This window comes from Streptomyces kaniharaensis (assembly GCF_009569385.1).
Lineage (GTDB): Bacteria > Actinomycetota > Actinomycetes > Streptomycetales > Streptomycetaceae > Kitasatospora > Kitasatospora kaniharaensis.
The window spans coordinates 1-111675 of record NZ_WBOF01000003.1 but is presented as its reverse complement, the minus strand read 5'-3'; the positions used below and the strand labels follow the sequence as shown (position 1 = coordinate 111675).

The 111675-nt window shown below is 71.3% G+C and carries 111 protein-coding genes, 1 tRNA gene and 4 pseudogenes (1 of these 116 only partly in view); 58 read left to right on the top strand and 58 right to left on the bottom strand.

What is annotated here, in order from left to right:
* A protein-coding gene (locus tag F7Q99_RS42830) for a DUF4232 domain-containing protein (RefSeq protein WP_326847477.1) crosses the window boundary here: on the bottom strand, nucleotides 1-346 show its 5' portion. The gene continues 263 nt to the left of window position 1, outside the view; the window shows 346 of its 609 coding nt (coding positions 1-346); the start codon lies at nucleotides 344-346; its stop codon lies off the left edge, out of view.
* On the opposite strand from F7Q99_RS42830, the gene F7Q99_RS43425 reads away from it, so the two are divergent.
* Complete coding sequence (locus tag F7Q99_RS43425) at nucleotides 228-533, top strand: hypothetical protein (RefSeq protein WP_153467937.1); 306 nt, start codon at nucleotides 228-230, stop codon at nucleotides 531-533. The two genes, F7Q99_RS42830 and F7Q99_RS43425, sit on opposite strands and share 119 nt — an antisense overlap.
* A 357-nt stretch (nucleotides 534-890) precedes the next feature.
* On the opposite strand, the gene F7Q99_RS31675 is transcribed toward F7Q99_RS43425, so the two are convergent.
* A complete protein-coding gene (locus tag F7Q99_RS31675; RefSeq protein ID WP_326847384.1) occupies nucleotides 891-1397 on the bottom strand; it encodes an ArsR/SmtB family transcription factor in 507 nt (168 codons plus the stop codon).
* Nucleotides 1398-1454: 57 nt separating this feature from the next.
* Between F7Q99_RS31675 and F7Q99_RS31670 the strand changes: the two genes are divergently transcribed.
* Nucleotides 1455-2366, top strand: coding sequence for a S41 family peptidase (locus F7Q99_RS31670; protein WP_153467934.1), 912 nt, complete (start codon nucleotides 1455-1457; stop codon nucleotides 2364-2366).
* 149 nt (nucleotides 2367-2515) lie between these two features.
* On the opposite strand, the gene F7Q99_RS31665 is transcribed toward F7Q99_RS31670, so the two are convergent.
* The 3 genes from F7Q99_RS31665 to F7Q99_RS31655 all read right to left on the bottom strand — a co-directional run bounded on the left by F7Q99_RS31665 (nucleotide 2516) and on the right by F7Q99_RS31655 (nucleotide 7817).
* Nucleotides 2516-2980, bottom strand: coding sequence for a hypothetical protein (locus F7Q99_RS31665; RefSeq protein WP_153467931.1), 465 nt, complete (start codon nucleotides 2978-2980; stop codon nucleotides 2516-2518).
* 153 nt (nucleotides 2981-3133) lie between these two features.
* On the bottom strand, nucleotides 3134-4621 hold the full coding sequence (locus F7Q99_RS31660; protein WP_153467929.1) for a carboxylesterase/lipase family protein: 1488 nt from the start codon (nucleotides 4619-4621) through the stop codon (nucleotides 3134-3136).
* 61 nt (nucleotides 4622-4682) lie between these two features.
* On the bottom strand, nucleotides 4683-7817 hold the full coding sequence (locus F7Q99_RS31655; RefSeq protein WP_153467926.1) for a non-ribosomal peptide synthetase: 3135 nt from the start codon (nucleotides 7815-7817) through the stop codon (nucleotides 4683-4685).
* A 1666-nt stretch (nucleotides 7818-9483) separates the two neighbouring features.
* Here F7Q99_RS31655 and hppD point away from each other — a divergent pair.
* The 5 genes from hppD to F7Q99_RS31630 all read left to right on the top strand — a co-directional run bounded on the left by hppD (nucleotide 9484) and on the right by F7Q99_RS31630 (nucleotide 15181).
* A complete protein-coding gene (gene hppD, locus F7Q99_RS31650) occupies nucleotides 9484-10620 on the top strand; it encodes a 4-hydroxyphenylpyruvate dioxygenase (protein ID WP_153467923.1) in 1137 nt (378 codons plus the stop codon).
* Entirely contained in the window at nucleotides 10617-11792 is a 1176-nt protein-coding gene (locus F7Q99_RS31645; protein WP_153467921.1) for an alpha-hydroxy acid oxidase, read from the top strand. The genes hppD and F7Q99_RS31645 overlap by 4 nt, the downstream gene beginning before the upstream one ends.
* A gap of 11 nt (nucleotides 11793-11803) precedes the next feature.
* Complete coding sequence (locus tag F7Q99_RS31640; RefSeq protein WP_153467918.1) at nucleotides 11804-13108, top strand: aminotransferase-like domain-containing protein; 1305 nt, start codon at nucleotides 11804-11806, stop codon at nucleotides 13106-13108.
* 337 nt (nucleotides 13109-13445) lie between these two features.
* The gene (locus F7Q99_RS31635) at nucleotides 13446-13625 is read left to right on the top strand and encodes a hypothetical protein (RefSeq protein ID WP_153467916.1); all 180 of its coding nucleotides are present in this window, start codon (nucleotides 13446-13448) and stop codon (nucleotides 13623-13625) included.
* A 419-nt stretch (nucleotides 13626-14044) separates the two neighbouring features.
* Nucleotides 14045-15181 carry an FAD-dependent oxidoreductase gene (locus tag F7Q99_RS31630; RefSeq protein WP_326847383.1) on the top strand — a complete coding sequence of 379 codons (1137 nt, stop codon included), beginning with the start codon at nucleotides 14045-14047 and terminating at the stop codon, nucleotides 15179-15181.
* Between the two features lie 71 nt (nucleotides 15182-15252).
* On the opposite strand, the gene F7Q99_RS31625 is transcribed toward F7Q99_RS31630, so the two are convergent.
* Nucleotides 15253-15624, bottom strand: a complete 372-nt coding sequence (locus F7Q99_RS31625) for a MerR family transcriptional regulator (protein ID WP_153467910.1) — start codon at nucleotides 15622-15624, stop codon at nucleotides 15253-15255.
* A gap of 127 nt (nucleotides 15625-15751) precedes the next feature.
* Between F7Q99_RS31625 and F7Q99_RS31620 the strand changes: the two genes are divergently transcribed.
* Together F7Q99_RS31620 and F7Q99_RS31615 are read left to right on the top strand one after the other, a co-directional pair.
* Nucleotides 15752-16417 carry a class II aldolase/adducin family protein gene (locus tag F7Q99_RS31620; RefSeq protein WP_153467907.1) on the top strand — a complete coding sequence of 222 codons (666 nt, stop codon included), beginning with the start codon at nucleotides 15752-15754 and terminating at the stop codon, nucleotides 16415-16417.
* On the top strand, nucleotides 16414-16836 hold the full coding sequence (locus F7Q99_RS31615; RefSeq protein ID WP_153467904.1) for a carboxymuconolactone decarboxylase family protein: 423 nt from the start codon (nucleotides 16414-16416) through the stop codon (nucleotides 16834-16836). Before F7Q99_RS31620 ends, F7Q99_RS31615 begins: the two co-directional genes overlap by 4 nt.
* An 870-nt stretch (nucleotides 16837-17706) precedes the next feature.
* Here the strand turns inward: F7Q99_RS31615 and F7Q99_RS31610 are convergent.
* Both F7Q99_RS31610 and F7Q99_RS31605 read right to left on the bottom strand, forming a co-directional pair.
* Nucleotides 17707-18549 (bottom strand): alpha/beta fold hydrolase, encoded by an 843-nt coding sequence (locus F7Q99_RS31610; protein ID WP_153467901.1) that lies wholly within the window; start codon nucleotides 18547-18549, stop codon nucleotides 17707-17709.
* A 4-nt stretch (nucleotides 18550-18553) separates the two neighbouring features.
* Nucleotides 18554-19195 carry a dihydrofolate reductase family protein gene (locus F7Q99_RS31605; RefSeq protein ID WP_153467898.1) on the bottom strand — a complete coding sequence of 214 codons (642 nt, stop codon included), beginning with the start codon at nucleotides 19193-19195 and terminating at the stop codon, nucleotides 18554-18556.
* A gap of 390 nt (nucleotides 19196-19585) precedes the next feature.
* Between F7Q99_RS31605 and F7Q99_RS31600 the strand changes: the two genes are divergently transcribed.
* The 4 genes from F7Q99_RS31600 (at nucleotide 19586) to F7Q99_RS31585 (ending at nucleotide 22871) form a co-directional block, all read left to right on the top strand.
* Nucleotides 19586-20218, top strand: a complete 633-nt coding sequence (locus F7Q99_RS31600) for an RNA polymerase sigma factor (RefSeq protein WP_153467894.1) — start codon at nucleotides 19586-19588, stop codon at nucleotides 20216-20218.
* Nucleotides 20215-21030 (top strand): hypothetical protein, encoded by an 816-nt coding sequence (locus F7Q99_RS31595; protein ID WP_153467891.1) that lies wholly within the window; start codon nucleotides 20215-20217, stop codon nucleotides 21028-21030. Before F7Q99_RS31600 ends, F7Q99_RS31595 begins: the two co-directional genes overlap by 4 nt.
* A 334-nt stretch (nucleotides 21031-21364) precedes the next feature.
* Complete coding sequence (locus F7Q99_RS31590) at nucleotides 21365-22540, top strand: alpha/beta hydrolase (protein ID WP_153467888.1); 1176 nt, start codon at nucleotides 21365-21367, stop codon at nucleotides 22538-22540.
* A 79-nt stretch (nucleotides 22541-22619) separates the two neighbouring features.
* Nucleotides 22620-22871: a hypothetical protein gene (locus F7Q99_RS31585; RefSeq protein WP_195911336.1), complete on the top strand. Its 252-nt coding sequence runs from the start codon at nucleotides 22620-22622 to the stop codon at nucleotides 22869-22871.
* A gap of 90 nt (nucleotides 22872-22961) precedes the next feature.
* Here the strand turns inward: F7Q99_RS31585 and F7Q99_RS31580 are convergent, their stop codons facing one another.
* Nucleotides 22962-23423: a hypothetical protein gene (locus tag F7Q99_RS31580; RefSeq protein ID WP_153467882.1), complete on the bottom strand. Its 462-nt coding sequence runs from the start codon at nucleotides 23421-23423 to the stop codon at nucleotides 22962-22964.
* A 206-nt stretch (nucleotides 23424-23629) separates the two neighbouring features.
* Here F7Q99_RS31580 and F7Q99_RS31575 point away from each other — a divergent pair, with 206 nt between their 5' ends.
* The 5 genes from F7Q99_RS31575 to F7Q99_RS31555 all read left to right on the top strand — a co-directional run bounded on the left by F7Q99_RS31575 (nucleotide 23630) and on the right by F7Q99_RS31555 (nucleotide 28737).
* Complete coding sequence (locus F7Q99_RS31575) at nucleotides 23630-23944, top strand: hypothetical protein (RefSeq protein WP_153467879.1); 315 nt, start codon at nucleotides 23630-23632, stop codon at nucleotides 23942-23944.
* Between the two features lie 294 nt (nucleotides 23945-24238).
* The gene (locus F7Q99_RS31570) at nucleotides 24239-24985 is read left to right on the top strand and encodes a hypothetical protein (RefSeq protein WP_153467876.1); all 747 of its coding nucleotides are present in this window, start codon (nucleotides 24239-24241) and stop codon (nucleotides 24983-24985) included.
* 394 nt (nucleotides 24986-25379) lie between these two features.
* On the top strand, nucleotides 25380-26354 hold the full coding sequence (locus F7Q99_RS31565) for a GlxA family transcriptional regulator (protein ID WP_153467873.1): 975 nt from the start codon (nucleotides 25380-25382) through the stop codon (nucleotides 26352-26354).
* 109 nt (nucleotides 26355-26463) lie between these two features.
* Nucleotides 26464-27210: an MBL fold metallo-hydrolase gene (locus F7Q99_RS31560; RefSeq protein ID WP_153467870.1), complete on the top strand. Its 747-nt coding sequence runs from the start codon at nucleotides 26464-26466 to the stop codon at nucleotides 27208-27210.
* 393 nt (nucleotides 27211-27603) lie between these two features.
* Nucleotides 27604-28737, top strand: coding sequence for an IS630 family transposase (locus tag F7Q99_RS31555; protein WP_326846957.1), 1134 nt, complete (start codon nucleotides 27604-27606; stop codon nucleotides 28735-28737).
* Between the two features lie 24 nt (nucleotides 28738-28761).
* Here F7Q99_RS31555 and F7Q99_RS31550 read toward each other — a convergent pair whose 3' ends face one another.
* Nucleotides 28762-29058 (bottom strand): hypothetical protein, encoded by a 297-nt coding sequence (locus F7Q99_RS31550; RefSeq protein ID WP_153463825.1) that lies wholly within the window; start codon nucleotides 29056-29058, stop codon nucleotides 28762-28764.
* Nucleotides 29059-29189: 131 nt separating this feature from the next.
* Here F7Q99_RS31550 and F7Q99_RS31545 point away from each other — a divergent pair, with 131 nt between their 5' ends.
* Both F7Q99_RS31545 and F7Q99_RS42825 read left to right on the top strand, forming a co-directional pair.
* On the top strand, nucleotides 29190-29810 hold the full coding sequence (locus F7Q99_RS31545; protein WP_153467867.1) for a hypothetical protein: 621 nt from the start codon (nucleotides 29190-29192) through the stop codon (nucleotides 29808-29810).
* A gap of 63 nt (nucleotides 29811-29873) precedes the next feature.
* Nucleotides 29874-30002: a hypothetical protein gene (locus tag F7Q99_RS42825; RefSeq protein ID WP_268267687.1), complete on the top strand. Its 129-nt coding sequence runs from the start codon at nucleotides 29874-29876 to the stop codon at nucleotides 30000-30002.
* Between the two features lie 201 nt (nucleotides 30003-30203).
* Here the strand turns inward: F7Q99_RS42825 and F7Q99_RS41910 are convergent, their stop codons facing one another.
* A complete protein-coding gene (locus F7Q99_RS41910; RefSeq protein ID WP_230211105.1) occupies nucleotides 30204-30947 on the bottom strand; it encodes an SMI1/KNR4 family protein in 744 nt (247 codons plus the stop codon).
* Between the two features lie 204 nt (nucleotides 30948-31151).
* A complete protein-coding gene (locus F7Q99_RS31530) occupies nucleotides 31152-31550 on the bottom strand; it encodes a VOC family protein (protein WP_153467864.1) in 399 nt (132 codons plus the stop codon).
* A gap of 94 nt (nucleotides 31551-31644) precedes the next feature.
* Here F7Q99_RS31530 and F7Q99_RS31525 point away from each other — a divergent pair, with 94 nt between their 5' ends.
* Complete coding sequence (locus tag F7Q99_RS31525) at nucleotides 31645-32634, top strand: helix-turn-helix transcriptional regulator (RefSeq protein ID WP_153467861.1); 990 nt, start codon at nucleotides 31645-31647, stop codon at nucleotides 32632-32634.
* A 443-nt stretch (nucleotides 32635-33077) separates the two neighbouring features.
* Nucleotides 33078-34100, top strand: a complete 1023-nt coding sequence (locus tag F7Q99_RS31520; RefSeq protein WP_153467858.1) for a hypothetical protein — start codon at nucleotides 33078-33080, stop codon at nucleotides 34098-34100.
* A gap of 292 nt (nucleotides 34101-34392) precedes the next feature.
* On the opposite strand, the gene F7Q99_RS31515 is transcribed toward F7Q99_RS31520, so the two are convergent.
* From F7Q99_RS31515 to F7Q99_RS31495, 5 genes are all read right to left on the bottom strand, one after another.
* The gene (locus F7Q99_RS31515) at nucleotides 34393-35043 is read right to left on the bottom strand and encodes a hypothetical protein (protein WP_153467855.1); all 651 of its coding nucleotides are present in this window, start codon (nucleotides 35041-35043) and stop codon (nucleotides 34393-34395) included.
* 201 nt (nucleotides 35044-35244) lie between these two features.
* The gene (locus F7Q99_RS31510; protein WP_326847382.1) at nucleotides 35245-36078 is read right to left on the bottom strand and encodes an anti-sigma factor family protein; all 834 of its coding nucleotides are present in this window, start codon (nucleotides 36076-36078) and stop codon (nucleotides 35245-35247) included.
* Nucleotides 36075-36635, bottom strand: a complete 561-nt coding sequence (locus F7Q99_RS31505; RefSeq protein WP_153467851.1) for a sigma-70 family RNA polymerase sigma factor — start codon at nucleotides 36633-36635, stop codon at nucleotides 36075-36077. Before F7Q99_RS31505 ends, F7Q99_RS31510 begins: the two co-directional genes overlap by 4 nt.
* A 57-nt stretch (nucleotides 36636-36692) precedes the next feature.
* Nucleotides 36693-37703, bottom strand: coding sequence for a DUF1996 domain-containing protein (locus tag F7Q99_RS31500; protein ID WP_326847381.1), 1011 nt, complete (start codon nucleotides 37701-37703; stop codon nucleotides 36693-36695).
* Between the two features lie 72 nt (nucleotides 37704-37775).
* Nucleotides 37776-38393 carry a hypothetical protein gene (locus F7Q99_RS31495; RefSeq protein ID WP_153467848.1) on the bottom strand — a complete coding sequence of 206 codons (618 nt, stop codon included), beginning with the start codon at nucleotides 38391-38393 and terminating at the stop codon, nucleotides 37776-37778.
* Nucleotides 38394-39747: 1354 nt separating this feature from the next.
* On the opposite strand from F7Q99_RS31495, the gene F7Q99_RS31490 reads away from it, so the two are divergent.
* A complete protein-coding gene (locus F7Q99_RS31490; RefSeq protein WP_153467845.1) occupies nucleotides 39748-40047 on the top strand; it encodes a DUF4193 domain-containing protein in 300 nt (99 codons plus the stop codon).
* A gap of 260 nt (nucleotides 40048-40307) precedes the next feature.
* Nucleotides 40308-41069 (top strand): pirin family protein, encoded by a 762-nt coding sequence (locus F7Q99_RS31485; protein WP_153467842.1) that lies wholly within the window; start codon nucleotides 40308-40310, stop codon nucleotides 41067-41069.
* 442 nt (nucleotides 41070-41511) lie between these two features.
* On the opposite strand, the gene F7Q99_RS31480 is transcribed toward F7Q99_RS31485, so the two are convergent.
* On the bottom strand, nucleotides 41512-42420 hold the full coding sequence (locus tag F7Q99_RS31480; protein ID WP_153467839.1) for an ABC transporter substrate-binding protein: 909 nt from the start codon (nucleotides 42418-42420) through the stop codon (nucleotides 41512-41514).
* 447 nt (nucleotides 42421-42867) lie between these two features.
* Nucleotides 42868-43341, bottom strand: a complete 474-nt coding sequence (locus tag F7Q99_RS31475; protein ID WP_153467835.1) for an SgcJ/EcaC family oxidoreductase — start codon at nucleotides 43339-43341, stop codon at nucleotides 42868-42870.
* Between the two features lie 91 nt (nucleotides 43342-43432).
* Between F7Q99_RS31475 and F7Q99_RS31470 the strand changes: the two genes are divergently transcribed.
* Nucleotides 43433-43882: a MarR family winged helix-turn-helix transcriptional regulator gene (locus F7Q99_RS31470; protein WP_326847380.1), complete on the top strand. Its 450-nt coding sequence runs from the start codon at nucleotides 43433-43435 to the stop codon at nucleotides 43880-43882.
* A gap of 293 nt (nucleotides 43883-44175) precedes the next feature.
* On the opposite strand, the gene F7Q99_RS31465 is transcribed toward F7Q99_RS31470, so the two are convergent.
* From F7Q99_RS31465 to F7Q99_RS31435, 7 genes are all read right to left on the bottom strand, one after another.
* Nucleotides 44176-44373 carry a hypothetical protein gene (locus tag F7Q99_RS31465; protein ID WP_153467832.1) on the bottom strand — a complete coding sequence of 66 codons (198 nt, stop codon included), beginning with the start codon at nucleotides 44371-44373 and terminating at the stop codon, nucleotides 44176-44178.
* A complete protein-coding gene (locus tag F7Q99_RS31460; protein ID WP_153467829.1) occupies nucleotides 44370-44741 on the bottom strand; it encodes a hypothetical protein in 372 nt (123 codons plus the stop codon). Before F7Q99_RS31460 ends, F7Q99_RS31465 begins: the two co-directional genes overlap by 4 nt.
* A 259-nt stretch (nucleotides 44742-45000) precedes the next feature.
* Nucleotides 45001-45339 (bottom strand): hypothetical protein, encoded by a 339-nt coding sequence (locus F7Q99_RS31455; RefSeq protein WP_153467826.1) that lies wholly within the window; start codon nucleotides 45337-45339, stop codon nucleotides 45001-45003.
* A gap of 356 nt (nucleotides 45340-45695) precedes the next feature.
* Nucleotides 45696-46295, bottom strand: a complete 600-nt coding sequence (locus tag F7Q99_RS31450; RefSeq protein WP_153467823.1) for a DUF4190 domain-containing protein — start codon at nucleotides 46293-46295, stop codon at nucleotides 45696-45698.
* Nucleotides 46296-46789: 494 nt separating this feature from the next.
* Nucleotides 46790-48070: a PQQ-binding-like beta-propeller repeat protein gene (locus F7Q99_RS31445; protein ID WP_153467820.1), complete on the bottom strand. Its 1281-nt coding sequence runs from the start codon at nucleotides 48068-48070 to the stop codon at nucleotides 46790-46792.
* A 241-nt stretch (nucleotides 48071-48311) separates the two neighbouring features.
* Nucleotides 48312-49373 (bottom strand): DUF4034 domain-containing protein, encoded by a 1062-nt coding sequence (locus tag F7Q99_RS31440; RefSeq protein WP_153467817.1) that lies wholly within the window; start codon nucleotides 49371-49373, stop codon nucleotides 48312-48314.
* 475 nt (nucleotides 49374-49848) lie between these two features.
* On the bottom strand, nucleotides 49849-50430 hold the full coding sequence (locus F7Q99_RS31435) for a TetR/AcrR family transcriptional regulator (protein WP_326847379.1): 582 nt from the start codon (nucleotides 50428-50430) through the stop codon (nucleotides 49849-49851).
* 115 nt (nucleotides 50431-50545) lie between these two features.
* Between F7Q99_RS31435 and F7Q99_RS31430 the strand changes: the two genes are divergently transcribed.
* Complete coding sequence (locus tag F7Q99_RS31430) at nucleotides 50546-50926, top strand: nuclear transport factor 2 family protein (protein WP_153467811.1); 381 nt, start codon at nucleotides 50546-50548, stop codon at nucleotides 50924-50926.
* Here F7Q99_RS31430 and F7Q99_RS31425 read toward each other — a convergent pair.
* The 6 genes from F7Q99_RS31425 to F7Q99_RS31400 all read right to left on the bottom strand — a co-directional run bounded on the left by F7Q99_RS31425 (nucleotide 50884) and on the right by F7Q99_RS31400 (nucleotide 54949).
* Entirely contained in the window at nucleotides 50884-51555 is a 672-nt protein-coding gene (locus F7Q99_RS31425; protein WP_153467808.1) for a hypothetical protein, read from the bottom strand. The genes F7Q99_RS31430 and F7Q99_RS31425 overlap by 43 nt on opposite strands.
* 112 nt (nucleotides 51556-51667) lie before the next feature.
* Nucleotides 51668-51741 (bottom strand) — tRNA-Gln (locus tag F7Q99_RS31420).
* A gap of 72 nt (nucleotides 51742-51813) precedes the next feature.
* Nucleotides 51814-53187, bottom strand: coding sequence for a hypothetical protein (locus F7Q99_RS31415; RefSeq protein ID WP_153467805.1), 1374 nt, complete (start codon nucleotides 53185-53187; stop codon nucleotides 51814-51816).
* Between the two features lie 201 nt (nucleotides 53188-53388).
* Nucleotides 53389-53955, bottom strand: coding sequence for a dihydrofolate reductase family protein (locus tag F7Q99_RS31410; RefSeq protein WP_153467802.1), 567 nt, complete (start codon nucleotides 53953-53955; stop codon nucleotides 53389-53391).
* A 377-nt stretch (nucleotides 53956-54332) separates the two neighbouring features.
* Nucleotides 54333-54674, bottom strand: coding sequence for a hypothetical protein (locus F7Q99_RS31405; protein WP_153467799.1), 342 nt, complete (start codon nucleotides 54672-54674; stop codon nucleotides 54333-54335).
* 68 nt (nucleotides 54675-54742) lie between these two features.
* Nucleotides 54743-54949 (bottom strand): hypothetical protein, encoded by a 207-nt coding sequence (locus F7Q99_RS31400; protein ID WP_153467796.1) that lies wholly within the window; start codon nucleotides 54947-54949, stop codon nucleotides 54743-54745.
* A 781-nt stretch (nucleotides 54950-55730) separates the two neighbouring features.
* Here F7Q99_RS31400 and F7Q99_RS31395 point away from each other — a divergent pair.
* Together F7Q99_RS31395 and F7Q99_RS31390 are read left to right on the top strand one after the other, a co-directional pair.
* Nucleotides 55731-56564: a hypothetical protein gene (locus tag F7Q99_RS31395; RefSeq protein ID WP_153467793.1), complete on the top strand. Its 834-nt coding sequence runs from the start codon at nucleotides 55731-55733 to the stop codon at nucleotides 56562-56564.
* A 7-nt stretch (nucleotides 56565-56571) separates the two neighbouring features.
* Nucleotides 56572-57033, top strand: a complete 462-nt coding sequence (locus F7Q99_RS31390; RefSeq protein WP_153467790.1) for a hypothetical protein — start codon at nucleotides 56572-56574, stop codon at nucleotides 57031-57033.
* A 222-nt stretch (nucleotides 57034-57255) separates the two neighbouring features.
* Here F7Q99_RS31390 and F7Q99_RS31385 read toward each other — a convergent pair whose 3' ends face one another.
* Nucleotides 57256-57429, bottom strand: a complete 174-nt coding sequence (locus tag F7Q99_RS31385; protein WP_230211104.1) for a helicase associated domain-containing protein — start codon at nucleotides 57427-57429, stop codon at nucleotides 57256-57258.
* A gap of 245 nt (nucleotides 57430-57674) precedes the next feature.
* On the opposite strand from F7Q99_RS31385, the gene F7Q99_RS31380 reads away from it, so the two are divergent.
* The 4 genes from F7Q99_RS31380 (at nucleotide 57675) to F7Q99_RS31365 (ending at nucleotide 61508) form a co-directional block, all read left to right on the top strand.
* A complete protein-coding gene (locus F7Q99_RS31380; protein WP_153467787.1) occupies nucleotides 57675-58505 on the top strand; it encodes an SDR family NAD(P)-dependent oxidoreductase in 831 nt (276 codons plus the stop codon).
* Nucleotides 58506-58725: 220 nt separating this feature from the next.
* Nucleotides 58726-59916, top strand: a complete 1191-nt coding sequence (locus F7Q99_RS31375) for an NAD(P)/FAD-dependent oxidoreductase (RefSeq protein ID WP_153467784.1) — start codon at nucleotides 58726-58728, stop codon at nucleotides 59914-59916.
* A 10-nt stretch (nucleotides 59917-59926) separates the two neighbouring features.
* Nucleotides 59927-60865, top strand: a complete 939-nt coding sequence (locus F7Q99_RS31370) for a sigma-70 family RNA polymerase sigma factor (RefSeq protein ID WP_153467782.1) — start codon at nucleotides 59927-59929, stop codon at nucleotides 60863-60865.
* A gap of 277 nt (nucleotides 60866-61142) precedes the next feature.
* Nucleotides 61143-61508, top strand: coding sequence for a hypothetical protein (locus F7Q99_RS31365; RefSeq protein WP_153467779.1), 366 nt, complete (start codon nucleotides 61143-61145; stop codon nucleotides 61506-61508).
* Between the two features lie 223 nt (nucleotides 61509-61731).
* On the opposite strand, the gene F7Q99_RS31360 is transcribed toward F7Q99_RS31365, so the two are convergent.
* The 3 genes from F7Q99_RS31360 to F7Q99_RS31350 form a co-directional block, all read right to left on the bottom strand.
* On the bottom strand, nucleotides 61732-62775 hold the full coding sequence (locus tag F7Q99_RS31360; RefSeq protein WP_268267693.1) for a CU044_5270 family protein: 1044 nt from the start codon (nucleotides 62773-62775) through the stop codon (nucleotides 61732-61734).
* Nucleotides 62776-62789: 14 nt separating this feature from the next.
* Nucleotides 62790-63428 carry an RNA polymerase sigma factor gene (locus F7Q99_RS31355; protein WP_153467773.1) on the bottom strand — a complete coding sequence of 213 codons (639 nt, stop codon included), beginning with the start codon at nucleotides 63426-63428 and terminating at the stop codon, nucleotides 62790-62792.
* A 142-nt stretch (nucleotides 63429-63570) separates the two neighbouring features.
* On the bottom strand, nucleotides 63571-63855 hold the full coding sequence (locus F7Q99_RS31350) for a hypothetical protein (RefSeq protein ID WP_153467770.1): 285 nt from the start codon (nucleotides 63853-63855) through the stop codon (nucleotides 63571-63573).
* Between the two features lie 131 nt (nucleotides 63856-63986).
* On the opposite strand from F7Q99_RS31350, the gene F7Q99_RS31345 reads away from it, so the two are divergent.
* A complete protein-coding gene (locus F7Q99_RS31345; protein WP_153467767.1) occupies nucleotides 63987-64238 on the top strand; it encodes a hypothetical protein in 252 nt (83 codons plus the stop codon).
* 307 nt (nucleotides 64239-64545) lie between these two features.
* The gene (locus tag F7Q99_RS31340; protein ID WP_230211103.1) at nucleotides 64546-65451 is read left to right on the top strand and encodes a class I SAM-dependent methyltransferase; all 906 of its coding nucleotides are present in this window, start codon (nucleotides 64546-64548) and stop codon (nucleotides 65449-65451) included.
* A gap of 482 nt (nucleotides 65452-65933) precedes the next feature.
* Here the strand turns inward: F7Q99_RS31340 and F7Q99_RS31335 are convergent, their stop codons facing one another.
* The 3 genes from F7Q99_RS31335 to F7Q99_RS31325 form a co-directional block, all read right to left on the bottom strand.
* Nucleotides 65934-66713 carry a glycoside hydrolase family protein gene (locus F7Q99_RS31335; RefSeq protein WP_326847378.1) on the bottom strand — a complete coding sequence of 260 codons (780 nt, stop codon included), beginning with the start codon at nucleotides 66711-66713 and terminating at the stop codon, nucleotides 65934-65936.
* A gap of 86 nt (nucleotides 66714-66799) precedes the next feature.
* The gene (locus F7Q99_RS31330) at nucleotides 66800-67591 is read right to left on the bottom strand and encodes a thaumatin family protein (protein WP_230211102.1); all 792 of its coding nucleotides are present in this window, start codon (nucleotides 67589-67591) and stop codon (nucleotides 66800-66802) included.
* Nucleotides 67592-67615: 24 nt separating this feature from the next.
* Entirely contained in the window at nucleotides 67616-68347 is a 732-nt protein-coding gene (locus F7Q99_RS31325) for a chitinase (RefSeq protein WP_153467758.1), read from the bottom strand.
* A 215-nt stretch (nucleotides 68348-68562) separates the two neighbouring features.
* Between F7Q99_RS31325 and F7Q99_RS31320 the strand changes: the two genes are divergently transcribed.
* The 3 genes from F7Q99_RS31320 to F7Q99_RS42820 all read left to right on the top strand — a co-directional run bounded on the left by F7Q99_RS31320 (nucleotide 68563) and on the right by F7Q99_RS42820 (nucleotide 72959).
* A complete protein-coding gene (locus F7Q99_RS31320) occupies nucleotides 68563-71451 on the top strand; it encodes an ATP-binding protein (protein WP_195911335.1) in 2889 nt (962 codons plus the stop codon).
* A 436-nt stretch (nucleotides 71452-71887) separates the two neighbouring features.
* Nucleotides 71888-72544 (top strand): hypothetical protein, encoded by a 657-nt coding sequence (locus tag F7Q99_RS31315; RefSeq protein ID WP_153467753.1) that lies wholly within the window; start codon nucleotides 71888-71890, stop codon nucleotides 72542-72544.
* A gap of 292 nt (nucleotides 72545-72836) precedes the next feature.
* Nucleotides 72837-72959: a hypothetical protein gene (locus tag F7Q99_RS42820; RefSeq protein ID WP_268267686.1), complete on the top strand. Its 123-nt coding sequence runs from the start codon at nucleotides 72837-72839 to the stop codon at nucleotides 72957-72959.
* Between the two features lie 213 nt (nucleotides 72960-73172).
* On the opposite strand, the gene F7Q99_RS31310 is transcribed toward F7Q99_RS42820, so the two are convergent.
* The gene (locus tag F7Q99_RS31310) at nucleotides 73173-73466 is read right to left on the bottom strand and encodes a DUF1330 domain-containing protein (protein WP_326847377.1); all 294 of its coding nucleotides are present in this window, start codon (nucleotides 73464-73466) and stop codon (nucleotides 73173-73175) included.
* Nucleotides 73467-73653: 187 nt separating this feature from the next.
* Between F7Q99_RS31310 and F7Q99_RS31305 the strand changes: the two genes are divergently transcribed.
* Nucleotides 73654-74556 (top strand): LysR family transcriptional regulator, encoded by a 903-nt coding sequence (locus F7Q99_RS31305; protein WP_326847376.1) that lies wholly within the window; start codon nucleotides 73654-73656, stop codon nucleotides 74554-74556.
* Between the two features lie 8 nt (nucleotides 74557-74564).
* Here F7Q99_RS31305 and F7Q99_RS31300 read toward each other — a convergent pair whose 3' ends face one another.
* A complete protein-coding gene (locus F7Q99_RS31300) occupies nucleotides 74565-74873 on the bottom strand; it encodes an LAETG motif-containing sortase-dependent surface protein (RefSeq protein ID WP_230211101.1) in 309 nt (102 codons plus the stop codon).
* A gap of 1 nt (nucleotide 74874) precedes the next feature.
* Between F7Q99_RS31300 and F7Q99_RS43915 the strand changes: the two are divergent.
* A pseudogene (locus F7Q99_RS43915) lies at nucleotides 74875-75000 on the top strand (IS630 family transposase); the annotation flags it as partial.
* A 5-nt stretch (nucleotides 75001-75005) separates the two neighbouring features.
* Here F7Q99_RS43915 and F7Q99_RS43420 read toward each other — a convergent pair.
* Nucleotides 75006-75458: a peptidoglycan-binding domain-containing protein gene (locus tag F7Q99_RS43420; protein ID WP_326847375.1), complete on the bottom strand. Its 453-nt coding sequence runs from the start codon at nucleotides 75456-75458 to the stop codon at nucleotides 75006-75008.
* 310 nt (nucleotides 75459-75768) lie between these two features.
* Here F7Q99_RS43420 and F7Q99_RS31290 point away from each other — a divergent pair, with 310 nt between their 5' ends.
* Nucleotides 75769-76470, top strand: coding sequence for a hypothetical protein (locus F7Q99_RS31290; RefSeq protein WP_153467744.1), 702 nt, complete (start codon nucleotides 75769-75771; stop codon nucleotides 76468-76470).
* A 213-nt stretch (nucleotides 76471-76683) separates the two neighbouring features.
* Nucleotides 76684-76761 (top strand): annotated as a pseudogene (locus F7Q99_RS31285) (mycothiol transferase); the annotation flags it as partial.
* 46 nt (nucleotides 76762-76807) lie between these two features.
* Here the strand turns inward: F7Q99_RS31285 and F7Q99_RS43820 are convergent.
* Nucleotides 76808-77056, bottom strand: coding sequence for a hypothetical protein (locus F7Q99_RS43820; protein ID WP_407697913.1), 249 nt, complete (start codon nucleotides 77054-77056; stop codon nucleotides 76808-76810).
* Here F7Q99_RS43820 and F7Q99_RS31275 point away from each other — a divergent pair.
* The 3 genes and pseudogenes from F7Q99_RS31275 to F7Q99_RS31265 all read left to right on the top strand — a co-directional run bounded on the left by F7Q99_RS31275 (nucleotide 76956) and on the right by F7Q99_RS31265 (nucleotide 80378).
* Nucleotides 76956-77710, top strand: a pseudogene (locus F7Q99_RS31275) (isocitrate lyase/PEP mutase family protein). The gene F7Q99_RS43820 and the pseudogene F7Q99_RS31275 overlap by 101 nt on opposite strands.
* Nucleotides 77711-78636: 926 nt before the next feature.
* Nucleotides 78637-78990 (top strand): hypothetical protein, encoded by a 354-nt coding sequence (locus F7Q99_RS31270; protein WP_153467741.1) that lies wholly within the window; start codon nucleotides 78637-78639, stop codon nucleotides 78988-78990.
* A gap of 44 nt (nucleotides 78991-79034) precedes the next feature.
* Nucleotides 79035-80378: a Fic family protein gene (locus F7Q99_RS31265; protein ID WP_326847374.1), complete on the top strand. Its 1344-nt coding sequence runs from the start codon at nucleotides 79035-79037 to the stop codon at nucleotides 80376-80378.
* A gap of 42 nt (nucleotides 80379-80420) precedes the next feature.
* On the opposite strand, the gene F7Q99_RS31260 is transcribed toward F7Q99_RS31265, so the two are convergent.
* Complete coding sequence (locus tag F7Q99_RS31260; RefSeq protein ID WP_153467739.1) at nucleotides 80421-80675, bottom strand: hypothetical protein; 255 nt, start codon at nucleotides 80673-80675, stop codon at nucleotides 80421-80423.
* 626 nt (nucleotides 80676-81301) lie between these two features.
* Between F7Q99_RS31260 and F7Q99_RS31255 the strand changes: the two genes are divergently transcribed.
* Both F7Q99_RS31255 and F7Q99_RS31250 read left to right on the top strand, forming a co-directional pair.
* A complete protein-coding gene (locus F7Q99_RS31255) occupies nucleotides 81302-81694 on the top strand; it encodes a nuclear transport factor 2 family protein (RefSeq protein WP_153467736.1) in 393 nt (130 codons plus the stop codon).
* Nucleotides 81695-81795: 101 nt separating this feature from the next.
* A complete protein-coding gene (locus F7Q99_RS31250; RefSeq protein WP_153467733.1) occupies nucleotides 81796-83268 on the top strand; it encodes an FAD-dependent monooxygenase in 1473 nt (490 codons plus the stop codon).
* Nucleotides 83269-83578: 310 nt separating this feature from the next.
* Here the strand turns inward: F7Q99_RS31250 and F7Q99_RS31245 are convergent, their stop codons facing one another.
* From F7Q99_RS31245 to chvE, 7 genes are all read right to left on the bottom strand, one after another.
* Nucleotides 83579-84379, bottom strand: a complete 801-nt coding sequence (locus tag F7Q99_RS31245; protein WP_326847373.1) for a hypothetical protein — start codon at nucleotides 84377-84379, stop codon at nucleotides 83579-83581.
* Nucleotides 84376-84906: a SigE family RNA polymerase sigma factor gene (locus F7Q99_RS31240; protein WP_153467730.1), complete on the bottom strand. Its 531-nt coding sequence runs from the start codon at nucleotides 84904-84906 to the stop codon at nucleotides 84376-84378. The genes F7Q99_RS31245 and F7Q99_RS31240 overlap by 4 nt, the downstream gene beginning before the upstream one ends.
* 131 nt (nucleotides 84907-85037) lie before the next feature.
* A complete protein-coding gene (locus F7Q99_RS31235) occupies nucleotides 85038-86003 on the bottom strand; it encodes an expansin EXLX1 family cellulose-binding protein (protein WP_230211100.1) in 966 nt (321 codons plus the stop codon).
* Between the two features lie 211 nt (nucleotides 86004-86214).
* A complete protein-coding gene (locus tag F7Q99_RS31230; RefSeq protein WP_153467724.1) occupies nucleotides 86215-88836 on the bottom strand; it encodes an RICIN domain-containing protein in 2622 nt (873 codons plus the stop codon).
* A gap of 275 nt (nucleotides 88837-89111) precedes the next feature.
* On the bottom strand, nucleotides 89112-90347 hold the full coding sequence (mmsB, locus tag F7Q99_RS31225) for a multiple monosaccharide ABC transporter permease (protein ID WP_153467721.1): 1236 nt from the start codon (nucleotides 90345-90347) through the stop codon (nucleotides 89112-89114).
* A 3-nt stretch (nucleotides 90348-90350) separates the two neighbouring features.
* Nucleotides 90351-91898, bottom strand: a complete 1548-nt coding sequence (gene mmsA / locus F7Q99_RS31220; protein WP_153467719.1) for a multiple monosaccharide ABC transporter ATP-binding protein — start codon at nucleotides 91896-91898, stop codon at nucleotides 90351-90353.
* Between the two features lie 95 nt (nucleotides 91899-91993).
* A complete protein-coding gene (gene chvE / locus F7Q99_RS31215; protein WP_326847372.1) occupies nucleotides 91994-93076 on the bottom strand; it encodes a multiple monosaccharide ABC transporter substrate-binding protein in 1083 nt (360 codons plus the stop codon).
* 306 nt (nucleotides 93077-93382) lie between these two features.
* On the opposite strand from chvE, the gene F7Q99_RS31210 reads away from it, so the two are divergent.
* The 4 genes from F7Q99_RS31210 to araA all read left to right on the top strand — a co-directional run bounded on the left by F7Q99_RS31210 (nucleotide 93383) and on the right by araA (nucleotide 98538).
* On the top strand, nucleotides 93383-94372 hold the full coding sequence (locus F7Q99_RS31210; protein ID WP_153469318.1) for a LacI family DNA-binding transcriptional regulator: 990 nt from the start codon (nucleotides 93383-93385) through the stop codon (nucleotides 94370-94372).
* A 286-nt stretch (nucleotides 94373-94658) separates the two neighbouring features.
* Nucleotides 94659-96353, top strand: a complete 1695-nt coding sequence (locus F7Q99_RS31205) for a ribulokinase (RefSeq protein WP_326847371.1) — start codon at nucleotides 94659-94661, stop codon at nucleotides 96351-96353.
* Nucleotides 96350-97018, top strand: a complete 669-nt coding sequence (locus F7Q99_RS31200) for an L-ribulose-5-phosphate 4-epimerase (RefSeq protein ID WP_326847370.1) — start codon at nucleotides 96350-96352, stop codon at nucleotides 97016-97018. The genes F7Q99_RS31205 and F7Q99_RS31200 overlap by 4 nt, the downstream gene beginning before the upstream one ends.
* 11 nt (nucleotides 97019-97029) lie before the next feature.
* Nucleotides 97030-98538 carry an L-arabinose isomerase gene (araA, locus tag F7Q99_RS31195; RefSeq protein WP_326847369.1) on the top strand — a complete coding sequence of 503 codons (1509 nt, stop codon included), beginning with the start codon at nucleotides 97030-97032 and terminating at the stop codon, nucleotides 98536-98538.
* A 135-nt stretch (nucleotides 98539-98673) separates the two neighbouring features.
* Here araA and F7Q99_RS31190 read toward each other — a convergent pair whose 3' ends face one another.
* The 3 genes and pseudogenes from F7Q99_RS31190 to F7Q99_RS31180 all read right to left on the bottom strand — a co-directional run bounded on the left by F7Q99_RS31190 (nucleotide 98674) and on the right by F7Q99_RS31180 (nucleotide 102128).
* Nucleotides 98674-100782: a xanthine dehydrogenase family protein molybdopterin-binding subunit gene (locus F7Q99_RS31190; protein ID WP_153467712.1), complete on the bottom strand. Its 2109-nt coding sequence runs from the start codon at nucleotides 100780-100782 to the stop codon at nucleotides 98674-98676.
* Nucleotides 100779-101784, bottom strand: a pseudogene (locus F7Q99_RS31185) (FAD binding domain-containing protein). The gene F7Q99_RS31190 and the pseudogene F7Q99_RS31185 overlap by 4 nt, the downstream one beginning before the upstream one ends.
* Entirely contained in the window at nucleotides 101781-102128 is a 348-nt protein-coding gene (locus F7Q99_RS31180) for a (2Fe-2S)-binding protein (protein ID WP_407697894.1), read from the bottom strand. The pseudogene F7Q99_RS31185 and the gene F7Q99_RS31180 overlap by 4 nt, the downstream one beginning before the upstream one ends.
* A gap of 80 nt (nucleotides 102129-102208) precedes the next feature.
* Between F7Q99_RS31180 and F7Q99_RS31175 the strand changes: the two genes are divergently transcribed.
* Nucleotides 102209-102856 (top strand): hypothetical protein, encoded by a 648-nt coding sequence (locus tag F7Q99_RS31175; RefSeq protein ID WP_153467709.1) that lies wholly within the window; start codon nucleotides 102209-102211, stop codon nucleotides 102854-102856.
* 532 nt (nucleotides 102857-103388) lie between these two features.
* The gene (locus F7Q99_RS31170) at nucleotides 103389-103610 is read left to right on the top strand and encodes a hypothetical protein (RefSeq protein ID WP_153467706.1); all 222 of its coding nucleotides are present in this window, start codon (nucleotides 103389-103391) and stop codon (nucleotides 103608-103610) included.
* Between the two features lie 462 nt (nucleotides 103611-104072).
* Here F7Q99_RS31170 and F7Q99_RS31165 read toward each other — a convergent pair whose 3' ends face one another.
* The gene (locus F7Q99_RS31165) at nucleotides 104073-104447 is read right to left on the bottom strand and encodes an MmcQ/YjbR family DNA-binding protein (protein WP_153467703.1); all 375 of its coding nucleotides are present in this window, start codon (nucleotides 104445-104447) and stop codon (nucleotides 104073-104075) included.
* Between the two features lie 147 nt (nucleotides 104448-104594).
* On the opposite strand from F7Q99_RS31165, the gene F7Q99_RS31160 reads away from it, so the two are divergent.
* A complete protein-coding gene (locus tag F7Q99_RS31160; protein ID WP_153467700.1) occupies nucleotides 104595-104984 on the top strand; it encodes a nuclear transport factor 2 family protein in 390 nt (129 codons plus the stop codon).
* On the opposite strand, the gene F7Q99_RS31155 is transcribed toward F7Q99_RS31160, so the two are convergent.
* Together F7Q99_RS31155 and F7Q99_RS31150 are read right to left on the bottom strand one after the other, a co-directional pair.
* Nucleotides 104981-105226 (bottom strand): hypothetical protein, encoded by a 246-nt coding sequence (locus tag F7Q99_RS31155; RefSeq protein WP_153467697.1) that lies wholly within the window; start codon nucleotides 105224-105226, stop codon nucleotides 104981-104983. The two genes, F7Q99_RS31160 and F7Q99_RS31155, sit on opposite strands and share 4 nt — an antisense overlap.
* Nucleotides 105227-105372: 146 nt before the next feature.
* Complete coding sequence (locus tag F7Q99_RS31150) at nucleotides 105373-106341, bottom strand: phosphotransferase family protein (RefSeq protein ID WP_326847368.1); 969 nt, start codon at nucleotides 106339-106341, stop codon at nucleotides 105373-105375.
* A gap of 48 nt (nucleotides 106342-106389) precedes the next feature.
* On the opposite strand from F7Q99_RS31150, the gene F7Q99_RS31145 reads away from it, so the two are divergent.
* The 5 genes from F7Q99_RS31145 to F7Q99_RS31130 all read left to right on the top strand — a co-directional run bounded on the left by F7Q99_RS31145 (nucleotide 106390) and on the right by F7Q99_RS31130 (nucleotide 109489).
* Complete coding sequence (locus F7Q99_RS31145; protein ID WP_153467691.1) at nucleotides 106390-106983, top strand: helix-turn-helix domain-containing protein; 594 nt, start codon at nucleotides 106390-106392, stop codon at nucleotides 106981-106983.
* 17 nt (nucleotides 106984-107000) lie between these two features.
* A complete protein-coding gene (locus F7Q99_RS42815) occupies nucleotides 107001-107123 on the top strand; it encodes a hypothetical protein (protein WP_268267685.1) in 123 nt (40 codons plus the stop codon).
* 1080 nt (nucleotides 107124-108203) lie between these two features.
* Nucleotides 108204-108626 carry an ATP-binding protein gene (locus F7Q99_RS40600; RefSeq protein ID WP_195911334.1) on the top strand — a complete coding sequence of 141 codons (423 nt, stop codon included), beginning with the start codon at nucleotides 108204-108206 and terminating at the stop codon, nucleotides 108624-108626.
* A gap of 21 nt (nucleotides 108627-108647) precedes the next feature.
* The gene (locus F7Q99_RS31135) at nucleotides 108648-108953 is read left to right on the top strand and encodes an STAS domain-containing protein (protein WP_230211099.1); all 306 of its coding nucleotides are present in this window, start codon (nucleotides 108648-108650) and stop codon (nucleotides 108951-108953) included.
* Nucleotides 108954-109297: 344 nt separating this feature from the next.
* A complete protein-coding gene (locus F7Q99_RS31130) occupies nucleotides 109298-109489 on the top strand; it encodes a hypothetical protein (protein ID WP_153467685.1) in 192 nt (63 codons plus the stop codon).
* A gap of 205 nt (nucleotides 109490-109694) precedes the next feature.
* Here the strand turns inward: F7Q99_RS31130 and F7Q99_RS31125 are convergent, their stop codons facing one another.
* Entirely contained in the window at nucleotides 109695-110105 is a 411-nt protein-coding gene (locus tag F7Q99_RS31125) for a DUF4352 domain-containing protein (RefSeq protein WP_195911333.1), read from the bottom strand.
* Nucleotides 110106-111675 lie beyond the last annotated feature (1570 nt).

The window sequence follows — 111675 nt, the reverse complement described above, 5'->3', positions numbered from 1 at the left end:
GGTGGGCGACCCGTGAACTGCCGGTCACCACCGCGCCGTTGTCGGCCAGCAGCCCGCCGTAACCGAGGTAGCCGTGGACCGTGCAGGTGCGCGAGCTCTTGTTGGTGAGCATCACCATCGCGGTGGGCCCGACGGCGGAGATGGGCTGCATCTGGATGTCCGCCTTCAGGTCGGCCGTGTGGCAGCGGTCCGCGGCGTTCCCGCCGCGAGACGCCGGCGCTGCGGGCGTGACCGACGCGCCGGACCCACCAGAAGCGGCCGGCTTCGCCGAGGCCCCGGCCGCCCCGGCCCCGTTCGATCCCGCTGCTCCCGAGGCCGCCGGCGAGGCCGCGGACGTCGAGGACACGTCGTCGTTGCACGCCGCCGCCCCCAGCCCCAACGCCAGCACCGTCGCCGCCACCGCCAACCCCCTGCCCACCCGCATGGTCCACCCCTCCGGCTCAGCGGACGGTATCCGGTCAACCCGTCCGATCACCCCTCAGGACGTCCCGCTCTCGCCCACCAGTTCGCCTCGTTCCGTCTCGGGGGCGTAACAGCCGCGCCACCGGAGTGACACGCCGACGCCGGAGAGGAGGCGGCCGAGGTCTTCGCCATCGGCAGCGCCGACGGCGTGATCTCCCACTCCTACACGGCGAACGGCCAGCTGATGAGCGACTGGTACACCATCGGCGCGACCGCCTTCAAGACCAGCTGACGCCCGCACCCGGTCCGGCCCGGCACGCGGCCGGACCGGGTGCGGTGCCGGGGTGGTTCGTTCACTCCTGCTACGAGAAGACCGCCGCCGTCTTCCAGGCCGGACCCCACATCGCGGGCATCTTCATCCGGTCCGCCCGCTGGTCCAAAGAAAACGGAGCTAGTCGTACCGCAACACGATCTTCAGCAGACCGACCCTACGTCCTGGCCTGCTGGTAGAGCGTCACCAGGAGGCCGTGCACCGGCTCGCCCTCCGAATCCTCCTCCGTCTCGTCGACCAGTGCGGCCAGCGCCTCGGCGAGCCGCGCTGCCTTGGCCGGGCTGAGCCGGAGGTGACGCAGTGTCAGGACGTGGTCGACGGGTGAGCGGTCCAACTCCTGGGCGACGGCACCGAGCAGCGCGGCCGTGCCCTCGGCCTGCGGTTCGGCGACGAGGAGTCGCCCGGCGGTCCGCCGGTAGTACTTCTCGGTGCCGCCGCGCACCCGCCGCGTTCCCGCGTCCTGGACCAGCCCCGCCTCGCACAGCACCCTGAGGTGGTGGGAGATGCTGCCCTTGTTCGCTCCCAGCTGCGCGGCGAGCCGGCTGATCGTCGACGGCCCGCTGCTCAGGGCGAAGAGCAGGCGCTGGCGCAGGGGGTGGGCGAGTGCCGTGTGCTGCAGGGGCGTGCTGATCCGCTGGACGTCCTCGTCTGGTTGGTGGCTCACCTGATCAAGCGTTAAGTACGTTTGACGCTTTGGCAAGTCGCTGGTCTACTCCCTCCCATGACCTCCACCACATCACTGCCTGCGTTGGACGCCGTCGCCGTCGTCGAGTCGATAGCCGACCTGGTCTGCGAGAACTACGTCTTCCCCGATGCCGCCCGGCAACTGGCGGCCCTGCTGCGGCGCCGGAGTGCCGAGGGCTCCTACCGGGCCGAATCCGCCGAGGAGTTGGCCGAAGCGGTCACCGCCGATCTGCGGTCCGTCAACGGCGACCTGCACCTGGCCCTGAAGTACCACGCCGTGCCCGCGCCGCCGGAACAAGGCGCGGCGGCACTCGCCGCGATGCGGAGGGAATTCGACGCCTCCCTGGGCGGCGTTCCCCGGGTGGAGCTCCTCGACGGCGGCGTCGCCGTCCTGGAGATCGCACCCAAGATGTTCCCGCTGGACTGGGCGGCACAGCCGCTGACCGCGGCGCTCTCACTGGTGGCCCCCGCCCGCGCCCTCATCCTGGACCTGCGCCGCAACACCGGTGGCGATCCGGACACGGTCGCCTTCATCTGCGGCTACCTGCTCGACGGCCGCACCCACCTCAACACCATGCTCTCGCGGCAGGGAGAGGTGGCCGAGCAGTCCTGGACGCCCCCGTTCGTACCGGGTGCCCGCTTCGGCGCCAGCAAGCCGCTCTACGTGCTGACGAGCGGAAACACCTTCTCCGCGGGCGAGGAACTCGCCTACGACCTGCAGCAGCTCGGCCGCGCCGAGGTCGTCGGGGAGGCCACCCGGGGCGGCGCGCACCCGCGCGAGGGCTGGACGGTGCACCCGCACCTGGAACTCAGCGTGCCCGTCGCCCGCGCGGTCAACCCGGTCTCGGGCACCAACTGGGAGGGCACCGGCGTCCGGCCCGATGTGCCGTGCGACGCCGAGGCGGCGCTCGACCGCGCGCTGCCTCTGGCCGTGGCCCGCTTGACCTAGGTCCGCTGCGGCTCTCATCACCACCGGCCTGCTCGCCTCCCCGGCCGGCGCCTACGCCTCCCCGGCCGGCGCCTACGCCGCCGCGACGGTCGTGCTCCCCGGCCGGGCTGGTGAGACCGGTCGGTGTGGTCTCGCATCGGCGCACCTCGTCATCCCCGGGTGAACACCCGACCGTTGAGGTCGTAGAGCCGCTCGGCCTCCGCCGGGTCGGTGTGGTGCCAGAGGCGGTCCCAATCCGAGCCCCGGTCGTCCTCGGGCGTTATCGACCAGTCGATGAAGCCGGGCGCGTCGTCGACCTCCGCCAGCGCCGCCCACAACTCGTGGTCCCGGCAGACGAATCCGTGCTGGAGGGCTTCACCGATCGGGTCGAGCGTCCCGGCTCGGAAGAGGACGCCGCTGTCCCCGCGGTAGAACTGCCACCACTCGGCCAGCACGTGTCCGTCCTGGTCGCGCACCTCGAAGCACTGGAGTACCAGGCCCTCCTCGGCCAGGGCCTCGAACGTCGGGTACTCGTCCAGGTTGTAGGTGGCCGCGTAGTAGATCGCCTGAGCGCGCCGGTGTCCCGCCAATTGATCGATCGGCGGAAGGTCAACGGCAAGGAATCGAAGCTTCATGATCGGGATGCTACTGACTTCAGCGCTCCAGGGTGATGGCGGTCTTTGACCGAAGCGAGCGCTGACGCCCTTGTCGGCAGTCGACCTCGGTGAGGTCGACTGCCGACAAGGCGATCGCGCGTCGGCGAACGGACCCCGCGACCATGCCACGGCTCATTCCGTGGCGGGGACGCGGATTCCTTCCCAGACCAGCCGGCGTTCCCGCTGCGGGTCCACCTCGGTCCGCGACGGATGGTCGATGATGCGGGTGTTCCGTTGCGCCACCGTGTATTCCGGCCAGGAGGCGAGCGGCCGGCCGGTACGAGCGAAGGCCAACCAGTTGTCCTGGACCTCGTCCTGCACGGCGCGAAATCCCTGCCGCCCGCCGGCCAGGGTCAACAGCCGTACCGGCACGCTGTCGACGCCACCGAACACCGGCAGCAGTTCGATCCCGTGCACGGCCCCCAACCCGGCAAGACGCAACGCGCGCGGTGCGAAGTCGAAGCGGTAGCAGAACGTGGCGGCCCGGCCGCTGTGCCCTTCGAGCACCGCCTGCATCGGTCGCCACAGCACGAAGTCCGTGCTGACCTGGATCGCGGCCGCCCGCTTCGGATAGCCGGGGTAGGCGGCGACCACCCGCTCGTGGTCGGCGCCGCAGCGCTCCAGCGCGGCGCGCAGCACGGGCGCGGTGGTCGGCACGGTGGCGTCGAACTGGGACACGGTGCATTCATCGCGATTGGTGCCGACGATCAGCGGCACCGCCTGCGCGCTGCCCGCGGTGATGGCGTCCAACGGGTCCAGCGGCAGGAAGCCGCCGTCGACCACCGGTGCGATCGGGTAGCTGCCGGGAAAGGCTCGCACCACGTCCCGCAGCGCCCGCTCGGCGGCCTGGCAGAGGTCCTTCGCGGCCGCCGTGGTCAATGCCCGCGCCGCGGAGTCCGGGGTGACGCCGAGCCGGCCGAGGAGCCGGCGGGCGAACCGGCGGGCCTCTTCGACGTCCACGGCGGCCCAGTCCGCGGCCGGGCTCTGCGCGATCGCGGAGTGGAACAGCCCGGCCGCGGTCGGGGTCGACATCAGCGTCAGCACCGCGTCCGCGCCCGAGGACTCGCCGAAGACGGTGACGTTGTCCGGATCGCCGCCAAAAGCGGCGATGTTGCGACGCACCCACCGCAACGCCGCCATCTGGTCCCGCAGGCCGAGGTTCGACTCGAAGGGCCGATCAGCGGTGGAGAACTCGGTGAAGTCGACGTAGCCGAGCGCGCCCAGCCGGTAGTTGAGCGTCACCACCACGACATCGCCACGCGCGGCCAGCGAGTCACCCGGATACCGGGCCGCGGTGTCGAAGAGGTAACCGCCGCCGTGGATGAAGACCATGACGGGTCGTGGCCGCGCCGAGGGTCGCGGGGGCGCGGTCACGTTCAGGGTCAGGCAGTCCTCGCCGGTCGGGCGCATGCCCACCATCGGGTTGCGGCGCTGTACGGCCGCGTTCTTGAACCGGGTGGCGTCGCGTACGCCCGTCCACGGCCGCACCGGTTGCGGTGCCCGGAACCGCAACTCCCCGACCGGTGCGGCCGCGTAGGGGATGGACCGCCACTGCAGCGCGCGCGGGGCCCGTCGTCCGCGGACGACGCCGTCCGCGGTCTCGACGTCAGTCGTGAGCATCGTGCCTCTCTTCGTAAGGGATACCGAGGGACCCCGCGCTTGTCGGTGACGTGTTGACGGGTTATGCCAATGCGGCCGGACCCGCGCGCAGGACATGCTGGAACGCGTCGGCGAAGTCCTCCGCGAACTCCACGGGGAACCGGTCCGTCCACACCCACACGTTCAGCCGTACGCCGCCGTCGGCGGCGTACCAGACCTCGGTCTCCAGCTCGCTCAGCGTCGTCGGAGCGTCCAGGCGGACGAACTCGGAGCGGCAGGACGGCAGCATCAACTCCGGATCGCTCAGGTTCTCCACCAGGAGCACCGGCAGCCGCCCCAGGGCTTCTCGGCCCATCCCGGCGAGCACCGGCATGGCCGCCTCGGCGAAGGACACGTCCTGGGCGGCGAGTGCGGCGCCGACCGCCTTGCCAGCGCTGTCCCACAGGTCGCCTCCGGCGGACGAGGGGCGCAGGCGCAGGCACAGCATGTCCATGCGGGTGGAGATGGACCGGCTGGGGTCGCCGGCCCAGCTGGAGAACGGCACCAGGAGGCCGAACTCGTCCTGGCCGGACAGCTTTCGCAGGAGCGTGCCGTAGGCCGCGGCCAGCGCGACCAGCCTGGTCGACCCTAGGTCGCGGACGACGGCGTCCCACGGCTCCATCTCCCGGCCGGAGACCTGCCGGGAGACCGACACCCGGGGGCCGTCGGTGGCCTGCGAGGACTGCCGCCGCGGCAGGGCGAGCTGCGGGAGGCCGTCGAGTTCCTGCTTCCAGTAGCCGAGTTGGGCGTCCAGGTCGGCGGCCGCGCGCCGCCGGCGGTAGATGTCGGCGATCTCGGCCAGCGTCTGGGCCGGCTGCGCGAACTCTGGAGCCCGACCGAGCAGTCGTGCCTGGTAGGCGGTGGCCAGGTCGGCGGCCATCGGCTCCTGGGACGCACCGTCGAACGCCACGTGGTGGACGATGAGACCGAACAGCAGACGTCCGCTGTTGGTGCTGCGGACCATCGCGCAGCGCCAGATCCTGCCCTCGGCGAGCGACAGGGGCCGGTACAGCGCGGCGTGCAGCGCGGCCACCGCGTCGTCCTCCGTCTGCTCGTCCGGCAGCTGCCGGAGGTCCGGTCCGGCCACGTCGGCGGACGGCACCGCGATCGGGCCGGGGTCCATCAGATACCGCGAGTGCAGCGCCTGGTGCCGGCCGTGGACGTCGAGGATCGCCTGGGACAGCGCCTCGACGTCCGGGGTGCCGTCGATCCACCAGGCCATCGAGCAGAGGTACGCGAGATCCGAGGCCTCGGAGATTCCCTCCCACAGGGCCAGCGCGTAGTGCACGGGCAGTGCGATCGGCCCGGCAGCCTGTTCCGTCACGGTGTCGGGCACAGCGGTCGGCGCACCGGGCTCGGCGATGCCGGCGTCCAGCAGCGGCTTCAGCGCGACCGCGAGGTCCCGCACGGTCGAGGTCACGAACACCTGTGAGGCCGGCACCGCCACCCCGAACTCGGCGGCCACCTTCGCGCAGAGCCGGGCCGCGTCGAGCGAGTTGGCACCCAGCTCGAAGATCGAGCGGTCCGGTGGGACGGGGCCGCGGTCGAGGATCTGGCCGAACACGGCCGCCAGGCGCGCCTCGACGGGGTCCAGCGAAAAGTGCGCCCCCGGCGCGGAGTCGTCCGGGTGGTCCTCCTCGGCGGCGAGTCGTTCGACCGCCCGCTGATCGACCTTGCCGGTGGCCAGCAACGGCATCGCCGCCAACCGGCGGATCCGGTCGGGCACGAGGTAGCCGGGCAGCCGGGCGGCCAGCTCGGCGCGCACGCCCAGCTCGTCGGGCGCGCTCTCACCGCGGCCGGCGTAGCACAGGCACAGGCTGCGGCCTCGTCCCTGCGGACCCTCGACCGTTACCACCACGGCCGCCGTGACCCCGGCGATGCGCGCGGCGGCCCGCTCGATCTCGGCCGGCTCGATCCGGTGGCCGCGGATCTTGACCTGCCGGTCGAGGCGGCCGTCGAAGTACAGCACGTGCTCGGCCGAGTAGTGCCCGAGGTCGCCGGTCCGGTACACCCGCAGGGTCTGCCCGTCCACGGTGATCTCGGGGAACTTCTTCGCCGTGAGCTCCGGGTCGCCGAGGTAGCCCGACGCGAGCCCGGTCCCGGCGATGCACAGTTCACCCGTCTCGCCCGGGCCGCAGGGCCGGTCTCCGTCCAGCACGAAGATCTTCGTCCCGTTGAGCACCCGGCCCAGCGGAACGCCTCCGGGGTCGACACAGTCCTCGACCGTGACCCGGCGTGCGGTCACCACCGCGGTGGACTCCACCGGACCGTACATGTTGTTCAGTTCGACGGCCGGGAAGCGTTGCACGAATCGCCCCATGTGGGCGGCCGACGCACGCTCACCGCCGGTGATCAGCCAGCGCAGCCCCTCGAACGCGTCGAGGTCCTCGTCGACGATCAGATTGAACAGCGAGGCCGTCAGGGAGGCGCCGTTGACCCCGTGCTCGGCCACGATCCGGCGGAGCGTGGCCGGCACCAGCACCGGATCGTCGAGGAACACCGCCGTGCCGCCGCCCAGCAGGACGCCCCAGCCGTCGAGGCAGAACCCGTCCCAGGTCGCCGGCGCGAGCTGCGGAACGACGTTGCCGGGGCCGTAGGCGGCGAAGTCGCAGTCCGCGAAGAGGCGGACCATGCCACTGTGGGGAACGACGCTCGCCTTCGGCTCGCCGGTCGATCCCGAGGTGAAGAACACGGCGCACGGCTCGTCGCCACGCAGCTCGATGCGGTGCGGTTCGCGTCCTGCGGTGACGGCGTTGTGGGCGTCCTGGACGCCGGGCGGCGCCACGACCGGGACGGGCCACCCGCCCGCCGCGGAGGTCACGAGCACCTTCGCGTCCAACGCCGTGATCAGCGAGGTGAGCCGCTCGTGCGGCCACCGGACGTCGAGGGCGGAATAGGCGGCGCCGCACTCGAGCACCGCCAGCAGCGTGGCGACGAGCTCCGGGGTGCGGTCCATGAGCACAGGCACCAGATCGCCCCGCCCGACGCCGTGGCTCGCGAGCTCGACGGCGTAGTCGTCGGCGAGCGCCTGCAGTTCGCGGTAGGTCACCCGCCGGTCGCCGGACACGATCGCCACAGCGGACGGCCATTCTTCCGCGCACCACCGGAACAGTCCGTGCACCGTCTCGATGCCGTGACGCTCCCCGGTGGTTTTCTGTACGCGACTGTCATGTTCCATCGGAACCACGATGTCCCCCGTGATTGTGGAATTTCTGTCTTCTCTGGATCGATCGCCGCACGGCTGTCTCGGATTTGCCGTGCCGCGCAGGCTGGAGGACTCCTCGCCGCCTCATTGCGGCGTTCGTGTGCGTCGAGGACGGCGGGCGCGTACCCCCACCCGCCGACGCCCTCCTGGCTCTCCGTCATGTGCGAACAGGTCGTCAGGTTGCCATCGTCTCACGACGACAGGCCTGAGACTTTCGCCGCATGTCGCACGTTTGGACACTACCCTTACAGCGTAAGTGCCATCAACACGAGGCGACTTGCTGTCTTCGCGCGCATGCGGTCGACCCGGGCCGGGTGCTGGCGGCCGCGGTTGACTTTGCTGACCGGTCAGGCCGCGCCGCGTCCATGGGATCGGCCGGGGACGCATACGACAGCGCCCGCGCCTCGGCCGCTCGGCAGTCCCTGGCCTCCCGGCTCGACTCCCTCGCCGAGACCGGCGTCACCCTTGCAGGCCCTTGAACCGCGGACCGCTGTCGGATTTTTCTGTTATGCACCGTCCTCTTTCACTTTTCACATTCGCCGAACTCGACACGAAGAGGCCATCGGGCCCACCTCATTCGCGGCAAGTTGGCCAGACCTTGCCAAGTTCGCCGGACCCTGCCGTAGATCACTTGACGCGATGCTTTTGAGCACATCTACTGATCTTCGAGCCGCCGACCGGGCGGCTGCCGTTCCATTGACAATGTCTTAGAGAATCTGTTCCACAGGACAAGAGAACGCCCAGCCGAATGACCTTGTGCCGGGCGACGGGGGAGCGGTCTAATCCAGCACCGTGCGCGCTGGAATTGACCCATGAGTTCGCGAGACGAGTTCATCCCTTCTCTCCGGTCTTGCGCCGTGCCGGGAATGGCTCTGCCGTTCCGGCAGGCCCGGGGGATTTACACGCGTGTCGGCCATGACTGCTCCGTCGGCATGCCTAAGGGGGTGAGCATGACCGACAAGCTGGGCTTTGCCCACGGAAGCCACGTCTACCGTCGGCCTCCGGGGAGGACGTGTTCACGCGGTATCAGAGCCGGGTCGCGGGCCGTCCGGGCGCGCCGGTGACGGTGGCCCGGCTCGGAGCGGTCCACCTTCCGCTCGGGCCTGGGCCGGGCAACCCCCGACTGGCCGACCTCCTGGCGGAGTTGCGCATCACGGCGGTCATCGGATCCTCGGAGACCGTGCCGGGAGCAGGACCACAAGTCGAGCTTCCCGTTCCCTCCGCCGGCGCCAACGCCGCCCCTGTCACGGCCGCGGAGTTCACCAGCGGCCTCCCCGCGACCCGGGTCGGCGGCACGGACGCGCAAGGCGCCGATCGAGATCCCGGAAGGGCACACTAGCTTCCACCACTGCCGGACCCACCACTGCAGCCGGCCTGACCGGTCGGCCGAGCCCCGCCGCGCCATCTCGCCGCACCGTCCAGGACGGCGGCGCGAACGCGTACCGGGAGTTCCCGCTCGCGGACGGCAACCCGGCCGCCTACCACCTGACGTGCTGGTGCGCAGGACACCGCAGCGGACTCCGGACTGCGCCGACCCCGAGTCCTGCCCGGCCGTTCGGGACACGCACGCGCAGACCGTCTCCGAGTGAGCCCCCCCCATGGGCCAACCAGACCATAGGAAGAATCGGGATATCCGCGTATGACCATCACAGAAGACTTCGAACGTCACGATCAGCCGCAGCACGACGCCGCCCTTCCGGTCGACGACCTCCGACTGGACCATGTGGAGCTCTACGTCGAGGACCTGGACCGCGAGGCCGCCGAGTGGACCAGCAGGTACGGCTTCGCCGTCGTCGGCACCGCAGGCGGGCCGGAGGAGGGCTTCCGCAGCCTCGCCCTGCGTCAGGGCAGGATCCTCCTGGTGCTCACCGAAGGCACCGACGACGAGCACCCGGCCACCATCTACGTCCATCTCCACGGCTCCGGCGTGGCCCGCATCGCCCTGAGCACCGGCGACGTGGAAGCCGCCTTCGCCCATGCGGTGGACCGCGGAGCCCGACCCTTGGCCACCCCGGCCCGCACCCCGGGGACGGGCGTCGTCGCCGCCGAGGTCTCCGGCTTCGGGGACGTCGTGCACACCCTGGTCGAACGAGACGGCACCGACGGGCTTCCGGCGGGGTTCCGGCATGTCGAGGCCGACGCCTCCGCGCAGACGCCCGCCGCAGACGCCCCCGGGCTGGTGGAGATCGACCACTTCGCCGTGTGCGTGAACGTCGGTGAGCTCGAGGAGATGGTCGCGTTCTACCAGCAGTCCTTCGGGTTCAGGGAGATATTCGAGGAGCGCATCGCCGTCGGATCGCAGGCGATGCTGTCGAAGGTGGTGCAGAGCCGCGGCGGTGACATCACCTTCACGGTCATCCAGCCGGACCCGGACGCCGACCCCGGCCAGATCGACGACTTCCTGAAGAACCACGGCGGCTCGGGCGTCCAGCACATCGCGTTCTCGAGCGAGGACGCCGTCGGCTCGGTCCGCGCCCTGGCCCGCGGCGGTGTGGAGTTCCTGAGCACCCCCGCGACGTACTACGAACTGCTCGGCCGACGGGTGGAGTTGCGCCGGCACGGCCTGGAGGCGCTGCGCGAGCTGAACCTGCTCGTCGACGAGGACCACGGCGGACAGCTCTTCCAGATCTTCACCCGGTCCACGCACCCGCGGCGCACCCTCTTCTTCGAGGTCATCGAGCGGCTCGGCGCCGAGACGTTCGGCTCCTCCAACATCAAGGCCCTGTACGAGGCCGTCGAGCTGGAGCAGCTGCGGCAGAACGGTCCCGCCCGATGACAGCCGTCCCCGCCACGTTCGCACCCGAGGACCTCCTCAGCCCGGCCGACTTCGAACGGGCTGCGGCCGCCCTGCTGCCCGCCCCCGTACGGGACTTCGTGGCAGGCGGCAGCGGGACGGAGCTCACCCTCGCCGCCAACCGGGCCGCGTTCGACCAGGTGCGCATCGTGCCGCGGGCCCTGCGCGACGTGTCGGGCTGCGCCCTGGCAACCACCCTGCTCGGGCGCCCGGTGTCCATGCCGGTGGCCACCGCACCGGTCGGCTACCAGAAGCTGGTGCACCCCGAGGGCGAACTCGCCGCCGCATGCGCGGCGAAGGAGGCCGGGATCCCGTTCACCGTGGGCACGTTGAGCAGCTACACGCTGGAAGAGGTGGCCGCCGTCGGGGCGACGACCTGGTTCCAGCTCTACATGCTGCGCGATCGCGACCAGTCGTTCGACCTCGTACGCCGTGCCGAGGACGCCGGCTGCGCTGCGGTGATGCTCACGGCCGACGTGCCGTGGATGGCCCGGCGCCGGCGCGACCTGCGCAACGGCTTCGCCCTGCCGGACGACGTGGTGGCGGCGAACCTCTCCGCGGGCACCGGATCGGCGGCCCACCGTGCGGCTTCGGGCGAGTCCGCTGTGGCCCGGCACACCGCCGCGGCCTTCGCCCCGTCCCTCAACTGGGCGGACCTCGAGGAACTACGGCGTCGCACCCGACTGCCGCTGCTGGTGAAGGGCGTGCTCGACCCCGCGGACGCCGCCCGAGCGGCCGAGTGCGGGGTGGACGCCGTCGTCGTCTCCAACCACGGCGGGCGCCAGCTCGACGGCGCTGTGGCGAGCATCGACGTGCTGGCCGAGGTGTGCACGGCGGTGGCCGGGCGCTGCGAGGTGCTGCTCGACAGCGGGATCCGCAGCGGTGTAGACGTGCTGAAGGCGCTCGCGCTCGGGGCGAGCGGCGTCCTCGTCGGCCGTCCGCTGCTGTGGGGACTCGCCACGGGCGGCACCGAAGGCGCGCACCGGGTCCTCGAACTGCTCGCGACCGAGCTGCGAGACGCCCTCGGGCTCGCCGGGTGCTCCGAGGTGGGCGCGGCACGGTCCCTGCGAACCTTCCGGGGGCCGTGGCCCGCGGACCGCACCGGTGCGGCGTACAGGGAAAACGGCGGAGTCGAAGGGACGGTCCAGCGGTGACACGGCAGCACATGGAGACCCTGTTGCACACCTCGGCGCTGCACGCCTCGCTCGAGGACGACGCACTGAACTCGATGAACTTCCTCAACGAGATCGCCCAGCGGTTCCCGGACGCGATCTCCTTCGCCGCCGGGCGCCCCTACGAGGGATTCTTCGACTCCGGTCTCGTCCACGACTACCTCCGGCGCTTCGAGCAGTACCTGAGGGAGGAGAAGGGGTACGACGAGGCCCAGGTGCGCCGGACACTGTTCCAGTACGGGCGGACCAAGGGCATCGTCCACGAGCTGATCGCCCGTCATCTGGAGCTGGACGAGGGCATCATCGTGGACCCGGAGTCCGTGGTGGTCACCGTGGGGTGCCAGGAAGCGATGTTCCTGGTGCTCCGGGCGCTGCGCGCGGACGAGCGGGACGCAGTCCTCGCGATGTCGCCCAGCTACGTGGGTCTCAGCGGGGCCGCCCGGCTGGTGGACATGCCGGTGCTGGAGGTCGCCGAGGGACCGGACGGCGTGGACCTCGACCGCCTCGAAGAGGCGGTGCTGGGAGCACGGGCACGCGGCATGCGGCCCCGCGCCTGCTACCTGGTGCCGGACTTCTCCAACCCTTCGGGCAGTCAGCTCAGCCTGGCGAACCGTCACCTGCTCCTCGACCTCGCGGAACGGCTCGACCTGCTGTTGTTGGAGGACAACCCGTACGGGTACTTCGGTGCCGACGGTGAGCGGTTGCCCACCCTGAAGTCGCTCGACACCCGGGGCAGGGTCGTCTACCTGGGGTCGTTCGCGAAGACCGGTCTGCCCGGCGCCCGGATCGGGTACGCGGTGGCGGACCAGCGCGTCGCCACCGCCACCGGCCGGGTCGGGCTGCTGGCCGACGAACTCTCGAAGATCAAGAGCATGCTCACGGTGAACACCTCGCCCATTGCCCAGGCGGTGATCGCGGGAAAGCTCCTGACCCACGACTGCAACCTCTACGGCGCCAACGAACGCGAGATCGCCCTGTACCGCGACAACCTCAGGCGGCTGCTCGCGGGCCTGGAGCGGCACTTCCCACGCGACGGCGGCTCGGGGGTGAGCTGGAACGTGCCCCGTGGCGGGTTCTTCACCGTACTGACAGTGCCGTTCCCGGCGGACGACGCACTGTTGGAGATCTCCGCGCGCGACCACGGCGTGCTGTGGACGCCCATGAGCTACTTCAGCTCCGACCCCGCGGCCGCGCACCAACTCCGCCTGTCCTACAGCCAAGTGACCGTCGAACAGATCGATCAAGGCCTCGAACGCCTCGCCGCACTTGTCACGAGCCGACAGCCAGGCTCGGCCTGAAGCCCGGCTGAAGTGTGCCCCCATACCCAGTACTCCCGCAGCGTTTCCCGCTGTCCGGGCTGGTCAGAGGTCCGCGCCGGGACCTTGCGGGCCCGGAGCTGGCCACAGCAGCTGGCCGAGGATGCCAATGCGGCCATCCGGGTGCCTTCCGGACACCTCGCGAGCGGGAGACGCCCAGCGAGGGGTATGTCGTCTCGCACGAGATGACCTCGGGACCCGTGAGGAGACCAGCGTGTACGCAGCGGTACGGCGGTACGAAGGGGTGACCGATCCTGCGGAGGCAGGTCGCCGAGTGGCCGAGGGATTCGTGCCGCTCCTTCGCCAGGTTCCCGGATTCGTGGCCTACTACTGGGTCGACGCCGGGGACGGAGTGATGGTCTCCACCAGCGTCTTCAGCGAGCAAGCCGGGGCCGAGGAATCGATCCAGAGGGCGGCGGACTTCGTGCGGGACAACCTCACGTCACTGCTCCCCAACCCTCCCCAGGTCACCGCCGGCCAGGTTGTGGCTGCCGGGTAGCGACCTCCGCAGGGACCTTTTTTGCGGACCTGCGGTCAGAGCCGTAGTGCTCCCCGCTGGCGGCCGGATAGCTCGCCCCAGCGGCGGCCAGACAATCTGGACCCGTACTTCGCGGGTCGTTGATTCGTACGGTTCGGGTCCGGAAACGGTCTCCCGGGCCGGTGCGGTGGCGTCGGATCGGGTGTGTCGATGACTTCCCGGTCCCGCGGCCACGGTCTGTGCGTCAGCGCCTCGAGTGCGTGGTGACGTCCGTGGTGGAGAAGCGTCTGAGCCGGGGCCGGCGTCGTACCGGTCGGATGCCAGCGGCCCGCCGGTCCGTACCGGCGGCCTGTCAGCCGTCTGACGGTACGGCCCGGCACCGTTGCGCAAGGACCCGCCGGCACCCGGCCGGAGGGCCCGCAACAGGCAAGGACCCACCAGTGGCCACTGACATCACGATCATCGGCGCCGGGCTCGGCGGCCTCACCCTCGCCCGCGTCCTGCACGTCCATGGCATCCCCGCCACCGTCTACGAGGCAGAGGCCTCCCCGACAGCGCGCACGCAGGGCGGCATGCTCGACATCCACGACGACACCGGCCAGTCGGCGGTGCGCGCGGCCGGGCTGACGGACGAGTTCCGCGACCTCGTCCTGGAGGGCCGCCAGGCGCTGCGCATCCTCGACCGGGACGGCAGCGTCCTGTTCGAGAAGACCGACGACGGCACCGGAGGACGCCCCGAGGTGCAGCGCGGCGAACTGCGGCAACTGCTGCTCGACGCGCTCCCGGCCGGCACCGTCCGCTGGGGGCGCAAGGTCGGCGGCGTCCGAGCCCTCGGCGACGGCCGCCACGAGGTGTCCTTCGCCGACGGCGCCACCCTCGTCACGGACCTGCTCGTCGGCGCGGACGGCGCCTGGTCGAAGGTGCGGCCGCTGCTGTCCGACGCCGCTCCCGAGTACTGCGGCATGTCGTTCGTCGAGGCCTACCTGCACGACGCCGACACCCGACACCCCGCCACCGCGAAGGCGGTCGGCGGCGGGTCGATGTTCGCGATCGAGCCGGGGCGCCGACAGCTGGCCGCCCACCGGGAGAAGGACGCGACCCTGCACACCTACGCGATGCTGTCCCGACCCCAGGAATGGTTCGCCGGCACCGACTTCACCGACCCGGCCGCGGCCACCGCCCGGATCGCGCGGGAATTCGACGGCTGGGCCCCGGAACTCACCGCACTGATAACCGACAGCGACACCGCACCGCTGCTGCGCCCCCTCTACGCCCTGCCGACCGGGCATCGGTGGGAGCGGATGCCCGGCGTCACCCTGGTCGGCGACGCCGCCCACCTCGCCGTCCCGAACGGCGAGGGCGCCAACCTGGCCATGCTCGACGGCGCCGAACTCGGCCTCGCCCTCGCCGCTCACCCCGACGACACTGAGGCCGCACTCACCGCCTACGAGCGGGCCATGTTCCCCCGCGCCGCCCGGTCCGCCGCCGAGGGCGCGGAGTTGAGCGAACTCCTCCACGGCGACGACGCACCCCACGGCCTGATCGCCCTATTCGGCGAGGGCGAGCACACCCCCTGAGCCGCCGCCGGGCGGGCCGGCACTTCCCAGGCCGGCCCGCCCGCTCCCCGGCCCGCCGGTCGCCCTGGTCGTCACCGACGCCAGGTCGCCATCTGCTCCTGGAACGTGGGACAGGCGACAATGTCCTGCTTGCTGCACTGCAGGGCATGCGCCAGCAGCTGGTGGGCGTGGTCGAGGTCGACCATGAGCTGCTCGATTTCGGCGAGCTTGGTTCGGATCATTGCTGCTCTGCGTGGCTGGTCCTCTTGGAACTCCCTGATCTGGGCGAGGGTCAGCCCGGCCTGCTGGCACTTACGCAGCAGCACGATCCGCTCGGCGGCCTCCGGCGGATAGCGGCGTTGCCCGCTCTGGCGTTCGGGTGTCGGCAGCAGGCCGTGGCGCTCCCAGAACCGGATGGCGGAGGCGGGCACTCCGGTGAGCTCCGCGAGTCGGCCGATCGTCATAAGCACGTCATTCCCCCCGCTCTCACTCGGACGCTTGACTTGAACCTTAGTTCAAGTCAGAGGCTGCAGTTACGCGGGCCGACGGCGCAACAGCGGCCGCCGGCCAGGAGACTTGGAGAGGCTGCGAATGACAGACACACCTGAACTGAACGACCCGGCTCACCAGCTCGTCGAGGCTGCCAGGCAGCTCTTCGTCGCGGGAGTGATGTCGCATTCCGGTCACGCCAACCTGAGCGTGCGGCTCGACGGCGGGCGTTTCCTGCTTTCCCCGGGGTGGGTGCGTGATCTGCGGTCCGAACAGTTGGCGACCCTCAACCTCGACGGACAGGTCCTGGATGGCGAACTGAAGTCCGCAGGTGCCGAGATCATCGCCATGCACAGCATCGTCTACCGCGCCCGCCCGCAGGTGGGTGCGGTGATCCACACCCACTCACCCGCCGCGACCGCCTTCGCGGTGGCCCACCGGCCGCTGCCGTGTCGCACCGAGCCGATGCTCCGCTTCGGGCAGGCCGAGGAGGTGCCGGTGGTGCCCTGGGGGCCGCGCGGGTCGGACGTCTCGGTCCGGGGCGTCGCCGAGGTCCTGGAACGCCGCCCGACGACGGCCGCGGTCCTGCTGGCCAACCACGGCCTGCTGGTCTTCGGCGCCGACGCACAGGCTGCCGCCCGCCTGGTGATGGCGATCGAGGAGAGCGCCGAGGCGGAGATCGCGGCGCGAGCGCTCGGCGGGGCCGTGGACTTCCCCGACGGCGCCCTGGAGGCCGTTCGCGCTTCGATGGCCCGGGTTGCCTCATGACGGACGACGACCGCACGACGGACGGCGACCTCGCCCAGCGCGCCGAGGCCCTGCGGGACCGCTACCGCACGACGCTGGGCGCCGTCCCTCACGGGGCGGAGGACCGGCTGCACGTGGCCCGGACCCTCGGCCGACTCCACACGGAGGAGGCCTTCATGACGCTGCGACACATCGTGCTGACCGACAACCCGCTCGGCGCACGGGTCCAGCAACTCGTCCACTTCGGCCAGCTGCTGGCGCTCGGCCGCCCGGGTCCCGCCCGGATCCACGCCCGCGGAGCCCTGCACGCGGGGGCCGAGCTCGCCGAACTCGCCGGCGTGGCCGAAACCGCGCTGATCACCTCGGGCACGCCGGCCTATGCGCTCGGCATCGAGATCATCAGCGAACTCCTGCGGGGCGAGGAGGACACGGCAGGCTGAGCGCAGGGCTCGGAGACGACCGGGGACAGCTCGAGGGTCGCCGGGTCGAGGTGTGGGGCTTCGGTCGGGGCGCTGCGGTGCGGCCGCGCACCGCCTGGTTGTGGCTGCGGGGGCGCGACCGACAGCATGGGGCGGCCCGGGCGTGATCGCCGCGCTGGCGTAGCCGCGGGTGCGCGGCCAACCCGCGCACCCGCACGCTGGAGACGGCCGGCCCGCCGTCTGAACCCCGAGCGGGCCGGCGGGTCGGCTTCCCGCAACTACCGGAAGTGCACCACGATCTCGATGTGCCGAAGCGCGAAGATCGGTGCCGGGAGCAGGTAGGAGCGGATTCGTTCGTGATCGTTCCTCTCGTCCCGTGTGGGTCCGATGGCTGTGGACCGTATGCGGGGGAGAGGGCCGATCAAGAGGGCGCCGGGAACGAATCCGTGCCGGGGAACGGGGATTCGCGCGACAGCAAGGACGGCGGAGCCCACACATCTCTGGCAGCCAGTCACCCTTGCTGACCCGCACGGTCAGCGGTCAGACCGGATGGGGCGAGCAGGCGGTACAGCAGAAGCCGCTCGCCGGGGGCTGCCGCCGTTCTGACCCGTGAACGGCCCGCAAACGCGGGCGAGGCCCGGCACCCAGTGGGCACCGGACCTCGTCCGACAGTGGAGCGCCAGGCCCGGGTTGCACGGACTCTCCCTACTGAAAGTAGGACGTGCTCTGGTAGCACCGCTGACGCCTGGCGAGGAATCATCTCCCTCGCGACGAGAAGAATATTAGCAGGTCAGCGGACCGCCCTCGACGTCGGGCTACCCGGCCCGCCGTGCCCGCACCCATCAGCCCCCAGCGGCTCACCCAACGCGTCCGCGCGGCGTCCGCCGTCCTCTATCCGAGCGTGAGCATCGCCTCGGCGACCTCGCCGACCGCCGCGTCGGGGATCGCGGTGGCGGCCTCCTTGAGGACGAGCAGCCGTGCCCGGGGGATCTCGCGCGCGAGCGCCTCGCCGTTGCCGACGGGGAAGAACGGGTCGCGGCGGCCGTGGACGACGAGCGTGGGGACCTCGATCTCGGGCAGGCGCTCGCGCCAGCGGGGTGTGCAGTCGAGCCTGGAGAACACCATGCCCATCTGGTTGGCCATCTGGACCGGGGGCGTGGTGCCGGGCGTGCGGTCCCAGATGCGCGCGGCGACGGCGCGCGCGGCGACGGGGTCGTCGCCGCGGATCTCCGCGCCGGCGGCGGCGAAATCCGCAACCGCCTCGCGGTCGGTCCAGTCGGGCATCGGACGCGCGAACAGCCGGCTCATCGTCGCCTGGTCATGGTCGGGGAGGTCGTCGTCGGGCGGGCCGGGGGCAACCGCGCGGGTGCCGACCAGGGTGAGCGCGGAGAACGTGCCCGGATGGTCGAGCACGGCCACCTGGGCGACCATCCCGCCGACGCCGATCCCCGCGAGGTGCGCAGGCCCCCCGCCGAGCGCGTCGGCAAGGGCCGCCGCATCGGCGGCGAGGCCGCGCAGGGTGTAGGCGGGTGCCTGCGGATCCGCTGTCGTCGACTCCCCGCTGTCGCGCAGGTCGTAGCGCACCACACGGCGCCCGCCGGCGGCGAGGCGCTCGCAGAGCGCGTCGGGCCAGGAGAGCATCGTCGTCCCGCCCGCGAGCAGGACGAGCGGCGCGTCGTCGTCACCGAACGACTCGATGCCCAAGGCGATCTCATTGGCGTTGACAGCGGTCATCGGATCACCGGGAGTCGTCGCGCCCGAGACCGCGGTCGGGCGCGCTCATGTCGCCCGTCCTGGGCGTGCCTTCGGCGAGCCCGTAACGCAGGAACACGGTGCCCGTGGGGCCGGCCACCGGCGGTTCGAGGAGCGTGACGTTCGTGGGCACCGCGCCACCGTCGAACACCTTCTTCCCGACGCCGAGCACGATCGGGTGCACCCAGAGGTCGAGACGGTCGAAGAGCTTCTCCCGCAGGAGGGTCTGCACCAGGTCCAGGCTCCCGACGACCTTCACGTGCTCGTGCCGCTCCCGGATCTCGCGCACCGCGCCGGCCAGGTCCGGGCCGAGCTGCGTGGACCCGGCCCACGGGAGCTCGGGCGTGCCGCGGGAGGCCACGTACTTCGGGACGCGGTTGAAGAGCTCGGCGATGTCGCCCTCCTTCTGGTGCGGCCAGTAGGCGGCGAAGATGTCGTAGGTGCGCCGGCCGAGCAGGAGGGCGTCCGTGCCCTCGTACGCGGCACCGATCTGCGCCCCGGTGACCTCGTCCAGCAGGGGCGCCTGCCAGCCGCCGAACGGGAACCCCACCGGGTCCTCGTCGGGTCCGCCGGGCGCCTGCGCGACGAGGTCGAGGGTCGCGAACAGCTCGATGTGGATGAGGCCCATGTCTGTACTCCCGATGAGTTGGTCGTCCCGGTCAAGATGTAGACCTGCCGGGGCCGGAAAACTCATCGCCGCGCCGGTACCCGGTTTCCGCACCGCCGACCGCCTCGCCCGGCACACCGCCCCCGGGCCGCCCCCGCCCCGCGGCCGCCGTCCGGCACCGCCCCCGGGCCGCCCCCGCCCCGCGGCCGCCGTCCGGCACCGCCCCCGGGCCGCCCCCGCCCCGCGGCCGCCGTCCGGCACCGCCCCCGTCCGGCTGCGCACCGGCAGGTCCTGCCCAGGCAGCGGACCGACACCGGCCGACGGTGAGCGCCGGAGCCATGTGATGTGCGTCATGGGAACTGGCTTGAGCTGTCGCACCAGATAGTGGGCGTGGACTATTCGGATCCAGAGATGCGGACTCGGGTGCGTGCCGGTGACCGGGACGCGTTCGGGCAGCTCTTCGACGCGTACGCGCGCTCGGTGTACAACCACGCGTTCCGGCTGACCGGGGAATGGTCGGCGGCGGAGGACGTGATGTCGCTGACCTTCCTGGAAGCATGGCGCCAGCACGGCCGGGTCAGTGCCGAGGGCGGGTCACTGCGGCCCTGGCTGCTGGGCATCGCCACCAAGCTGGTCAGCAACCAGCGCCGGGCCGCCCGGCGCCACCGGCAGGTGATGGCCCAACTGCCGCCCGTGCCCGAGGGCGTCCCCGACTTCGCGGAGGAGGCGGCCGGGCGGATCGACGACGCGGCGCGGATCGCCGCCCTGCAGGGCGCGTTGGCGCGGCTGCGGCGCCCCGACCGCGAGGTGCTGGCCCTGCGCGTGTGGGCCGGCCTGGACTACCAGGAGGCCGCCGAGGCCCTCGGCGTACCGGTCGGTACCGTTCGCTCACGGCTCTCCCGTGCCCGGGCCAAGCTGCACCGCCTCACCGAGACGGCCGTCAGCCGGGCCCCGCGGAAAGAAAGGGAACTCGGCCGCGACCCGCACCAGATAAGCAGTGGGCCCGCGACCGCGGCCCTGTCCCCCAAGGAGGCACACCAGTGAACGCCGACCAGCGGCCGGATCCGGTAGAGCGCGCCGAACCGCTCGGGCAACTGCCCCTGCCGGCCGAGCGTGACCTCCCGCCAGGACGCCACGCCCTACATCGGGAGCGCCTGATGAGCCGGATCGACCTCGACACCCCCGCCACCTCGCCCACCGCCTCACCCACCAGGCGGCCCGCCCGGCCGCGCTTGCGGCGACGGCTGGCCTTCACGCTCGCCGGCGCCCTCACCGCGGGCACGGCCGTGGTGGGCGTGACGCTGTACGACCGGGCGAACAGCGGGCCGCTGAGCTCCGCCGAGCTCTCCAGCTGGACCAGCACCCCGACCCCCGTGGACACCTCCACCGGCCCGGGCGCCACCACCCTGAAGTGGTGCCTGCACGGGATGCCGGGCGCCGGCGAGCCCGTCACGATCACCAACGCGGACCTCCGTGGCAAGGTCACCTCCATGGTGGTCGCCCGCGGCGGCACCGTCATGCTCTGCTACGTCGCCTCGAAGAACAGCGGTCTGACGATGTCGATCGGCGCTGTGAAGCCCGTCGCGCGCGATGTGATCACCTACGACACGGGTGGCTCCCACGGCAGCGGCTCGGCCACGTTCAACTACGCCGAGGGTCTCGTCGGGGCCGACGTCAAGGCGGTAACCATGAAGGACGCCGGGCGAACCTTCGAGGTCACCGTGCAGGACGGCCGCTGGACCGCCTGGTGGCCCGGCTCCGACCACGACAACGGTGGTGTGCCCGACTCGGTGACCCTCACCTTCGCCGACGGCACCACCCGCACCGTCACCGGGGACTCGCTGTTCGACAAGTAGGCCAGGTCGGCCGGTGGCCCACCGCGCGAGGCCGAGCACCGTGGTGATGGTCGGTCAGCAGCGATGATCACGTGGCAGGGGCAGGGCTGGGTCGTGTGGGCCGATACGCGGATCCGACACGAGCGGTGGCGGCGTCCGGTCGACAGGCCGGACGCCGCCACCGTGAGCCCGGGTCGGCCCGGTGATCGATCGTTGGGGTGGCGCCTCAGCCCAGCGGCCGCGGCCTTGGTGACGCGGAAACTTCCGGACAGAGGCAACCGAACAGCCGTTCCAGGCTGTCACTCATGAGACCGGGCACACGAGCCCGGACGGCACAGAAACCGGCACCAAGGCAATGAATCTGACTGGCACTCCCGTCTTCGTCCTCACCGTCGTCCTGTTCGGGGCCTCCATAGCGCTGGCCATGGCGCAATGGCTGGGCACGGGAGCCCTCTTCGGGCCGGCACGGACCGCGGACGGGCGGCGCACGCCGCTGCGTGCGCTCTCCTACCTCGCCACCGTGCTGCTCTGTCAGTTCACCGCCGTGGCCCTGGTCTTCGTGATCGTCAACAACGAGAACCAGCTCTACGACAGCTGGGGAGACCTGCTGGGCACGTCCAGCCACGTCCGCGCCGTGCCCGTGCCGCCGAAGGACGAGGGCCTGGCCGGCGACCGCGGTGGCGCCACCGCCGGCCCGTCCGGCAGCCCCGCGCCGAAGGTGGCGCAGACCTTCCACGCGCCCGACTCGGACGCGGTGCCCAGGAACGTGAAGCAGGCCGACCTCAAGGGCCGGCTCTCCGGAGTCGACGGCGAGGTACTGGTCTGGACCCCGCCGCAGTACGACGACCCGGCCTACAAGGACAAGACCTTCCCGGTGGTCGAACTGCTCGTCGGATTCCCCGGATCCTCCAGCGCCTGGTTCGGCGACGCCATGGAAGCGACCAAGCAACTCGAACCACTCATGAAGTCCGGCCAGGTCACGCCGTTCATCCTCGTCGCACCACGCGTCACCCTCCTCGGCAGCAAGGCGGACACCGGATGCGCCGACATCCCGGGCAAGGTCAACGCCGAGACCTGGCTCTCACGCGACGTCCCACAGATGATCGTCGACAACTTCCGGGCCGACACCACCGCAGACCGCTGGGCCCTGTCCGGCTACTCCGCCGGCGCCCACTGCGCCCTGCGCCTCGCCCTCTCCCACCCGAACCGGTACCGCGCCGCGATCAGCATGTCCGGCTACAACGACCCGGCCGGCGAACCGGCCTCACTGACCGCCAAGGACTCGAAGCTGCGCGAGAGCGCCAACCCGCTCCACATCCTCACCCACGCCCCGACCCCGCCGAACGTCGCCCTCTACGTGACCGGCAAGCGGGGCGACGGACTGGAAGACGCCACCGCCCTCCAACAGGCCGCGAAGAGCCCCACCACCGTCACCCCGTCCGAGACCACCGGCGCGCACCTCACATCGACCTGGAAGCCACTCGTCGTCCCGACCTTCACCTGGCTGACCGGCATCATCCCGCCCCGCTGACAGCCGCGAGGCCCACCCCCCACCGAAGCGGACGGGACTTGGCCGGCAAACGGGGTTGCCGGCCAAGTCCGAGGCCAGCATGGCCGGCAACTGGGTGGCCACCGAGATCGGCCGGGCCGTACGGGCGGAACGGGAGAGCGGAACCCGCAAGCTCTTCCCGATCCGCATCGTCGCCCACGAGCGGCTGCTGCGCTGGGAACCGTTCGACGCCGACGCCGGCTACGACGTGGCCCGCGCCATCCGCGAGTACTGCATCCCGGACTTCTGCGACGACGGCCTCGACTTCCACCAGGCCGTCAGCCGCCTGGTCCGCGACCTGCGGGAGGACTGAGCTGGACCTGCCAGGGCCCCTGGGCGGCCCCGAAGGCTCCGACCGGGGCTGCGCACCGAAGCTGCGGCGCAGGTCCGGCCGGCCTTGGCCTCAGTCGGCGGGCCGGGCGGCGAGGTGGTACGCGCAGAGCTCCCGGAGCTCGGGGTAGCGGTGAGCGATCTCCGTCAGGTGCTGCCGCGGTACCACCTCCCCCGGCGCGGGTGACATGTGCATCTGGTGGAGGAGGGCGACGGCGAGGCGGGTGCGGTCGTCGGCCGTCCGCACCCAGCCGTTGAGGGTCCGCTGCAGGGCCGCGGCATCGTCCGTGCCGCACCACGCGGCGATGTTCAGGTAGAGAGCGGCTTCCTGGTTGGTGAGGGCCCCGGTGGCGGCGGCATCGGCGACGAGCTCGGCGATGTCGCTTGAGCCGCGCGCCTCGATCAGGTCGCGCACCGCGTCCCACACTTCGTAGGCCACGTCGTCCGGCAGGTCCGCTTCCCCCGGGTCGACCGGCAGCCTGATGGCGAGCAGCCGGTCGAGTGCGGGTTGCCACGGTGACGGTGTGGTCGGCATGCTGCCTCCAGATCGGGTGTGCCTCCCGCGCGTCAACAGTGCTGTCGGGGAGGGCGGGTAGGAGCCGGGTGCGCAGTAGATCATGCTGCCCACGGGAACCTCGACGCCGACCTGCCAGCGCACCCCTCGATCACGGTGGGGGTGCGACAGTGGCCCGGCCAGGACCCGCCGCGCGCCTCCGAGTCAGTACCTGGCAGCATCTCGCCATGACTGCTCCTCCCAGGCGCCTCACTGCTGGCCGCATCGTTTGTCTCGGGTACGCCGTGCTGCTCATCGTGCTCGCGGTCTGGACGACGCTACAGCCCTGGGCCGACCCGCTCTCCGGCTCGGGTGAGCTGCCCGCGGTCGCATTCGCGGTGGCATCCGCACCAGCGGCTCTTCCGCTGATCGCGACCGGCGCCGGCGGGACGCTGAGCGACTCGGGCTTCAACGCCCTGGTCGTCCTCGTCGCGCTTGCCGAGGTCGCCGTCCTTCGCTGGGTGCTGCGGCTCCGAGCGCTGAGGCGGCAGGCGACAAGCTGAGCCGCTGCCCGGCTCTGGCCCCCCGAAAGGGCAACAGGGTCGCTGTCCACGGCAGACACAGCAGTCGGGGGCGGTGTCTGGGCTCAGTGCCGCACTGCGTAAGGTGACGGCCGCCTCAGCCAGAGGTGATCGTCTCGAAGGGGAACAGTGCGGTACCAGCAATCCAGGGCGCGGCAGCGCGCGGCGGACCGGCAGTGGCTCAGGGCGGCCGAGCGGGCGCGGACCATCCGGGAGCGGCGGGAGGCCGCTGCCCCAGCTACCAGGCCACGGCGGCCCCGCCGGACAGTCGCCGGGGTGCTGGCCGTAGCGGCGGCGTTCGAGCTGGTGGTCCTGGTCTGGTTTGTCACCCTGCTGCCACCGGCGTTCCACAATGCCGACCGGTACCGGGCCGCCCTGCCATGCCCGGCCGCCGTGACCCGAAGCGACTGTCTGGCCGCCAGCACCGAGCTGACGCTCGAGGTGCATGCGGAGGTCGGCAAGGACCCGGACGACCGGATCGTGGTCCGGGCCCTCGGCGGGGACGGCCGGGAGGGCATCCGCCTGCACGGTACCGAGCCTGTGCTCAGCAGCGTCCACCCGGGCGACCAGGTCGAGGTCGTCCGTTGGGAGGGCGAGCCGGTTTCGGTGGTGTGGTCCGGACGCCGGCAGTTCGCGGAGGAGTTGCCGACCGACGGTCCGTACATGTTCCTGGCCGGGATCACCGGTGTTGGCCTGCTGCTCGCGGCGACGCTGTCGAAGGCTCGTCGCAGCTGGCGCGGCGACACCGGTTCCGCATGGGACCGCGATCCGAGCTGGGCGCTCACGATCCTGGCGGCCGTGGCCCTGATGCTCGGACTGCTGGGCGTCTGGCTGCAGAGCTTCACCGTACAGTTGCTCCTCGAAGTGCTGGTGGCCGGCCTCGGGGCCGTCAGCCTCCGCTCGCCCCGCCCCACACCTCCGGAGCCTCTCGTCCCGCCCCGCCCGCGCCACGCCCGACGCCCGGCCGTACGACTGCGCAGTGTGCCACCGGGCAGTCTGGTCCGGCGGCGGCCGGTCCGGTGACGTTCTCCACCGTCAGGCTCCGCACCAGGTCACCCGTGGTGCCGGCAGCCCGGCCGCGGCCCTCGCGATGGTGTTCGAGCTCGTCGAGCCGCCCAAGCCCGCTGGCGGACGGTCACCAGTGCCCACCGTGTGCCCTCGTCCGGGCGGGCGCCAAAGACGGTGTGGACCTCCTGCGCAAGCGGATCCTCCTCGCCCGCTGACCCGAGCCGACACGCCCGTTGCCCGCGACGTCCGGCCTCCGCTGCTGGTGTGGTGGGCCAACGGTCAGAGGTCGCCCGCACGGGTCCGGTTTCCTTGAACCTCCTGGCGCTGCCGTCGGCCACCCCTTCCGATGGCCTGATGTGACAGATTCTGGTCATTGCAGCCATGTCCGATCGGACGGAATGATCAGGGCATGCCCCAACCGCACCGCGTCGTGATCGTCGCCTTCCCCGGCATCGAGCTGCTGGACGCCACCGGACCGGCCGAGGTGTTCTCCGTCGCCTCCCGGGTCGCCGGAGCTGACCGGCCCGGTTACCTCGTGCAGATCGCGACGGCCGACGGCGGCCCGGTGACCACCTCCAGCGGCGTGCGGCTGATGGCCGACCTGGCCTTCGACGATGTGGCCGGCCCGATCGACACGCTGCTGGTGTCGGGGGCGATCGAGCTCGTCGACGGCGGTGTGGAGCCGGTGATCGACCACGAGGTCACCCACTGGCTCCGCCGTGCGGCACCCCGGGCCCGGCGGACCGGGTCGATCTGCGCGGGCGCGCACCTGCTGGCCGCCGCCGGGCTGCTGGAGGGCCGACCCGCCACGACCCACTGGCTCACCGCGGGCCGACTGGCAGCCGAACACCCCGGCGTCCACGTCGATCCCGATCCGATCTTCATCCGGGACGGGCAGGTGTGGACCTGCGCCGGCGTCACCTCGGGGATGGACATGGCGCTCGCCATGGTCGCCGAGGACCACGGCCAGGACCTCGCCCTCGCGACCGCCCGCATGATGGTGATGTACGTCAAACGCTCCGGCGGGCAGAGCCAGTTCAGCGTGCCGCTGTCCGTCCAGAGCTCCTCGGACGACCGGATCGACGAGCTGCGCAGGTGGATCGCCGACCATCTCGCCGAGGACCTCTCCCTCGAAGCCCTCGCGGCCCGCACCCACCTGAGCACGCGGCACTTCACCCGGTTGTTCCACCAGCGCACCTCCACGACACCGGCCGCCTATGTGGAGGCGGCCAGGCTGGAGGCCGCCCGGCGACTGCTGGAGGACAGCGACCGCAGCCTGCCGGAGGTCGCCGCCGCCAGCGGCCTCGGCTCCGTGGAGACGCTGCACCGCGTCTTCCGCCGGCGGCTGGGCACCACCCCGGCCGAGTACCGCCGCCGCTTCTGACCCACACCACCCACACCGCCTGCCAGCCACCGGGCGCGCCCACGCACCGGCAAGCCGAGCTTCGCCGTGCCCGCACGCGGCATCGACCAGCACACCTCGGAGGAAAACCATGTCCCGCACGAAGGTCGTCCCCATCCCGGTCATGGGCCGGCACAACATCAACGCCTACCTGCTGCTCGGCCGCCGTCCCGTCATCGTCGACGCCGGAACCCCCGGCAGCGGCCAAAAGATCCACGACCAGATCACCGCCCACGGCGTCGACCCCACCGACGTCGCACTGATCGTCATCACCCACGGCCACATCGACCACTTCGGCTCCGCCGCCGAACTGCACCGGCTCACCGGCGCGCCCCTCGCCGGCCACGTCGCCGACCTCGGGCCGTACCGCTCCGGCCGGGTCCGCGAACCCTACCTGCCCACCGGCCCGATGGGCCGCCTGATGGACCGCAACCAGAAGCTCCACGCCCGAGCGGAACCCTTCGAACCCGCGGTGCTCATCCGCGGCGAGACGAGCCTGGACGACTTCGGCCTCGCGGCGCGCATCATGCCCACTCCCGGCCACACCGCCGGATCGGTCTCCGTCCTCACCGACGACGGCGACCTCATCGCCGGCGACCTGATCGCGAACTCCTTCATGGGCCTCATCCCCGGCAAGCCCGCCAACCCGCCCTTCCACGACGACCCCCGGCAGAACCTCGCCAGCCTGCGCGAGATGCTCGCCCTCAACCCCACCACCCTCCACGTCGGCCACGGCACCCCGCTGGATCCCGACCGGGCACGGCAGTGGGCCGACAGGGAACACGACCGCCTCGCACGGCTCGAAGCCGCCGGACGCCTCACCACCCGCAGCGAGTGACGCACCACCGCGCGGCCCGGCACCGGGGACCCGGCGCTGGCCGGCAACAGTCGACTCACCGCGGGCCGTACGGTGTTGAGCCCGTTCCCCCGCTCCGCCTCGCGATGTGACCCCGTCACCTCGGCCGCCCGCACCGCCGCCGCACTGACGGCGTACCGCACAACCTGGAGATCCCGGCCGTCGACGTCGAGCGGTCCGCGGAGTTCTACCGGCGGGTGCAGCGGGGTGGGGGCGGGGCGGTGGCGTTCGATGACGGGGTGGGGGAGGTCATACGATCGGCATGTATCGGCACGGCCAGGGGCCCTCCTAGTGCCGCATCAGGCAACGTTCGCCCCGTCGTGACCTGTCGCCTGGTTGCTGTGCCGGGCGGCACCGGACGGTCAGAATGATCACGTGGCTGAACGCGTGCAGGTCCGTGAGATCGATGACGACGAGGGCAGACGGCTGCTGCGGATTGTCCGCCGGGGCGCTGGGTCGGTGGTGACCTGGCGGCGGGCCCACATGGTGTTGCTCTCTGCCCAGCGCATGCCCGTGGCGAAGATCGCCGAGGTCACGTTCACCAGCGCGGACCGGGTCCGCGACGTGATCCACAACTTCAATGCCGACGGCTTCGACTCGCTCTACCCGAAATACAAGGGCGGACGGCCCAGGACCTTCACGCTGCCCGAGCGCCGGGAGATCAAGAAGATCGCCAAGTCCAAGCCGGCCGAGCACGGCCTGCCCTTTTCGACCTGGAGCCTGGCCAAGCTGGCCGACTTCCTGGTCGCCGAGGGGGTGGTCGACGACATCAGCCATGAGGGCCTTCGGGTCCTGCTCCGCGAGGAGGGCGTCTCCTTTCAACGCGTGAAGACCTGGAAGACCTCGAAGGATCCCGACTACGAAGCGAAGAAGGCCCGCGTCGAGCACCTCTACGCGATCGCCGACGGCGAGGTCATACCCGAGAAAGGTGAGCCCGAAGTCGTCTTCTGTCTGGACGAGTTCGGGCCACTCAACCTCCAACCGCACCCCGGTCGGCAGTGGGCCGAACGCGGTGGCAAGGGCAAGGCCCCCGATCGCGAGCCCAGACCCCGGCGTCGGGCCACCTACACCCGACCGCACGGCGTCCGGCACCTGTTCGCCGCCTACGACCTCGCCAAGGACCAGCTCTACGGGCACATCAAGAAGACCAAGAACCGGTCCAAGTTCCTGGAGTTCTGCCGCTACCTGCGCTCGCTGTACGCGGCGGACGTTCGCATTGCGATCATCTGCGACAACTACTCACCGCACCTGACGACGAAGCGGTGCCAGCGGGTCGGGACCTGGGCGGCGGCGAACAACGTGGAGATCGCCTACACCCCGACCAATAGCTCCTGGCTCAACCGGATCGAAGCCCAGTTCACCGCCCTGCGCTACTTCGCCCTCGACGGCACCGACCACCAGAGCCACAAGGAGCAGGGAAGCATGATCCGCCGCTACATCATCTGGCGAAACAAGCACGCTGCCGACGAACGCCTCAGCGCGGTCGTCAATAGGGCGAACATCGCCTGATCTGCCATCGCGGGGCCGGCCAGGTCACCCCTCGTCCCTCGGCGTGACGGGACGTACGTACCACGCGGAGCAGAAATCTGCCTGGAGGACCACTTCGTCCCGGTAGAGGTAGTCGGCGTCATGAAGGACGACACCGCTCACCACGAAGTGGCTGACGCCCGAGTCAACCGAGTCGCGCGTCTCGCCTGACCTCGGGCTCAGCGGCACGTCGATACGAATCGGGGCCTCGGCGGGCAATTCGCTGAGGGCTTCGAGTAGCTCCCCCACCGTCAGCTCCACGGTCTCATGCCGGTAGCGCTCGATCTCCATGTCATCGGCCATGCGGCACAGGATACGAGCACAGATCCTTGATCAACTGGTGCCGATCAGCTCTTGTCCAGCGGCATCAGAGCAGGGCAAACGTTGCCTGATGCGGCACTAGGTGACGGTGTCCTCAGCGCGTTGATGAGGGCGTGGTGCTGTCGGCGGTGGAGAACATCCGGCCCGTGGTGGGCCAACGAGATATCCGTTTTCGGCTGCCGAACGGCGCGTGGCAGCATTCCGTCATGTCGATAGGGGGAGCATCTGCGACGGTGGCTGACGCGGTGCAGGAACTGCGGGAGATCGCCCACTCATGGGCCGACGGGCGGCACGGTGAACCTGAGCTTTTGATCGAAGCTGCTCTGCGTGCCCTGTGCGCCGGCGTCGACACACCGTCGCTGCTGCACCTTGCCGCGCTGAACCGCTGCGAGCACGATCTGGCCCCGGAGTTGTTCGGCCGGGTGATGGACGAGCTCGGTTTCGGTTTCCACCCGCCCGAGGACTACTGGGAGGGCCGCCTGGCGCTCGCCCGCTGGTGGGCTTCCGAGATCGTCGGCGGCTGGCTCGACCCCGCGGAGGGCATCGCGCTCATCTTCTACAACGTGGCAGAGGCCTATGGGCGCTGCGAGGAGTTGAACCCTCTGATCGACGCGGTAGCGGCACACTGGGAGAACGGCGGTCCACAGCGCTCCCCGCAAGAGATCACCGCACAGCTGAACCAGATCGCCCGGGAACTTCTGGCCCGCATCCCGCCCCCTGTCCCCTCCTCCTGAGGGCATTACCGCCCACCTTGGGCGCAACCGGGCGATCCTCTGCGCACCGTGTGGAGTTGACGGGTGGACGGTCGGCGCCCGAACGGGATCACGGGCTTCACGATGGGTGCCGACGCCCACACCTTCTACCTCGCCGGCGAGCACTTGCTGTGGCCCGACAGCCTCGCGAACCTGCAGATCGTCGGCTTCTGATCGGCGCACCGAAGCCGCCCCCGGGCGTCTGCGGTTGTCCTGACCTGCATGGACACTGGATTGCGCGAGACGGACTCGATTCAACGAACGTAGCGGCGCAGGACAGGCAAGCCCGAACGGATTGCCGGCACGCCCCCCACCGCCTGCTCCTACTGGCCGAGGATCTGCGAGTTGGGTGAGAAGCGCGTCCTGTCGTCCGGGTCAACGATGTCGTCGAGGTCGGTGAAGTAGAACGACGTCGTCGTGCCGGCCACCACATCGAGGAGGAACTGGCTGCACGAGGCCGGATAGGCCCTCCCAGAAGGGGCCGCGCCCCTCATTGAGGATGACGGTCCATTCCTCCGGCTCGACACCGGGCCGGACCAGCCAGTACAGGAAGTGTCCCGCACCTTCCACGTACCCCCAGGGCACCAGCCTGGCGTTGCCCTCATGGAGTTCCGACGGCTTGTCCTCGCCCGCTTCCCAGAGTTCGGCGAGGATCTCCTCGCGTTCGGCGGTCTGGGTGACCAGGTCGTACATCGCATCCGGGCAGCCCGGTTCCAGCAGCCAGAGCACCCCCGCGAAGAGGCCGCCGCCGTACGTCTGGACGAGCCGCTTGTAGTCGGCTGGCAGGGCGATGTCCAACGCCTCCTCCACGGCGGCCCACTCCACAGTGCTGCGGCCGCCGCCGGGCGGCGGGCACAGGCGTACCAGTGGTTCGGTGTGCCGCAGGCTCCGGGCCGTCCGTATGTCGCTCGCCAGGGCGCTGAACCGTGTCGGAGTCCTGGTGGCGTCCAGTACCACTGCGCGTATCCGGTCGCCGACCGCGGCGCGGGGAGTGTCCGACCACCATGAGGGGTGTTTGGTCCGGTCGATGAAGCCGTCGGCCCCGTCCACGTGGACGGCGGTCCCCGCCGGGGCCACGGCCGTGACGACCACGTCGTACTCGTGATGATCAGCAAGCATGACATCCACCCTGCACCATGTCGGCAGGCAGGAGCACAACGGGTAGACGGGCGGCCCCCGCGCCTGGGTTCGCTGGGACAGAACTGCTCAACAGGGCGAAAACGGTCAAGTGAACGCAGAGACCGTTCCGTCCCCGGCAGCAGGCATGACGACCCGCTGCGCCTGCGGCCGGGGACGGGCCCTCGCCAGGCGGCTTCGCTGTCGTCAGCGAGCGAACTTCTCGATGGCCGCGGGCGTGACAGGGGTGAAGAAGTTGACGAGGTTGCCGTCGGGGTCGCGGAGCAGGAGCGACCGGTTGCCCCAGGGCATCGTGGTGGGCTCGGTCACGAAGTCGGCGACGAAATCGGCCAGGTTCCGGTACACGCCGTCCACGTCGGCGACGAGGAATTCGATGATCACGGTGCTGTTGTCGGCCGGACGGGCTGAGCCGGGCGCGAACAGCGCCACGGTGCGGGTGCTGCCGATCGCGAGGGTCGCGCCTGCGGTCCGCAGTTCGGCGAAATCCTCGGTGGACCAGTCCGCCCGCACTCCGGTGGCCCGCTCGTAGAAGTCGACGAGGCGCGCGATGTCGCCGGTGATGATCCGGATCGAAACGAAGTCCATGGTGATCTCCTCATGCTGGTGAAGCCGTTGCACCTCGGACGCTAGAGCAAATAGTGGACAGAATCGGTCCGGTATAGACGCTAGGCTCGTGGACATGGCTCGACCTACCGGCCGCGTGCTCACCCTCCTGGAACTCCTGCAGTCGGGCGGCATCAGAACGGTGGCCGAACTCGCCGACCGGCTCGGCGTCGACGGGCGCACCGTGCGGCGATATGTGGACCACCTGGTCGACCTCGACATCCCCGTCGAGGCGGTCCGCGGCCGCTACGGCGGGTACCGGCTCGCCCCCGGGTACCGCCTGCCTCCGCTCATGCTCAACGACGACGAGGCGCTCGCCGTGCTGCTCGGCCTCGTCGCCGGCCGCAGGACGGGGTTGCTGACGGCGACTCAAACCGCAGGCGAGACGGCAGCGGCCAAGATCCGCCGGGCACTGCCCGAGCGTCTGGCCCGTCGGCTCGACGCCGTCATGGAATCCCTCGCCTTCACGGCTGCGCCTGGCGAGTCGGCCACCCCGGAGACAGGGGTCCTGCTCGCCGTCGCCGATGCGGTACGCCATCGCCGCCCGATCTCGATCAGGTACACCACCCGAGACGGCCGGCGAAGCGAACGCACGCTGCATCCGTACGGGATCGTCACCCATGCGGGCCGGTGGTACGTCACGGGCACCGATCCCGAGATCGGCCAGGACCGGACTTTCCGGCTCGATCGCATCGCGGACGCGAGGGCCCTGCCGGGCTCATTCGAGCCGCCCGCCGGACTCGATCCGGCACAGCGCGTCCTGTCAGGGCTCGCCAAGGCCGCGTACCGGCACGAAGTGACCCTGCGGATCCACGGGACGGTCGAACAGATCCGCGCCCGACTTCCCGCCAGCGTCGCGAGTGTGGAGGAGCTCGCCCCCGCGGAAGGCACGGATCCGCACGCCGAGCGTTGGCTCCACGTCGAATTGAGAGCAGAGCGGCTCGACTGGTTGCCTCCCGTCCTTGCCTCGCTCGACCGGCCGTTCGTCATCGAGCGACCGGACGAACTCCGAGATCTCGTCCTCGCGCTCGCCGACCGACTCACAGCCTCTGCCCGCAGAGCCTGACGCCGCTGTCTACCGCGAGAATCCCCGCTGCGGATCCTGCCGTGTCGGGTGAGGCTCAGCCGTACGGCGCTGCCTACATGACGGCCGTTCGAGAACTCACCGCTGCGTCCTGGCCAGGTCGAGGACACCCCCGTCGGGTTTCTCGTGCATGCCCACCGGCTGCTCGCCATGGCGCCGCATTCGGCGACCCGGTCTCCGGCATCCGGGCCGGTTGAAGTGTCGCGCTGGCGGGTCGTCGGTGCGGCGGACGGCTTCGGTGTGCGGGGTTTGCGGCTGGAGAACGAGCCGGCCCGTCCCCGACAGCCGTCCGCGACGACATTCGGGCGACGGCGCCCCGTCCTGGCCTGCGGCGTTGCGGTTCGGTCTCCCGCCGCGGGCGGATTGTGCATGATCGCTCTGTTGATGTCAGAGTGGCACCGTCTTTTTTTCCGATCGGGGGTTTGATGACAGCGGGGACCGGGTCTGATCTCGTCGCCACAGTGGTCGAGGCGCTGGTGCAGTCCGCGTCCAACGCGGTCGGCGCGGCCGGTGCGGCGCTCGGCGGCGAGGCGGTCGCGCGCGTGCGGGAGGCGCTGCGGCAGTGGCCGCAGTGGGCGCACGCCCTCGGACGGGTGGAGGCCTTCCCGGGCGACCCGCAGGCGCAGTGGGACCTGGCGCTCGCGGTGGGCCAACTCCTGGGCCGGGACCCGGGCCTGGCGGCCAACCTGCGCGCCCGGCTCTCCGTCGCCATGACCGCGCCGCCGCCGGCGGCAACGGAGCCGGTGCCGCAGATGTCGCACCCCGGCGACGGCGCCAACTGGCCTGCGTTCGGCGCCGGAACGGTACTGGGAACGCCTTCCCGGCGTGGCCGCATCTGGGCGCTCACCGGCGTGGTCGTCGTGCTCGCCGTGGTCGGGTCGGCGGTCGGGCTCGGCATCTACCTCAACTCCGGCCCGGACGGGCCGAAGCCGCTGGCCACCCTGGACCAGGTGAAGTCCGTCCTGCCCGACCTGCACGCCGTGCCGGACGGCTGGACCCAGGAGAAGGCGCCTTCCGCAGGGCCCATGGGCGGCTGCAGCGACGCCGCCACCTCGCCCGCGCAGGCGGACCTGTGCAACCAGGTGCTCGGGACGGGCAGCTCGCGTTTCCACGCCGACAACGGGAAGACCCAGGTGGTGTTCAACATCATGGCGGGCCCCAGCCCGGCGTGGGCCGACAAGATGTACGACTCCGCCTACTCCGTTTACAGCGACCTGCCCGACAAGCTGCCGATGGCCGCTCCGAAGGCCGGCGAGCGGTCCGCGATCTACAGGGACAGCGAGTGCCTGGACTTCCTCGTGAAGACCGGTAGCACCGTCCTCAGGATCTCCTACTGCCCGGAGAACCCGGACGCCCCGAACGCGGAGCTGGTCAACCGGATCACCCGCATGTTCGCCACGCGCTCGCAGCAGGCGCAGGACGGGAAGACCCCGGACGCCGCGGCGTAAGAGCCGTCCTCGACACGGCCAGTTGCCGACACCGCGCTGTCTGCCGCCCTGGTGTTCGCCGAGCACCCCGGTCTCGCCGGGCACCGTGACGGCCTGGCCCATGGCAGAAATCGTGCCACCGAGGTCCGACATGCTCGGCCGCTGTGGAGAAAGGGCCCGGCCAGTGCTGAACCCGTCGGATGCTCCTGCGGCGGTCGACGCCGCAGCCGAGCCACTCGAAGATCTGCTCGACGATGTCAGCCACGTGGTGTCCGTGGGCACGGGCGCCGAGCCGCGTGCCCCTTCTGGAGACTCAGGCTCCTTCATTCCAGTCGAGGTCCTGGAACTCGAGGCCATCGGGGCCGAGTTCGGTGTTCTCCGCGTGCTCCCGCATCCGGGAGCCGTACTCGGGGTGGCTCATCAGGCCCGTGTAGGTGTCGAAGTCCAGGTCGATCACATCGGCGAGGTCGGCGAGGTAGACGTCGAGGCCGGGGTACATCACGGCGACGTACGGCAGGTCGTCGATGTCGGTGACGAGCACCGGGTACTCGCCGGTGGAGTCGGGCCGGCCCAGGTAGAGCAGGCGGCGGGAGTCACTGCCACCGACCAGCGGAAGGCACGGGGAGGGCAGCAGCTTCTCGAAATCGGCGAACATGCCGACCATGACGCCGTCGGAGCCGTACATCCACTCGGTCGTGTCGCCGAGTGCGCGGCCCTCGAAGACGGGCGCCTGCTCGTCGTCGTACCAACCGATCTCGCTCAGCCAGGAGCTGTCGAACGCGAGCCACCGGCGCAGGCTTGGAGGCAGCGGCCGGTCGCCGGCCAGCCGCAGGCGGTCGATCGTCTCGGGCGCGAGCGGCACCGGTTCGGTGATGTCCGGCGCGTCCGCCGTGGGCCAGCCGTCCTGCTTGACCCGGGCGATCACCCGATCTATCAGTGCTGCTCCGTGCATGCTCTCGTCCATGGGCGGCACTCTCCCACACCGCGCCGACAGCGAGGAGCCTGCTGCTCCCGCATCAGGCCCTGCCACACGATGTTCGCCGCCCTGGTCACGATCGGCCGCGTCGGCGGCTGAGGCCGGCCTCGTCCCCCCGGCCCCGGTGCGTCCGCCGACCCCCGAGGGGCGGCGGACGCACCGGAACGCCCGGGGGCCGGCGGGGGAGTCCTACACCGGAACCGTCACGAAGGTCTGCCCGGTCTCGTTGACGACCGACACCGAGGTCACGTCCTCCGGTGCAACGATGGCCGAACCATCCAGTGTGGTACCGGACTTGGCGCCTACGGCGGAGACCAGCCAGCTGCCCGCGTCCACCGTGGCCCCGCTCCTGCCGTTGACCACCAGGTGGCATCGCTGGCCGGCCGGGATGCCGGTGACCGCCGCGTTCACCCGCACCCAGCCCATCGCCGGGGTCACCGCCAGTGTCATCCGGGCGCCGGTGGCCGGATCCGTCCCGGAGCCGGTCCTGGTCCCGGCGGGGGGCGGGGTGGCAGCGGCGGTGGTCGGGGCCGGGCCGACGGCCACCGTCGGTGCGGCGTCGGTGCTGCGGCCCAGCGCGATCCCGAGGACCAGCGCCGCGACTGCCGCGGCGGCCGCGACCGCGCCGATCCGGGCCCGGCGCCGGCGCAGCGCCGAGCCGCGTTCCGTCCGGGCCTGCCGCAGGGTGCGCTGCAGCAGCAGGTCGCCGCCCTCAGGCGGACCGTCCACGAGCAGTTCGGGCGGCACCTCGCCCAGGACGGTCTCCAGCTCCCTCAACTCGGTCACCTCCTGACGGCAGGTCGGGCAGTCGGCCAGGTGCCGTTCGACCTGCGCCCCCTCGGCCGGATCGAGCGCGCCCAGCACGTAGGCGCCGACGAGCTCCGCGTTCCGGTCGTGCGGCGTCGTGCTCCCGCCTGTGGTCTGACTGGTGGCGCGCCCCGGGTACGCACCGTTCGCGCTCGTGCCGTTCGTGTCCATGCCGTTCGTGTTCGCGTCGTCCGTGTTCGCGTCGTCCGTCGTCACACCGACACCTCCTGCCACGTCCCCGTCCTGCCGGTGTACGAGCGTTTGAGCGCCCGGAGCGCGTAGTGCGCGCGGGACTTGACCGTTCCGGCCGGCACCCCCAGCTGCTCCGCGGCCTCGGTGACCGACAGCCGCTGGAAGTAGATCGAGCGCAGCACCTCGCGGTGCTCGGGCGAGAGCCGCTCCAGCGCCTGCGACATCACCAGCGTCTCCACCACGCCCTCGGCGTGGTCGTGTTCGACCGGCACGGTGGCCGTCTCCTCGGAGACCTGCGCCACCTCGGCCGGGCGGGCGGCCCGGGCCCGGAACCGGTCGGTGATCAGGTTGCGCTCCACGGTCAGCAACCAGCCGCGCACCGACCCGCGGGCCTCGGTCAGCGCCTCCGGGTTGCGCCAGGCCCGGATCAGGGTCTCCTGGACGGCGTCCTCGGCCGCCGCGCGGTCGCCGGTGATCCGGATGGCGTAGGCGAGCAGCGCGCCGCCGTGCTGCTCGTAGAGCGTCCGGATCAGTGCCTCGTCGGCGGCGTCCTGCCGCGCGCCTGGTCGTGTCCTCGCCATCCGCCATTCCTCCGTCGTCGGGTGCCACGTCCAGCACGTACGCGGGGGCCGTCCGGTTCAACCGGATTCCCGGCAGCTGCGGTCCTCGTTCAGACAGGCCACCACGTCGGCCATCTGCCGGTCGGTCATCAGGCCGATGAACACCGCGTGGTCGGTGAGCGGACTGTGGTGCTGCTCGGGGAAGGTGTCCAGGGCGAAGGCCCGGGGCGGCGGCGGGCGGTAGCCGACGGTCACCCGCAGGTGCGGGATGGGGAAGGTGTTGTGCGGGCAGACGCCGGCGGCGGACGGGAACCGCACGTGGGAGCGGTGGCCGGGACTGTCCGTGCCGCGCCCGTCCCAGCAGCTGGGGAAGTCCAGGGTGCGGGTGAGGAGGCTCCCGGCGGGGCAGAGCGGGTAGCGGTCGGTGGTCGTGCGGTCGGCGAAGCCCGTGCAGCCCCAGCGGGCGCCGGCCTCCGCGCCACCGTCGGTGGCGGCGGTCGGGTCGCCCTCCAGGAGCCGGAGGAAGCGCGGCATCGGTACGACCTTGCTCCACGGGTTGCCGAGGTACTCGACGGTGACCGTCTCGGGAATGAGGATCTCGCGGGTGTCGCCGTGCGGGGCGTCGGACGCCCCGGCGGCGGTGTGCGGCGCCGAGCCGTCGTGGTCGGTGCGGCGGAGGACCGGCCAGTAGTACGTCGAGCGGTCGCCGCCGGTGCAGGTGGTCGCGGCGGCGGCGAGGCTGTCGTCGGTGGAGTCCGCGTCCGTGGAGAGGTTGCCGACGTAGTCGTGCACGTGGTGGGCGCCGCCCACCGTCCCGGGGGAGACCACCACGTTGTCCGCGTTGCGGTGCCCCTCCTGGTTGCGCCCGCAGTCCTGCGCGTACGAGCCGGCGGAGGCGTCCGGGCCGGCGGCCGGCGGGGCGGGTGCGGCGACGGCCACCGCGGTGATGTCGACGAATCCGGCCGCCGGTTCCGGCCTGCCCGGCCGGAAGCGGACCACCAGCAGCGACAGCCCCAGGGCGAGGCAGAGCAGGACGCCGACCGGGAGCGCGGCGCCCCCCAGCCGGTGGTGAAGGCGGTCCTGGTGCACCGCGACAGTCTGGGCGAGGAGCCGCCGCGCGGGCAAGGCGGTTCCGGCCGCCCTGCCGCCGCGCTGGTCGGGTCAGTAGCCCCCGGAGTAGCCGCCGCTCTGCGACGGGGCCGACGACGGGGCCTGAGAGGGCGTCTGGGCGGGCGCCTGGCCGGCCGCGCCCGACGCCTTCTTCCCCTCGGGCGTGCTCGCGAACCAGGTGCCGCCGACGCCCTGCCCGTTGGTCTGACCCGATGCGGTGTCCCCGGCGAAGCGGTAGAGCGGCCAGCCGTTGAGGGTGACCTGCTTCGTTCCGTCCGGCCTGGTCACGTTGCCGACCAGGGCGGAGTCGATCCCGGTGACCTGCACCGCGTCCTGGGCGGTGACCGGCGGCCACTTCGCGGCGCAGGCGTCGGTGCAGGTGCTCGCGGACGGCTTGGCGGTGTCCTTGTCGAAGCGGTAGAGGGTCCGGCCTGCGGAGTCGGTGACGATCGGGCCGAGCGTGGCCGACTTCGCGGCGACGAGCCGGGCCCCGGAGGAGTTACCGGCCGCCGTGGCGGGCGCCGTGGCGGCGGCGGTCGACGGGGCCTTCTCGCCGTACCCGTCGCCCGAGTCGGGCCCGCAGGCGGTGGCGGCGAGCGCGAGCACGGCGATGCCGGAGACGGCGAGCAGACGGCGCGCGGCGAACGCGGGAACGGTGAACTTGGGCATGGCGAACTCCCCCTGGGTGCATGGTGGTTGACGATTCGGGTGGTGGTGGCCCGTGTACCCTCCACACGAGTCCGCGGCGGGAACGGTTCAATGCCGTTGAAAATATTTTTTCGACCCAGGCCCCGGTCTCCGGCCGGCAGCCCGACCGCGACCCCGAGCGCTTCGGCCGCCGCCACGTACCAGTAGCGCCGTCCGAAGCTCACGCTCGGCTTCTCGCCGCCTCCGACCTCGGGCGCCTCCCTGCGGCGTCGGCCCAGGAGCACCGGTCCGAGGAGAGCCGCGATGGCGAGCCACCGGCCGCCCCGGCAACTCTGCTCGCGCCCGTCGTTGCGCCGCGACCGGGCGCGAAGGCGGCGCACCCGTTGTTGCGCGCCTCTGGAAACCACGCGTGTGGGACCGCCGCCGTGGAGAGGCGGAACGCCAAATACCGGTAGGGGTATATTTGGGTTTTGTCGGCCCATTCACCGAGGCCGTCGGAAGGGAGCGCGGTATGTGCCGCCGAGTCGCCTGCCGCACCTGCGGAAAGCCGACCTACGCCGGGTGCGGGATGCACGTCGAACAGGTGCTGGCCGGGGTGTCCAAGTCCGGGCGGTGTTCCTGCCCACCGAAGGAGCGGACGTCTGGCGGCTGGCTCGCGAGGCTGCTCGCGCGGCGCTGACGCCACCTGCTCGCCGCGCACGGCGACAGCCCCGACGAGAGGTGACGTCCTCATTCCGCCTCGCCGGACAGCTGGAACAGGACGCTCGCTGGCGCAGCGGACCCCCGCCGTGTGGGCGGCCACCACAACACCTGACCGCGCTCGCGCGAGTCCATCCACCCGTCTCCCGGGCCGCTCCGAAACTGGACCCGGAACCTGGGAGTCACGCCGTCAAACCGGCCAGGAGCAGGGACTATCCGGCGACAAGGTCACTACGAAGTGCCACCTCGAAACCGGTCTCCGCTGCTGTTCCCTGGCTTCTGTCGTTGCCGCGCCGAAGGTGAGCGTGCCCGTCAGCAGCGCAGCGGCGAGCGCGACAACGGCCCACTGTCCAGTGAGTGCAGTCGCGACTTGGTCGCCGAGCCCGAGCAGCCGCCGGACGGTGTCCCGCAGCGCCGGCGAGACCGGCAGCGCCGGGGCGCCTGCCGGGACGGTGAACCGCGGCCCTCCACTGGCTGCGCAACCACACCATCCACGACCTGTCGCCGATGGCGCGCGCCACCGGCGGCGGGTCGCGTGTCGGCTCGCGCGCCAGCGGGCCCGGCAGATGGGATGGTGGTGCGCCACGGGCGGGATCGGCCACGAACACGCGTCCCTCCGGCCGGCAGGCGGCACGACCCGCCCGCCGGAATCGACCCTTGAGGAGAAGACACCACCTTGGCAACCGACTACGACGCCCCACGCGACACCGGCGACGAGAGCAGCGACGACAGCATCGAGGCACTGAAGAGCCAGCGCGACGACAAGCGGAGCTCCTCCGTCGACGTGGAGCCCGAGGCCGCCGAAGGGCTCGAGCTTCCGGGCGCCGACCTGTCCGGTGAGGAGCTCACCGTTCGGGTCGTGCCCCTTCAGGAGGACGAGTTCACCTGCATGACCTGCTTCCTGGTCCACCACCGCGCCCAACTCGCCGGTGAGGACAAGAACGGTCAACCCATCTGCCGCGACTGCGCGTCCTGACCGCCGCGGCCCGACCTGCCGGAAGCCACCCCGCACGATCCGACCGCCGGCCTGGCCGTTCCGTGCAGGACCGCAGGCAGGCCCGCACCCGCCGGTCCGGGCCTGCCTGCTCCCACAACCAGGCGCACACCGCCAGCTGCGCCGCAGGTAGGCCCCCGGGGACGTCTTCCGAGCGCGCCTTGGGCGTCGGTGCCACCGTGGTGGGAATATCCTCCAGACGCTATTGTTGAATGGTAAACAACATTCGAGAAGGGCTTCCGATGGCATCCGTACTCGACATCCGCCGCGCCGACGAGCGCTTCCACACCCGCGCCGGCTGGCTCGACTCCCGGCACTCCTTCTCGTTCTCCCGGCACTGGGACCCGGCCAACACCCACTTCGGGCTGCTGCTGGTCTCCAACGACGACGTGGTGGCGCCGGGTACCGGCTTTGACACCCACCCGCACCGCGACATGGAGATCGTCACTTGGGTGCTCGACGGCGCCCTGGTCCACCAGGACTCCGAGGGGCACAACGGCGTGATCTACCCGGGGCTGGCCCAGCGGATGAGCGCCGGCACCGGGATCCTGCACAGCGAGAAGAACGACTCCTGGACGCTCACCGGCGAGCCCGAGCACCGGAACCCGGTGCACTTCCTGCAGATGTGGACCATCCCCGACACCGCCGGCATCCAGCCCGGCTACGAGCAACTCGACATCAACGACGAACTCGCCCGCGGCGGCTGGGTCACCCTGGCCTCCGGCATGCCCGAGCACACCAGCCGGCGCGCCATCGCCATCCGGCAGAAGCACGCCGCCCTGCACGTCGCCCGGATCCGGCCCGGCGAGACCCTGGAGCTGCCCACCGCGCCGTTCGCCCACCTGTTCATCGCGAGGGGCGGCGCCGAACTCGAAGGGGCCGGCCTGCTGGGCACCGGCGACGCCGCCCGGATCACCGGCTCCGACGGCCGGCGGCTCACCGGCGGCTCTGACGGCGCCGAGGCCCTGGTGTGGGAGATGACGGCGGCCGTGACGGTGAGCTGACCTCGCCCTTTCCCGGCAGGTCCCGCGGTTCGATGCCGACCGCGGCGCCCGGATCCGGGCGCCGCACGACGCCCGGCCTGGCCGCAGCCCGTCCTGATCGGCAACCTTGATGACCGCCGCCGACCCCTCTGGATTCTTTGACGGCCCACCCAGGGACGCGGGCAGGCGGACCGTCAAGGAATCCGAATCGACGCAGGTCATGCGGCCTACAACTCCGTCCACCCGCACGGCCGCCCGCCCCGACCGAGCGGGTGCCGGACCGGGGCCGACGGCCGCGCCGGACCATTCCTCGCCGAGCCGGCGGGGGGGCGGGGGCGGCGAAGAGGTATGGATCCGGCCGACGTCCAGCCGGTGCTCGCGCCCGCGCACTGCCGGCGGCGGCGAGCCCGACGCTCCGCCCGACGGCGACCACGCCGACGGTGCCTCGCGGAAGGGACGCTTGTCACAGGCCGGCGTTCAGGGTGGCGCTGATGACGGCGCCGCCGCCGAGGTTCCACTTGTCGAGGATCTTCTGGTACGTGCCGTTGCCGATGAGTTGGTTCAGGGCGCGGAACAGGATGTCGGGCAGTTCCTTCTGGTTTCGGCTGACGGCGATTCCGTAGAGGTCCGACTCCCGGTAGTTGCCGACCAGTTGGAACCGGCCCTTTCGGTCGGGGGCGGTGGTGTTGTACGAGGCGCCGGGGTAGTCGTTGAGGTCGGCGACGGCCGTTCCGGACGCGATTTCGGCCAGCGCCTGGTCGTCGTTGTCCACCGAGTCGACCCGCAGCGGCTTGCCGGTCCTGGCGCAGGCGGCGGACTGCTTCTTGGCGACCTTGATCTGGACCGAGTTGCCCTGCACGGCGATGGTGTGGCCACACAGGCTGTCCAAGGTGGACACGCTCAGCGGGTTGCCGGCCTTGACCAGGATCGAGGTGCCGGTCATGAAGTAGTCGACGAAGTCCACGCCAGGGTTGGTGATGCGGCCGGCGGCGTCCTTGCCCTGCTGGCGGTCGCGGGAGTCGATGACGGCCGACATCGCCAGGTCGAGTTTCCCGGCCTGCACGGCCGGTATGAGGTCGTTGAACGCCATGTCGACGAACCTGACCCGCAGACCGAGGTAGGAGCCGAGGGCTGTGGCGATGTCCAGGTCGAGACCGGCGGGTGCGCCGCCAGGGTCCTTGAAGTCGACCGGGACGTAGTTGAGGTAGGAGCCGATGCGCAGTTCACCCGAGTCGCGGATGGCCTGCGGGAGTCGGGATCGGAGCGTGGACGATGCGTTGGGCGGAGCGGGCGTGGCGGCACAGCCGCTTGCGAGCAGGCCGCTGAGGCCCGCGGCCGCCAGTACTGCCTTGCCGGTGCGGGGTCGGGGCATGGTGGTGCTGTCTTCCGGAAAGCGGGGAGAGGGGGAGGGGCGCCGCGTGCGACCGCGTGGGTGAGGCGGTGGGGGAACGCCGGCCGGTGCTCGGGCCCGCCTGGGTCCGGCGGTCTATGGCCGTCGGACGGCGTGGAAGCGGAGACCGCAGTCTTTCAGACACGGCCCGACGGGGCCGTTGGCGGATCCCACGAAACCGCTACTCGGTGCGGCTGCCGCGGTCATGGGATGTGACGGGACGTGGCCGAGTCCGACCAGGGAACCTTCGCGATACCGGCGAGTATCGGAACCGGGCGCTCGTACGAGAGGTCGACCGCTCCACCGTGTTCCCGCCCCGGGTGGCCGCGAAGTTCACCGCCTACCGCGAGTTGTTCCGCGTCAGGGGGCACCGTGCGGTGAGAGGCACCGGCCAGAGCACCACCACGACCGTCGAGACGAGGACGGCGGCTAGCAGGCCGCCGGGCGGGTGGCCGGCTGGAAGCGGAAGGAGATCGCCTCCAGCAGCCGCTTGCGCTGGGTCTTCTGGACGGCGGCGATGCGCCAGCGGCCGTCGGCCTCGCGAACCACGGTGTAGGTGGCGAGCTTGCCCAAACGCTTCGGGCGGCTCTTGTGGACCTCGCCGCGGGCGAGGACGAGGGCGGTGTCCGGCCCGAGGAAGCGCAGTTCGACGATGTCGGTGGTGAGCCGGGTGCCCTTCAGGAAGCTGTCGAAGAGGGCCTGGTGGGCGCGACCGATCTCGGGGCCGCCGTGGTAGACGGTGCCGGCGTAGGTGACGTCGGTGGCGTCGGCGGTGAACTGCTCGCCGTAGGCGGTGCCGTCGCCGTGGTTCCAGGCGGCCGCGCTGCGCTCCAGGAGGGCGCGGATCTCGGCGGCGTCGGTTTCCCGGGCGTCGGTGTTCGAGGTGGAGTTGAGAGCGGACATGGTGTTCCCCCTTCGTGGTAGCTTCACTGGGGAAGTTACTTCATTGAAGATTTCTCTTCCTTGGAGAAGAGACTAGGGAGGGGGGAACCCCGTGTCAACGCCTGCGATGCCCGCCGACGCGAGCGCGGTCTACCGCCGCTACCTCAGCGCGGTCATGTTCCACGGCCACGCGAGCGCCCGGGCGTGCGATCTCGGCGCCACCGACCTGTACGCGCTGAACATCCTCGAACTGTCCGGGGCCATGACCCCCGGCGAACTGGCCACTCGCACCGGGCTGACCACCGGCCCCACCACGCGCCTGATCGACCGCCTGGAGCAGGCGGGCTACGTGCGCCGGGTGCCCGATCCCGGCGACCGGCGCAAGGTCATCGTCGAACCGGTCGCCAGCCCCGCCGCCCTCGACCAGGCCGTGGCGCCCGCCCGGCAGCGGATCGGTGAGATCCTGGCCGGGTACTCACCCGAGCAACTCGCTGTCCTCTTCGACTACTTCGCCCGCGCCACCGAGGCGTACCAGGCGACGGCCGAGCAACTGCGCGACTGACCGCCCAGCGGCCCGGCGGTGGCGGACGCGAGGGTGAGCCTGGCGGGCGCGGGCGTCGTACCAGGACCGGCGGGGCGGGGGAGTAGGGCTCGAATCCGGCCCGCCCGTAGATGAGTGTGCGGCATCGACGGCGATTGTGGCTTTGCGTGGGCGTCGGCGAGAGGTGGAGCCGCGCCGGATGACCCGCGCTGCTTCTGTTGGTCGTTCCAGGGTGGGCCAGGGCCGCGGCGTGGATCTCGGCCCGCAGGAGCTTGCGTACGCTCGGGCGGGTGTGCGTCCCAGCGCGGGTGCGGTTACTCGTGCAGGGGCGCTTCGGTGAAGCTGGTGCCGCTGGAGCCGAGCGCGCTGGTGCGGGCCTCGTAGGTGCCGTTCGAGCTGGGGTCGAGCGCGGTCGGCTTGAAGGGTCCGAGGGACTGGCCGTTGATGGTGGCCGAGGTGAAGTTCGGGGTGCCGAAGTTGGGATAGGACCCGGTCGGCGATTCGATCCTCACAGTGGCGTGAGGATGTCCTGGTGCGCCCCGTCGAGGACCAGGCCGTTGTCCAGCCGGACCCGGACCGTCACCTGTGTCCCCCGCTCCTGGTACGCGGCCCACTTCGGTTCCAGCTCGGCGATCTGCGCCTCCAGCCGCTCCCGGCTCGCCACCGGCATGGTGTGCCCGTAGTCCTCGAACAGCGCTTTCAGTCGCTGGTACTCGCGGACCTCCTCGTCCTCCGGGAGCTCCTCCACCCGCTCGACGGTGCCCTCGATCCCGGCGCCCAGCAAGAGAAACCCGACGACGGCCCCAGGCTCCCCGGCGACTGCCTCACCGATCCCGAGGTCCTCGGCCAACCTGACGCGCCGGCCTTCCTCCAGGGTCATCCGTCCTCCGCCTCTCCATCGATCGCTGCCGCTGGCGCAGCCAGTCTGCAGCCTCGGCCATTATCCGCCGGACGTGTCATGGTGCCGGGACGCGGGCAGGCCGGGGCGGGCTGGCCTGTTGGAATCGCTGGTCGTCATGCTCGTCATCCACCGGATGTCCATCCCTTCGCGACCGTCGGCACAGGCCATGCTGGCACGGGGAGTTGGCGCGTGCCGGGCCGGGCGCCGGCCTGGCACGCCGAAACGGCCGCCGAACAAGTCACGGACCGTCACGAAAGATCAAGGCAGGCCAGCGATCATGGCGGGCGCGGACCAGCCCCACGGGGCCGGTGACGTCCGGACGCGCTACGCCGCCGAGATCGTGGGCCTTGCTCCGCGCGTGTCGGACGGCGAGCTGCTCGGCGGCCGGTGCCTGGGCGTCCGAGCGGCGGGCCCCGGGGAAGGTGGCGGCGACGGCGGAGCCGGCTGCGGTGAGGTGCCAGGCCTTCGCGCGGCCGGCCTGCGGCAGGGTCACGAACTCGGCCAGGCCCTCGGCGTGGAGGCGGGTGCGGCGCTTCTGGGTCTGCTTGATCAGGCGGTGCCGCCGCCTACGCCACACCGTTCCACCGCGGGCACGGCCATCTGGCGATCCCGGCCACCGCGAAGGCCGACGAGTACAACGCCGGGCAGTGGATGCGCCGCCAGCACAACACCACTGACCTGACCGACGGCCAGGTGGCCAAGCGCGACGCCCTGGACCCCCGTGGCGCCTCGACCCCGACTGGAACAGATCGTACCGCCGCCTGCCCGCCTACCTCGCCGCCGGTGGCACTCGGAGGGTCCGGCCAACGGCGCCGGTGGCGAGGCGGACCCGGCACACGTCCCCCAGGAGGGGAACGTGTGCCGGGCGCCGGCGGGAGGTCAGCCAGCGGTAGGCGCGTCGAACCATGTCGCCGGCGCGGTGACCCCCAGGGGTCAGCTGCCGATGTGGCCGCAGGCGGTGTCGACCTTGTTGGCGTCGGTCTCCAGCTTCGACTGCAGGTCGGCGCTCGGCGCGGTGCCGGTGCTGACCGCGGTGTACATCTGCTGGTAGTCGGCGGCCAGCGCGCTGATCGCGTTCTTGGCATTGGCGTTGCCGGCCTTGGCCGCGGCGGCGTTCAGCTGGTCGGTCGCGTTCTTGAGGTCGGCCTTCAGCGCGTCCGGGTTGCTGGCGTCGGCGGAAATCTTGTCCGAGTAGGTGGTCACAGTGCTGGTGGCGCTGGTGCACCCGGGATCGATGGCCTTGACCACCTTCGAACCGATCACCACGAAGACCGTGATGCCCACCGCGATCGAGAGGAGCGACACGATGAGACCGATGATCGCCGGCACTTTGCCCTTGCCGGCGCTCTTGGACTTGACCAGGCCGATGATGCTGAAGATGAGGCCGAGCGGGGAGAAGAAGAAGGCCAGGACCAGACCGGCGATCGCGAAGCCGTTCGAGCCGGTCGGCTGCTGGATCGGGGTCGGGTAGCCGTACGGCTGCTGCGGCGCGCCGTAGGGCTGCTGGGGGGCCTCACTGGGGGGTATGGACACGTCAATCCTTAGGGGGACACGGGGATGGCCGCATACGAATACAGGAAGCCAGCACTCCTTGGCAACTCTGAGTAATGACAGCGGCCGCGGTGCCAGGCCGAACTCGGCCCGGCCGCGGCCGCCCAACCGGCTGCGCGGCGACGGTTCCCGGGCGAGATCGTGGACACCCGGTGCCGGTATCGGCTCGGTTGCCAGGACCGTACTGTCACCTGCCACCCGGTGTGGCACATGGCCCATCTCACCGGCCGTGGTTGGAGCGATGCCGCCTCCACGGCCGCCTGAGGGCCGGCCTCGTGTGCCGGGCCGAAGTCCGGGCCACTCTCGCCGACGAGATCGATGCCATCACTGCCCTCAGCGCTTCGGCGCCCGCTTTCGGACGAGTAGGAGCGCTGCGTAGCCGATCAGCATGAACAGGAGACCTCGGAACACACGCAGTACGACGAGGAACGCCCCGAGCGTACGGGCTGACGATGTGCCATGGCGGGGCGGAGGGGTTACGCGGTCATGCAGTCCAGGACCCGGCCGTCGGCCGTGCCGACGAGCAGGCGGCCGGGTTCGGTGGCGGTGAGCGCCGTCGGGACGGCGGGGACACCGGCGACGGTCAGCCGGTGGCTCCAGCGAAGGGTGCCGTCGCGGAGGTCGAGGGCCAGGAGCTCGCCGTTGCGGTAGGCGACGTAGGCGGTGTCCGGATCGGTGTCGAGGTCGGTGGCGACGTAGTCGGTCCGGAAGACCCAGCGTGGCGCGCCGTCGGTGGCCGCGCGGCGGACGACGAAGGAGCCGCCGGGCTGCAGCCCGTGGCCGCTGTAGACGGTGCCGGCGTGCACCAGGTCGCCGTCGTCGGTCTCCACGCCGGGGCCGGGGAAGTGCGTCTCCCCAGGCTCCCAGGAGAACGGGAACAGGAGCTGGACGCCCGTCCCCTCGGGGGAGCGCACCGAGAGCCAGTGCTGCCTCGGCCCCCGGCGGGCCCGTGGGGCCTCGTTGACGTAGTCCCGGCTGCCGTGCCGGATCCGCAGGCGCTCGTGCCGGTCGATGTACGCCGTGGTGTGGTGCTGGATCAGCAGTCCGTCGGCGAGGGCACTGACGGGCCGCTCTGGGTCGTCCTCCTCTCGGTGGAGGGTGGCCAGGACCGCGCCGTCCAGCAACTCCTCGACGGCGACGACGTGCCGCCGGGGCTCCCAGTCCGGGCTCAGCACGCAAAGAGCTCGGCGGGCCCCGTCCCGTCCATCGGGGCGCGGGGCGGACACCCGGGGGCCCGCCAGGTCAGCAGCGGTGAGCGAACGCGGTGCGGCGGCGCACCAGTCGGGCCGCCGCACGACGGCGACGTGGCCTTCGACCTGCGCCTTCAGGTCGTCCTTCCCGTCGTCGGGCGGTGCCATCAGCATCCGCAGGGTCTGCCCGTCGAGCCACGTCAGTCCGAGGACCTGGCGGCCGAAATCGTGCTCGATCAGGGAGGTGGTGGCGCCCGTTTCCCAGTCGAGCAGGAGCAGTTCCCCCTCGAAGAAGTAGCCGCCGTCGTACTCCCCGGTGCCGGCGGCGAGCAGCGGTGCCGTGGGGTGGAAGGCCAGCGCGTGCACTGGGAAGCGCGTGCGGAGCACGGCCCGGCAGCCGAGGTCTCCCGTGCCGTACACCCCCACCGTCGCCGTCTGGGCGAACCCGCGCTCGCCCGCGACGGCGAGCAGGCCGCGTCCTTCGTCGGGCACGGCGAGGACAGGCTGACCGACCTCGACGAACGGGCGGTCGCCGAGGATGTGAAGGACGCGGAGCGGGGAGGTCATGCAGGAGATCCTTCCAGCGGGCGCCCCGGGCCCTCGCCGAGGGCGGCTCAACTCCGAACAATGACGGGCGTCTTCGAGGAGTTGATGGCGGCGAGGGCTTGGTGGTGCGCGCCGACTGTCCACCCGCAGTACCTGCTCGAAGCGTTGCCTCTCTCGCAGTATCCGCTTCCGCGACGCCGGGCTCGCCCTCTATGAGAATCCCGCCGCGGTCGACGCCGAGGCGACTGCGTTGATCACCTGGCTAGGCCTTCGCCCGAGCGATCGCCTGCACGCAGATCTCGCGCATCCGGTCGAAGGCCTTCTGCGGCTCGTCGTAGTTGCGCCAGGGGCCGGCCACCTCGCGACCCATCACGTGGAACAGCTCCAGCGCCTGTGCCACCCGGGCGTTCATGACCAGCGCCCAGGCGGCCCAGCCCCGGGCAGCCTGAAGCTGCGGATGCGCCGGATCGGCCTGCGCCAGGTCGGCGAGCAGTGCGTCCACGGCTGCGGTGAACTCCGGCGTCCGGTAGGCGGCCGCCCCTGCCTTGTCGCGAGTGATCTGTTCATAGGACGCCCGCACCCTCAAGGTGGTCAGCAGGCTGCCGGCCGGCGCGTCGGCGAGCGCGGTGTCGACGAACGCGTGCATCAGCTCGTGGCTGCCGTGCCACTTGGCGCACCAGTACTGCAGCGCGCCCTCGTGCGCCCGCAGGTGGTGCGGATCACGGGCCACCACCTCGGCCCAGAGCGCACGGAAGTCCTCGTGCGACCAGCCCAGCCCCATGGCAATGGCGATCTGTGCCACCCAGGGATTGGGGTCCTCGGCCGGCGCCAGCTGGACGGCCTCCTGCGCGACCCGCTCCGCCTCGCGCAGGACCTGGTGGAACCCGCGGGCCTGCTCCGTAGTCACCTCGGAGGCGTACCTGCCGGTACGGATCTCCCACGCACGCTGGACCAGCGCATCGGTCTGCAGCAGCACGGCCACCGCGCTGCGCGGCTCCTCCTCGCGCCACAGCCGCAGCCAGTGGTCCTCCGCCACCGCCGCCGCACCCAGCGGTTCCATTCGCATCCAGCGCCGGTTCGCATCACCGTCGCTGCCGGCCTCGGCCAGGTATCCGGCCACCGGGCGCCAGTCACCAGTCCGGGCCGCATCCAGCACGGCCGCCAACTCGGCGGACGGCACATCGCCCGGCAGCACGAGCTGCTCGCGGGGGACCAGGCCCCGTCGCAGCTCGGCCTCCCTGCGGCTTTGCCGCATCCGGGAGACTCGCGAGGAAACGAGCATGCCCGCAACGACCACGAACACAACGAGGGACAAGAAGACCATGAACTGCTTCCTAGCGGACGGGGTGGCACCGCTCGCCCGGACCCGAGCGGTCCCCAGGTGGGGCACCGGGCGCGAACGAGGGCACCACGCGGTCGCACCCCAGCCCCCGCCCTCGCACCTGCGTGCGCGGCGAGGAAGATCGTATCGACACCGCGCACCGCCACCGCACCCCGGACCGGGTCCTGCCCTGGCCGGCTGATAGCTCGACAGGTCGTTCGGTGAATCGGGGCACCTCTCTGGGCTTGATGTGCCGCGGGCCTTCTGACGGTCAAGATCACTTGACAATCGGTCAAGATCACCTGTCGCAGGACAGCTGACCCGTCTCACCGAAGTTTGGCGAGTCTCATCGAAGTTCGACTGGCGTGAGTTTGTCTCGTCGAGGTTTGACCACCGGCTCCAGGGCGGTGTCCTCGATGGCGTTGGGATTCTTGTCGAGGGCGGGCTCCGTGGCCGGCGTGGTGGAGTCGGCGGACGGTCAGCGTTGCGGTCGGGAGGGGTCGCTGAGCAGGTTGGTGACCAGGGCGCGGGCGTAGGCCTCGTCGGTGTCCGGCATGGAGAAGACGACGCGGAAGTAGAGCGGGGCGACGATCCGGTCGAGCAGCCGTTCGGGTGGGGGCGGCGTTTCGCCCCGGCCGCGGGAGGCTTCGAGGACCACGTCGAGGCCGGCGGTGGCGCGTTGCAGGCATTCCCGGAGGCCGCTGCGGCGCTCGTCGATGTCGGGGGAGACCTCCGCCCGGAAGAAGGCGATGCCGCCGGGGCGGGTCAGGTCGGTCAGCGTGCGGACCGCGTAGGCCTCGAGGTCCGTGCGGAGATCGCCGCTGGAAGGGGGCCGGGCATCGGTCTCGTGCTGGGCCGCCAGCTCGGCCAGCAGGGCCTGCAGGGTGCCCCAACGCCGGTAGATGGTGGTGGGGTTGACCCCGGCGCGCTCGGCCACCGCGGGAATCGCCAGCTGGGCCGCGCCGCGCTCGCCGGCCAGGTCAATGACGGCCCGGTGGACGGCCGCCTGGACGCGGGCGCTGCGGCCGCCGGGACGCTTGGCAGGGGTGTCGGCGTTCACGCCTCCCAGGTTAACGCAGAGCGGATTGCTTTTAGTGTCGCATGGGCGCTAGTCTCACTAAAGCAAATCGATCTGCTTTAGGTGGGTTATCGCCATCATTCCGGAGGGGACTGCCATGACCACCACTGCCCGCGACCTCGGCCAGCGCTTCCACGCCGCACTCATCACCGGCGACTGGCCGGCCATCCGGTCCATGCTCCACGACGACGCCACCTGGACTCTGCCGGGCGACAACACCATCAGCGGCACCGTCCTCGGCGGGGACGCCGTGATCGAGCGTGCCCGGAAGATCGCCTCCTACGGTGTCTCCTTCGAGCTGCTGCACGTCCTGGTCAGCCGCGAGAACATGGCCCTGTCGCTGCACAACACCGCCCAGCGCCCGGACGCGGTCCTGGACGAGTACCTGACCACCGTCTGCCACCTGCGCGACGGCAGGATCGCCGACATCGAGACCTACCTGTCCGACGTCCCCGGCATGAACGCCTTCTTCGTCTGACGAGAACCCAGTCGAACAAGTTCTTCATGGATCAGGACGGGCCCACCGCGCTCAGCTTCCGCACCCTCGCGTCCGCGCTGGACATCTCCGTCGCCTCCCTCCAGCACCGCTGCACCGACCTGGCCGGTCTGCTGGACCCGGTGACCGACCATCTCGCCGCACGCCTGCCGGTCGACCAGCGACCCCAAGGCCGCCCAGGCCACCACCCGCAACGCGCTGGCCGCCCTCGACCCGGAGGAGTTCCCGCGGGTCCGGAGCTCCCAGGCCCGCACCGGGGCCGCTGGTCGTCGCTGACCGCCAACCGCAAGGTCGACCTGGGCGCGCTGCGCCGCCTCGGCCAGGCCGTTCGGCCCGCCGCCACGGGGCCCACCCCGGCCGACGGCCCGCAGGCCCGGATCGCCGAGCCGTGGCGCCGCCTGCTCGGGGTCGAGCACGTGGGCGGGGTCGAGCGGCTGCCAGACTGCGGCGTTGGTGCGGTGCTGCTCCAGGTCCGCGAGGCGGGCCACGCCGGCCTTCACGGTCGTCAGCGTCCGGGCGACGAGCGGGTGGCGGTCGGTGAGGGCCTGGAGGTCGCGGATCTGCTGCCAGGCTGCCTGCTCGCTCGTGTCGGCCAGGACGAACAGGCCCACCTCACTGGGCGCGGCGTCGACGTCGCCCTCGGCGGCCGTCTGTCCCGGGAAGGAGAACGCCAGTCAGCGGCTCCCATCCCCAGCCGGCTACGGTCTCGTCGACCGGCAGCGGCGGCGAGGACAGGATTCGAACCTGCGTCCACCCGGAAGTCAGAGCCGGGCGCTCCTCCGCAGAGCTTCCTCGCCGCCACCGCGATCATCGCCAGGCCCGCCGCCGGCGGTCAACCGATAATCGCGGCGTCGCGGCGGCAGCCCCGGTCAGGCCCACTCCTCGGCGGCGGCCCGCTTGCCCTTGCCCGAGAAGATCCCGGCCGACCGCAACGCGCTCGCCATCAGCGGATCCCTGACGGCGACCCCGTGCACCAGCTCGGGCGTCCGCTGGAAGGCGACGGCCCGGACCGCCGGCCTGGCGGTGGTCCAGGCCCCGGCCACCGGATCCACCTTGTAGCGGGCGCAGACCCGCTCGACCAGGGACCGCGGGCACTGCTGCTCGCCCCGCAGCACCTCCCAGGGCAGCGGCAGGTCCGCCCAGACGTAGGTGTCCGGGTGCAGCCCGCCGTGCGTCCTGCGGCGCCAGTTGGCGACGTCGGCCGCCATCAGACGGGGCACCTTGCCGGGGCAGAACCGGTCCAGAATGCGGTCCTCGCCCAACTCGGCCACCAGCGCGAACCAGTGGGCCCGCGCGGTGTTCCACGCCTGCGCGGCCTGGTTCCACGTCGACGAGTCGTTGCCACGGCGCACGACCATCGTGGTGCGTTCCAGCGGCTGCCGGTTCCAGGCATCCTCCAGCAGACCGGCGACCTCGCGCAGCACGCCGTTCCAGCGGACCAGCAACCGGGCGAGGTCCTGGTCGGACACCTGGGCCAGCACCTCGGCCCTCGGGTGCACATGAGCGACCGCGTACCAGCCGGTCCGCTCCGGACTGGCCTGCAACCGGCGGAACAGCGCCTCGGCGACCTCGTCGTAGACCTGGCGCTGGCGCCCGTTGGTGAAGATGCTCCGCATGTAGCCGCGCGCCGTGACGTACGCGATGAAGGCCGCCGTGTCCACGTCCGCGGCGAACAGCTCGTACGGCAGGCCATGGGCGAGCGCGCCCTTGCCGGTCAGGGCGATCTCGCGGCGGCGCTGTTCGTGGAGCAGCCGCGCCAGCTTGGCCTCCATTCGCCGCAGCAGCCGAAAGCGTTTGTTGTACTGGCGCTTGGAGACCTCGCCGAGGCCCGCCTCCGCGCGCCCTGCCCGGTCGAGACGGTCCAGACCGAAGTCGTTCTGCCCGTACGCCCGGCCGATCTCCTCGCCCGCACGCCGGACGACCTCCTCGATCCGGGCCGGATCGTCCCCGGCGCTGTCCGGGAGCTCCGGTACGCCCTCGAACAGCACTGCGGCCCGGGCGAGTTGACGCTGCGCACCGACCGGGCGAGCGAACTCCTCCCGCATGGACGTGTAGCCGTGCCAGAGGTTGCGCAGTGAGTGCTCGGCGGCCTTCGCGAGGGCGTCCCGGGTGTCCGGGTCGAGTTCGGTGCCGGCGGCGGCGTACACGTCCTGGAGGAGCCGGGCCACGTCTTCCGGGCGCTTGCGCAGGGCGAGTGTGGCGTGCAGCTCACGAAGCAGCTGTTCGACAGTGGTGGACGGCATGGCGCTCACCCTGTCACCAGCCCGCCCACGGCTCCACCGGTTATCCGGCCGCCAGACCGTAAACGTGCTGGCCGACGACACGGCGCCGTCCGGGCGCCCGAGGTGATCGCCGCGGCCCCAAGGGCCGCATTGTTTGGCGGACGTCGCCGCGGGCTGCGCTGACTCCCAACCGTCACCCGGCACCCGGCGGCGGGAAGCTGCTCAGCGCCTCGTCTCGTACCTGGTCAGGACCACGCCGCCGGGAAACGTCCGCGTCTCCACCAGGTTCAGGTTCACCCAGCTGTCCAGCGCGGTGAAGAACGGCGTGCCGCCGCCCACCAGGACCGGATGGGCGGCGATCACGTACTCGTCGATCAGCCCGGCGCGCATGGCCGCCCCGGCAAGCGTTGCGCCGCCGATGTTCATTGGGCCGCCGTCCTCGGCCTTGAGCCGGGTGATCTCGGCGATCGCGTCGCCGGTGACCAGGCGGGTGTTCCAGTCGACCTCGTCGATCGTCGAGGAGAACACCACCTTCGGCGTGTCCCGCCAGGTCCGCGCGAACTCGATCTCCGCCGGGGTGGCGTTGGGCTGTTGGTCGCCGGTAGGCCAGTAGGAGCTCATCGTCTCCCATAGCTTGCGCCCGTACAGCGACAGGCCACTCGCCTGCTCGTGGTCGAGCCACCACTGGAACAGCTCGTGGCTCGGCGGTCCGCTCCAGCCGATGTCGTCGCCGGCCGCGGCGATGTAGCCGTCCAGGGTCAGGTTCATGCCGTAGATCAGTTTCCGCATGGCCCAGCCTTCCGTCCGTGGGTGTCCGGCGTATAGACCAGCGCGGTGCGGGAAACTCATCGGTGCGCGATCTGGGCTCGCCGGTAGTCCTCGTGCTCGGGGCTCAGCCTGGTGTACTCGGCCGACACGGGCAAGCCGCCTGATCTCGACCTCGCCCTCGCGGGAAATGCCACGGATTTGAGACTGATCATGGGGTGACAAGGCCGTGAGACAGCCAAGAACGCCCAGGTCACGCAAGATCGACATGTCACGAGCGGCGAGACCCTACACAGCCTGGTGTCCGCCGACGAGTAGCCGTTCCCCGCGCGGCCCGCCCATGCCGACGGACGGGCCGCCCCACCGCGACCACCAGCAGTGGCCGACCCCGGGGCGGCGGGTCAGTCGCAGTAGGAGGAGCGTCCGAGCAGCACCATGCCGATGCCGCAGAGGATCGCGACCGCCGTGAGCGCCCAGGCCGTTACCGCGGAGGCGCGGGAGCGGCCCCAGAGCACGGCCGCCCAGCACAGCAGGACCGCGAGGACCCCGAAGCCTGCCAGGGCGAGGGCCGCGAACGTGGGCGGCACCCAGCCGGGGCCCTTGCCCCAGCAGCCCCTGCTCCTGCCGAACAGCAGATGCCACGCCTCCACGCCGCACCCGGCCAGCGTGACGGCCGCGGCCGCGGCCGCGGCGCGCAGCCACCGTGCCCGGGACGGCGTCAACCAGGTCCGTTCTGCTTCCACGAGCTCTCCCGGGTCGGTTCGGTGCAGGGCAGGACACTTGCGGCTTCCGGCAGTGGTTCGGCTGTACGCTACTGGCCGCGCACGGCGGCGTTCAGCAGTGCCGCCGTCCGGCTGTTCCACAGGACGGCCGACGAGACGTCGTCGTTTCCGTCGCCCCCGCCGTCGACCCCTCCGATCGAGGCGATGGCCACGCCCCGCTGGGTGTCGTTGCTGTAGTTCTCCATCAGCAGCGTTCCGGAGACGCCGTTGGCGAAGCCCTCGCACGGGAACTCCACATGCCAGGTGTAGTTGCGCAGCCGGTGGGTCGCGGTGATGCACTGCAGGGGCGTGCTGCGGTTGCCGGGGTAGGCGGTGAGCTCGCTGTAGTTGCGGTAGCCGGCCCCGGTGCGCCAGCCGTTCGCCCCGACGACGTCCTGGACCCGCCGCCCGCGCTGGTCCTTGAGGACCAGGAAGCCGTAGTCGTAGTCGGGGTGCCGGTTCTTGCGCCACTGGGTGGCGATGTAGCGGGACTTGACGGTCCACTTGCCGTAGGGCCCGGTTCCCCCGAACCCGGTGCAACCGCCAGCATGACGGTCATGTCGGTCAACTGTCGCATCACCAAACGGGATTGGACGTCAGTCCATCGTGGGAGGCGGTACCGCCGGTACCCCCGCCAAGTGGGGGGTGAAGAGGATTTCCCTCCCATTCGGCGTCGAACGTCCCACGCATCCGAAACTCCAACGCATTCGAGCAGCCTTTCCCTTCCATTCCTTTCCATTCCCTTTCGTGCCGTTCCGTTCTGTTCCATTCGGTTGTGCCGGGTTCCGACACCACGTGTGTACGTCCGCAATCCGTCACCTCCCCGGGCGCAAGCCCCGCCGGACGGAGACCGTGTCATCCCGCCGAACGAGGTCTCGGTACCCGATCGGCTGGACTTCCGCCGAGGCGACCCGGGATGGCCCGAGATGCCCCGAGTGCCGGAAAGCCCCGCTGCTAGGTTCCCAAGACCGGCTGCCGCCAAGGCAGTTCCCGATCCCGGGGACTCCCGCGCCAGCCACGACTTCGGGGAGCTTGCTCATGTCGCAGTCGCAGTTACGGACGTCACGGTCCCGGCGGATCACGGCCGCCATTGCCCTCGCCCTGAGCGCGGCAGTTCTCGCGCCGATACCGGCGGCCCACGCCGTGCCGGCCCACGTGGGGCGGGCCCCGGCCCGGACCGGAGCCGCGTTCACCGTCACCGAGGACCTCGGCAACGCCACCGCCACGCTCACCATCGACCTCGACCCGCCCGCCCCGTCGAGCGACGGCACCCCGCCGGCCCGCTCCGACGCGGACATCGCCCAGGAACTGGCGAAGCTGACCGAGATGGTGGCCGCCGCCCCGGCCCCCGCGAGCGACCTGAGCGCGGAGGAGCGGGCCGTCCTGGAGGCCGACGTCGTCTCCCCCGAGGAGCCGGAGCCGGATGCCGCCACGGGCCCGACGGTGGCTGCGGCCAAGGGCGGCGAGGTCGCCGCCGGGCAGGACCCGGGCGGCGGCTCGCCCGGCCGAGGCGTGCTCAAGTGCTACGACAACCGCAGCTGGACGGACGCCCGCGGGACCTTCTCCGCCCGCCACAACTGCGCCTACAGCAACATCAACTGGGGGTACAAGATCTCCCCGGCGATGCAGGCCGTCATCAGCAGCCCGGTGCGGGAGACCGGTCTGCGCTGGTGGCGCAACGGCAAGTCGCAGCCGGCCAACAGCCCGCACACGGTGGGCAAGTCGTACCTGTTCCACGGGACGATCGGCCCGGTCGCTTCGTGGGACGCGATCGACTACCAGGACTACATGACCTTCTCGGTCAACGTGGGCGGGCGCCCCGGACGCGGCACGCTGACGTTCGCCGGCGGCCTGGTACCGCTTCGCGGATAATCGCCGGATGACGAATCCCTCGACGGCGGCGGCCGACTGGGCCAGAACGGTCCTGGACCGTCTCGGCCTGGGCGGCCGCTGCCGCATCGACGTGACGACCGTGCCGGAGGGCCGGCCCTCCCCGCTGCCCGGCCCCGACGCGCCCTACCACTCGGCGCTGACCATCGGCCCGCCAGGCGAGCCAGACGGGCCGGACGGCCCGCCGCCGGAGGCCGGTGTACACGTGACCGTCACCCTGGACGCGGAGTGGACGCGGGTCCACCTGCCGCCGGACCTGGCACCGGCCGACGCCCTGGTGCTGCTGGCGGACCGGCTGCAGGACTGGGCGATCGAACTGACCCACGGTGCGGCGCTCCCCCCGTGCCCGGGGCACGCGCACCCTATGCGCGCGGCGGTGGTGGACGGCGCCGCCGTGTGGTGCTGCCCGGCCCGGCCGGAAGGCACCGGCACCCTCCTCCCGATCGCCTGACCGACCGGTGCGCCGCCGCCCCGATGGCCGCGGGCCGCCCCTGTCCCTGAGCACGTGCCCGTCCGGCCCGGGCTGGACGGGCACCCTCATGAAAGGCGGCCCAAGAAGGCCGTCAGGCCGCCTCCACACCGCCCGCCCGCCGCCCATTTCCTCGGACGCGGCGGGTACAGGCTGGCAGAGACGGCCTGGAGCGTTTCTCGCGGGCACCGGGCCCGGCTGGTCTCAGCGCCAGTCGAGCCCGAGTGCGGCGAGTCGGTCGAACTGCTCAGCGGTGAGCTTGGCCCGACGGCCCTTGGCGTTCGACAAGAACACCCCGAGCTTGATCTCCACGGTGCGGCCGTCGCCGTCGGGGATCTCCTCGAGGTGGCTCTGGTGCAGGTCGCCAAGGCGTACCACTCGCCCTTCGTACAGGACTTCACCCGCCGGCAAAGCCGGCCCGACTCGCTCCCGGTATGACCCGTCGCCGCCGCACGGGCGGCGGCGACTGACCTGATCAGCGATCAGATCATCGTGTCGTAGGACGTAGTCCCCGGACCTGCCCGCCGACTTGTCCGGCTCGGTGGGCGGCCTCGTCCGACCGTAGAAACGTATGCATATGATCATTCAGACTCCAGGCGATCACTCGAGAGGGCTGAACGGCAATGACGGACCAGCGAGTTGTCATCGTCACCGGCGGGGGGACTGGCATCGGTGCCGCAACCGCGCGGCTGCTACGCGCGGCCGGGCATCATGTGGTCGTCTCCGGGCGTCGGCCCGAGCCGCTGCGTCGTGTCGCAGAGGAGTCCGGAGCCCTTGCGCACCCCGCCGACATCGGCGACCCCGACGCCGTTCGCGGTCTCGTGGACGCGACCATGGCTGCGTACGGTCGGCTGGACGGGCTTGTACTCAACGCGGGCACCGGGCGCAGCGGAGGTGTCGGCGACCTGTCGATCGAGGACTGGGAGGCCGTGATACGGATCAATCTCACCGGCCCCTTCCTTCTTCAGCGCGCCGCGCTGCCTCACTTGTTGGAGGCACGTGGCTCGGTGGTTGCCGTCGCCTCGGTGTCCGCGCTGCGCAACGGAGTGGGCAACGCCGCCTACGCGACGTCCAAGGCCGCCCTGCTCCAGCTCTGCCGTTCCCTGGCCGTCGACTACGGGCAGTACGGGCTGCGCGCCAATACCGTGTGCCCCAGCTGGGTGCGTACCGATATGGCCGACCGGCGGATGGCGCGCTTCGCCGACGAGGCGAGCCTGGGGGAGGGCGGCACCGAGGCGGCGTACGAGGCGGCGACCCGGCTCATTCCCGCGCGCCGCCCCGGCGAGCCGCACGAGGTCGCGGAGGCCATCGCCTGGCTGCTCTCGCCCGCCGCGTCCTTCGTCAACGGGGCGGTGCTCACTGTCGACGGCGGTGTGACGGCTGTCGACCCCGGGACCGTCGCGTTCGACTTCCGCGTCGAACCACGCAGCTCGTTTGCGGGCTACCAGAACTGAATCCGCCAAGTGAAGAGCTCAGTCACAGGTCGGGCACTGAGCGCCTCGGTTGGCGGGTTGTGTGACGCCGACCCGTTTCGACTGCCTCCGACAGGCCCACGCGCCTGTCGGAGGCTCAGCCGCCCGTCATGGTCAGGTGACCCGCGTCACGTCCGGCTCTTGTCAGCAATCGGGGCGCCGTCTCGTTCAAGGGGCACGCGAACGAGACAGGAGCAACGCCATGAAGCACCGCATCGTCGTACTCGGCGCCGGATACGCCGGGGCCTTCGCCGCCGGGAACCTGGCCCGCCGGCTCTCGCCCGCCGACACCGAGATCACCGTCGTCAACGCCGTGCCCGACTTCGTTGAGCGGATGCGGCTCCACCAGCTCGCGATCGGCCAGGATCTCGCGTTCCGCATGCTCGCCGACGTATTCGCGGGCACCGGGGTGCGGCTGCGCCTGGCACGCGTCACCGGCGTCGACCCCGAGCGCAGGACCGTTGCCGTGACCGGCGAGGACGGCGACGGTGAGCTCGCGTACGACACGCTTCTCTATGCGCTCGGCAGCTCGGTCGCCCACCATGGCGTCCCCGGCGTGGCCGAGTACGCCTTCGATGTGACCGGCCGGGCCTCGGCGCTGCGTCTGCGCGAGCGCCTGGCCGGCCTGGGCGAGGGCGGCACCGTGCTGGTCGTCGGCGAAGGGCTGACCGGCATCGAGACCGCCACCGAGTTCGCCGAGTCCCGGTCCGACCTCTCGGTCGCGCTCGCTGCCCGCGGCGAGCTGGGCGCATGGCTCTCCCCGAAGGCCCGCCGTCACCTGCGCCGGGCGTTCGACCGACTCGGCATCACCGTCCACGAGCACACGGGCATCGAAGCCGTCGAGCCGACGCGGGCGATCGCCGCCGGCGGCAGGTCCATCCCGGCCGACGTGACCGTGTGGTCGGCCGGGTTCGCCGTGCACCCCATCGCGGCCGCCAGCGGCCTCGAGGTCGCCGAGACCGGCCAGATCGTCGTCGACCGCACCATGCGCTCGGTCTCGCACCCCGACGTCTACGCCGCCGGTGACTGCGCGTACGCGATCGGCGAGAACGGCCGGCCGCTGCCGATGTCCTGCGCCTCGGCCGGCTACACCAACATGCAGGCGACCGCCGCGATCATCGCGCGCCTGACGGGCAGCGAGGTCCCGACCACCGGGCTGAAGTACCACGGCAACCACATCAGCCTCGGGCAGCGGGACGCGATCTTCCAGATGGTGGACGGGGACGTCCGGTCGAAGTCCTGGTACCTGGGCGGCCGGACCGCCGCGTGGCTCAAGTCGGGCGTCCTCAAGGGGGCCGGGTGGAGCATCGCCCACCCGACATTCGGCATGCCCAAGCGCAAGCGCCGCCTGGCCACCGCGTCTGACCGGCCCGGTGTGAAGGTCGCCGCATAGGCTGCTCCGCATGGACAGCGCAGCCATCGATCGGTTCGAGGCCAGCCGGGGCCGGCTGGCCTCGCTCGCGTACCGTCTGCTCGGCTCGGCGGCCGACGCCGAGGACGCCGTGCAGGACGCGTTCCTGCGCTGGCAGGCCGCGGACCGGGAACGCATCGAGGTGCCGCAGGCGTGGCTGACCAAGGTCGTCACCAATCTCTGCCTCGACCGGCTCCGCTCGGCGCAGGCGCGCCATGAGCGCGCTGTCGGAGACTGGCTGCCCGAGCCGCTCCTGGAGGGCGACCCGATGCTCGGCCCTGCCGATACCTTCGAGCAGCGCGAATCGGTGTCCTTGGCCGTACTGACCCTCATGGAGCGCCTCTCGCCGGTCGAGCGGGCCGTCTACGTCCTGCGCGAGGCCTTCTCGTACCCCCACGCCGAGATCGCCGGGATCCTCGACATCACCGAGGCTGCGAGCCAGCAGCACGCCCACCGGGCCCGCCGCCGGGTCGTCGCCGAACGCCGCCGCGGCGACGAGGTGGACCCCGCGTCCGCGCGCCGGGTCGTCGAGGAGTTCCTCGCCGCCGCCATGTCGGGGCGCACCGATCGGCTGGTGGCGATGCTCACCGCCGACGCGACCGCAGTCTCGGACGGCGCCGGGCTGGCCAGGCGGCTGCTGCGCTACCAGTCGCGCGAGCGCATCGCCTCCTACGTGCGGGCCGGCTTCAAGCCGACTCCGGCGAAGCGGCGGCTGGCCGGCGGTTCCCTCGCGATGCACATCGCGCTGGTCAACGGCTCCCCGGCGGTCCTCGCCGTGGTCGACGACCGGGTCGTGGGCGCCGTGGCGTTCGAAGTCAGCGACGGCAAGGTCGCGTCCCTGCGCGGCATCGCCGCCGCGGACCGGCTCGCGCGCCTCAACGAGGCATGGCGGCAGCATGAACCCGACGCGCCGGTCATCAACGCATGGTGACCAGAGCCACCAGAGTCCGGCTAAAGACCAAAATGCCGAACCGCAGGGGATCCCGTGGCCGGGGCACCGAGAAAGACACGCGGCGGCGTGGCTGTTGCGCCCACACCGCACGCGCCTCGGCCGACGTCGTGCCGCCAGCCGCTGTGCGCGGGGCTGAGATTCCCCACTGCCTGGATGCGGCAGACCTGGCACCGGCAGACCCTGGGAGAGGAACCGACCACGGAGGAGAGCGATGACCGGTGCCAGCCCCTCACGGGAACCGAGTGCGATGGTGCACATGACCATCGCCGGTGCGCTACCCGTGGCGAACGTGGTCGCCGACGTGGTGGGCCAGTCGTTCAGGCTGATCGCTGTCCCGAGTCCTGGCACGGCCGGGGACTACGTCTCACCCGCCGATCGGGTGGTCCGCACCCGCTGGCAGGTGGATACGTCGGCGCCGATCCCAGAACCCGCCACACGGCCGGTTGCCCTCGCACATGCTGGTGCCGGCCCGGTGAAAGTGGAGCTCGGCGGCAGAGCCGATGCCGTGGTCAAGGTTGAGGCGCTGATCCGCTCCCGTTTCCGTGCCGGAGCGCCGGCGGGGGTTTCACAGGCGTTCGAAGTGTGGCCCGAGAGTCCGCCGCCCACCACAGGCCAGGCGTGACCGAGGCAGGTCACGATCGGCACCCGCACACGATCGAGCAACGCACCGTCCAACTGTCGAAGCCGGGGTTGACACCCGGATCACCAAGACCGGGAACGGCCCGGGTGGCTGGGCGGAGCTCGGAGGCAGCACCCCCGTGGCTGCCTCCGAGCTGCGCCGGCTGCTCAGGCGGTACGAGACGTCGTCGGCGGGCTTCCGCGTCTCCTACCGCCGGTGGGTCGGGTCAGTTGCTGGGCTCGGCCTCCAGTTTGTCGACGATGGTCGAGGTGAGGATGGCCGAGGCGTAGTCGAAGCCCTTGCCGTCGCCGGCGCCCGGGGACGGGTTGCCCGCGGGCGGGAGGCCGTCGGGGCCGGCGGGCGGGAGGTCGGAGAGGAGGACCTCGCGCACGCCGAGGAAGGCGCCGGTGGTCTTGTCGAAGATCAGGGCCACGCGCATGGTGCCGTTGGTGCCGACCACCGCGACGCCGTGCCGACCTGCCGCGTCCGCCTCGTCGGCGACCACGGCCGTGCCCGGGATCTTCGCGGCCGCCTCCATGAGCGCTCCCGCGACGGTGGGCGGCGCCGCGATGTTCTGGAAGATCATCTGGACGTCCCCGAAGGCGAACTGGTTGTACATCTTCGGGGTCATCGGCATCCCCGACACCCGCTTGGCGCGGTCGAAGGAGAGCAGTTGCTGCAGGAGCTGCTGCGGGTCGGTGGGCAGGGAGGCGACGAACTTGTAGGTCGGGGCGTCGAAGCTCGCCGTTCGCGGGGCGCCGGGGACGTCCGACAGCCTGGCGGGCCACGGACTGCGTCCGTTGCCCATCGTCGGGTCCAGGATCAGGCCGCCGGACTTGCCGTCGACCGGGAACCACGACTTGCGTTCGTGCTTGGTCTCGCGGGCGCCGTCCTGGATCTCCCGCCGGTAGACGAACTGGGTGGCCCTGGCCCCGGGGTCGGGGCTGCTCGCGGCGGCCTTCGCGGCGCGGGCGAGCAGGCCCGCGGCGTCGGTCGGCTCGGGCGCGGGCGTGGCCGACGGGGTGGGCGACGCGGACGGGGTGGGGGTGGCCGGGGCGGACGAGGCCGACAGGGTCGGCGCCGCGGGGGCGGCGTCGCCGTGGTCGCGGTCCGGGATGGACACCACGGTGACGGCCGCCAGCGCGCCGACCGCCAGCGGGGCGGCGACCGTCCACACCAGCCTGCGCCGCGGCCGCGCTGCGTTCGTCTCGGCGGCGATCTCACTCATCAGATGCTCCTTCAGGAACCGTTGGCGGCCGGCGGGGAGCATCTCGGGCGAGTTGTTCATCGGGTCTCCTCCTGCAACGACCGGGCGGCTTCGAAGCCGCCACCCCGTACCTGTCCGGTGGCGGGAGCGGGTTCCCGGCATTTCGCCGGCTCGTGCAGCTCGTTCTCGGCGAGCGCGCGCAGCCGGGCCCGTGCCCGGGACAGGCGCGAGCGCACGGTGCCCACCGGGACGCCGAGCGCCTCGGCCGCCGACGCGTAGTCGAGCCCCACCCACACGCAGAGCCGGAACACCTCGCGCTCGGAACGGCGCAGCGCGGGCAGTGCGCGGCGCGCGGCGGCCAGTTGGGCGCCGTCGTCGATCCGGGAGACCAGTTCGTCGGCGAAGTCCGGTACGGCCTCGCGCTCGGCCAGGCGCGCCATCGCCGCCCGGTGGCGCCGGGCCGCCCGCGCGGTGTTGCGCAGCACGTTGGTGGCGATCCCGAAGACCCATGGGCGAAGGTCGTCGTCGCCCTCGTGCAGTTTGGCGCGCAGGCGCCAGGCCTCCAGGAAGGTCAGTGACACCACGTCCTCGGCGGCCGCCCAGTCCGCCAGGGTGCGCAGCGCGTATGCGTACACGGCCTGGGCGTGCGCGTCGAAGACCTCGCCGAGTGCGCCCTGGTCCCCGGCGCGCAGGCGCGCCCGTTGTGACAGTTCCATGTCCTCCCCTGTCCGCTGGCCGCGCGGAGTTCCATGTGAGCCACATCACGTGCGCGTGGTCGGTGGGCCGCCGGGCTCGGCGTCGATTCTCGTTGCGGCGGGGAGCGGGGAAGGTGCGGGTGTGCCGGGGCGCCCGGCGGTGTCAGCCGGGCGGCGCCGTAGGGCGGGCCACCCCCCTCGGGCCGCCCCTTCGCCGTTCCCGCCCGCCGTCTACAGCTCCGTTCACCCGCACGGCCGTCCGCCCCGGTCGTTGAGCGGGTGCCAGATCGGTGCGGCCGTTGCGGCGCTGGATGAGGTCCTCGATGCGGGCGGCGCCGGCCGGGACAGTGGCGAGCAGCTCGGCGGTGGCCGGGTTCTCCTCGGCGGCCAGCCGCGGATCCGCCACCACCGAGCGCGCCTGGGCCGCGCCGGTGCCAGCCAGGACCACCAGCAGCCGTGGGAACGCCCGCCAACGCCGCTCCCACGTCCGGCCCCGGCCCGTCCGGGCCCGCCTGCTCCCACAGCCGGGCGCAGGCCAGCCAGCTGCGCCGCGGTCTCCTCGGCGCGGACAGCGGGGCGGTGGCGTTCGACGAAGGTCCGCAGCCAGTGCCGGGTCCGTGCCGTCCCCGGCACTGCCGGGCGGTCATCACCGACCTGGAGGCGAAGCTCGGCCTCCGCCGCACGCCGGACGAGCTGATGGCCCGCGCCTTGGTTCATGCCGGCCTCGAGCACGACAGCTGGTTCGCGTCGCTGTTCCGGATCGCCGAGCTCGTTCCGCTGCCCGTGGGTGCCGGTCGTCAGGCATCGGGGACGCGGCGTCGATCTGGCTGATCACGTATCCGGCGTGGGAGACGGTTCGCGGTATGTTCGTGATCGGGATGGCGGTGTACTTCTCCTAACTCGTACCGACACTCGGAGCTGGCGCATGCGGACGCGCGCGGAATTCCGCAGGACTGATCCCGGGACCGGGGCGATGCTCCGCCTGATGCTGTTCCCTCCATCCGCCCCCACCGTGGAGCAACGAGCCTTCTACCGGGCCGCGTTGGCGGACGGAGTGGGCCGGTTCCTGCATCCGCGCCGGGACACCTGCCCTTGGTGCGGGTCGTTCCGACTGGAATTTCTCCTCCAAACCGGTGATTTGATCCAGCGGAAGGCGGGCTCCTTCACCCTGGACCGCTGCGCCGACTGCCGCCACGTCTTCCAGAATCCCCAGCTCAACGAGGACGGACTGGCCTTCTACTACCGCGACTTCTACGACGGCTTCTGGGAGGCCAGGGCCAAGGAAGCCTTCGCGGGCCAGCAACGGGCCTACCGGCGGCGCGCGGAGTTCGTGGCCCGCCACGCGGCCCCCAGAACCTGGCTCGACGTGGGCACCGGACACGGACACTTCTGCGAGACGGCCGCCGCCACGTTTCCCGGCACCGCCTTCGACGGCCTCGACCGTGGCGACGGCGTGGAACTGGCGGAGCGCCAGGGCCGGATCCGTCTCGGCTACCGCGGCCTCTTCCCCGAACTCGCCCCCACACTGGCCGACGGCTACGACATGGTCAGCATGCAGCACTACCTGGAGCACTCCGTCGTCCCCCAGCGGGAACTGGACGCCGCGGCGCGGGTCGTCCGCCCCGGAGGCCACCTCTTCATCGAAGTGCCCGACCCCGAATGCCGCTACGGCCGCCTCCTCGGCCGCTGGTGGAACCCGTGGTTCCAGCCGCAGCACCTGCACCTGGTTCCTCTGCCGAATCTGCGCCGGTACGTGGAGGAGCTGGGCTTCACGGTGATCGCCGAGGAACGCTGTTTCTTCGACGGCCCGCTCAGCCTCCAGACGGCTGCCGGCCTGCTGATGTTCAACACGGCGCCTCCGGAGGACGCCCCGTGGCGTCCGGTGGCTTCGACACGCCTCCGGACCGCCGTCCGCGTCGCGGCGCTGGGCGCCATGGCACCGCTCCTGATCGCCGCGGCCCTGGCCGACCACCTCACCCGCCTGCTCCCGCCCCGTGCCCGCGTGACCGACGCGTACCGACTGCTGGCGCGCAAGCCGGTCTGACGGGGCCGGGCCGGCAGGAGCTGTTCCGGCGTGCGGCGCCTTGTGGCGCTTCGGCTGCCCCCGGACGGCACTGCCTCATCGAGGCGTTGGACAAGCCGAACGACCGGGCCGCCTAAAGAACAGTGGACCCGCCGCCCGGGAGGCCGCTAGGCCGCCCAGGAGAGCGAGCTTACCGGCACGCTCATGCTCCCAGTCGGGGTCCAGAACGACGAGGCGGAAGCCGCAGCTGTCGTACCAGCCGGCGTCTATGTTGATCTCCCGACTCCGCAGGCCACCCTTCTCCACCACGTCCTGTGCGGTCAGCCACGGCGGTGGTGCGGTACGGGCCCAATACAGGTCCTCCGAATCGTTGGCCTCGACTGTCCCATCCGGCAGACGCCGAACCTCCAGGGCGTTGTAGATGCCAGTGGGACGTGCGGTATTCGCCTGGCCATGTGTCCTACCTCGTTTTCGTCTGTTTCTGACTGGTGATGAGGGAGCGCTCAGCCGGCCGCCCGGTAGGCCGCACCCACCTGGTTGGGCGTCGCCCCGTTGTAGAGACCGGTGCCGCCGCGGTCCGCGGAGAGCGTGAACCACGCATAGCGTTCGATGAAGGGCAGCCCCTGCAGCATGGCAGCCGACTTCGTCACGAACGCGGCCTGCTGTTGCGGCGTCGGATACCGCGGGGTGCCGCTCGAGAAGTCGATCAGGGCGTACTCGGTGAGCCAGATCGGCTTCTTGTAGCGTTCGTAGGTGGCCTGAAGGTAGCTCCGCAGCTGAGCGGTCGCGGCGTCGGCACGAAAGTCCGAGCCGTACCAGTGCAGCGGGATGAAGTCGACCTTGTAGTGACGGTCGGCGGCGCCCTTCATGAACTGGTCGAGCCAGCCGCCCGCAAGGTCGCCACCGCTCGCCACCGCGGGCGCCCCCAGCCGCATCCCTGTCGACTGGAGCCGGGGCCAGAGATCGAGGGCCTGGCCCGCGCTCATGTCGGCCTGCCCTGGCAGGTCGGGTTCGTTGAAGCCGAGCAGGGTCTTGCCCCCCTGCTTGGCCGTGTTGAGTTGTGCGTCGGTCACCGAGGCCGCACCCCAGATCATGGGCACGAACTCGACGCCGGCCGGCGGCCTGATCTGCTGCCGGTCCGAGGACCAGGTGTAGAACCAGCTGACCTTGGCGTCCGCCATTGCCTGGGTGACGCGGGTGAAGTTCCAGGCACTCACGCCCTTCTTCTTCACCGCGTCGGCTGACGCGCCGGCCGGGGCGCCGGCCGTGAGCCAGGTCAACACCGCGAGTACAGTAAACAGGCGTGTTCCACGCCGCAAAGTGTTCCTCCCATCAGACGATCGCCTTTGCGAAGCCGCGAACGGTTCGCTCACGTAGTGCCGTCGAACGTGACGGTGAAGCCGCTGCAATGGCTGCACTGCCGCATCACCTGGTTGCCCGGCTGCTGGTCCTGCTTGGACCACGTGTAGGCCTTCGGGCACTTCGCGCTGAGCGCGCGGCTGTAGTCGCTGGGGGTGTCCCGGCTGGGGTTGGAGCACAGCATCGGCCTGCCGTCCGGCCGGCGCGTCAGATCGGCGGAGGGGCAGGAGGGCAGCAGGTCCGCTGCGCAGCCTCCCGTGTCGCATCCGCCGCCGGCGGGAGTCGTGGCGTTCACCGGAGTGATCGTGATCGGCAGCGAGAACGCGTTCACGTAGCTCACGTCGTACCAGGGAGCGTTGGCGTCCTTGGTGTCGAAGTTGAACTCCGCGAGGCTGACGGGTTGTTCGCCCGTGGTGCAGTGGTCTGCGAACGGGCCGCAGTCTCCCACCCCGCAGTGGAAGGTACTGCCGGAAGCGCCGCCGCAGTCCTGCCGGGCGAAGAACTTTCCCCGCCAGTGGTACGGAGCGGCCGTCTCCGGGATCGTCACCGTCGCCCACTGTCCGGGCGCCAGGACCGGTAACCGGCCGAACTGCTTCGACCCGTCGAGGTTGACGCCGCTTCCGATCCACAGCTTCTGGGCGGAATGGTTCACGAACGTGACCATGTGGTTGATCGCCGCGGCCGGAGCCACAGCCGAGGCGGTGCGGGCCGGTACGGCCGCACCCGTGGCCGTACCCGCGCTCGGCAACAGCGCCGTCAACGCGGCGGCGGTGGCGAACAGCGTGGTCAGGAGCCTGCGCAATGACTTCTCCATAGGATCACTCGCTCAGCAGGTCAGATTGCTGCCGGGGGCCGTGCCGAGGGTCTGGGCGAACTTCCGGTAGAGGTTGACCCTGTCCTGCATCTCCGCGGTGTTCCGGCCGGCGCACTCCACCGCGCCGTTGATGCTGCGGATCGTCTGACCGAATCCGGCCCCAGTGACCATCGCCTGGTGCGCCGTCATGGAACCGGGCCCGGACTGGGTGTTCCAGTACCAGAGCGCGGTCTTCCAGGAGATCTGGGCGTTGGTCTGCACCAGGTTGGGGTTGTTCAGCAGGTCGACGTGCAGGGCGTCGCCCGCCGCCTTGTAGTTGAAGTTCCAGCTGAGCTGGAGCGGGCCTCGCCCGTAGTAGGCCGCCTTTCCCGCCGGGCAACCGTAGGGCTGGCTGGCGTCGCAGTACGTCGGATAGTTGGCGGTGTTCTGCTCCACGATGTAGACGAGGCCGCCGGTCTCGTGGCTGACGTTCGCCAGGAAGGCCGCCGCTTCCTGCCGCTTGACCGTGTCGCCGCCGGTGTGCGCGAAGCCGGGGTAGGCGCTCATCGCACCGACCAGCGCGTCATATGTGTAGAACGGGTTCTTGTTCGGGAACATCGTGTCGAACTGGGCCCGGCTCACCACGAAGCCGGCCTGGCCCGCCGCCGTTGAGCGGGCCGACTCGACGGCGGAGGCGGGCAGTGCGAGCGCCGATACGGCCGCCGCTGCCGCGGCGATCGTCAAGGCTGAGCGTCGAAAGGACATGGCTGGCTTTCCTTACCTGGTGACGGTTTTTCCGGATCACCGACAGCAGGCCGGCCGTGCCGGACGTTCGGCGACGAGACGATCCTCCGGCCCCGGGTCCGCCGAGACATCCGTGAGCCTCACGGAGATCCGGCCGGGTGCGGCCGCCTCGGCCGGCAACTGTGTGACGTACGACGACGTTTGGCACCCCGCCGAACCGGGTTAGGGTCATGTACATGCTGGTACGGAATTTGGGCGGCGTGGTCGGACGGGACGCCGAACGAGCCGTGGTGGAGGCTCTGGTCGCCGATGTCACGGCCGGTCGCGGGGGCAGCCTGCTGATCGAGGGCGAACCGGGCATCGGCAAGTCTGCATTGCTCGCCGTCCCACTCGCCGCGGCCGAGGCCGCCGGATGCCAGGTGCTGATCGGGCAGTGCGATGAGCTGGGGCAACGCATACCGCTCTCGACGATGACGCAACTCCTCGGCGTGCAGCCGGATTCGGCCGATCCCCGGCACCCGGAGGCGGCGCGGCCCCTTCGACGGCCGGAGGCCGATGCGGGCTGGCACATGCGTCTGCTCGTGGCCGATCCGGTGGCGGCCACCATCGAACAACTACTCGCTCACGTCGACCGGTTGTGTGCGTCCGGCCCGGTGGTGCTGGTACTGGAAGACCTGCAGTGGGCCGACGAGGCGACCCTGCTGATGTGGCGTCGCCTCTGCCGGGCCGCGGTGCAGCTGCCGCTGCTGGCCATCGGGACCTGCCGCCCGGTACCACGCCGGCCGGATCTGGTGCGGCTGCGACGAGAGCTCCAGTCCCAGGGCGGACGGGTGCTCCCACTCGACCGCCTGAGCGAGGCGAGCGTGTCGGAGCTGGTGGGCCTGCTGGCCGGCGGGAGCCCCGGGCCGCGGCTGGCCGAGCGTCTGGAGTCGGCGGCGGGCAATCCGCTCTACGTACGGGAGCTGCTGGACGCCCTGGGTCGCGGCGGATCCCTGCACCGGGCCGCCGGCACGGTGGAGTTGTCAGCGGACGGCCGGGACGCCGGGGAGCTTCAGGCGCTGCGGGACGTGATCGCGGACCGACTGGCCGGTCTCTCGGCCGATGCTCAGCAGACACTGCGCATCGCGTCCCTGCTCGGGCCCGAGTTCTCGGTAGCGGATCTGACGGCGGTGGCGGGAGACGCCGGTGCCCTCCTGCCGGTGTTGGAGGAAGCGCTGAGCGCGGGCGTGCTGGAACCGGTCGGGCCCCAGCTGCGCTTTCGGCACGCCTTGCTGAAGGAGGTGCTGTACGAGGCCACGCCGTCCGCCCTGCGGGCCGCAGTCCTGCGGCAGGCGGCTCAGGAGCTGATCGCCGCCGACGCGCCGGTGGAGCGGGTGGCCGAGCTGATCCTGCCGCTCGTGGGGGCGGCCGACGGCTGGGAGTGGGAGTGGCTCGCCAACAACGCGACACGACTTGCCGACCGTGCTCCCGCTGCCGCCGCCGAGCTGCTCGAACACGCCCTGCGGCAGACCGGCGCGGACTGCCCGCGGCGCGCCGTGCTGGCGGGCCAACTGGCGGCGCTCTACTTCCGGATGGGCCCCGTCGAGCGCGCGGAGGAACTGGCCCGGAACATCCTGCTGGGCACCTCCGACCGCGAACTCGTCGGCCGGGCCAGGTGGCTGCTCACCAGCATCGCGATGCGGGCCGGCCGCTACCAGGACGTGGCGGCGAACTGGCGCGAGGCCCTCGGTGACCCACGGCTGGCGCCGCATTGGCGCGCCCGGCTGCTGGCCCTGCTGGCGCTCGCCCGGGGCTTCCGGGGAGAGCTCGGCGGGGGCCGCGAGGCCGTGGCCGAGGCACTCGCCGAGGGGGAGCGGCTCGGCGACGCCACCGCTGCCGGCTACTCCCTGAAAGCGGGCGCGCTGATCAGCAGCAGAGCGGGCGACCAGCGCGGTGCGCTGGCCCTGGTCGACCGGGCGCTGGCGGAGATCGGCAACGATCTCGAACTCGCCGACCTGCGGCTCATGCTGCTGGGCCACCGGGCCGTGGCACTGGACAGCCTCGGCCGCTCCCAGGAGGCGGAGGAGACCCTGGCCCACGCCCGTACCCTCGCCGAGCGGACCGGAGCGGTGCTGCTCTCCATGACCCTGGTCAAGATCGCCGAGAGGTACTACGAGCGCGGCCGGTGGGACGACGCGCAGGCGGTCCTGGACGAAGCCACCGACCTTCCGCAGCCGCGCTGGCAGCTCGCCCATCACAGCCTGGGCGCACTGATCCGCGCCCGCCGCGACAGTGGGCAGGAGGCCGCCGAGCACCTGGAGGTCCTGGACGGCGAGGCGGTGCCGCCGACCTGGCCCGTGGCGGCCTCCTACCGGATCGTGGCCCGCAGTCTCGCCCTCGAGCGCACGGGCCGGCCCCGTGAGGCACTCGAGGTGCTCGCGGTGCTGCTGGCCCCCGCGTACGAGTACGACGTCAGGAGGCATCCGGAGTGGCTGGTCGGCCTGGTCCGGTTGGCGCTGGCCGTCGACGACCAGGAGACGGCGCGGGCCGCGGCGCGCGTAAGCCGGCGCAACGCCGACCTCGAACCGCTGCCCGCCACCCGGGCCGCCGCCGACTGGTGCCACGGGCTGCTGCACAACGACTCGGCCCGGCTGCTCGCCGCCATCGACCACCAGCGCACCGCCGGTCGGCCCCCGGAGCTCGGAAACGCCCTGGAGGACCTCGCCGTGCTCCAGGCCGCGGCCGGGGACCGCGACGCGGCCCGCGACGCGTTCGGTGAGGCCCGCGCGGTCTACGCCGAACTGGGCGCGGCCTGGGACGCGCGCCGCGCCGCCTCCCGCCTGCGCCCCTGGGGAGTCCGGGCCGGGATCCGGGGACCGCGGGCCCGCCCGGCCTCGGGCTGGGGTGCGCTGACCGCGACGGAGCGGCGCGTCGCCGAACTGGTCGTGCAGGGGCTGTCCAATCCCGACATCGCCGCGCTGCTGCTGCTCTCGCGCCGCACCGTGGAGACCCATGTCTCCCACATCCTCACCAAGCTCGGTGTCCGTTCACGCCGCGAGGTCGCGGCGCTCGCCCACGCGGCACCTTCCGGCCCACGCCCGTCCGCGCCGCCCGGCAGGCCGGCCAACTCCTCGGGCACGCGGTGACGGGCTCAGCGGAAGGCATCGGCGTGGTGTTCGCACCAGGAGCGGAAGGACCCGGCGCGCGCTCACTCGCCTGGGTCGCGCCCCACCGGGGTTGCGAGCCGGCGCAGCAGGGCGATCGCCGTCGGCACGGTGTCGTCACAGACGTCGCAGAGGTCGCAGAGGTCGCAGACGTCGCCGGGGGCGCAGCGGGTCCGGTGGACGAGGGCCGCGAGCCGGATGTCGGGCTCCGTCGCCGGGTCGTCGGCCAGGGCGTCGAGCCACGCGGTCGCGGCGGTGCGCGCGGCCGGCAGCCGTAGGGTGCGGCGGTGGCCGATCTGGCCGAACGACCTGCGCGCAGGCGTCCAAGAGCCTGCCGACGAATAGGACCAACACTCCGTGCCGCAAGCGTGGCCGTGACTGCCGGGGAGGGCCCGTGACGCGAAGTACCGTCCGTCAGATGTCGAAGCGCGGACGACGAAAGCGCTTGATCGCCGTAGCTGCCATAGCCGTTCTCGGTGGCGGGTTCGCCATCAACGCATGGATCAACCGGAGCCCGGAAGCCAAGGTCTACGAAGGCCCCGTGGCCGGCTACCCACTGCTGGTCAGTTCCGACGGCCAGACCCTGACACTCGGCATCGGCTGGGGCTGCGAGAAGCAACCCAAGCTCGTGGTGCGCGAGTCCGCCAACGCGGTGAAGGTCTCCCTGCGGCACACGGTCCCCCCGGGCTTCTGCGACCCTGGCGGCTACGGACAGATCACCACCCACCTGAACAAGCCGCTCGGTTCCAGGACGCTGAACGACGCCACCGGCAAGCCCGCCATGCACTTCGACGAGCGCAACCTCCTCCGGCCCGCGTTCCTGCCGGAGAACTACTACCCCGCCCCGGCAGGCGAGATGGTCTACCTGTCCGGTGTGGCCCCACTGCCGACCGACGCCCCCGCCTGGGCGATCGGGTATACGCTGGGCACGGGGCCCGACGTACAGGGGCGCCTGATCATCAGTCAGTTCCTCGGGAACAGCACGCCACCGAATGGTCGGGTCGCCACAGTCAAGGGTCGCCCCGCGATCATCACGCAACCGGACCCCAACGGCGGTCCCCGTTCGCTGACGTGATCGGATGGGACCTATTCCTTTATTGTCGCCACCGGTGCCCCACCACGGCTCTCGGACGCGGAACTCATCCACGTCGCCGAGAGCCTCGGCAGCTGACACTACAAGGACGACGGCTGGTGGGGCCGTACCACGCGTTCCAGCGGATATCACGGCGAATTCCGGACGGATCGGGAACTCCGTGCGGGGTGGGTGGCCGGCTGCCCCTTTCTGTACGGCATCCGCCCAGGCCATGGCGGGGGCGTCGTGGCGGCAATCACGTTTGAGTGCAGGTCAAAGCGCTGGTAGCGTCCGCATGCTCGCGGGAACGTTCCACCCGGATTCCCCTGCCACGCCCGCGATCCCTCTCGCCCACTTCCCGCACTGGGTGATGACCGGCACCGCCCCTGCCCTCGCCCTCGGCCGGACGGAGGCGTGAACCCGGCCCTCGCCTGGTCGTTCGCCACTGCGCGGGAGCCGGCCGTTGCCCGACGTTGGGTAGCGCGGCGAGCCGCCGACAGGGATCAGGCCGTCGAGGACGTCGACGGCGAACTGGGACGCGGGGCATCGCTTCGAACTCGTCTCGTGAGTCGTCGTTGAGCACCGTGTGCGTATCAGGTGACGGATGCTCAGCGATGGCTGGGCCCGCCGGTCAGTCGATGCCTTCGGTGATGCGGAAGTCGCGCTCGAAGCCGTCGGGGAGGGCCGCCAGCGCCTTCTGGTATGCCTCGCTCTCGTATGCCGCGACGGCCTGTTCAAAGCTGTCGAACTCGATCAGAACGACGCGTTGCGTGATTCCGGCCTCGTGGGCGACGACTCGACCGTCACGGGACAGGAGGCGCCCGCCCGCAGCCCGGACAGCCGGACCCGCCAGCTTGTTGTAGGCAGTCAGCCTCTCGGGGTCGGAAATGGCGGGGTAGACACTGGCCCAGTAGCCCTTAGCCACGGAAACCTCCCATGTTCGGCCGTACACGTCCGACTTCGGATTGACACTCAGATCGATCGATCCCGGCGACGGGTACTGCCGTGAGCTGAATCGTCATATCGCAGGCTAGGGCTTGATGTTCGGTCGAGGGAAAGACCGGTACGGGATAGGCTCAGAACGGATCGTTATCAATCGGCAGGGAGGGAACGTGGCGCCGGATACGGTGAGCCTGCGGTACTTCCTGGTGCTGGCACAGGAGTTGAACTTCACCCGCGCGGCCGCACGGATCGGTATCGCACAGCCCGCACTCAGCGCCCGGATGCGCCGATTGGAGTCGGAACTCGGTGCGGCCCTGATGGTCCGCAACACGCGCAGCGTCGTATTGACCACGGCCGGTGCGGCTTTGGCGGAGTCCGCGCCGCCCGCGCTGGCGGCGCTGGACCGGGCTTGGGACACCGCCCGGAGCGCGGCGGCCGGTGAACTGGGCGCGCTGCGCATCGGATACAGCCTCAGCGCCGGGGCCGAGACGGCACCGGCCCTGGTGGACAGGCTGATTCGCGGCAACAGCGGACTCGAGGTCGGCGCGGTCCCGATGGCGACACCGGAGATCTCTCCCGCGGTCGCCGACGGCCGCATCGATGCCGGGATCACCCGCGGTGAACAGCCCGGCCGTGGCGTGCGCCGGTTCCTGCTGCGGCGTGCGCGCGTCGGGGTCCAGCTGGCGCAGCACCATCCGCTGGCCGAACGCCCGGAGATCGAGATCGCCGACGCGGCCGCGTATCCGCTGCGACTCCCGGACCGTGCGGCCAACGCCGTGATCCACGATCAGCTGTCCGCGCTGTTCCGAGACATCCGACCACACCCCCGATTCCACACGCCCGCAGTCTCTTTCGACATGTCACAGCGCGACCTGCGCGATGGGGTCACCCTCGCCCCGGCCGGAGAAGCCGCAGCCACGGCACAACCGGCCGGTCTCACCTGGCGACCGCTGCGGGGCGCGCCCAGCCTGACGTTCCACCTGGTCCTCCCACGCGAGGAGTCGCCACTACACCGCCGCATCCGTGCCGTCGCCAAAACCCTGGCGCACGAGCTGCACTGGCTGCCGGACTGACACTCCGGTCAGCGCTGGGTGCGCAGCCGGCGGACGGCGATCAGGACGCCCGCGCCGAGGGCGAGGAGGGCGGCGGCGGAGGCGGCGAGGAAGCCGTCGGTGCTGCTGGAGCCGGTCTGCGCGAGCTCGGGGGTGCCGGCCGGCGCGGTGGTGGCGGGCGCGGCCGAAGTGGCCTGCGGTGCCGGGGACTTCGGAGCCTCGGCGGCGGGCGCGGCGACGGGCACGGCGGCGGTCTTGTCGGCGGCGGCCGGGTTGGCCGGGGTGCTCGGCTTCGCGGTGGCGGTCGGCTGCTGGGCCTTCGGGTCGACGCCTCTCATCACCGATCCGGATCATCTCACCCGCACCCTCCGACGTGGACTGCGGCGCATCCGACTTCGACCCGCCCTCATCGACGGATGCCTGGCCGGCACCGGGCTGTCACTCACCCCACCGACCCCACCCTGAAAACCTCAGTGCCAGGTGGTGGGCAGGTACGTGTAGCAGTAGGAGGTGCTGGTGCCGCCGCCCGCGCGGTAGGGCATGTCCGAGCCGGTGTAGGTCGGGTCGCCGTGGGCCATGAGGGCGTTGCCGGTCTGGGGGCCGAGGACGCCGTCCTGCGGGAGACCCATCTCCTCCTGGAAGTTCTTGATGGCCTGCTTGGTCTCGGGACCGAAGCTGCCGTCCTCGGCGGGCTCGGCGTGGTCGGAGCCAGAGGTGCGGAACCACCCGTCGGCCTCCACCGCACTGTCGCCCGCACCGAACAAGACGACCCCGGCCAGGCGCCGGGGGTGTGGCTGCCGCTGACCGACGCGGCGGCCCTCCACTTCTACCCGGACATCGGCCCCGTCCTCGACCAGGCCACCCGACCCGACGCCCGCCGCGGCCGTCAAGGAGAAGCGGTGCGGCTCCTGGTAGCGCCGCACCTGACCTTGCCTCACCTTGGCGTAGGCCACTGACCTGCGCCGCTCGAAGCCTGGCGCGCCTTAGGGAGATCCTCCCGCGAGTACCCGAACCCATCTGCGCTCCTTCACCCGGGCAGTTCGTGCGGCCTGAGTGAGCTGGGTGAGAACGCGGACCTGTTCAGGAACGTCGCTGACACCGAGAGCCTCAAGCTCCTTCCGGGAGGTAGTACAGCGGTGCTGTCGTCCCACGCGTAGTGGCTGAGCCATCGTGGTGATGTCCATTCGAGCGAGAGCATCCACGGCGCGGGAGTGCGGGCTCTAGCCTGGCGCCGTGACGAGTCGAAATCGAACCTCCCGTACCGGCGCGGCTGCCCTCGTGGCTGCCGGCCTCGTGTTCCTCACCGCCTGTGGCGGCAGTGGCAGCAGTAGCGACAGCAAGGCGAAACAAGTCGGCTGGTACCGCACGGTCGGCGACCTCTGCGCGGTGGTGGGCGATCCTGGCCTGCCGGGGCAGCTGAGGAGATCCATACCGGTGACGAGCGAGGGGATCGCGAGCGACCCGTCCAAGACGCTCAGCTGCGGCTACGACGGCGGTCCGGCAACGGAGGACTGGCGGGTGACCATCGATGCGTTGGTCTTCGAGGCGGCCCGCGGCTGCCACTGGCTGGAGGTCGAGGCGGACATCGCCAAGTCCCCGCTCGGCGGGCCCAAGCCGACCGAGACGCGGAAGTTCGAGATGACCGACGGCGGGGGGCTCGGCCAGGAGGGCTACCAGTCGTCGGTCCGGCACCCGCTCACCGACACCATCCCCGGGCCGGTCGACCAACTGAGCTTCAAGTCGGCTATCTGCGACGGGAATCTGCGCCTGACGGTCGACGTCGACTACAGCGCGGGCTCGGGGATGTCCGCGGACTACCCGGGCGCGCTCGACAAGGCAGAGGAGGCGTCGCGGAAGAAGGCCGCCGAACTGCTCAAGCGGGCGCGGGAGAAGCTGTACGAGCGTGCGATGAGCCCGCAGCCGACTGCTTCGTGACAGGCAGGCGCCCGGTGCCCCGGGACGACAACGACGGGGACGGCTGGCGCGAGTCCGACGACGCGGTGCCCATCGTCGCTCGGTGTCGGTCGTGTGCAGCTGGGCCGATGGCGTCGCTCGCGGCGCCCTGGATCACGGCTGACCGGTCCGGCCAGTCCTATCTCCGGTGGCCTGAGGCGGACGAAGCGCACCGTGGCGTGGCGCCCGGTTCCAATCGCCGAGACCGCGCAGCACGCCGGGCACGCGCACATCATCCGGGAGTCGCTGGACGGGGCGAGGTCGATGGGCTGAGGCCGATGGGCTGACCGGTGGGGCGGGGCCGACGGGGTGGGGCCCGTCAGGGCGTTTCGACCCCGAGCAGCTCGCGCAGCGCCCGGCCGCCGTCCGGGGTGACCCGCAGGGCGCGGCCGGAGCCGATCCGCTCGACCCAGGCGCGGTCCAGGGCGGCGCGGCAGAGTGCCGCGCCCAGGGCGCCGCCGAGGTGGCTGCACCACCGCCCCGGCCGGCCGCTGCTGCTCCCGAACGCCTGGGACCACGCCTCGGCCGCCGCCCTCGCCGCCGAGGGCCACCCCGCGATCGGCACCACCAGCCTGGGCGTGGCGGCCGCCGCCGGCCTGCCCGACGGCGCCGCCGCCACCCGCACGGAGACCGTACGGCTGGCCCGCCGGCTCGGGCGTGACGGCTTCCTGCTCAGCGTCGACGTGGAGTCCGGCTTCAGCGACGACCCGGACGAAGTGGCCGCGCTGGCTGTGGAGTTGGCGCGTGCCGGGGTGGTCGGCATCAACTGGAGGGCGGCCGGGCGGACGGCACGTTGGCGCCGGCGGCCGTCCACGCGGCGAAGGTCGCGGCGGTGAAGGCGGCCGTGCCGGAGCTGTTCGTGAACGCCCGTACCGACACGTACTGGTGCGGGCGGTCCGACCCCGAGCCGGAGACCGTACGGCGGCTGGAGAGCTACCAGCGGGCGGGCGCGGACGGCGTGTTCGTCCCCGGGCTGGTCGAACCGGCGGCGATCGCCCGGTTCGTCGGCCGGCTGTCCGTCCCGCTCAACATCCTGCTGGCGCCGACCGGCCCTTGCCTCGCCGAGCTGGCGGAGCTCGGGGTGGCCCGGGTCAGCCTGGGCTCACTGCTGTACCGCGCGGCGCTGGCGGCGGCAGTGGCCACGGCGGCCGCCGTCGCCGCGGGCGGGACTGTCGGGCCGGTGCCCGGGTGCGCCGATGTGCAGGCGCTGAGCGGGAGTTGAGCATTCGGCGCGGGTGAGTGGCGACTCGTGGATCAGCCCTTGTGCTGCGCCGCCCGGGTCCTCTCGATCCCGTCCAGGATCACCCCGACACCGCGGAGGAAGCTGCTGTCTCGCGTCCCCCTACATCGGGGTGTTGCAACGACCTCTTTGAACTGAAGGGAGCCGATGCCGATCTCGGCTTCCGGGCCCGGGTCCGTGACGTGCCGCCGTTCGGTGATCGGTCCCCGCACCTGGGCACGGATCACCTCGCCGAGGCCGAGCTCCCGGGTCCAGACGGCGTCGTCGAGGTAGCGGGACTCGTCGGTGGTGGGGTTGGCTACTGGCCGAATTCGTCGAAGGCGGCCTGGAGGTCGTCGGCCAGGGATCGGAGGTCGCGTGCTAATCAGGGTGCTGACACCTGGGGCACAGCTCGTGGCGGCCCTCGGCTGTGATCACAGTGCCCCAGCCGCGGCATTCTTCGCAGCTGCGGGCCCGGTCGATGTTCGCGCGGACGATAGGAGCATGGGGGTGGGCTCCATGAGTCATGGGTGATTTTCCTCTGTAGAGCACTATCACTTACGCCCAGTTTGCCATGGTTCGTATAGATATGCGGCATGGGTCGTTGGCGCTCGTGATCGGCTTGGGCGGCAAGACACAGGTCCATGGCAAGCGGAAGGTGCGCCCGGACGGTGTGTGGCAGGCGGCGGAGGTCGGCCACTGACGTCGCGGACGCCGACATCGCCTATCTCGAAGTCCGGTGAACCCGTTGCCGCTGCACTGGTTCCAGAAGGACGCCGTCGCGGCCGCGGTGCGCGAGGTGAAGGACGGCGGCCGCGCGACCGTCGTCGCGGCGACCGGCTCGGGCAAAGACGCTGATCGCCGCCGGGTGCGCCCGGCGTCTGGCGGCGAAGGGCCGGGTGTTGGTGTTGGTGCCGACGATCGAGTTGATGGAGCAGACGGCGGAGTCGTGGTCGCTGAATGGCGGGCGCCGGGGCTTGGCCGTGGCGGCGTGCTCGCGGGAGGAGGCGCTGGAGAGCGGGGAGACCGGCGGCCGGATCCAGGCCCGGGTGACCACCCAGGCCGCCCGGATCGCCGACCTGGTCGCCTCGGTGAAGGCAGGGGAGCCGGTAACCGTGTACATCTGGGCCGAGGACCGCTCCTGGGTCCTGGACACCGACTACGACCTGTGGGCCACCAAGGTCGCCGGCCCCCCGGCCCTCATCGAGGCCCTTCTCGGCCACCCTGAGCCGGAGGCGATGCGGGCTGCCCTGGGCGCCCCGACGACTGACCTGAACACCTGAAAATCGCTTGATCCGGTCCAAGGGCGCCGTGCCAGTCTTGCCCGGTGATTCTGGAGCTGTATCCCGGCGGTCTCGCCTGGGACGACGTGGACCCCGCCCGGCACCCCTTCGACCCCGAGTCGGCCGCCCGCGAGATCCGCGCCCTCGGCCCGGCCCGCCATGTGACCCACCGGCCCGACCCGTCCTGCACCGATGCCACTATTACCGACTGGGGCTGGACCGTGGCCGAGCGCTGGACGGACGCCATGACGCTCGCCCTCGTCGAACGCTTCGGCGGCTGGGCCGCGGGCTGGCGCTACTCGACAGGCGAAGGGGGCCTCGACGGCGGGCCGGTCGGCCACTGGTGCTGCCCCCGCGACTCCGTCACCACCCCGAAGGAGACGATCGACCGCGTCGCCGCCTCGCTGTGCGAATGGCGCGAGTGGCTGGAAAGCCTCGCTGACCGGTTCGAGGCGTACCCGCTGGACCCGGCCGCCCTCGACGACCAGCGGATCCTGTGGGAGCGCGCCGTCCGGAACCTCGTCCAGCAGGTCGTCGACCGCACCGGCGCCGAGAGCGGCTGGTACGGGCACTGCCATGAGGTGCTCACCTGGTTCCTCAACCGCTGGGGGTTCGAGCCCGAGCCGGCCAGGCAGGCGATCGGCGGGCGGTTCAAGAGCTGGACCGCCCCGAAGCTGGTCCTGATCGACGACGTCGCCGAGCGGATCGCGCTGTCGCTGCCCCTGGAGGGGAGCGTCGCCCAGCCGGCCGAGCCCGCACCCGACCACCTGCGGAGCTGGCTCGCCCTGCGCGGGACGGTCGCCTGGCCGGAGCCCTCACCCCAGGCCGGGGACGGACCGGTGACCGCGGAGCGCGACGGCGCCGCCGAGGACATTCGCCACTTCGACGCCGCCCTGGACCCGGCCCGCGCGGCCGGCCTGCTCACGGCCCTCGACCTGCTGCGCGCCGACGCCGCACGCGGGGCCCGGCTCGACTTCGACCTGCTCCGCGGCTGGCAGCAGCACATCCTGGGCACGCCGGAGCCGCCACCGTTCCGTACCCTGCCGGCCTTCGCCAAGGAAGGGCGGGAACGCTACGGCATCGCCCCCGACACCCGCGCCCACCTCGATAAGTGCCTCGCCGAGAGCGCGGCCGACGGCGAACTCCCGCTGATCGCCCGCGCGGCACGCGCCTACCTCGATGTGTGTTTCTTCCACCCGTTCGACGACGGCAACGCCCGCGCCGCCTTCCTCACCCTGGTCTTCGTGCTGGCCCGCGAGGGCGTCACCCTCGAAGGCGTCGGCCTGCTGCGCCGAGTGAGCTTCCAGGCCGACAACCCCGACGACCCGCCGACCCTCGCCCGCTACATCCACATCCACCTCAACGACAGCCGGCGGGGCGTCGGCTGACCCGTTCCTGAGGCTGCGTGAGAAGTCGGACCGGCGGACTTCTCACGCGCAGACATGCTCGTAGTCAGCCGTGGATCCGCTCGGGGCCGGAAACTCCACCGTTGCGGCGGGGGTGCCGCCGTCCGTGCGGCGGACCTGAGCACGCAGGGCGCCCAATACGGCCCACGGGGTCCCGACGGCGTGGACGGCGCGGCGGCCGTACGGGGTGGGGAAACTGGCGACCCGTTCGACACTGACGTGCTCGTAACCGCAGGCGCTGTCCAGGATCTCTTCCTGGTCGGGGTAGAGGAAGCTCACCCAGCGGCGTCGAACACCTCCACGGCGGGCGTGCTGCCACCGGGAAGCGGGTTGGTGGCGCAGCCCCGGTTGTGCTCGGTCCGGACCTGACGCTCAAGGAGGCCGTGCGGGCTCTTTGAGACCTTGAGCCGGTGCGGCACGGCTTCCGAATCTACGAGGCGACTGCGCCGGCGGCGTTGTGTCCGACCGGATGACCCACTGGTGGCGCCGTACCTGGTCCGGCCACACCCGCGCTGGATACCCGCCCGTCGCCCTGGCCCTCACCGGCGCCGGACCGGTCGCCCTGGGGGCCGCCAGGAGGCGATTGCCGAGCTGTCGGCCGAGTGCTGGCGGCTCCTGGTGGACCGTCCGGCAGCCCGACAACGACGCGACGGCTGGCGTGAGTACGACGACGCGGTGCCCATCGTCGCGACCACCCCTGGAGCTGCTGGCCGAGCACGGGCCGCTCGGGCCGGTGTGGTGGCGCTACGGCCGTTCCCCAAGTGCGTGCAGGCCTGGAGTCTGTTCCCCTTTCGGATTTGCGTGCGCAGAGCACGCTTTTCCTGTACGGTAATAAGCGTGCTTCAGGCACGCATCTTCGATCGACGCATGGCGGGTCACTCCCGCGCCCAACCGAAGGAATTCCCATGAACCGCACCGACGCCCGCGCCGCCCTGACCGACCTGCTCCTCACTCCGGGCCTCGACCTGGACGAGGCCGCCGACCGGCACTTCGCCCCCGACTACCGTCAGCGCACCGACGGGAGCTGGGCGGACCGCACCGAGTTCCTCGCCCACATCGCCCATCTGCGTACGGTCGTCGCCGGCGGCTCGGTCGAGGTGCACGACGAACTCTCCTCCGGCGACCGCTACGCCGACCGCCACACGATGGAGGTCATCAAGAAGGACGGCTCCACCGTCCGGATGGAGGTCTACCTCTTCGCCGAGTTCGCTCCTGACGGCCGGTTCCGCCGCATCGAGGAGACCACCCTGATGCTGGAGGGCGCCGAGGCCGACCGGAACCTCGGCAGCGCCCGCTGAGGTGTAGTGCCCACCTGACGTCGTGCGGCCGCCCCTGTGCCAGCGCATCGGGGCGCCGCCGGCGTGGCGCATCGTCCCAAGAGTGAGAGGAAGTGGTTGTCATGCTCGAGGTGCTCATCGCCGGGGCCGGCCCGGTGGGGCTCTGGCTCGCCGCGGAGTTGCGTCTGCACGGGGTTGGGGTGACTGTCGTGGAACGCCGGGCGGCACCGGACGGACGGTCGCGCGCGGTCGGCATGCAGGCCGGCACGCTGGACACCTTCGCCACCCGAGGACTCGCGGAGCGGTTCATCGAACGCGGCACCCTGGTGCCGACCGGCCACTTCGGCGCGGCGACCACCCGGCTGGACTTCTCCACGGTCGGGGCGGTGCACCCGTTCATGCTGGCGCTCGGTCAGTCCGTCACCGAACAGCTCCTGGAGGAGCACGCGGTTGCCGTGGGCGCCCGCGTGCTGCGCGGAGAGGAGGTCGTCTCTCTCACCCAGGGCCCGGACGCCGTCGAGGCGGTGATCCGGGCCAGTGGCACCCACCGGACCGTGCAGGCCCGCTGGGTGGTGGGGTGCGACGGCACCCGCAGCGCGGTGCGCCAGGCGGCCGGCATCGACTTCCCCGGTCAGAACACCACGCTGACCGGGTGGCTCGCCGACGTCGAACTCGACGATCCGCCCACCGCGCCGCTCGCCGCCACCGGGCCGGCCGGCTCGTTCCTGGCAGCCCCGATCGGCGACGGCGTCCACCGGCTGGCGGGCCTGTCCACGGCCACCATGCACCACGGCACCGGCGAACCGCTGACCCTGGAGGAGGTGCGCGAGCAGACCCGCATGCTACTGGGACGGGACCTCGGCATCCGCAACCCCCGGTGGCTGTCGCGTTACGGCAACGCCACCCGCCAGGCCGCGCGTTACCGGGCCGGACGGGTGCTGGTAGCCGGGGACGCGGCGCACATGTTCTTCCCGGCCGGTGGGCAGGGCATGAACCTCGGCATCCAGGACGCCACCAACCTGGGCTGGAAGCTGGCCGCCACCCTCCAGGGCCGGGCACCCGACGGACTACTCGACAGCTACGACAGGGAGCGCCGGCCGGCCGCCCGCGCCGTCATCGACAACACCCGCGCTCAACTCGCCCTGTTCGCCGCGGCGAGCCCGGAGCAGATCGCGCTGCGCGAGGTCTGGTCCGCCGCGCTCGCCGAACCCGGGACCAACCGCCAGTGGGCCCGCCGGATCGCCGGCTTCGACGACCCGCTCCCCGCCGACACCGTGCCCGGCGCACACCCGCTGAACGGCACGCGACTGGCCGGCCTCGCCCTGGCGGCGGCCGACGCACCCACCGCCCACCCGCTGATGCACCACGGCCGGCCGCTGCTGCTGGACCTCGACGGGACACGGACGCCGTGTTCCGCAGACGGCCTGGAACAGCGGACAGCCGCCGTCAACACCGAAACGGCGGATCCGATCTGGCGGGACGTCACCGCCGTTCTGATCCGACCGGACGCCCGGATTACGTGGGCCAGCACCGACACCGACCCGCAGCGCCGGGCCGCGGACTGCCTCACCGCCCTGCGCACCCTGTGCCGCTGAGCGCGCTCGGTGAGCCCACCCGCCGGAGCCTAGTGGGTCATGACGGTGGGGTGAGGTGACGGCAACCTTTTTTCGGTGCGGGCGCGGCTGATCGCCCGGGAAGCGCTTCCGGTTGTCCGGCAGGCGCAGCTCCTCCCGCACCCTCCGTTCGGGTACTTGGAGGCATTCTCCACCGAGGTCGAGCACGCGATCCCGCACCGCCCAACTCGCCACGCTGGGCATCACGTGATCAAACCGGCGGATCACCTGAACGATGCCACCCTGACCTTGCCGTGCCGACCCCGCCCCGCCGACCCCACCGTGCCGGGCCTCAGCGTGCCGGGCCGAACCCTCCCCATACCGAGGCGGGGCCGCCGGCCGACTGGGCATCGACCCGGTAGCTGTCGTTCGCGGCGCTGCGCACGCCGGTGGCGTGGTTGAACTGGCCGGCGAATTCGTGCTGTCCGACCGGAACCGTGTGGCCCGGCTTGAGGACCCAGCGGTAGACCAGCACGCCGCCGGACTCCTGGACGGTGACCGTGAAGTCCTCGCTCGGCAGGGTCCGCCAGTTCCCGGTGTCGTGGACCTCGCCGGTTTGGGTGATCCGCAGCTCGACGGTGAGCGAGGTGAGCGGCTGGGTGGTCTTGAGGACGAGGTTGTGCTGGGACCAGTAGACCGTGCTGTGCGAGTCGACCGATCCCTCCGACCACAGCGATCCGTTCGCAGGGCGGCTGCTCGCCGAGGAGGTCGGGCGTGGACTGGCCGGGGTGGGTACAGGTGCCGGGGCGACGGTGCTCGGGGCAGTCGATGGCGTCAGTGAAGGCGTGACCGCCGGGGACGGGGTGACCGTCGGGGACGGGGTGGCCGTCGGGGTGGCCGGAGTGGGGGCGACGGTGTCCGACGGGGCCGGCATCCGGACGATGCCGGCCACGGCCAGGCCGCCGGTCGCCAGGATGCCGGCGGTGGCGAGGCTCGCGAGGGCGGCCCTGGGCCACGATCTCGCGAACGATGGTGTGCGGTGGCGGACGGGAGGGCCGGCCGCGCCGCGTTCGACGCGGGCCAGGATCCGTGCGCGGTCGGGCTGGTGGGCGTCGGCGGCCTCGCGCAGCCCCCGGGCGATGTCCTCGTTCACCGGTTCCTCCTTCCTGTCGCCAGTTCGCCGACCGCTCGTGCGCCGAGTACGCGTTCCAGCTCGGCCATCCCCTTCGAGGTCTGGCTCTTCACCGTACCGACCGATATGCCCAGTGCCACGGCGGTGTCCTTCTCCGACAGGTCGAAGGCGAAGCGCAGTACCACGCACGCCCGCTTGCGGAACGGCAGCCGGGCGAGCGCCGCGCGGACGTCCAGCACGGTTGCCACGTCGGGGCCTTCCGTCTTCTCCGGGTTGCGGGACCAGAACAGCAGGACCCGGCGTCGCTCGCGGACTGCGCTGCGGATCCGGGCCCGGGCTATGTTGGCGACCACCCCGCGCGCGTAGGCGAGTGGGTGGTCGGCGGCGCGGAGCCGGTCCCAGCGTTGCCACAGGGCGATCAGGGCGTCTGCGGCGAGGTCGTCGGCCGCATCCGTCTCGCCGGTCAGGAGGTGGGCGAGGCGGGCGAGTTCGGAGTAGTGGCGTTCGAAGAAGTCGTGGAACTCCGCGGACGCGTCATCGAGGAGCATTTCCCCCGGTCGCCCTCTCCCTGCAATGTGAGCGTTAACAACCGGCTTGAGCGTAGCAGTGCCGGTCTCCGGGGTGGGGCGGTGGTCGCCCCGGCGGGGGATCACTGCCGGCCGACGGGCGAGCGGCGCGGTCAATGCCGGGCGAACTGGACTCGGGTCGGCTGGGCGACGTCCGGCTTCACCGCGATCCCGTCGACGGTCAGTTGCTCCCCGTAGACGTCGGTGACCCTGATCGGTCCGCCGCACCCGCTTCCGTCGGGGGAGAGGAAGTAGTTGTAGTCGGTGCGGGACAGCTGCCGCCAGCCGCCGGCGGTCCGGACCTCCAGCGCCGCCACCGGGTTCCGGTGGCCGATCACCTGGATCCCGCACCACCACTGGCTGGACCCGGTCTTGTAGCGGATCGACATCGTGTCCGGCGCCGCGCCGGGGCTCAGCACCGTCCAGGTGACCGGGAGGCGGCCCACCGAGAGATCAGCCAGTTTGGCGAAGGCCTCGTGGCTGAGGTCGAGCTGCCCGGGCGCGCAGGGCAAGGGGCACTCGTTGACGATCCGCACCGTGATGCTCGCCCCGTTGGCGGCGCGGACGAGTACGGCGGCCCCGCACGCCCTGGACGACTCGTAGTCGGTGTGGTTCATCGCCGCGATCATGAGGTCGCCGGACGGGCCGAACGAGCAGGCGCCGTTGCCGTCGGCGGCGTCGTAGGAGGTCGCGACGCCCTGGTAGCTCGTCCCGGGCTTGATCCGCCCGGCCAGGGACGCCGTGGCGGGCGCGGCGCCGGCACCGCCGGTGGCGGCCGACGGTGACGGGGTGGCCCTGGTGGAGGTGGCGACGGGGGTCGACGGCTGCGGCGTGCGACTGGCCGACGGCGACGGGGTGCCGGTGGCGGCGGGCGAGGGGCTGGTGACCGACGGCGGTGCCGCCGAGGGCGTGGGATCGGCCGGGACGCCGGTGCCGGGAGGCGCGCTCGGCTCGGTGGCCGCGGCGGAGGCAACGGCAGCCGGCTCCGCGGCACCCGTGCCGCCCCCGCCCCGTGGCAGGAGCGCGAAGGCCAGGCACACCAGTACACCGACCGCCACCAGCGCCAACGGAATGCCCATGACCAGCCCACGCCTGCGGTTCGACTGCGGGGCGGCGTGCTTCGTTGCCCTCATTCCTGTCCATTCGGTAGATCGACTCGACGTTGCACTGCCCAGTGGCCGCCGGGAACGGAAAGGTTGCCGCGCTGGCGCAGGTTTCTTCCCGGCGTTCTCCCGGGGCCGGCCCGTGGGCGGGCGGCGCAGATCCCCGCCCGCCCACGGGCCGTGCCGGTCAGGACGGGTCGCCGTAGACCACGCCGCGGCCGTAGCCGCCGAGGTACACCCGGCCGTAGACATCGGGATCGCCGGAGATGACGTTGATGACGCTCCCGCCGAACTGGTGCTGGTCGTCGTTGATCCGGACCCAGGTCGAGCCGCCGTCGGTGGAGCGGAACAGGCCGATGACGCCCTTGATTCTTCCGCTCAGGTAGATGGCCTGGTAGCCGGCTCCGGGCGCCGCCTTGCCGAAACCGACGGCGCCCGCCTGCTCAACACCGTCGAGCCTGCGGAAGGTCGCCCCGCCGTCGGTGGAGTGCCGCAGCCCGTTGCCCCCGCCGGCGATCCACAGGTCACCGGCGACGCCCGGGACGGCCTTGAGCTGCCCGTCGCCCAGCCCGGTGGCCCGGGTGGTGAAGTGCCGCCCGCCGTCGGTGGAGGCGTACAGGGCGCCGCCGCTGAGGGCGTAGAAGGTGTTCGCCGCCGAACGGTCGGCCACCACGGTCGCGTCCTTGGGCAGACCGGAGACCGCCGCCCAGGAGGCGCCCCGGGTGGTGGAGAGGAACGGCGCCTGGCCCGCCGGGGTCCACACCACGGTGCCGCCGTCCGCCGAGACGGCCGTGGAACCGCCGCCCGCGTCGTTCACCGGAGCCGCCGCGAAAGGAGTCCAGCCGGCTCCGCCGTCGGTCGACCAGGCGCCGTGCTGCGCGCCGCCGAGGCCGACCCGAACCATGAACTCCGGCTTGCCCTGGGCGAAGTCGATGCCGGTGGTGTTGGTGAACAGCGGTCCGCTCAGCGCCTTGGCGGGGACCTTGGTCAGGTCGTCGTGCCGGAATCCGCTGACGTCGCCGAGCGCGCTGATCAGTGGGAGACCGGGGGGCTTGATCAGTCCGAGCGTCGCGGTCTCCTCTATGCCTCTTGCGGGGACGGTCCAGTGCGTCGGACGCCCGCTGTCCGCCGCCGTCACGTCGGTGCTGCCCCACATGCCGGAGCCGGTGCCGTACAGCACGTGTCCGGGGTCGAAGGGATCGATGGCCAGCGCGCCCATCCAGTGCCCGATGCCGGTCCCCACGTACGGTGCTGCGGAGTCGTCTCGCACCGAGGTCGCGCCGAGTGCCTTCCAGGTGGCGCCACCGTCGGACGAGCGGTAGAGCTCGTCGGAGGGCCACCAGCGGTCCAGCGTGGTGACCATCACCGTGGCCGGGTGCTGCGGGTCGACCGCGAGACCGGCGAAGCCGTAATTGCCACTGGATGGCGAGACGTTCTTCCAGTCCCCGGTGGACGGCGTGTACTTCCACACCGAGCCGGCCGTCACCCCGTTCGGGCCGGGCGCGTTGGTGTACGTCAGGTAGAACGAGCCGTCGCCGGACAGCACGCCGTGCTGCGGCAGCTGGCCGGTCGGCTGGCCGGGGACGGCCTGCCAGGTGGCGCCGCCGTCGGTGGAACGGTACAGCGAGGTCGACTTGTCGGCGACCCCGACGTAGATCGTCCTGCTGCCGGACGGGCCGAAGGTCACGAAGGACAGGCCGACGCCGCTGCTCGCACCGTCCTTGACGGGGAAGCTGCCGACCTGGCTCCAGGTCGCGCCGTAGTCGGTGCTGCGCCAGAGGCCGTTCTTGCGGGTGCCCAGGTAGAGCGTGCGGTGGTCGGAGGGGTCCACCACCAGCCGCTCGCCCATGGACCGGCCGTCCTCGTTGCCGCCCAGCTTGAACGGCAGGTCGGTGCGCTGGAACGTCCGGCCCTGATCGGTGGAGCGCAGGATCGCGGCGTTGCCCGCCCAGTCGTTGGTGTAGGTGCCGCTGGCGAGGTACAGCCGGTTCGGGTCGACCGGGTCGGTCGCCAGGCTCTCGACCCCGAGCAGGTTCCAGTCGGCGCCGCCGATCCAGTCGGTCAGCGAGGTCCACCGTCCGGCGGCGGCGTCCCAGCGGTACGCGCCGCCGATGTCGGTCCGGGCGTACAGCAGGTCCTTGCGGGCGGGGTTGAAGACCAGTCCGGTGACGAAACCGCCGCCGACGATCTGTGCGTTGTGCCAGGTGTACCCGCCCGTGCCGGACACCTTGACCAGCTTCCACTGCTGATTGGTGCTGCCAATGTCGCCGTACTGGATGAGCGGTACGCCCTCCTCCTTGCCGCCGCCGCAGACGTCCAGCACCATGCCGCTGCCGCGGGAGACGAACTTCACCGCTCCGCCGCCGACGTCCTGCATCCGCCACTGCTGGGCGGCGGCGGCGCGGTCGGTCTGCTGCTCGACGGCGGCAACGGGCTGAGAGGAACCACCGCGCACTCCGAGGACCTTGTGGGTGCTGCGGTTCTCCAGCTCGTAGTAGCCGTCCCCCGCCAGTCGCAGCCGCCACTGCTGGCTCGCGGCCCCGGCGACGCGGTTCATCTGCCGGGCCCAGGCGCCGTCTGCGGCGTCCGCACCGGGCACGTCCAGGGCCTTGTCACTGCGGACGGACACCAGGGTGTAGTACGCGTCGGGATCCACGGATGCCGCGTTGGAGTCGGCCTGCACGAAGAGCAGGTACGGGCCGAGCACGCCGGGCACGCCCAGGGCCAGGCCCAGCGTGGTCCAGCGCCGACGGTGGCGCCCGCGGGGGCGTCGGCCACGACCGTTCGTCGTGGGGTCCGTCTCGTTCATGCGGGCTACTCCTTGCTTCGGCCCCGCCGCCGTGAAACCGGCCCGTTCGGGCGGGGACGCAGCGGTGGTCGGCGGTGTGATGGGGACGACCCGAGGGTGTTCCGCCCTCGGTGTCGCCTGTCAGTTGCCGCCGGTGCGAAAGAGGTTGCCGCACATCGGAAGGTTCCGGCCGGGTCGCGAGCCGGAAGCCCGGCCGGCACGTGCCTGCCGGCCGTCAAGGCGCTCGGGGGCCGCCTTCGGCTGTGCTTCGTGACGAGCGGGAGCCGAGCAGTCGGTCAGGAGCCGGCCCGGCGCTTGTTGTAGACGTCGAATCCGACGGCCGCGAGCAGCACCAGACCCTTGATGACCTGCTGGTAGTCGGTGCCGACGCCGACCAGCGACATGCCGTTGTTCAGTACGCCGAGCACCAGGCCGCCGATGATGGCGCCGAGGACGGTTCCCACGCCGCCGCTGGCGGAGGCGCCGCCGATGAACGCGGCGGCGATGGCCTCCAGTTCGAAGTTGATGCCGGCCTGCGGGGTGCCGGCGTTGAGGCGAGCGGCGAAGACCAGTCCGGCGAGCGCCGCGAGGACGCCCATGGTGGTGAAGGCGAGGAAGACGACCCGCTTGCTCTTCACTCCGGACAGCTTCGCCGCCGCCTCGTTGCCGCCGATGGCGTAGGTGTGCCGGCCGATGATCGAGTTGCGCATCAGGTAGCCGAAGCCGACCAGCAGGGCGCCGAGGATCAGCAGCACGATCGGCACGCCGTGGTAGCTGGCCAGCAGCAGGGTGAAGACGGCCACGGCCGCGGTGATCACGGCGAGTTTGGCGACGAACAGTCCGAGCGGGAGCAGCTCCAGCCCGTACGAGGCGGTCTGCCGCCGGCCGCGCACCTCCTGGAGTATCGCGACGGCCAGCACGGCGAGGCCCAGCAGCAGGGTGAGGTTGTGGTAGTCGGTGTGCGGGCCGACCTCGGGGAGGAAGCCGCTGCTGATGCTCTGGAAGCCCTTGGGGAACGGCGCCACCGACTGGCCCTGCAGGAGAATCTGGGTGCCCCCACGGAACAGCAGCATGCCCGCCAGGGTGACGATGAACGAGGGGATCCCCAGATAGGCGATCCAGAAGCCCTGCCAGGCGCCGGCGAGGGCGCCGATCACCAGCGCGGCCAGCATCGCCACGGGCCACGGCACGTGGTGCTTGACCATCATCACCGCGGCGGCGGCCCCGACGAAGGCGGCCAGCGAGCCGACCGAGAGGTCGATGTGCCCGGCGATGATGACGATCATCATCCCGATCGCCAGGATGAGGATGTAGCCGTTCTGCTGGATCAGGTTGGTGATGTTGAGCGGCTGGAGCAGGATGCCGTCCGTCCAGATCTGGAACAGCAGCACGATCAGCGCGAGTGCGACCAGCATGCCGTACTGGCGCACGTTGCCCTGCAGCGCGCGGGCCAGGATGGAGCCGATGGAGGGGCTGGGGCCGGCCTGCGGTGCCTTCGGGGACGAATCCGGGATGATCTCGGTCTGGGCCATGCCTCACACCTGCTCGTTGCTGGATGCGGCGCTCATGGTCATGAGCCGCATGAGGGATTCCTGGGTGGCGTCGGCGCGTGCGACCTCGCCGGTGATCCGGCCTTCGGCCATGGTGTAGATCCGGTCGCACAGACCCAGGAGTTCGGGAAGTTCGGACGAGATGACGAGTACGGCCTTGCCCTGGGCGGCGAGTTCGGCGATGACGGTGTAGATCTCCGCCTTCGCGCCGATGTCGATGCCGCGGGTGGGCTCGTCGAGGATCAGCACCTCCGGCTCGGCGAAGATCCACTTGCTGAGGACGACCTTCTGCTGGTTGCCGCCGCTGAGCGTGCCGGTCCGGGCGAACACGGTCGGGGCCTTGATGTTCATGGTCCGACGGAAGGACTCGGCGACCTTGGCCTCCTCGTGCCGGTCGACGCGGCCGTACCGGGCGACCTTGCCGAGCGCGCTCAGCGAGATGTTCCGGCTGATGTCGTCGATGAGGTTGAGGCCGAGCTGCTTGCGGTCCTCGGTGACGTACGCGATGCCGTGCCCGATCGCCTCCGGCACCGTCCGGGTGCGGATCTCCCGGCCGTGCAGCCGCACCCGCCCGGCGGCCCACCGCCCGTACGAGCGGCCGAAGACGCTCATCGCCAGTTCGGTGCGCCCGGCGCCCATCAGGCCGGCGATGCCGACGATCTCACCGCGCCGCACGTTCAGCGAGGCGCCGTCCACCACCATGCGCTGCTGGTCGAGCGGGTGGCGCACGCTCCAGTCCTCGACCTCGAAGGCGACCTCGCCGATGTCAGGTGTGCGCTCGGGGTAGCGGTGCTCCAGGTCGCGGCCGACCATGCCGCGGATGATCCGCTCCTCGGAGATGCCCCCGGGGCCGATCGCGATGGTCTCGACGGTCCGCCCGTCGCGCAGGATGGTCACGGCGTCCGCGACCCGGGCGATCTCGTTCAGCTTGTGCGAGATGACGATGCAGGAGATGCCCTGCGCCTTGAGTTCCAGGATCAGGTCGAGCAACTTGCGGCTGTCCTCGTCGTTCAGCGCTGCGGTCGGCTCGTCCAGGATGAGCAGCTTGACCTTCTTGGCCAGCGCCTTGGCGATCTCCACCAGCTGCTGCTTGCCCACGCCGAGGTCGGCGATCCTGGTGTGCGGGCTCTCGTCGAGGCCGACCTGGCGCAGCAGTTCGGCGGCGTGGGTGAGCGTGCGGTGCCAGCGGATGATGCCCCGGGAGGCGTGCTCGTTGCCGAGGAAGACGTTCTCGGCGATGGACAGGTACGGCACCAGCGCCAGTTCCTGGTGAATGATGACGATGCCGCGCTGCTCGCTGGCCCGGATGTCCCTGAACCGGCAGGGCTCACCCTCGAAGAGGATCTCGCCCTCGTAGGCGCCGTGCGGGTAGACGCCGCTGAGCACCTTCATCAGGGTGGACTTGCCGGCGCCGTTCTCGCCGCAGACGGCGTGCACCTCACCGGCGGCGACGCTCAGGTTGACCTCGGAAAGTGCCTTCACGCCGGGGAACGACTTGCTGATCGACCGCATTTCGAGAACGGGTCCGGCCATGGTTGTGCGTCCGTATCGTTCGGGGCGGTGCGGGCTGCTCTCACGGGCGCCGCACCGCCGGTTCGGCAGGGGCCCGGTGAGCCGGGTCCCGCGGGCTACTTGAGCTGGTCCGCGGTGTACTGGCCGCTGTCGACCAGGACCTTCTGGTAGTTGTCCTTGTCGACACTGACCGGCTGGAGCAGCTGCGCCGGGACGGTCTTCACGCCGTTGTTGTACTGGCTGGTGTCGTTGACCTCGGGCTTGCCGCCGGTGAGCAGTGCGTCGCCCATCTGGACGGCCACCTTGGCCAGTTGGCGGGTGTCCTTGTAGACGGTCTGGGTCTGCTCGCCCGCGATGATCGACTTCACCGAGGCCAGTTCGCCGTCCTGGCCGGTGACGACGGGCAGCGACTTGGCGCTGCCGTAGCCGACGCCCTTGAGTGAGGAGAGGATGCCGATCGAGATGCCGTCGTACGGCGACAGTACGGCGTCGACGTGGGCCGAGGTGTAGGCCTTGCTCAGCAGGTTGTCCATCCGGGACTGGGCGACACCGCCGTCCCAGCGCAGCGTGGCAACCTGGTTGAAGTCGGTCTGGCCGCTCTGCACGACCAACTTCTTCTCGTCGATGTACGGCTTGAGAACGCTCATCGCGCCGTTGAAGAAGAAGCCGGCGTTGTTGTCGTCCGGCGAGCCGGCGAAGAGCTCGAGGTTGAACGGGCCCTTGCCGTCCTTGAGGCCGAGCTTGTCCGCGATGTAGCTGCCTTGGAGGACGCCGACCTTGTAGTTGTCGAAGGTCGCGTAGTAGTCGACGTTCGCCGTGCCGCGGATCAGCCGGTCGTAGGAGATCACCGGGACGTGGGCGTCGGCGGCCTTCTGCAGCACGTTGGTGAGGGAGGAGCCGTCGATGGCGGCGATCACCAGCAGCTTGGCGCCCTTGGTGATCATGTTTTCGATCTGGGAGACCTGGTTCTCCACCACGTTGTCGCCGTACTGCAGGTCGGTCTTGTAGCCCTTGGCCTGGAACTCCTTGACCATGTTGGTGCCGTCGTTGATCCAGCGTTCCGACGACTTGGTCGGCATCGCGATGCCGACGAGCCCGCCCTTGGCCGCCCCGTCGCCGACCCCATTGCCGCTCTGCCCGCAGGCCGCCAACGAGAGCGCCAGGCCTGCAGCGACGAGGCCCGCAGAAATCTTCCGCACAGTTCCTCCAGTGATGTTCCGCGACCGGTGCAGAGGGGCCGGCCGGGAGCGGCCCCCGGGATCGAGGAAAGCAGCGGCTGCAGGGCTCGGCCTGGTGTGACATGAATGTTAACGTTCACAATGAAGCCGTCAAGAGCTGGAATCACGGTTCGGTTCCCGACGGACGGCAACGCCGGAGGGTTCGGCCGCCGCCAGCTTCCACGGGCTACGGGGCGGTCCGGAACCCGTCGCGTACTGTGGTCCACATCATGGAGGGGACTGCAAGTGGAAGCCGATAGCACCGGGACGGAACAGCGTCAGCCCGTGATGGCGGACGTGGCGAAACTGGCGGGTGTGTCCCACCAGACTGTGTCCCGGGTGCTCAACGGCGCCCCGCACGTCCGGCCGGACACCCGAGACCGGGTGCTGGCGGCCATCCGGGAGCTGGACTACCGGCCCAACTCCGCCGCCCGCGCCCTGGTCACCCGCCGGTCGCAGACCCTCGGCGTGGTGAGCTTCGACTCGACCCTCTACGGGCCCGCCTCGATGCTGGACGGCATCGAGCGGGCCGCGCGCAGCGCCGGGTACTTCGTGAGCGTGGCCAGTCTGCGCTCCCTGGACGGCCGTTCGGTCCAGGAAGCCGTCGACCGGCTGCGCGACCAGGGGGTGGAGGGCGTCGTCGTGATCGTGCCGCAGACCTCCACCGTCAGCGCGGTGGCCCGGCTCTCCAGCTCTGTGCCGCTCGTCGCGGTCGGTTCGGGCAACCAGAGCCGGGTGCCCATGGTGTCGGTGGGCAATCGCTTCGGGGCCGGAGAGGCCACCGGGCACCTGCTTGACCTGGGCCACCGCACCGTGCACCACCTGGCGGGCCCGGCCAACTGGCTGGAGAGCAAGGACCGAGAGGAAGGGTGGCGCCTCACGCTGCGGGCGGCCGGAGCCCCCGTGCCGGAAGTGGAGCGCGGCGACTGGAGCGCCCGCTCGGGCTACCGGGCGGGTCTGCGGATCGCCGGACTGCGGGACGTCACCGCCGTCTTCTGTGCCAACGACCACATGGCCCTCGGCCTGCTGCGCGCCCTGCACGAGGCCGGCCGGTCGGTCCCGGACGACATCAGCGTGGTCGGCTTCGACGACATCCCGGAGGCTGCCTACTTCATCCCGCCGCTGACCACCGTGCGGCAGGACTTCGGCGAACTCGGCCGCAAGGCCCTTGAACTGCTCCTCGACGAGTTGGAGGGCGGCGCCGTTTCCCGCACCCATCTGGAGATCTCCCCGGAGATGGTGCTGCGGCACAGCGTGGGCCCCGCCATCCGGCGTTGAAGTGCTGGGGTCTGTCTTCAGACTTCGCCGATTCCGGCCGTGACTCTCTTGACAGCGTAATTGTTAGCGCTAACACTCCATGTGAGCGTTAACAACAACGCCTTCCAACTCCGTTCGACCAAGGCGCTGCTCCCGCTTCCTGTGCCCGGTCCGCGGCCCCTCGTTCCGCCCTCCTGAGGGAGAGACAGCGGAACGAACCCTGTCGCCGGTGTCCCCGCCCCGGCCAGGTCGGGGATCGCACCGGCGGCAGGTGACAACTCAGGCCTCCCATACGAAGGATGAGGAAGTGACTGATCGCGCAGCGCACGACTCGGACCGATATGTCGTCGGCGTCGACTTCGGCACCCTCTCCGGCCGCGCCGTGGTGGTCCGGGTGCGGGACGGCGAGGAGGTGGGCACCGCCGTTCACGACTACCCGCACGCCGTCATCGAGCATGAACTGCCCGGCACCGGGCGGCCGCTCCCGCCCGACTGGGCGCTGCAGCACCCCGCGGACTGGTGGGAGGTGCTGCGCACCGCCGTCCCGGCCGCGCTCGCCACCGCCGGCATCGACCCGGCCCACGTCATCGGGATCGCCACCGACTTCACCTCCTGCACCGTCCTGCCAGTGCTCGCGGACGGCACCCCGCTGGCCGAGACGGCCGCATGGGCGCCCCGCCCGCACGCCTGGCCCAAACTCTGGAAGCACCACGCGGCCCAGGGCCAGGCGGACTGGATCAACACGCTGGCCCACGCCCGCGGCGAGAAGTGGATCTCCCGGTACGGCGGCAGGATCTCCGCCGAGTGGCAGTACGCCAAGGCACTCCAGGTTCTGGAGGAGGACCCGGCCGTCTACGCCGCCTGCGAGCGCTGGATCGAGGCCGCCGACTGGATCGTCTGGCAGCTCACCGGCACCGAGAGCCGCAACACCTGCACGGCCGGCTACAAGGGCATCCATCAGGACGGGAGCTACCCCAGCGAGGACTACCTCGCCGCGCTCCACCCCGACTTCGCCGACTTCGCCCGCACCCGCCTGGAGCACCCGCTCGCCCCGCTCGGCTCCCGGGTCGGCCCGCTCACCGCGCAGGCCGCCGAGTGGACCGGCCTGCCCGAGGGCATCGCGGTCGCCGCCGGCAACGTCGACGCCCACGTCGCCGCACCGGCCGCCCGCGCCGTCGACAACGGCCAACTCCTCGCCATCATGGGCACATCCACCTGCCACGTCGTCAACGGCGCGATGCTCGCCGACGTCCCCGGCATCTGCGGCGTGGTCCAGGACGGCATCGTCGCCGGCTCCTACGGCTACGAGGCCGGCCAGAGCGCCGTCGGCGACATCTTCGCCTGGTGGCTGCGCCAGGGCGTCCCCGCCGACTACCTGGCCGAGGCCGAGGCCAACGGCGAGGACCTGCACCAGCTGCTCACCCGCAAGGCCGCCGCCGGGCCCGTCGGCGCGCACGGCCTGGTGGCACTCGACTGGATGAACGGCAACCGCTCCACCCTGGTTGACCACCACCTGTCCGGCGTGATCGTCGGACTCACCCTGGCCACCCGACCCGAGGAGATCTACCGGGCCCTGCTGGAGGCCACCGCCTTCGGCACCCGCGTCATCGTCGAGGCCCTGGAACAGGGCGGCGTCCCCGTCACCGAGTTCATCGTCACCGGCGGCCTCAAGAAGAACGCCCTGCTGATGCAGATCTACGCCGACGTGTTGCGCCGCCCGGTCTCTGTCGCCGAGTCCGAGCAGGGCCCCGCGCTCGGCTCGGCGATCCACGCCGCCGTCGCCGCCGGAGCGTACCCAGACGTACGGACCGCGGCCGCCGCCATGGGCCGGGTCCACCCGGGCGCCTACCAGCCGGACCCGGCCGCCGCCGACACCTACGACCGGCTCTTCGCCGAGTACCGCGCCCTGCATGACCACTTCGGTCTCGGGGCCGACAAACTCCTGCACCGCCTGCGCGACATCCGGAACGCCGCCCTCACCACCCCGAGCGAGGCCATGTGAACGCGACCATCGACGCCGTCCGCCGCCAGGTCAGCGACCTGCACCAGGAACTGGTCCGCTACAACCTAGTGGTCTGGACTGCCGGCAACGTCTCCGCCCGCGTCCCCGGCGAGGAACTGCTCGTCATCAAGCCGAGCGGCGTCTCCTACGACGAACTGTCGCCGCAGAACATGATCGTCTGCGACCTGGACGGCAACGTGGTCGAGGGCGACCACGCGCCGTCCTCCGACACCGCCGCGCATGCCTACGTCTACCGCCATCTGCCCGACGTCGGCGGGGTGGTCCACACCCACTCCACCTACGCCTGCGCCTGGGCCGCCCGCGGCGAGGCCGTCCCCTGCGTCCTCACCGCGATGGCCGACGAGTTCGGCGCCGAGATCCCGGTCGGCCCGTTCGCGCTGATCGGCGACGACTCGATCGGCCGGGGCATCGTGGACACCCTCAAGGGCCACCGCTCACCCGCCGTCCTGATGCAGAACCACGGCGTCTTCACCATCGGCAAGGACGCCAAGGCCGCCGTCAAGGCCGCCGTGATGTGCGAGGACGTGACCCGCACCGTCCACCTCTCCCGCCAGCTCGGCGAGCCCCTGCCGATCGCGCAGGCCGACATCGACAGCCTCAACTTCCGCTACCAGAACGTCTACGGCCAGCCCCAGGCCCGGTGAGGAGCCACCCCGTGAAGAAGCCACTGGAGGGCCGCCAGGTCTGGTTCCTGACCGGCAGCCAGGGACTCTACGGCGAGAAGACGCTGCGCCAGGTCGCGGAGCAGTCGCAGCGGATCGCCGAGGCTCTGGACGGCGATGCCGCGGTACCGGTCGAGACCGTCTGGAAGCCCGTCCTCACCGACGCCGCCGCGATCCGCCGGGTCTGCCTGGAAGCCAATTCCGCGGACGACTGCATCGGCCTGATCGCCTGGATGCACACCTTCTCCCCGGCGAAGATGTGGATCGCCGGCCTCGACGCCCTGCAGAAGCCGCTGCTCCACCTGCACACCCAGGCCAACGTCGAACTGCCCTGGCAGACCATCGACATGGACTTCATGAACCTGAACCAGGCCGCCCACGGCGACCGCGAGTTCGGCTACATCCAGTCCCGCCTCGGCGTCCCCCGCAAGACCGTCGCCGGACACGTCACCGATCCGGCCGTCTCCTCCAGGATCGCCACCTGGGCCCGCGCCGCCGCCGGCCGCGCCGAACTGCGCAGCCTCAAGCTCGCCCGCTTCGGCGACAACATGCGCGACGTCGCCGTCACCGAGGGCGACAAGGTCGAGGCCCAGCTCCGCTTCGGCGTCTCCGTCAACACCTACGGCGTCAACGACCTCGTCGCCGCCGTCGACGCGGCGGACGACGGCGCTGTCACCGCGCTGGTCAAGGAGTACGAGGACAGCTACCGCCTCGCACCCGAACTGCGGGCCGAAGGGGAGTGCCACGAGTCGCTGCGCTACGCGGCACGGATCGAGCTCGGCCTGCGCGGCTTCCTGGAGCAGGGCGGCTTCCGGGCCTTCACCACCAACTTCGAGGACCTCGGCGGACTGCGCCAACTGCCCGGCCTCGCCGTACAGCGACTGATGGCCGACGGCTACGGCTTCGGCGGCGAAGGCGACTGGAAGACCGCCACCCTGCTGCGCACCCTCAAGGCGGCCGCCACCGGACTGGCCGGCGGCACCTCCTTCATGGAGGACTACACCTACCACCTGGAGTTCGGCCGCGAGTTGATCCTCGGCGCGCACATGCTGGAGGTCTGCCCGAGCATCGCGGCGGCCACCCCCTCCTGCGAGATCCACCCGCTCGCCATCGGCGAGCGAGAGGACCCGGTCCGGCTGGTCTTCGACGCCGAACCCGGCCCCGCGGTGGTGGTCGGCCTCGCCGACCTGGGCCACCGTTTCCGGCTGGTCGCCAACGAGGTGGACGTGGTCGAGCCGCCGGCGCCGCTGCCCCGCCTGCCTGTCGCCCGCGCCGTCTGGAAGCCGCGTCCGGACCTGCACACCTCCACCGAGGCCTGGCTGACGGCCGGCGCGCCGCACCACACCGTGCTCTCCGGCGCGCTCGGGGCCGAGGAACTGGAAGACCTCGCCGAGATGCTCGGCGTCGAGCTGCTGGTGATCGACGACGACACGGACATCCGTCGGTTCACCAAGGAACTGCGCTGGAACCAGGCCTACCACCGCCTCGCCCAAGGATTGTGAGCCCCTTCGCATCCCGAACGGGCGACGCCCGCCCGCACGGCGGGCGTCGCCCGTTCCACCACGGTCCCGCGAATCCAACGGCACAGCCCGGCGGTTGTGTCGGCAGGCGCCCGGGCCTGGCGCCGCCTCGCGCGGTCACCGCCCGGGCCGCTCCTCCAACGCGTGCAGCACCTTGTCCAGTGTGATCGGCAGGTCCCGTACGCGCACGCCGCAGGCGTGCCACACCGCGTTCGACACCGCAGCGGCCGTGCCGACGATGCCGATCTCCCCGATGCCCTTGGACCCCATCGCGTTGACGTGGGGGTCGTGCTCGGGGAGCCAGTGCGCCTCGATCTCCTCGACGTCCGCGTTGGCCGCGATGTGGTACTCGGCGAAGTCGTGGTTGACGACGTGACCGGTGCGGGGGTCGAGCACGCTGTTCTCGTGCAGCGCCATGGACAGCCCCATCGTCATCCCGCCGATGAACTGCGACCGCGCCGTGCGCGGGTTGATGATCCGGCCCGCGGCGAACACGCCCAGCAGACGCGGCACCCGCACCTCGCCCGTGTCGGCGTGGACGTGCGCCTCGGCGAACTGCGCCCCGAAGGCGTGCATCGCGTAGCGGTCGTCGGGGGGCCCGACGGCGCCGGACGCCTCGGACCCGTCCTGCGGCTCGTCCCCGTACTTGTCACGGAAGGCGCGCGCGGCCTCCACCACGGCCGAGCCCCACGTCGTCATGCCCGAGGAACCCCCGGCCACCGACGCCACCGGATAGTCGGTGTCGCCGATCCGCGCGTCCACGAGGGCCACCGGCACGCCGAGCGTGTCCGCGGCGATCTGCGCCAGCGTGGTCCACGTCCCGGTGCCGAGGTCGGCCGCGCCGATCTCGGCGACGTAGCGCTGCCCTTCCCACCGGATCGTCGCCGTCGAGTACGGCATCCGGTTGACCGGGTAGGTGGAGGCCGCGACGCCCGTGCCGACCAGCCAGTCGCCGTGGCGGCGCACACCCGGCCGCGGGTCGCGCTCCGACCAGCCGAACCGCACCGCGCCCTCCCGCAGGCAGCCGACGAGGTCGCGGCTGGAGAAGGGCTTGCCCGAGCCGGGCTCGACCTCGGGCTCGTTGCGGATCCGCAGCTCGATCGGGTCCAGGCCCAGGCGCTCGGCCAGCTCGTCCAGGGCCACCTCGGGGCCGAACATGCCCGGGCACTCGCCGGGAGCGCGCATCCAGGACGGCACCGGGACGTCGAGGGCGGCGAGCCGGTGCGTGGTCCGCCGGTTCGCCGAGGCGTACATCATGCGCGCGGGCACACCCGTCTGCTCGGCGAACTCCTTGATGCGCGACGTCTGTTCCACGACGTCGACCGCGAGGGCGGTGAGCCTGCCGCCCCGGTCGGCACCAAGGCGGCACCGCTGGATGGTCGGCGTGCGGTAGCCGGCAAGGGAGAACATCTGCTGCCGCGTCAGGGCCATCCGCACCGCCCGGCCGGGGACGGCGCGCGCCGCCATCGCGGCGAGCACCACGTTGACGTGCGGCTGCCCCTTGGACCCGAACCCCCCGCCGACGTACGGGCAGACGACCCGCACCCGCTCCTCGTCCAGACCGAACAGCGACGCCAGGACGGCCCGCGTCGGATGGACGCCCTGTGTGGAGTCCCACAGCGTGAGGAACCCGTCGCCCGCCGGATCCCACCGGGCCGCCGTGGCGTGCGGCTCCATCGGGTTGTTGTGGTACATCGCCGTGGTGTACGTCTCGTCGACGGTCACCTCCGCGGCCGCCATCGCGGTGTCGACATCGCCCTCGGCGGTATCGGCGGGAAAGTCCGGGTTCACCGTCTCGGGCACGTACAGGTCGTCGCGGTCGGCCCGCAGCTCGGCGTCGTGCGCCTGCTGCGCGTAGCCGACCCGGACGAGCGCGGCCGCATGCCGCGCCACCTCGGAGCTATCGGCGACGACCAAGGCGACGACCTGGCCCCGGAAGGCGACCTCCTCGTCCTGCAGGACCGCCAGCTCCCGGTCCTCGGTGGAGGCCAGGCGCTCCGCGGTGGCGGGGGTGAGCACCGCGACCACACCGTCCAGTGCCTCGGCGGCGGCGGTGTCCAGCTCCGTGACGCGTCCCCGGGCGATCGTGGCCTGGACGGCGTGCAGGTAGGCGGCGTCCGCCGACGGAGCCTCACCGGCGTAGGCGGCGGTGCCCAGGACCTTGACGGCCCCGTCCCGGCGGGGCAGATCGCGGCCGACGGCCTCCGGTTCGTTCGGGAACGTCATAGGGCGTCCGCTCCTGCCAGGCCGCGCAAGGTGGCGGCGAGGGTGCGGCGCAGCAGGGGGATCTTGAACGCGTTGCCGCCGTCCAGCCCCTCGGCCGGCCGGGCACCGGCGAGTTCCGCGTCCGCGGCGGCCCGGTAGCTCCGCTCCGACGCCGGGGAGCCCCGCAGCACCTCCTCCGCCCGGTACGCACGCCAGGGCGCGTGCGCGACGCCGCCGAACGCGACGCGCGCGTTCACGATCACGCCGTTTTCGACGTTGACCGCCGCGGCCACGCTGACCAGGGCGAACGCGTACGAGGCGCGGTCGCGCACCTTGCGGTAGGCCGATCGGCGGGCGATGGGCTGCGCCGGCAGGTCGATCGCGGTGATCAGCTCACCGTGCTCGAGCACCGTGTCGCGCTCGGGAGTGTCGCCGGGCAGCCGGTGCAGGTCGACGAAGGGGATCGTGCGCTCGCCGTCCGGACCGAGCACCCGCACCCGCGCCTCCAGCGCGGCCATCGCCACGGCCATGTCGGACGGGTGGACCGCGATGCAGTGCTCGGACGCGCCGAGGACCGCGTGGTTACGGGTCCACCCCCCGATCGCGGAACAGCCCGAGCCCGGCTCCCGCTTGTTGCACGGCGTCGTGACGTCCTGGAAGTAGACGCAGCGCGTGCGCTGCAGCGGGTTGCCGCCGACGGTGGCCATGTTGCGCAACTGCCCCGACGCACCCGACAGCAGCGCCTGCGACAGCACCGGGAACCGCTCGCGCACCCGGCGGGTCCGCGGCCAGCTCGCTGTTGCTGACACCCGCGCCGATCCTGAGGGCGCCGCCGCCGAGCTCCTCGACCTCGGCGGACAGGACACCGGCGAGGCCGACGACCAGAGCGGGTTCGATGACGCCCAGCTTGAGGTGGTCCACCAGGTTCGTGCCGCCGCCGAGGAACACCGCGCCCGGATTCCCAGCGACGCTGCGCACGGCGGCCGCGGCGTCGGCGGGGCCGAGGTACTCGAACGGTTTCACCCGGCCACCTCCGTGCCGGCCGCCTGACGGATGGCGGCCACGATGTTGACGTAGGCCCCGCAGCGGCACAGGTTGCCGCTCATCCGCTCGGCCACCTCGGCGCGATCCAGCCGCGACGCCGCCCCCAGCCCCTCGGTGACGGCGCTCGGCCAGCCCTCCGCGAACTCCTCGAGCGCCCCGACCGCGGAGACCACCTGCCCCGGGGTGCAGTAGCCGCACTGGAGCGCGTCGCAGTCGATGAAGGCGCTCTGCACCGGATGCAGGCCGCCGTCGGCGGCGAGCCCTTCGGCGGTGACGACCTCGGCGCCGTCCTGGGTGACCGCGAGCGTCAGGCAGCTCAGCACCCGCCGCCTGCTGGCTCGGCCGGTGGTGCAGGGAGGTCCGGGACTACAACGATGACGGGTGGCGCGAGTACGACGACGCGGTGCCCATCGTCGCGACCACCCTGGAGCTGCTGGCCGAGCACGGGCCGCTCGGGCCTGTGTGGTGGCGCTTCGGCCGCTCGGGCCGGCACTCCCTCATCGAGGCCCTGGAGAACCCGGACAACCGGGCCGCCTACGACCAGCGCCAGGCCGCCCGCGAAGACGAGCAGCACAAGGCCCACCAGGAGCTGATGGACTCCCTGGTCTGCATCGACTGCGGGAACGTGCCGGAGGAGGAGAGCACCTGGGAGTACGGCCGCCCGGGACAGGTCGAGTGGACCCGCCGCCCCGGCGGCCGCTGCTGGCCCTGCCACCAGGACCGAGAGGAGCGCCTGGAACGGGAGGCCGAAGACCAGCTGGAAGCCGCCCGTACAGCCAACGCCGCGCTGCGCCCGTGCTGGACGTGCCGGGGCTCGATCGGCGGGAAGGCGGGCTTGAAGCTGGAGCTGCGGGAGAAGGCCCGGCCGGACCGGCTGGAGTGCCCGCAGTGCGCCAGCGACCGAGAGGAGAAGGAGCTGGGGCCGCTGGTGCTGCCCGCCCCGACCAGGCGCGAGCAGGTGGCAGCCCTGGTCTCCGCTCCGGACGATCCGTGGTGGGAGGACCGCGTGCTGCACGCCAAGCCCTACCCGGCGAGGGGCCGCAGGGTGTGACCTGAGTAGCCGTGGTGGGGGAAATGGCCTTGATCGCGATCTTGTCTGGACCACTCGGTCAGCGGCTGACGAGCCTGGTCGGCGTCGGTGGACCGGCCAGACCGGTGACTTGGATACGCGCTTTCTGCCGCAGACCCTCAGCTGGGGGATGTCCGGTCAGCGGGTTTCACTGAAGTATCCGAGAAGGCATTTCTTGTAATTCGCGCTGCCAGGGGAAATGGAGATTGATGCGCTGCTACGGCGTTCTTTCCGAATGTGCATCATCTGGGCATTGGGGGGCTAATGGCCGGTTCGAGTGCGGCGGTGGTCGCAGGATCTGGCTACCCGCTTGCCCGCCGGAGTTCTGGTGGCGACCCCAGTGACTTGGCTGCTCGGATCCTTGGCAGGGAGCCTGCTGCAGTGGTGGCTCGGGCCCCTGCCCGGACTCCACGGCCCTGACGCAATGCATGGGCGAGCGTGCGGGAATGTCCCTGGGCGCGCGCGTTAGCACGCCGTGCCCTAGAATGAAATAACACTTCTTGAAGGAGGAGTAATGCGCGGATTCCACTGCGTAGATCCGGCGCACGGCAGAATCGTTTTCACCGGCGCGGATGATGAGGAGCTGTTCGGAAATATCAAGGCACACGCCGCCGAGGCTCATCCTGCCCTCACCGAAACCCAGATCAGGGAAATGATGGCTGGCGCCGACTGGTGGCGGTCGATGGCGACATCTGGAAACAACGCAGGATCATCGCCGTCCGCCTACGACAAGTAACGCGCCGCCGACCGGTACGCCGACGTCGGCGACGAGGCCGCCTTCGCCACCGCGGCCACCGTCTGCGCCGAGTGGCAGCGCGTGCGCGACCACACCGTCGAGACCGGGGCCGAGCTCTACGACCCCGACCACGACACCGCTCTCCAGCACGCGCTGTGCCGTGAGCGCCACCGCCGGGACGTCGCCGAATGCGCCCGCGAGGCCGCCCACCAAGCCCGCCAGACCACCGACCTCGCCTACCGCCGCGCAGCCCCTCTACACCGCCCTGGAGCAGACGCCGTCCCGGCTCCGCCGCCCCGCCGGGACGCCCCCCAGCGCACCCAGTGGCACGCCGGACAGGCCGCTGACGCCATCGTCGCGCTGCGCCACGTCGGCACCCCGGCCGCCGGCCTGGAGGCCGCGTCATGGTGCACTCCGTGTTGCACCCGGGCGGGCCGGCCACGTCTCGGCGGGTGCGATGGGTCATGTTCGGCCCTGGTGAAGCGAGCGCAGGCGTTCGCGGACGGTGTGGGGCAGGCCCGCCACGACGCATTCCCAGGAGTGCTCGATCATCTCGCCGAGCTCGTCGGCGGGCACGGTGCCGTCCAGGAGCACGGTGTTCCAGTGCCGCAGGCGCCCGTAGAAGCTGGGGCCCACGGCCGGGTACTGCTCGCGCAGGTGCAGCGCGAGATCGGGGTCGCACTTCAGGGTCACCTGATGGGAGCGCGAGGTGGTCGCCTCGGTTAGGACGGCGAAGATCTTGCCTCCGACCTTGTACAGGGTCATCCCCGGCCCGGGCTCGCCCTCCGTCGCCCCCGGCAGGCCCATCGCGAACTCCGCGACATCCTCCGGCTCCATGGGCAATCCCTGTCCCGCTCTGCTCATCCCGCCGACTGTAGTGCGAAAACATGGCAATCACCGGCATGCGGATATAGGACACAAATAGACCTATATGTGGGTCAATCTCTCGGTACGGCTTCTTACGGCACAGAAAGGCCAGCAGGCATGACCAGCAACACGGTCCCCACGGACGCCACCGAACTCGCCCGCACGTGGGTGAACGCCTACAACGAGCAGGACTTCGAGCAGTTCGGGGCCCTGTACACCGACGATGTCGTCTACACCATCGGCGCCTACCGGATCGCCCTCCGCGGCCGGGACGCCTTCGTGGGCCACATCCGCGAATACGCGGGCGCCGTCCCGGACCGGAAACTGACCATCAAGCGGGTCATCGCCAGCGGGGACCTCATCGCCCTTGAAACCGACTTCGCCGGGACCAGCTCCGGGGCCGTGCCAGCTCTTCCCCCGGCCGGAGAACCGGTCACCGCCCGCTTCTGCACGGTCCTCCAACTGCGCGACGGCAAGATCGCCGCACAGGACGACTACGTCGGCTAGCTCAAGCCACCTCCGCTGGGCCACACCGCCGCGCGGGTGGCGGTGTGGCCGGGCTCACCAGGCCGGGCGGCGAGCTGCTCGAGAAAGGCCGTCAGGTGGGCCGGATCGCCGTAGCCATCGTCGGCTGCTGACCAGGGCACAGCCAGCTCCGCCAGCCGCCGGCTCGGCGCATCGGCCAGGCCATCGCGCAGCTCATCGGGCAGGGTGACGACCCACGCGCTCTCCTCCTCCGGATCGCTCACCAGAACGCCGAACCGGGGATGGGCGGTGACCTGTGAGAACGGCTCGTCGAGCAGCAGCGCCGCGTCCTGGGCGGGACCACAGCTCGCGGCAGCACCGCCGTAAGCAGGGCGAGACCTCCCTCAGCCGGGCTCCGCACTGCCTTGGCTCAGCCCGGCGCATTCATCAGGAAGGTGAGATAGGCATCCAGCCGCTCCTCCACGGCTCGTGTCGTCAGCTCGGTCCGTCCTGCCTCCTGCCACGGCTGCGCCACCCACTGCACTTCCTCGGAGAACGCCAGTGGTGTTCGTACCTGCCAGTACAGCCGCTCGTGCGCGGCTGCGGCGAGCGTCCCGCCGGCCTCTTGGTATGCCTCGGTGAAGCGCAGGCCCCACGTCGGGCCGTGCAGCAGCGCGAGATTGGTGGAGCAGTGCGCCACGTCGAGGTCCGCCGGGCCCCAGGAGGCCGCTGCCCAGTCGACGACGCCGGTGATCCTGGCCCCGGCGTCAACCGGGTCCTTGGGCGGTAGGTCGAACAGCACGTTGCCGGGCTGGAAGTCCCGGTGCAGGAGGCGCCCTTCGTAGCGGGGCGCGGGCCTGCGGATCACGTCGATCGCGGCGGCCCAGACCGCGGCGTCGGCGCCCTCGGGAGTCACGACCGTGTCGGCGGTCGTCAGCGCCACGTACTCCCGGGGCCGCACGGTCGGCCGTACCGCGTGGACCGCCACGAGTTGACGGGCGAGTAGGGGCAGGCGCGTCTCCAGTCCCTCGTCGTTGAGGACCGTCCGGCCCGGCAGGTGGGTCATGAGGAGCGAGGGGTACTCGCAGTGCGCGGCGCTCGGATCGACGGCGACGAGTCCGGGCGCCGTCACGCCGGTGCCGGTGAGCGTGGTCAGGGCGTCGGCCTCCCTGTGCAGGAGGTCCTCGGCTGGCCCCTGCCGGGTCGGGTCGACGAAGGAGCGCAGCACCAGGTGCCGGGTGCCTCCGTTCCGCGTGCCGACGGTCAGCCTCCGCATGTCGGCGGTGGCGCCGCCGTGCAGCGCCTCGGCTCCGACGATCCGCTCGCCGGCTTTCAGGTGTCGGCGTACCCAGGCCAGTGTCAACGGTCTGACAGCCGCCGCCGCATCATGATTGGTCACCGGGCCACATAACCACCGAGATGCCGGCACACGCGAGCCTTTACGGACTTGTCCGCCGGCTGCTGGCGCGGCCGGTGGCGCAAGGTGGTCCGCGACTACAACGACGACGGGTGGCGCGAGTACGACGACGCCGTACCGGTCGTCGCGACCACCCTGGAGCTGCTGGCCGAGCACGGGCCGCTCGGGCCGGTGTGGTGGCGCTTCGGCCGCTCGGGCCGGCACTCCCTGATCGAGGCGCTGGAGAACCCGAACAACCGGGCCGCCTACGACCTGCGCCAGGCCGCCCGCGAGGACGAGGAGCACAAGGCCCACCGGGAGCTGATGGACTCCCTGGTCTGCATCGACTGCGGCGACGTTCCCGAGGAGGAGAGCTTCTGGGAGTACGGCCCCGATGGACGACAGGTGGAGTGGACCCGCCGCCCGGGCTGCGCTGCTGGTCCTGCCACCAGGAACACACGGAGCGCCTGGAACGGGAGGCCGAAGAACAGCTGGAGGCCGCCCGCACGGCGAACGCCGCGCTGCGCCCGTGTTGGACGTGCCGGGGCTCGATCGGGGGGAAGGAGGGTTCGAAGCTGGAGCTGCGGGAGAAGGCCGGCCCGGACTGGCTGGAGTGCCCTGAGTGTGTACGGGCCCGCGCCGTAAAGGACTTGGGCCCGCTGATGCTGCCGGTCCCGACCAAGCGCGAGCTGGTGGCCGCGCTGGTCTCCACTCCAGAGGATCCGTGGTGGGAGGACCGGGTGCTGCACGCCAAGCTCTACCCGGCGAGGGGCTGCAGGGTGTGACCTGTTGGCCGGTGTGGGGGTGTTTTGGCCTCTCTCGCCTGGTTGTCTGGACCTTTGGTTGTGCCTGTCGGGGGTGTCTGGTGGGTGGTGTCGAGTGGTTGGTTTGGTGACTGTGTGTGGTGGCGGGTGGGGGTGGGGTCGGGTCGGCCCTGCTTGGGGGGTCGGGTCTGGTGTTGTGGGTTGTTTTCGGGGGTGAATTCCGCCGGGTATTCCGCCCGGTTGTTTTGGTGGATTGGTTGCCGGTGGTGGTCTGAATTCGGGTCGGATTTGCGGGTCAGGGGTGATGGCGGGGGTTGGTGTTCGGTTTCGTCCGAGGTGGAGCCGCCGGGGCCCCGCGCCGTCCGGGCTGCTGTGCCTGGCCGGTGCTGCGCCGCCGGGGCGGTGCGCGGGCCGGGCGGGCGGGCGTCCGGGCCTGCTGCGCCCCTGCTCGGCCGCTGCCGTCCCGGGTCCGGCGTCCAGGCCGCGCCCCGTCCGGGTGCCTGCCGCCGTCGCCGTCCCGCCGTGCTGGCCGCCGTGCTGGCCGCCGTCCGGGTCGCGCCGCCGTCCCTGGTGGCCGTGCCCGCCTCGCTGCGCCGCCGTCCCGGGCTGCCGGCACCGCCGTTCCGGTTGGACAGCTGGGTGGCCGTCAGGCCGCCCTGGAGGCTGTTCTGGTGGTCGTTCTGGTGGTGGATGGGGATTGTCGCGCTTGCTGTCGCGTTGCCTGTCGCGTGGGGTGCTGTCGCGTGCTGTGACGTGGGCGGATACCCCTGGTCCCCTGTGTGTGGTCCGGGCACGACAGGTGGGTGCGACAGGGTGCCAGGGCGGGGCCGCGGCTGCTGCTCGGGATGGTGGCTGCCGCCGGGTGCCGATGGCCGCCAGGTGCGGGCTGTCCTGGCCACGGTCCGGGGCGGTGGGGCGCGGCCGGGACGGCAGCCATTCGTCGGGATTTTCATCCCAAGCACGCGCCAAGAAGCACCGTTCACTCGATTGAGCGAGCTTGGTGGTCTGGGGACAAGGAGAGGGGACGGGAGGATCGTTCGATCAAGGATGGAAGGCACTTATGCCCGCGGAGCGGGTCTACCCGAACGGGGCTGTCGTGCTGTGAAACTGGCTCTCCACCCGAGCGAAGATCCGGATCTGGCGCGGGCCCAGGACGGGTTGCGCACGTTCCTCGCCGCTCTGTCGCTGACCGGGGCTGAGCGCTCGGCGGTTCATGTCGCGGTTCTCGAAGCCATGGTCAACGCCGTCCGGCACGGTCACAGCGCGGGGCAGCGGGCTGCAACGCTCGACCTTGAGGTCGTGGCCGGGCAAATCGTCGCGACGGTCACGGACTACGGCCCTGGGTTCGACCCAGTGTCCTGCCCTGACCCGTTCGCTCCAGAGCGCATGCGTCTTCCTCACGGCCGGGGTGTTCTGTTGATGCGCGCGCTCATGGATGACGTCGACTTCACCTTCCCGCCCGGCGGCGGCACCCGCGTCACGCTCCGCCGGGCCCTCCCCTCCACAGCCCCGACCGGGGCCTAACCAGCACAAGGAGCAACCCATATGCGTCCGATCGTCAAGATCGAAGGCGGCACCGGCAAGATGATCCTCATCGGCCAGTTCGACTTCAACCTCCACCGCGACTTCCGGCAGGCATCGCAGGAACTCCTCGACAACCCGGAGGTGAAGCTGATCGAGATCGACTTCGACCAGGTCCCGTTCATCGACTCCAGCGCGCTCGGGATGCTCCTGCTCCTCAAGGAGCGTGCCGCACTCCAGAAGAAGTCGCTGGAGCTCCACAACTGCAATGATGCGGTCCGGCAGGTCTTCGAGAGCGCCCAGTTCAACAAGATGTTCACCATCCGCTGACAGCCCGCAGGCGGGACGAGCTGCTGTCTGAGCTGGATTTCAGCACCGTGACACCCAGATCCCGGGGCGCTCGCCCCGGGATTTCCCATACGGCCCCAAGCTGACAGATGCGCCGTCCCGGCCGTGCCCGCCGCTGCGCCCCACGCTGGGTGGCTGGGTGGCCGTCAGGCCGCCCTGGAGGTTGTTCTGGTGGTGGTCTGGGAGGCCGTCCCGGTGCCGTTCTGGTGGTGGGTGGGGGCTGTCGCGCCTGCTGTCGCGTTGCCTGTCGTGTGGGGTGCTGTCGCGTGTTGTGACGTGGGCGGATACCCCTGGTCCCCTGTGTGTGGTCCGGGCGCGACAGGTGGGTGCGACAGGGTGCCGGGGCGGGGCCGCGGCTGCTGCTCGGGTGGTGGCCGCCTCCGGGTGCCGACGACCGCCAGGTGCTGGCGGCCGCCGAGAAGGCCGGCCTTCCCGGCGGCCTGGTCCTGGTGGTGGTGCTCGGCGGCGGGGTGGCCGGTGGCCTGGTGGCGGTGGTGTCCTCTGCCACTGAACCTTGACCGTTTGCCACTAAACTTTGACCAACGTCGCTTTCTGCCACTGAACCTTGACTGCGCAGGTCAGTGACCCGTTGAAGGTGGCTTCGGAGGCCGGAGGCCGGTCGAGATGCTAGTCGGCACGGGCAAGCCGCGGGCTGCGCCCGGAAAGTGGCCAGCGGCGGCCAGCCTGCGGGGAGAACCTCCGCGAGGACCGCCCGACACCGTCCTAGGAAAGCGACCAGGAGGCGATCACATCCCCGAGAGGGGCTGTCGCCGCGATCTTGGCGCCTGACCCTGATGCTGTGCTCGGAGAGTCGAAGGCGATGTAGCCATGAGTCTTGTCGCCGGCGTTGAGCTCACCGGATGCCAAGGCAGGCGTGTAGCCGCCCGCCGTCGCGTCTGCGTCCCACCGAGAACCGTCGGGAGCGATGAGTGTGAAGTACAGCGGGTTGAATGATGTCTTGCCAGACGTCACGCTGATGTCCACCGTTGCGACCAGCCAGCCGCCATGCTGGGCTGTGAAGACGCTGTTCCCGCTTTGAGTGGTGTAGTGAGCCTGGCTCACCGTCTCCGTGTACTGCCCCTGGTCGTTCTTGACCTGAACCGATGTCCCGATCTTGTAGGTCTGTGGCCCCATGGCACTAGCCGCAGCGCTGGTGCTGGAAGTAGACGCCAAGCTCGCTGGACTAGTTGTCGTGTGGGTAGAGGTGCAACCGGAGAGTGCCACCAGCGAAAGACCAGCCGCGGCCACGGCCGTTCGAACGACCGACTTGTTCAACGTCGTCACTTCCTAACGAACGGTATCGATCCGGTCCCTCGATCCTTGGCGCCAGCAAAGCCGCCCGCAGCACAACCGCGCCCATCCGGTCTCCTCATCGCGGCCTCGACGGCGGCCCGGGGCTCCTGGCCGTGACCAGCTCTGGTGGAACCGGGGCTGCACGGGCCCCCTACTGGGGTCGGTGCATTGGCCCCAACGCGTCGTGACCCGCGCAGTCAAGATTCAGTGGCAGAAAACGACGTTGGTCAAAGTTCAGTGGCAAACGGTCAAGGTTCAGTGGCAGAGGACAGGTGGGGAGGTGCAACGCGGGGCTGCAACGTGGTGTTGCGCTGGGGTGCAACACGGGGTCATGTTGCGGGTCTGACCAGGCGTTATGTGGCCGGGAGCGGGGGCGGGTGGGCGTGTTGCACTTCGTGTTGCACCAGGCTGCGCCGGTTGGCCGGCCTCGGCGGCCTGCTGCCGCCTGCCCGCGTCGCCCGGTGCCGCGCCCGGCTGCTGGGCCCTGGCCGCCGTCCTGGTCGGCCGCCAGGCCGTCCCGCTGCGCCCGTCTCGGCCGTCCGGCCGCTGTGCCCGTGCCCGCCCTGGCCGCCCGGTGCCGCGCCCCGCTGCGCCCCGCCCTGGTGGCGCCCTGGCCGCCCGGTGCCGCGCCCCGCTGCGCCCCGCCCTGGTGGCGCCCTGGCCGCCCGGTGCCGCGCCCCGCTGCGCCCCGCCCTGGTGGCGCCCTGGCCGCCCGGTGCCGCGCCCCGCTGCGCCCCGCCCTGGTGGCGCCCTGGCCGCCCGGTGCCGCGCCCCGCTGCGCCCCGCCCTGGTGGCGCCCTGGCCGCCGTCCAGGTCCGGTGTTCGGTTTGGTGTCGCCACTCCGGGAATTGCCCGGGTGACGCTGGACGGGATTTCCTGGGCGGCCTGGAAGGACGGTCGTCGTGTCGTCGTGGAGGGCCGTAGGCCCCTTTCCGGTGTGCATTCGATTCCTTGCCGCTGCGCCCCGGAAGGGTTTCGGATTGCCGCCTGAAAGGGATCAGTGGGGAATTCGGATTCCCGCCGGAAGTGCGGCCGGATAGAGCCGGGATGGATGGCTGACGCGAGGTTTCCTGTTCTCGTCCCGGGCCCGTCCAGAGACCGGTAGGATAGAGCTGTTCGGAAGTCGGGGAAACGCTCCCGGGTTCGCTTCGGATTCCGGTCCGGAGTGTGCGGTTGAGGGCCCGTCAGGCACCGCCGTGCGGGGCGTCCGTGAGGGCCCGCCACCCGGGCCGGGCAGGCCCCGAGCCGGACCGGTGCCCCCAAGGTGCCTCCCGAGGGCCGCAGGCCCCGCCCCGGGGGCGCCGGATGGGCCGCCAGCCCAGCAATCAGGCGGCGGACCGGCCACCGGCCGGGACCGGGGGAGGGGCCCGGGGGTGAGGTTGTGACTGATACCCGAAGTCCGCGACACATC

Bases quoted from the DNA above. Each gene is read 5' to 3' on its own strand.
- F7Q99_RS31670 (WP_153467934.1), top strand. From the start codon at position 1,455: ATGACCTCCACCACATCACTGCCTGCGTTGGACGCCGTCGCCGTCGTC.
- F7Q99_RS31665 (WP_153467931.1), bottom strand. From the start codon at position 2,980: ATGAAGCTTCGATTCCTTGCCGTTGACCTTCCGCCGATCGATCAATTG.
- F7Q99_RS31660 (WP_153467929.1), bottom strand. From the start codon at position 4,621: ATGCTCACGACTGACGTCGAGACCGCGGACGGCGTCGTCCGCGGACGA.
- F7Q99_RS31655 (WP_153467926.1), bottom strand. From the start codon at position 7,817: ATGGAACATGACAGTCGCGTACAGAAAACCACCGGGGAGCGTCACGGC.
- hppD (WP_153467923.1), top strand. From the start codon at position 9,484: ATGACCATCACAGAAGACTTCGAACGTCACGATCAGCCGCAGCACGAC.
- F7Q99_RS31645 (WP_153467921.1), top strand. From the start codon at position 10,617: ATGACAGCCGTCCCCGCCACGTTCGCACCCGAGGACCTCCTCAGCCCG.
- F7Q99_RS31640 (WP_153467918.1), top strand. From the start codon at position 11,804: ATGGAGACCCTGTTGCACACCTCGGCGCTGCACGCCTCGCTCGAGGAC.
- F7Q99_RS31625 (WP_153467910.1), bottom strand. From the start codon at position 15,624: ATGACGATCGGCCGACTCGCGGAGCTCACCGGAGTGCCCGCCTCCGCC.
- F7Q99_RS31620 (WP_153467907.1), top strand. From the start codon at position 15,752: ATGACAGACACACCTGAACTGAACGACCCGGCTCACCAGCTCGTCGAG.
- F7Q99_RS31615 (WP_153467904.1), top strand. From the start codon at position 16,414: ATGACGGACGACGACCGCACGACGGACGGCGACCTCGCCCAGCGCGCC.
- F7Q99_RS31610 (WP_153467901.1), bottom strand. From the start codon at position 18,549: ATGACCGCTGTCAACGCCAATGAGATCGCCTTGGGCATCGAGTCGTTC.
- F7Q99_RS31605 (WP_153467898.1), bottom strand. From the start codon at position 19,195: ATGGGCCTCATCCACATCGAGCTGTTCGCGACCCTCGACCTCGTCGCG.
- F7Q99_RS31600 (WP_153467894.1), top strand. From the start codon at position 19,586: ATGCGGACTCGGGTGCGTGCCGGTGACCGGGACGCGTTCGGGCAGCTC.
- F7Q99_RS31590 (WP_153467888.1), top strand. From the start codon at position 21,365: ATGAATCTGACTGGCACTCCCGTCTTCGTCCTCACCGTCGTCCTGTTC.
- F7Q99_RS31585 (WP_195911336.1), top strand. From the start codon at position 22,620: ATGGCCGGCAACTGGGTGGCCACCGAGATCGGCCGGGCCGTACGGGCG.
- F7Q99_RS31580 (WP_153467882.1), bottom strand. From the start codon at position 23,423: ATGCCGACCACACCGTCACCGTGGCAACCCGCACTCGACCGGCTGCTC.
- F7Q99_RS31575 (WP_153467879.1), top strand. From the start codon at position 23,630: ATGACTGCTCCTCCCAGGCGCCTCACTGCTGGCCGCATCGTTTGTCTC.
- F7Q99_RS31565 (WP_153467873.1), top strand. From the start codon at position 25,380: ATGCCCCAACCGCACCGCGTCGTGATCGTCGCCTTCCCCGGCATCGAG.
- F7Q99_RS31560 (WP_153467870.1), top strand. From the start codon at position 26,464: ATGTCCCGCACGAAGGTCGTCCCCATCCCGGTCATGGGCCGGCACAAC.
- F7Q99_RS31550 (WP_153463825.1), bottom strand. From the start codon at position 29,058: ATGGCCGATGACATGGAGATCGAGCGCTACCGGCATGAGACCGTGGAG.
- F7Q99_RS41910 (WP_230211105.1), bottom strand. From the start codon at position 30,947: ATGCTTGCTGATCATCACGAGTACGACGTGGTCGTCACGGCCGTGGCC.
- F7Q99_RS31530 (WP_153467864.1), bottom strand. From the start codon at position 31,550: ATGGACTTCGTTTCGATCCGGATCATCACCGGCGACATCGCGCGCCTC.
- F7Q99_RS31525 (WP_153467861.1), top strand. From the start codon at position 31,645: ATGGCTCGACCTACCGGCCGCGTGCTCACCCTCCTGGAACTCCTGCAG.
- F7Q99_RS31520 (WP_153467858.1), top strand. From the start codon at position 33,078: ATGACAGCGGGGACCGGGTCTGATCTCGTCGCCACAGTGGTCGAGGCG.
- F7Q99_RS31515 (WP_153467855.1), bottom strand. From the start codon at position 35,043: ATGGACGAGAGCATGCACGGAGCAGCACTGATAGATCGGGTGATCGCC.
- F7Q99_RS31505 (WP_153467851.1), bottom strand. From the start codon at position 36,635: ATGGCGAGGACACGACCAGGCGCGCGGCAGGACGCCGCCGACGAGGCA.
- F7Q99_RS31495 (WP_153467848.1), bottom strand. From the start codon at position 38,393: ATGCCCAAGTTCACCGTTCCCGCGTTCGCCGCGCGCCGTCTGCTCGCC.
- F7Q99_RS31485 (WP_153467842.1), top strand. From the start codon at position 40,308: ATGGCATCCGTACTCGACATCCGCCGCGCCGACGAGCGCTTCCACACC.
- F7Q99_RS31480 (WP_153467839.1), bottom strand. From the start codon at position 42,420: ATGCCCCGACCCCGCACCGGCAAGGCAGTACTGGCGGCCGCGGGCCTC.
- F7Q99_RS31475 (WP_153467835.1), bottom strand. From the start codon at position 43,341: ATGTCCGCTCTCAACTCCACCTCGAACACCGACGCCCGGGAAACCGAC.
- F7Q99_RS31460 (WP_153467829.1), bottom strand. From the start codon at position 44,741: ATGACCCTGGAGGAAGGCCGGCGCGTCAGGTTGGCCGAGGACCTCGGG.
- F7Q99_RS31445 (WP_153467820.1), bottom strand. From the start codon at position 48,070: ATGACCTCCCCGCTCCGCGTCCTTCACATCCTCGGCGACCGCCCGTTC.
- F7Q99_RS31440 (WP_153467817.1), bottom strand. From the start codon at position 49,373: ATGGTCTTCTTGTCCCTCGTTGTGTTCGTGGTCGTTGCGGGCATGCTC.
- F7Q99_RS31430 (WP_153467811.1), top strand. From the start codon at position 50,546: ATGACCACCACTGCCCGCGACCTCGGCCAGCGCTTCCACGCCGCACTC.
- F7Q99_RS31415 (WP_153467805.1), bottom strand. From the start codon at position 53,187: ATGCCGTCCACCACTGTCGAACAGCTGCTTCGTGAGCTGCACGCCACA.
- F7Q99_RS31410 (WP_153467802.1), bottom strand. From the start codon at position 53,955: ATGCGGAAACTGATCTACGGCATGAACCTGACCCTGGACGGCTACATC.
- F7Q99_RS31395 (WP_153467793.1), top strand. From the start codon at position 55,731: ATGTCGCAGTCGCAGTTACGGACGTCACGGTCCCGGCGGATCACGGCC.
- F7Q99_RS31390 (WP_153467790.1), top strand. From the start codon at position 56,572: ATGACGAATCCCTCGACGGCGGCGGCCGACTGGGCCAGAACGGTCCTG.
- F7Q99_RS31380 (WP_153467787.1), top strand. From the start codon at position 57,675: ATGACGGACCAGCGAGTTGTCATCGTCACCGGCGGGGGGACTGGCATC.
- F7Q99_RS31375 (WP_153467784.1), top strand. From the start codon at position 58,726: ATGAAGCACCGCATCGTCGTACTCGGCGCCGGATACGCCGGGGCCTTC.
- F7Q99_RS31370 (WP_153467782.1), top strand. From the start codon at position 59,927: ATGGACAGCGCAGCCATCGATCGGTTCGAGGCCAGCCGGGGCCGGCTG.
- F7Q99_RS31365 (WP_153467779.1), top strand. From the start codon at position 61,143: ATGACCATCGCCGGTGCGCTACCCGTGGCGAACGTGGTCGCCGACGTG.
- F7Q99_RS31360 (WP_268267693.1), bottom strand. From the start codon at position 62,775: ATGCTCCCCGCCGGCCGCCAACGGTTCCTGAAGGAGCATCTGATGAGT.
- F7Q99_RS31355 (WP_153467773.1), bottom strand. From the start codon at position 63,428: ATGGAACTGTCACAACGGGCGCGCCTGCGCGCCGGGGACCAGGGCGCA.
- F7Q99_RS31325 (WP_153467758.1), bottom strand. From the start codon at position 68,347: ATGTCCTTTCGACGCTCAGCCTTGACGATCGCCGCGGCAGCGGCGGCC.
- F7Q99_RS31320 (WP_195911335.1), top strand. From the start codon at position 68,563: ATGCTGGTACGGAATTTGGGCGGCGTGGTCGGACGGGACGCCGAACGA.
- F7Q99_RS31315 (WP_153467753.1), top strand. From the start codon at position 71,888: ATGTCGAAGCGCGGACGACGAAAGCGCTTGATCGCCGTAGCTGCCATA.
- F7Q99_RS42820 (WP_268267686.1), top strand. From the start codon at position 72,837: ATGCTCGCGGGAACGTTCCACCCGGATTCCCCTGCCACGCCCGCGATC.
- F7Q99_RS31300 (WP_230211101.1), bottom strand. From the start codon at position 74,873: ATGAGAGGCGTCGACCCGAAGGCCCAGCAGCCGACCGCCACCGCGAAG.
- F7Q99_RS31270 (WP_153467741.1), top strand. From the start codon at position 78,637: ATGGAGCAGACGGCGGAGTCGTGGTCGCTGAATGGCGGGCGCCGGGGC.
- F7Q99_RS31255 (WP_153467736.1), top strand. From the start codon at position 81,302: ATGAACCGCACCGACGCCCGCGCCGCCCTGACCGACCTGCTCCTCACT.
- F7Q99_RS31250 (WP_153467733.1), top strand. From the start codon at position 81,796: ATGCTCGAGGTGCTCATCGCCGGGGCCGGCCCGGTGGGGCTCTGGCTC.
- F7Q99_RS31240 (WP_153467730.1), bottom strand. From the start codon at position 84,906: ATGCTCCTCGATGACGCGTCCGCGGAGTTCCACGACTTCTTCGAACGC.
- F7Q99_RS31235 (WP_230211100.1), bottom strand. From the start codon at position 86,003: ATGGGCATTCCGTTGGCGCTGGTGGCGGTCGGTGTACTGGTGTGCCTG.
- F7Q99_RS31230 (WP_153467724.1), bottom strand. From the start codon at position 88,836: ATGAACGAGACGGACCCCACGACGAACGGTCGTGGCCGACGCCCCCGC.
- mmsB (WP_153467721.1), bottom strand. From the start codon at position 90,347: ATGGCCCAGACCGAGATCATCCCGGATTCGTCCCCGAAGGCACCGCAG.
- mmsA (WP_153467719.1), bottom strand. From the start codon at position 91,898: ATGGCCGGACCCGTTCTCGAAATGCGGTCGATCAGCAAGTCGTTCCCC.
- F7Q99_RS31210 (WP_153469318.1), top strand. From the start codon at position 93,383: ATGGCGGACGTGGCGAAACTGGCGGGTGTGTCCCACCAGACTGTGTCC.
- F7Q99_RS31190 (WP_153467712.1), bottom strand. From the start codon at position 100,782: ATGACGTTCCCGAACGAACCGGAGGCCGTCGGCCGCGATCTGCCCCGC.
- F7Q99_RS31170 (WP_153467706.1), top strand. From the start codon at position 103,389: ATGCGCGGATTCCACTGCGTAGATCCGGCGCACGGCAGAATCGTTTTC.
- F7Q99_RS31165 (WP_153467703.1), bottom strand. From the start codon at position 104,447: ATGGAGCCGGAGGATGTCGCGGAGTTCGCGATGGGCCTGCCGGGGGCG.
- F7Q99_RS31160 (WP_153467700.1), top strand. From the start codon at position 104,595: ATGACCAGCAACACGGTCCCCACGGACGCCACCGAACTCGCCCGCACG.
- F7Q99_RS42815 (WP_268267685.1), top strand. From the start codon at position 107,001: ATGCTGCCGGTCCCGACCAAGCGCGAGCTGGTGGCCGCGCTGGTCTCC.
- F7Q99_RS31135 (WP_230211099.1), top strand. From the start codon at position 108,648: ATGCGTCCGATCGTCAAGATCGAAGGCGGCACCGGCAAGATGATCCTC.
- F7Q99_RS31125 (WP_195911333.1), bottom strand. From the start codon at position 110,105: ATGGGGCCACAGACCTACAAGATCGGGACATCGGTTCAGGTCAAGAAC.